Source organism: Flavobacterium daemonense, from assembly GCF_007341385.1.
Taxonomy (GTDB): domain Bacteria; phylum Bacteroidota; class Bacteroidia; order Flavobacteriales; family Flavobacteriaceae; genus Flavobacterium; species Flavobacterium daemonense.
In genome coordinates this window covers 1-95,997 of the sequence record NZ_VJYD01000017.1, presented here as the reverse complement: position 1 = coordinate 95,997, position 95,997 = coordinate 1, and the positions used below count along the sequence as shown (strand labels likewise).

Sequence of the window (95,997 nt, the reverse complement as noted above, 5' to 3'; positions counted from 1 at the left end):
TACTGCAGTTTTGTGGGAGAGTATGTCGTCGCCTTTCTTTTGAGAATCCTCATCATTCACTTGATGAGGATTTTTTTGTTTTTGGGAGGTTTTGCAAGGACTGTACTGGCTTATTTAAAGTTTTCTTTCTTTCTTTTTATGCACTAAAGTTGCAAGTAAATGAAATGATGTAGTGGCTAAACATGATCTGAGGAGCAAAACGTAAATATATTTAGGTGTTTATTTGTTTGTTTATCAATAAGTTGTATTTTATATTTTGTTATTGTCAACATCATTAATAAACTGTATTACTCCATTCATAAAGATTTTTTGATCATCCCACATAGCTAGATGACTTCCGTTTGGGCAATATAGATAACGTCCATTTTTTACTAATTTACTTTGTTCTTCCATGGCTTTTGGATCCATAGTGTCGTATTTTGCACCTATCATAAGCGTTGGAATTGTAATTTCGTGAAGTCTATTTTTAATATCCCATTTTGCTAATCTGCCACTAATTCCAAATTCGCTTGGACCTTGCATTAATGTGTAAATTTCTCCATTTACGTGTTTGCTGGCTCGATTTAACCCGTCTGGCCATTCTTTTAACCTGCATAAATGTTTTTTGTAGAAATTGGGTATTAATAATTCCATATATCTCGGATTATTGAAATCTTTTTTGGCTTCTAAAGCTCTTATTTCTGCCAGAATTTTGGGTTCCATTTGCTTTGCTAAAACTTGGTCCGCATATCTTCCATATTCTGGTGCACTCGCCATCATATTTGAAATTAATAGGCCTTTTATATTTTGTTGGTATTTTAACGCATATTCCATTGCGAGAATACCTCCCCAGGAATTTCCCAAAACGTAAAAATTATTTTTATCAGCGTTAATGGCTTTTCGCACTTGTTCAACTTCATCTACAAATCGTTCTGTTGTCCATAAGCTGCTGTCTTTTGGTTGATCGCTATAATATGAGCCTAATTGATCATATTCGTAAAATTCGAAACCTTCTCGTTGAAAAAATGTTTCAAAGCATTCCATATATTCGTGTGTCATTGCTGGGCCGCCGTGTAATAAAAGTATTTTTATTTTAGGATTGTTTCCAAAACGTTTAGTCCAAACTTTAAATTCACCAATAGGTGTTTTTATGGGAATCAATTTAACTCCAGCGGATTCAATATTATTTGCTTCGTGATAAGTAAAATAGTTGGTTAATGTTGATGATTGATTTTCATTTTTGCATGAAAATGTTGCTATAGCGATAAGAATTAGTAGTATGTGACGCATGTTTAAATGTTTTAAAAATTTATAGGTTGAATTTCTTTCATACTAAAGTACAAATTAAAAAGGTAGTTTTAAATAGTTGGTAATTATTGACTTATGGATTTATGGTTTTAAATGGCATAGGCGAATGAGTTTTATCTTGTATTTTTTGTTGATAATTATTTTGAATTTTTGAGATGAAATTGTTTTCGATTTGTAATAACTATTTTTGAAAAAAATGATTAAATTCGATCAATGTCGGATGATATAATTAGTTAAATATAAAATGAATAATAAGTTTACTGTTGGTAGTCTGTATGCTGGTATTGGTGGAATTTGTTTGGGATTTAAAAGATCCGGTTTTGATTTGCTTTGGGCGAATGAATTCGACAAAAAAGCCTGCATAACATATAAAGAAAACTTTAAACATAATTTGATCGAAGGGGATGTCTTACAGATAGATTTGGATGGAATTGCCAAAGTTGATGTATTGACAGCAGGTTTTCCTTGTCAACCATTTTCCATTGCTGGTCATAGAAAAGGCTTCGACGACAATAGAGGAAACCATTTTTTTAGAATACTTGAATTTGTTGATAAAATGAGACCAAAAGTGGTTTTTTGGGAAAATGTTAAAAATCTTGTTACACACGATCATGGCAATACTATAAAAGTAATTGAAGGAGCTTTAAGGGACAGAAAGTATTCTTTTCAATATAAGGTACTAAACACTAAAGATTATGGGAATGTTCCACATAATAGAGAGCGCATTTTTATTGTTGCATTTGATACACTGACTATTAAAGATCCTGAAGCTGTTTTTGAATTTCCTAAGGCCGATAAATTGACTAAAACAATTAAGGATATAGTTATAAGTGAAAAAGTTGAAGAAAATTTTTATTATAAAGAAGACCGTTCTATGTTTAAAATGCTTCAGCAAGAAATGAAATCTGATAAAACCGTTTATCAGTTTAGAAGACGATATGTTAGGGAAAATAAATCGAATGTTTGTCCTACATTAACTGCAAATATGGGGACGGGCGGACATAATGTGCCTTTAATAAAAACTGATTTCGGACTTCGTAAATTAGCACCTCGGGAATGTTTAAGATTTCAAGGCTTTCCAGACGATTACAAAATTCCGAGAATAGCCAAATCGCATTTGTATAAGCAAGCTGGGAATTCAGTTAGTGTGCCGGTGATTGAAGCAGTTTCAAAAAATATCATGAAGGTTTTGAAATCCATTAAATAATTTGAAGTTGTTTTTAATGCTGAAAATTAGACTTACGCTTGTAATATTTTCCAAAAAGGACATCGCTTAAAAATCTCGAAAGAAATTCAGAGACTACATCGAATTTTTTGAAATTCGGTACTATTTCTGATTTTAATGCTATATCATATTTCCACTTTTCTTTTAATATTATAAATCAGACATAAGAGAATCAATTATTTTTTAAACTAATCATTTCTCATAAGTGATTAATTTGAACATTAATTTATTCAATTTGAGTTCTTCAAATCGTATTTTCTTTGTCTTTTATTTTAATTAACGACATCTCTTCATTATAAAAATCAATTGTAAACGAGATCTGATTTTTAAATTATCAGAGTTTTTTGATTTTTTTTAACCTAAGCTTATGGAGTTTATCCAAAATGAAGAGGAAAAGAAAAACCTTTATTAATTGGTTAATTTCTAAAAAATGATTTTATTTTATAATTAAAGTTTAAAAAATCAATTTTATTTTTAGTTTAATTGATTAATTGATAATTCTTTCCTAGCCTATAAAATGAGATAGAAAAAATACTAATTTTAATACAAATATTTTTCTTGTCTAATGTATCTTGTTGTTTATGAGTGAACTAGGACTGATTATTAGTATTTTGTTTATAGCTGTTACAGCATATCTGCTTGTGAAAAAATTTAATCCGCAAGCGGTTCTTCTTTTCGTTGGAATATTGATGATGATCTTCGCTTCTTTATTAAACTACCGGGTTACTCCGGTAGCACAGCCAACCGGAATATTTGTATTTGATTTATTTAAACGTTTGCAAGAATCATTATCTGATAAAACGGCTAATGTCGGGCTTATGATCATGACAATTGGTGGGTTCGTTGCTTATATGAAGTCAATTGGCGCAAGTGATGCCTTAGTTCATGTTGCTGTTAAACCGCTGGCAATTTTCAAAAAATATCCATATCTCGCAGCTTCAATAGTAATACCTATAGGGCAAGTTTTATTTATCTGTACACCATCAGCAACAGGACTTGGTTTGTTGTTGGTTGCATCTTTTTTTCCAATACTTGTTTCATTAGGAGTAAGCAGGGTTTCAGCTGTGGCTGTTATTTCTGCATGTACAGTATTTGATATGGGACCAGCTTCAGCAAATACAGCTCGCGCATCGCAGTTGCTGGAAATGCATAATGTAGAATATTTTATTCAACATCAGTTGCCACTAGTAATTCCAATGACCACACTTCTTATGGTGGTTTATTTTTTTGTTAACAAATATTATGACAAAAAGCTTCCAAGCGAGAAGCATGCAGATTTTAATCCAGATGAAATTGTTTTGAAAACTCCCTTGACTTATGCCGTATTGCCTGTTTTGCCATTAATGCTCTTAATTGTATTTTCTCCGATTTTTAATATTTTCAATAAGCCTGTTCATCTTGATACTACTACTGCAATGTTGATATCTATGGTTATTTCTATGGTTTTGGAAATAATTAGACTTCGAAATGTCGAAGAAGTTTTTGCATCACTAAAAATATTTTGGGAAGGAATGGGAAAGGTATTCGCATCTGTGGTTACATTAATTGTTTGTGCTGAAATATTTGCTAACGGATTAATATCTCTAGGATTTATTGATAGTCTAACTTATGTTTCTATGAGTTTGGGATTAGGTATAGTAGGTATTGGAATATTAATGACTGTCATAATTTTCTTGGCTTCTGTGCTTATGGGCAGTGGTAATGCTTCTTTCTTTTCTTTTTCACCGCTCGTTCCTGGAATCGCGGCAAAATTTAATACATCAGCAGCAGAAATTATTTTGCCAATGCAGCTTTCGTCAAGTATGGGAAGAGCAGTATCACCAATTGCCGGCGTGATAGTAGGTATTGCAAAAATAGCAGAAGTCCAGCCAATGGATCTTGCAAAGCGGAATTTAATTCCCATGTCAGTAGGATTATTGTTTATGCTTGTATTTCATTATTTTATTTAAAAATTAAGTAAAGATGTTCAAACTAATAAAAAATTCAATCTTGTATGCTCCAGAATCTTTAGGTAGGAAGGATATCTTGATCTGCGGTGAGAAAATTGCAATGATCAGTAATACTATAAACCTAAATCTGCCGGATATTGAGATTATTGATGCAAATGGAAAAACAGTAACCCCAGGATTTATAGATCAACATGTACATATTACGGGTGCTGGAGGCAAACATGGTTTTCATTCGCTCACACCGGAAATTGCTTTGAGTGAGTTTATTAGCTGTGGAACGACAACCGTAGTGGGGCTATTAGGGACTGATGGAGCTACAAAAAGTTTGAAAGCACTCTACGCTAAAACCAAAGCATTAGACAATGAAGGGATTACGGCTTATATGCTTACAAGTTATTTTGGTTTGCCGCCAATCACAATGATGGGCTCAGTATTAGAAGATATGCTGTTTATAGATAAAGTATTAGGATGTAAAGTGGCTTTAAGTGATGAACGTTCCTCTTTTCCAACTGCGAAGGAATTACTGTCAATTTTGAAAGATGTGCATGTTGGGGGATTGACTTCGGGCAAAAAAGGTATTATGCACGTCCATCTTGGGGCGCTAAAAACAAACATGCAATTATTGCTTGATTTAGTTGAACAATATGATTTTCCTATCAAAAACATATCTCCTACTCATGTCGGCAGAACGGCTCCTTTATTTGAGCAGGCTATTCGTTTTGCAAAGCTTGGTGGCATGATTGATATTACGACAGGCGGAACTAAATTTGATGAGCCTTATAAGCAGGTGCTTTATGCTTTGAAAAAAGGTGTTTCAATAGAGAATATGACATTCAGTAGTGATGGTAATGCTGGTATAGGGGTAAATGACAAAGACGGTAATTTGATCGGTTTCAAAAAAGCACCAATTGATCTGAATTTAATACAAGTACAGAAACTGGTAAAAGAAGCAAATATACCGATAGGGGAAGCTATTCAGTTGGTGACATCAGGTCCTGCGCGTAATTTATCACTTACGCAAAAAGGACGAGTCTTTGCAGGAGGAGACGCTGATTTATGTCTGTTTGATTCTAATTTCAATTTGACCGATGTGATAGCTCGTGGCAAAGTGATGATGAAAGATAAAGAAATTCTAGTACGCGGAAGTTTTGAAGAGAAAGCCTAGTAAAATATGAAACTAAAACTATTCTTATTGTTGTTGTTCTTCTCAAACTGCTACTTTGCGATAGCACAGGAAGATGACGAACTGGAGGTAAAAAATGACATAGACTCTGAACAGACATCCCAAAATCAAGATGCGTCTGAAGCTATGCGCTTGAAAAAAGGCTATGAATTGGGAGACGGGTTAACGCTCGAATCTGCCAGTACTTGGCTTAATTTTACCCAAAGTTTGCAGTTGTTAGGCGGTGTAAGTTCCACTGATGGTTTTGATACATACAGTACGGAGTTTAATATTCGCAGAGCGAGATTTAATTTCAGAGGTACTTTATTTAATGAAAAAGTTTATGTAAGGCTTCGTGTAAATTTAGTTGGAAGCTATCAAAGTACAACTACGGGAGCACGCTCCTATAATGGCGCGCTGCAAGATGCATTGATAGAATACAGACCGACTCCCAATCACCGTATCAATTTTGGAGTACGTGCCAATTATGATGATTCGCGTGAAGCTAGGATAGAAGGTGAATCACTTGGCTTTATTGAAAGAAGTGCTATATCGACGGCCTTTGATCCAATATTTGATTACGGAATTCGCTATTATGGTGTATACCGTTTCGGAGGAAATGTCTTAAAACCTTACGTTTCCATAACCACGGGAGACGGAACTTCTGCTTTACAGAAAAATTATGGAGGATTTCGATATGGTATTCGTTTAGATTATCTGCCTTTCGGGACTTTCAGCAAAGGTGGAGAATACTTTATGGATGATTTAGTACACGAACGTGTTCCTAAATTAATAATCGGGCCAACCGTTAGTTATAACGACGGTATTAGTTCGGCAAAGGGAACCAATGGAGGTAGATATATTTATGGTGATGCCAACCAAAAGGAGCTGTTGCCTGATTTATTTAAAGCTGGAATCGATTATATGTTCAAATATCGTGGATGGTATTCTTTGGGCGAATATATATATACGCACGTTAAAGTGCCATCAGGTATTGCCGGAGAATTTAGTACAAGCGGAAAATTTACACCTTACACAGGACAGACTCCAGAACAAATTGAAAATACGGTTCTTAGCCGATTAAATGTAGGAAGTGGCTTTAATGTACAAGTGGGTTATTGTTTTAACACTTTTGCGCTGTCAGGCCGTTATTCTTATCTGGAGAATGATCCTAATGCGGCCAATTTTGCTGACATGAACCGCTATTATACTTGCGTTGGGACTTTTTATTTCAGCGGACATGACTTAAAACTCCAGACGGAAGTTGGCTATCAGGAATATAAAAACATATTAAAAACGCCTGATGTAAAGGGAAATATATACGGTCAAATAATGTTTACTATTCAATTATAGGAAAATGAAAAAAGCACTATTAATTATCATGTTTATTATCTGCTTTGTTCCGGCAATGCAGTGTCAAACAGTGGATATTTATCAAAAATATTTTCCAGATCCAACAAATGATATGCCATTGCCAATCATCAAAGGTGATCCGGTATTTAATTATTTTACTAAATACAAGGATGTGATTTTGTTTATTCAAGAATTAGCAAATAAACATTCAGATATAATATCGGTTAGCTCGATTGGAACGACTCAAAAAGGCAAAAATCAACCTATGATTTTATTGACCCGAAAAAGCAATATTGCAGATCAAGACAAACTGAGGGTCACTTTTATTGGAGGAATTCATGGCAATGAGCCTTTATCAACAGAAGGTATGCTTTATTTGATGTACCTGATGACAAATGATGCTTCAAATACAGCTATGCTCGACAACATGATTTTGCAAGTTATTCCGATGGTAAATGCTGACGGAAGAACGGCTGAAACAAGGCCAAGTAACAACAGCACCGATTTAAATCGAGATCTTACGATTTTGAATGCGAAAGAAAGTATTAATCTGAAAACAGCAATCAACAAATTTGATCCTCAGGTTGTGGTCGATTTTCATGAATTTTCACCAGCTAGATTGGATTTTAAAGAATTAAACGACTGTTATACTTCTGCATATGATATTTTGTTTCTTTATACAGGAAATCTAAATGTAGATCCGGCGATTCGCGATGTAATCAAAACGGTATTTGTAGCACCTACAAAAACTTTTTTAACAGATCGAGGCAGAAGAGTAGCTGATTACTGCACAACATTTATGAAAGACAATGAAGTCTGGCTAAATATAGGTGGTATTGCTTCACGTTCAAGTGCAACAAATTATGCGCTTCAAAATAGGATTTCGATGTTGATGGAAATTCGAGGATTATCAGAAAAAGAAAAATCGGCTAAAAGAAGAATCGAAACGGCGGCTCTGACGGGATTATCGTATCTAAAAATAGCACATGATCACGTAGCTGAAATAAAAGACGCTATTAAAACTGCAAATAAGAATGCTCTGGAAGCAACAAATGTTTCCGTGGTCACTTCAAAACCTGAAATAATTCAAAGAGAGTATCATTTCGTCGATAAGTGTAAAGTTTCTGATACAACCATTGTTTTTAACGCTAATTATAATGTAAACCAATCGCCTGTTATAGCTCGATCAAAACCAGGTGCATTTGTAATTTTTCCTGTATCCGAAAAAACAAAAAAAGTGCTAGAAGTTTCTGGTGTTTCAGTTAAAATAACTACACAGCCATTTCAACTGAACAACGTTGAGCAATATGCTGTCAATGAAAAACAACAGATAAATCTTGTACAAACGGCTATTTCTATACCAGAAGGCGCTCTTGTTATTGATTCTCAACAGCCAATGAGCAACGTAATAGCTGATCTTATAGAACCTGAGGGCTCAAATTCTCTATATGCAAATAATATCATCAGAAAAAAAAGCAAAGAAAATCTGATTCCAATTTATCGTATTTCTCGTGAACAATTATCTCAATTATCCACTAAATAATAACAGTATGAAATTTAAATACTCCCTGTTTATATTTTGCACATTGACAATTACATCGTTACGTGCACAAGTGTCTGAGGTAGGAAAATCTGACTCAAATGTGCGTTATGTTACTGGAGATGGTACATACATTACGCTTAGTAAGAAAGACAAATTTGTTTTTAATATTAATGCCACGCTGCAACCCGGCGTGCAAATAAAGAGTGAAGATGCTGAAGATGTAACAACAAATTCTGAACAATTATCTTTAAACCTTGTTCGTCTCGGATTTAATTTTTCTGCTTATGATGATCAGCTTACACTGGGTATTGTGTCTGATTTTACTGGTACAACCGGTATATTGGAAGGATGGGTCGGAATAGCAAGTAAAAATAAAAAATACAAGCTTGTTTTTGGTGAAAGGCAAACCAATACTAATAACCGACTTGCAATGGCCGATGAGAGATATGCTTCGGTTATGGGGCCAACGATATCTGGAAAATCTAATGATGGCAGTATCTATGGTGGTTTAATGCAAAATTTTGTAAGCACGACAAGAGAGGGCGGTTTGTATTTTGAAACCAATTTCAATATTAACAATATGAGGCTTTATCCGTCAGTTTCTGTTACGACAGGAGAGGGGCAGGGATTTTTTGATCCCGTGGCAAATTCTGGTTTAAAATACGGAGGAAGACTTGATTTTATGCCTTTGGGAGATTTTATTAAAAATAATGCTTTTATTTCTCAAGACATTTATCACGAACCAAAGCCAAAATTGGGAATTGGCGTTGCAGATAGCTATAACGTGAAGACAAGTAATTCTATTGGTGCCGGAAACGGAACAGTTTCAGGTATTTATGACGAAAATGGTGAAGTTGCCTTTGCAAATTATAATAAATTTGTATGTGATCTTATATTCAAATACAATGGTTTTGCTTTTGTCGGAGAATATATTGACGGATCTATTCATGGAAAAGATTTATTTACAGATGCTGCGGCGTCGGTTAGGCTTACTCCAGAAAATGCTTCTGCTAAATATAGTCTGGGAAGTGCAATCAATCTTCAATCGTCATATGTAACACATGATGGTTGGGCAGTTGAAGGTCGTTATTCATATGTAAAACCTGAGTTTGATGTCGCGACATCGATAATTCAGACACAACATTGGTATACTGCAGGATTTAATAAATATATGATGAAAAATGCCTTGAAGTTTGGAATCAATGCGACCTATATCGACCAGAAAGGAGCTGGCGCTAACAAAACAACTTGGATCAATAACCTTGCGGTACAAATTTCATTTTAAATTGACAGTTATGAAAGCACTAAAAATATTTGCAATTGCCTTAATAATGGCGGGATGTGATTCCAATATTGATTTTTCGGGTCCGGCACCAGAGCCACCATCGCCTGATCAAGGAAAAGATCTTCTTATAACTGAAATAGCAACATTCATAAATACAGATGCTGCTGCAGGAGGAGTAAGAAATCACTATGTTGAATTGTATAATGGCACTGGAGGCGCGGCCGATTTATCAAAATATGCCATTGGTTATCAAGCCACTTCAGATGAAAATACTTTAACGGATTGGAGTTTTTCTAGCAGTTCAAATTATTTGCTGTTGACAGGATCATTAGAAAAAGGAAAATGTTATGTTATTGCTTCGCCTCAAGCAAATGCAACTGCCGTAAAACGTGATATTGATTGGGGAACTACAAGCAGTGCCAATGCCGATGCTAGTAAACCATTACAGTTGAGTGGTAATAGCGGTATTGCTTTATTAAAAAAAGATTCAAAAGGAACATATACATTAAACGGAGAGACCTATAGCATTATCGATGCTTTTGGAAGCCCAAACGTAGCACGCGTTACTTCGGGAGGAAGCAGCAGCAGCCGTAATAATTTTATGTGGACGATTGCCGGAGAAACTAAAGATACTCGAAACAGGACAATTTGGAGAAAAGCAACTGTTAAAGATCCTAACCCAGACTGGGCTACTGGTAAAGGAACCTCTGCTAGCAATTCTGAATGGATGATTTCAGGCGATAGGACTTGGGATTACACAAACTTGGGTCTTCGTTAGAATAAAATCGTGAGAGATACAATTTAAGTACGAAAACAAAAAACAATCCCGTAGAATAAAAATAAAAAAAGCACCTCATTGAGGTGCTTTTTTGCGGAGAAAGAGGGATTCGAACCCCCGGACCTGTTACAGTCAACAGTTTTCAAGACTGCCGCATTCGACCGCTCTGCCATTTCTCCAGTATGTTGCTATCATTGTCTGATTGCGAGTGCAAATATAAGGGGTTTTTTCGATTGTGAAAATTTTTCTGGAACTATTTACAAAGAAAATAAGATAAAAAAGAAAAACCCTTAACTACAAGTTAAGGGTTTCAAATTTCAGCGGAGAAAGAGGGATTCGAACCCCCGGACCTGTTACAGTCAACAGTTTTCAAGACTGCCGCATTCGACCGCTCTGCCATTTCTCCAGTATGTCGCTATCATTGTCTGATTGCGGGTGCAAATATAAGACGGTTTTTCGATTATTAAAACTTTTTTCAGACTTTTTTTGAAACTTTTTTAAAATAATTTTCAAGTGTCTAATTATCAGTATTACTTAAAATGCGTTTTTTAAATAATTTATTCTACAGTATCTAAAATTGGCACCGGTTTTTTGTTTTCGTCGACTGCAACAAACGAAAAAGTTCCTGAAACTACAGTTTCACGAAGCTCAGAATACATTTGTTCCATAAAAATATCGACATGAATTTTACAGCTTGTTCTTCCAACGCTGATTACTTTTGCGACTAATTCAATTAAAGTTCCAGCCGGAATTGCTTTTTTGAAATCAATTTGCCCTGTTGAAATCGTAACCACTTTTTTTCGGCTGAATCGCGTAGCGCAAATAAAAGCAACTTCGTCCATTAAATGAAGCGCAGTTCCTCCAAATAAAGTGTCATAATGATTTGTTGTACTCGGAAAAACAGCTTTAAAAATATGAGTTTCAGATTTTATAATTCTTTCTTCTAATGTTCCCATATTAATAACTTACGTATTCCGTAATTTCAAGTCCATATCCAATCATACCCACACGTTTTGTCTGCTGTGTATTCGAAACCAGTCTAATCTTAGAAATATCGATATCATGAAGAATTTGAGCTCCAATTCCGTAATCTTTACTGTCAATAACTACTTTTGGCGCTTTTAATGTTCCTTGAGATTGTAATGATTTAAGTTCAGAAATTCTATTTAAGAGATTAACCGCCGTCATATCCTGATTAATGAAGATAATTGCGCCTTTGCCATTCTCATTAATGACTTTAAACATATCATCCAATTGCTGTTCTGCGTTATTGGTCAAAGTACCTAATAAATCATTATTTACTTGCGAAGAGTGGATTCGGGTTAAAATTGGTTCACCTAAATTCCAAGTTCCTTTTGTTAATGCGATATGAATTTGTTTGTTCGTAGTCTGTTCGTAAGCTCTTAATCTAAATGTCCCAAAACGAGTTTCTATGTCAAAATCCTCTTTCTTGACAATCAAACTGTCGTGTTGCATTCTGTAAGCAACTAAATCCTCGATTGAAACTAATTTTAAATCGAATTTTTTTGCCACTTCAATCAGTTGCGGAAGACGTGACATTGTTCCGTCTTCATTTAAAATTTCACAGATAACACCTGCAGGTTTGAATCCAGCCAATCTTGCAAAATCAATTGCAGCTTCTGTATGACCTGTTCTTCTTAAAACACCTCCTTGTTTAGCGATCAACGGAAAAATATGCCCAGGACGTGCTAAATCGTGTGGTTTTGTACTTGGGTCAACTAAAGATTGAACCGTTTTTGATCTGTCAGCGGCAGAAATACCAGTTGTTACTCCATGACCTTTTAAATCAACAGAAACTGTAAAGGCAGTTTCCATATGATCTGTATTGTTTGTAACCATTGCACGTAAATCAAGTTCTTTACAACGGCTTTCTGTAAGTGGTGTACAGATTAATCCGCGTCCGTGCGTCGCCATAAAGTTGATCATTTCTGGAGTTACTTTTTCGGCTGCTGCCAAAAAATCACCCTCATTCTCACGATCTTCATCATCGACTACAATGATTACTTTACCTTGACGAATATCTTCTATAGCTTCTTCAATGGTATTTAGTTGTATTTTTGTTGACATAATTTTATTTGTTTTGAGCAGGAAAAAATCGCTCAGAAATTTTCTGAAATAATTGTGATATCGGAGTTGTTATCGCATCAAAATTTATTAATCCGTTATCGTTAGTAGCACGGTAAGTTAATAAAATGGCCAATGGCGATAATATGAAAGAGGACATCCATGATCCCAAAAATGGAGTCATACCGCCTTCTTGTGAAAGTCTTTTTCCAAAAGTATTTATAAAATGAAAAGTGATGAAAATCAATACAGCAAAAACAATTGGGAGTCCAAGTCCACCTTTTCGAATAATTGCACCTAGTGGAGCGCCAATAAAAAACATTAAAAAGCAAGCAAAAGCAATTACAAACTTTTCGTATAATGCGTTGAGATGTTTGTTGATTTCGCGCTGTTTGTCTTTTAAATCTTTTTGGGTTGCTTCTACAGAATAGATATTACTGGTCACATTACTGCTGGCCATTTTAAGAATCTCCTGTTTTTGCTTATTGGTATATAAAGACAAAAGATCATTTGGCATTTGCTTTTTCTTTATGTCTTTTTTAATTGGCATTGGAATTCTTTTAATTCCGACGCGCTGATTAATATTCTCAGAAAAAGAAATAATTTCATTATCCAAATTTTTGTTCAAGGAATCAAGAGTATATCGTAATTCGCTAACATTCAGCATTCCATTTGTACTGCCCACATCTTCTTTACTATCATCAACTTTGTTTAGTTCAGACAAATCAATGTTGATTATTTGTTTTTTGAAGGCTGCTTTTACAAAAGGTAATTTGGCTCGATCTTCATATTTTTTTGGTGTAACGTCTTGATAGTAATAGCCGTCATTTAAAACCAGCTTCAAAATGCTTGATTTTTCATTACTGATTAACTTGCCGTTTTTTGCTTTAATTACGGTTTTGTTTTCGCCAACGGTATTATTTTTTTCATGAATAGTCACGCCTGTCAAGATGTTTCCGTTTTCACCGGATTTTTTATTTACTTTAATATTATAAAATCCAACATCGTTAAATTGACCTTCTGCAATTGCCATTGCTGGTTTGGCCTGCGCAATATTTTTTCTGAAGTTGACGAATTTGTATTCTGCGTACGGAATGACATTATTGGCAAACCAAAAAGCAACAATACTTAACACAAAAATAAATGCAATCAAGACGCGCATTGCTCGCTGAAGTGAAATTCCGGATGATTTCATGGCTGCAAATTCATAGTTTTCGGCTAAATTTCCGAAACTCATAATCGAAGCTAATAAAACAGATAAAGGTAAAACCAACGGGATAATTCGCGGCATTGAGAAAAGCAAGAATTTGACAACAAGTATTAAGTCAAGATCCTTGCCCGCTAGTTCTGCGATAAAAAGCCATACTGTTTGAAGTATGAATATAAAAAAAAGGATTACGAATACCGTAGTAAACGTAATCAGAAATGTTTTAAGTAAGTATTTGTCTAAAATTTTCAACCCGTAATTATTAATCTAATTTATTGATGTAGTATTTTGGATATTTGCTCACTACAAAGGTAAATTGATTTTTTGATAAAGGTTGATTGGTTTTAAAAGAATTAACGGTTAAAGTTGTTTTTGTTCCGTTTTTTCCTGTTTCGATCAAATTGTAAATGTGTTTTGTTTGAACATCAATACCTAGCAAAATTTCTTTTCTTTGATCTTTGCCGCTTGTAGGTACTAATTTTATATACTGAATTTTTCTTCCTTTTACGTTTTGAACAATATCCATATTGTATTTGTAGCCAGAATTAAAGAAAGTCAGCATTTTTGAAGGTGTTATTGCGTTGTCATCTTTTTCATTTACTTTAGAAACAGTAACTTCTTCATCTTCTGGGTTGATGGTGTATGTTTTTTGCCCGTCAAATATTTTAGTAACGCCCATAAAGTTTAATACGTATTGATTTCCCTTCATTGTTACGTTTCCTTTACTGTCTTGATTAATGTTTTCTTTAGCATTATTCAAAGAGTATTTAAAGTCAATAACAATGTTATCGTAACTTTTTATTTTAGTCGTTACTTCGTTCAATAAATCTTTGGCTTTTTTATCCTGAGCCTGAGTCGAAGTGAAGCTCAAAAGCAATAGTACTGCTAATTGAAAACACTTTTTAGTCATGTTAGTGATAGAATTGTTTCTGATTTCCTGAATTTTCGTTTTCATGATGGGGTTAATTTTGTTCATTATTAAAAAATTGATCAAGAGCACTTAAGTCTAAAATGTTCACACTTCGAGCTTTACTGCCTTCAAAAGGCCCTACAATTCCGGCTGCTTCCAATTGATCAATCAATCGTCCGGCTCTGTTGTAGCCTAATTTTAATTTTCTTTGCAGTAATGAAGCGGAACCTTGCTGTGCATTGACAATAATCTCAGCAGCTTCTCTAAACAGGGTATCTCTTTCGGAAATATCTATATCAAGATTAATGCCACTTTCCTCTCCAATGAACTCCGGAAGCAAATATGCTGTGGCATACGCTTTTTGTCCGCCAATAAAATCTGTAATTTTTTCAACTTCGGGAGTATCAATAAAGGCGCATTGAACACGCACAACATCATTTCCGTTTGTATATAATAAATCTCCTCGTCCAATCAATTGATCGGCGCCTTGAGTATCCAGAATCGTTCTCGAGTCAATTTTTGAAGTTACTCTAAAGGCAATTCTGGCAGGGAAATTAGCTTTAATTAAACCTGTAATTACGTTTACAGAAGGTCTTTGAGTAGCAATAATCAAGTGAATACCAATCGCACGCGCCAACTGAGCCAAACGCGCAATCGGAATCTCGACTTCTTTTCCAGCCGTCATAATCAAATCGGCAAACTCATCGACAACCAAAACGATGTAAGGCAGAAATCGATGACCAGCTTCTGGATTTAGCTTTCTAGCTTTGAATTTGTCGTTGTATTCTTTGATGTTACGAACCATCGCATCTTTTAATAAAGAGTAACGATTGTCCATTTCAGTACAAAGCGAATTTAAGGTATTGACAACTTTTGCGTTATCAGTAATAATAGCGTCTTCTGTGTCAGGTAGTTTTGCTAAATAATGTCTTTCAATTTTGTTAAACAGCGTAAGCTCTACTTTTTTCGGGTCAACCAAAACAAATTTTACTTCTGCTGGATGTTTTTTGTATAAAAGCGAAGTCAAAACAGCATTTAATCCAACCGATTTTCCTTGTCCTGTAGCACCTGCCATCAATAAGTGAGGCATTTTAGCCAAATCGACAACAAAAGTTTCGTTTGAAATAGTTTTTCCTAAAGCAATTGGCAATTCCATTTCAGCTTCTTGGAACTTTGCCGCTCCAATAACGCTTTTCATAGAAACCATCGTAGGATTTTTATTTGGAACCTCAATACCAATTGTTCCTTTTCCTGGAATTGGCGCAATAATACGAATTCCTAAAGCGGATAAAGACAATGCAATATCATCTTCTAAACTTTTAATTTTAGAAATTCTGATTCCGGCTTCCGGCACAATTTCATATAAAGTTACAGATGGTCCTACAGTTGCTTTAATCTGCGCAATTTCAATTTTGTAGTTGCGAAGTGTATCAACGATTTTGTTTTTATTCTCTTCTAATTCTTCTTGGTTGATTGTAATTCCGCCAGTTGAATATTCTTTTAATAAATCAATTGTAGGGAATTTGTAATTTGAAAGATCCAAAGTTGGGTCAAACAATCCAAAATCGGCAACTAAACGCGAAGCCAGATTTTCTTCAATAATGTCTTCTTCTTCAGCTTTTTCGATCACAAACGCTTCGTCATGCGTAGGAATAATTTGTGGAGCAGGAGGAGTGATTGGTTTTAAAACCGGATTTAAATCAATTTCTGACGAATTAGAAATCGTTGGTTTTAAAGCTTCTTTATTGATTTCGAATTGAGAATCTACTGTTTTTAGATGAATATTGTCCAATTCAGGATCTTCTTCCTCAATGGCAAATTCTTCTAAATTGTATGCGCTTTCAGGCTGAATTGGCTGCTGGACAGCAGGTTTTATAGACTCTAATTCTGAATTAAATTCTTTTTTTGTAGAATCAAAATAAGACTGTATTTTTTCAGGAGATACTTTTATTTTGAAAATCAAATAAACGATCAAACCGAAAAGCAAGGTCAATAAAGTTCCTGTTTTCCCGATGTAATCCTGAAGAAAAAAATTTAATTCATAACCAATTGTTCCGCCTAATTCTGGTGCTGAAGTAGCGAAAAAACCAAACAGAACAGAAACCACAATCATGGCAAATAAATCCCAAAACCAAGTATTTTTTAATTTTTTGGTCGAAAGTTCCAATGAAAGGAACAATCCAGTCAAGAAAAATAGACGTACAAAAATAAAAGAAGCGATTCCGAAGCCTCTGTAAACAATCAAATCGGCAAGATATGCTCCAAATTTTCCGAGCCAGTTTTCTACTACTTCGCTTCGGTCTCCAAGACTGTTGACAGCGCTTTGATCTGCTTGCCATTGTCCGTTAACGTAAAACGAGATAAATGCAACCAATAATGCGATTGAAAAGAGTATCAAAAGGCATCCTAAAACAAACTTTTGCTGTTTGTTTAGTTTCCAAGACCTAATACTCTCTACTTTTGATTCAGTTTTTTTGTCTGCAGGTTCTTTTTTTGTTTTTGCCATTCTTGGTTTTCTTGCCTATATAAATTTTGGGATATAAATAATTAAGCCAATTGCGATTGCAGTCAATGCAGCAAAAAATACCGCTCCGGCAGCAATATCTTTAATAAATCCGATTCGCCTGCTGTAATCAGGATGAATAAAATCAGCAATTTTTTCAACTGCTGTATTCAATCCTTCAACACTTAAAACTAAACCAATAGCAAAAGTCTGGCAAAGCCATTCGGTTTGTGAAATATGAAAATAGAACCCAGCAATGGTCATGATGATTCCCAATGAGAATTGAACCATAACGCTGTGTTCAGTTTTAATTAATTTTACAGCTCCTTTAAAAGCATAGGTTACACTTTTTAACCGACCTGTAACAAAGGTATTATCTTTTTGAAACTCCATTTATTGGAAAATATTATAGTGCTGCTAAAGCCGCTTCGTAATTTGGTTCGTTTGCAATTTCTGCAACTTGTTCTGTGTGAGTGATTGTTCCGTCAGCATCAACAACAATGATTGCTCTAGAGTGTAAACCTGCTAAAGGTCCGTCAACAATTTCTAATCCGTTTGCTTTACCAAAACTTCCTTCTTGAAAATCTGATAAGTTTACTACATTTTCTAAACCTTCAGCACCACAAAAACGTTTTTGAGCAAAAGGTAAATCTCTAGAAATACATAAAACAGTTGTGTTTTCTAATCCGCTTGCACTTGCATTGAATTTTCTAACAGATGTTGCGCAAGTTCCTGTATCTACACTTGGAAAAATATTTAAAACTAATTTTTTACCCGCGAAAGTGCTCAAAGAAGCAACAGATAAATCATTTTGTACTAATTTGAAATCAGCTAATTTTGAACCAACTGCTGGCAATTCGCCTGATGTATGAACTGGATTTCCTCCTAATGTTATTAAAGCCATGATTTTTGTTTAAATTAATGAGGTTCAAAAGTAAGGATTAATATTTGAATCTAAAAGTATTTGTTAAGGGTTTAAGTAGAGATTAAGGTTGGTTTCGATGATTATTGGTTTGTGAATAATGGCACACAGATGACGCAGATTTAGCGGATTTTTACTATGTCTTTGCGAGGAACGAAGCAATCTCATTCAGATTAGAGGTTTTTATGTTTGTCCAATTTGCTTTTGATAGTGTGGTTGCTTCGTTCCTCGCAATGACTTTGCATGTGTTTAAACTGTAAACTAAAAAAAACGTCCCTAAAATTAGAAACGCTTTCTGAGTCATGTTTTTTTGTTTTTTATTTGAAAAAGAGGCCGATATTATTTATCGATTGAACCTAAAACACGTTTCATGAACGTATTTAAAGCTTCTTTTTTATCTGTTCCTTGGGCTACAAGTTTCTGTACTTCAAGTGCGCCATACATGTTGGAAATCAATTCACCAATTACGTCTAATTCTTCATCTTTAAGAGAAGGAATTTCGGTCATAGCTTCAAGAACTTCGATCGTTTCAATGATATAATCCTGATCGTTTTCTTCGATGAATTGCGTTAAATGCTTTATTACAGGTAATTTCATAATTTTTGTTTAAGCGTTAAATCGTTTTTTTGTTTAATCGATTAAACGAATAAACAAATAACCAATTAAACAATAGCGTTTACAAGATCGATTAAAACTTCTTGTTTATTAGTTTGCGTTTCGCCAACTAATTGTCCGTTAACGAAAGTAGCGAAAGTAGGCAAGTTGCTCACATTAGCTAATTTTCTTGATTCAGGCGAATTTTCTGCATCAACCAAAACAAAAGTGATAGCTTCATTTTCTGTTGCTAATTTTTTGAATTTTGGTTTCATAATACGGCAATTTCCACACCATGAAGCTGAATATTGTACTACTACTTTTTCGTTTTTAGCAACTAAATCTGCTAACGTATCTTCGTTTAGGTCGATTAACATAGTTTTTATTTTTAAGACACTAAGTTGCTAAGGTTCTAAGATGCTAAGTTTGCTCTCGAACCGAATAACTTTGTGTGGATTTATTTGATAGATTTTTTAAGTCTTTGAGATTCTAAGATCTAAGTTTGATATTAGAATCTCTCGACTTTTATTGTAGAATAATATCTACGATTCAAAAGTTAAGTTAAAAACTTAGCATCTTAGTCCCGAAGCCTCGGGATAGTATCTCAGCAGCTTAGTTTGCGCTTAAGTATTCAGCAGTACTGATTCTGTCTGCAGACATAGCTTCTTTACCAGCTTCCCAGTTTGCAGGACAAACTTCACCTTTAGTTTGGATGTGCGTGTAAGCGTCAACCATTCTTAGGTATTCGTTTACGTTACGTCCTAATGGCATATCGTTTACACTTTCGTGGAAGATTTTTCCAGTTTCGTCAATAAGGTAAGTAGCTCTGAAAGTTACGTTTGAACCTTCGATGATAACTGAATCAGTTTCTTCGCTGTATTCTGTAGAATCAATATCTAAAATTCCTAAAATGTTAGATAAGTTACGGTTTGTATCCGCTAAGATTGGGTAAGTAACACCTTCGATTCCACCATTGTTTTTTGGAGTATTTAACCAAGCAAAGTGAACCTCGTTAGTATCGCAAGAAGCACCAATTACGATAGTATTTCTTTTTTCAAATTCTGGTAATGCAGCTTGAAAGGCGTGTAATTCAGTTGGGCAAACAAAAGTGAAATCTTTTGGGTACCAAAACAATAATACTTTTTTGTTGTTGTTTACTGCTTCTTCAAAAATGTTGATTTTCAAATTATCACCCATTTCTGAGATAGCATCTACTGCAATACTTGGGAATTTTTTTCCTACTAAAGACATATTTTTCGTTTTACGTTAAAAATTTATTTCTGGTGCAAAAGTAGGGCATAAGTACAGCTTCTTACAATAAGATGTGATTATAAAAATTTATAAGTTGATAAATTTTGACTATTTGTAATTGTATCTTATTGGATATCAATATTTACTGGTAAAACGCCGTTAAAACTATTTTTTTCTAAAAATTGAATTCCTGCAGTTTTTTGAAATTCTTCAAAATCTTGATATGCTTGAACCAGTCCTAAAGCTTTTTTAAGATTCGGAATAATTGGCAAAACATATGGATTTCCGAAAACATAAACAATACATTTTTTGGTTTGAAGTAAATCAGAAAGCAATTCTAAAACTTCATTATCAATTTCAAAATTATTCATTGGTTTTGCCTTTGGAACAAATAATGAAATTAAAATCGTGTCGAAATTTTCTAATTCTTTTTTGATGGATGAAATATCCGAAACTTCTAAATTTTCAAAAGCTAATTCCGGAGAATTCAGTTTTGAATTTAAAGTTTTAAAGAAAGTGTTTTCGGTATTTTTATATAAACTCAGTTTAGCAAGTTTGTTGTTTTTTTGCGCTTCAAAAGCCAACTTTGAATTTGAATTATCAATAATAGTTGTAATTGCATTTTGAGCAATTTCTAAATTTAATTCAGATGCTTTTTCAAAGTTTAATTCGCCAAAAGTAGCAATATTTCCAGAAAGAATTCCGGCTTTTTCTTTGGCTTTCATGATTCGGTTAAAGCTTTCTTCGATACGTTCTGGCGAAGCATTTTTCAGAATCGCTTCAATTCCTTCGGGAACATTTTCGGCGAAGCATAAAACGTCATTTCCAGCGTTGAAAGCTTCCCATTCTAGTTGACCTTTGGTTTCATATAATTTAGAAACGCTATGCATATTCAAAGCATCAGAAATCACCAAACCATCATAACCTAATTTATTACGCAAAAGATCTTGAATAACTGCTTTTGATAAAGTTGCCGATGTATCTTTTCCATCATTTAAACTTGGAACTGCCAAATGCCCAATCATAATTGAATCGACATTGTTTTCAATACCTTTTATAAACGGATATAATTCGTTTTCCATTAATTCTTCTAAAGTTTCCTTTAGAACAGGTAATCCTAAATGCGAATCGACATTGGTATTTCCGTGTCCAGGAAAGTGTTTCAAACAGCCTAAAACACCAACTTCCGACATTCCGTTTAAATATTCCACAGCAAAATCGGCTACTTTTTCTTTGTTTTCACCAAAAGAACGATACCCAATAACCGGATTATTTGGATTATTATTGATGTCAGCCAAAGGCGATAAATTATATTGAATTCCGGCTACTTTTAAATCTAAACCAATTTGTTTTCCAACTTCATAAATCAAATCAGCTTTGTTTTCTGGCAAAGCACCAAGCGTAATCGCATACGGATATTGTGGTGTTTTTTCGATACGCATTGCTAATCCCCATTCCGCATCAATACTGATTAAAAGTGGAGTAGAAGCTGCTTTTTGATAACGAGCAATTAAGGCTCTAATTTTTTCGTAGCTGTCGTCATTAAAAACTACTTTTTTCTTGCTTTCGTAATTCGTTGCAGCGCTCGCACGACTATGGAAAAAGGTCAATCCGCCAATATTATGTTCTTTTATAAGGCGTTCGGTTTCTTGAATATTTTCCTCGGTGTCGTTTATAAAAACGGCAGGAAAAAAGAATTGTCCTATTCTTTGTCGTAATGCTTCGGCAGTAATTTTCATTATTATAAAGTCTTTTTCATGCAGACACTATTATCCATTTTTCGTAAGGAGGATAATTTGGAATGATGGTATAATTTAATTTTTGATATAAGTTGATGGCTTCCGGTTGATTTTTTCCGGTTTCCAAAATGGTATACGTGTAACCCACTTCTTTGGCCCAGATTTCTAATTCGGCTAAAACTTTTGAAGCAATTCCTTTTTTTCTGTAATCAGGATGAACGTACATTCGTTTGATTTCGGTTTTGTCGCTTTCTTTTTCGCGAAAAGCGCCACAACCAACAGGAATTTCGTTTTCGTAATACACAATCACATGTTTTATTTTATCGGTTTTATTAAACTGATTGTAAAATGCATGATCGTCTCCATCTCTAATTGCTAAATCTTTATCTAACAAAGCAACGAGATTTATAAAATCGATATCGTCTGAATTGGTGCGTTTTATACTCATGATTTAGAATACTTAGATTTGTATCGTTTAATTTTCTAACACATAGAAACATAGTATTTAGTTGTTGATAAAGGCGTTTCACTTTATTTAAATACACATAGCTATGTGTTGAGAAACGAGTTTCTCTTTTTTATTCTTTTTACACAAAAAAATCTATGTTCCTATGTGTTTTAAAAAAAATGTTTTATTTCAGTTTAGCCTTTTTCTGCTTAGCCAATTGTTTTTTTGTTTCAATAGCTTTTTCTAATCGGTTTTTAAAACGGAAGAGTTTTGGCAAACCTTCCAATCTATCCACGAGTGTAATTTCCTCATAAACGATAATTGCTTTTTCTAAAATCCTGATTTCATTTTCAAGATCAAGCTGATTTTTGTAGATCGTAGCTAATCGATCGTAAGGATGATTTCCTTTAAAGCTTTCCGCGACATTTTCCTCATACAATTCAATTGCTTTTTCAAGATTTCCATTTTTTTCGAACTCAGCTCCTTTCAAGTTGCGTTCGGCCTGCAAATTTTCATTGATTTCCATAGGTAAAAGTTTGATTTGGGGTTTAAACTTCTTCTGATTTTTTCCCAAAATCTTTTGGGAAAATTAAAAAACGTGATAAAATAAGACCTGGAATTGTAGCAATCAAAACCCAAACAAAGAAGTTTTGATAACCTAAATATTGTTGTATAAAACCGCTCAGCATTCCCGGCAACATCATTCCTAATGCCATAAATCCGGTTGCAAGTGCATAATGTGCTGTTTTTGATTCTCCTTCGGCAACATGAATCAAATACATCATAAAACCTGTAAATCCAAAACCATAACCAAATTGTTCCAAAACAACGGTAATGCAAGTATAAAGATTTAATGGAGAATTTATCTCAAAAAAATATAAATTTAAATGAAGATGAAAAAGTTCTTGAGGCTGAAAATGAGCCAATCCAATAAAACCAAGTATTGGAAGGTGCATAGCTAAAAACATTGGCAACATCCATTTTGTAAGACCATGTTTTGAAATGGCAATTCCTCCTAAAATTCCTCCTATTGTAAGCGCAAAAATTCCTAATGTACCATAAATAATTCCGACAGCTTCTGTATCCAATCCCATGCCGCCTAATTCTCTTTTATCAAGTAAAAATGGCGTCAGCATTTTAAGTAATTGTGATTCTCCTAATCTGAAAACCAGAATAAAAGCCAGAATTACTCCGATTTGTTTTTTCTTAAAGAAGCTGATAAAAACAGTTGCAAAGTTTTGATTATGATGTGCTTCTTTAGTATTAGCAACAGCATTTATTTCATTTTTTGGAGTAAAAATAAAATTGTAAGCCGTGATGAAAGTCATTAATAAACCAACACAAATCATGGTGTATGACCATGCTTTTGTATTATCACCGTATTTATGTTCTAAATAACCTGCAAAAAGCACCACCAATCCGTTTCCGGCAAGCATGGAAAGCCTGTAAAAAGTGCTCCTAATTCCGATAAAAAAAGATTGTTTGTCTTCTGGTAATACCAATAAATAGAAACCGTCGGTCGCAATATCATTGGAAGCAGAAGCAAAAGCGGCAACCCAGAATATCGCTAATGAAAGTATAAAAAAGCCATTAAACGGAATCGTAAATCCGACCAGCAAAAAGGCGATTGAAATCAATAATTGCATCAATAAAAACCATTTTCTTTTGGTTCCTACCAATTCTACAAGCGGACTCCAAAGTGGTTTGATTACCCAAGGAAGATATAATAAACTGGTATAAACGCCAATGTCTTCATTTGAAATTCCCAGATTTTTGTACATAATTACCGAAACCGAAATAATTATGGCGTAAGGCAATCCAGATGCAAAGTTCAGAAACGGAATCCAGAACCAAGGTTTATTATCTATTTTCATTAGGTTGATTTGGTGTATAGTTTTTAAAAGGTTTTTTTAGGTCAATAGTTGTTGGCGTGCTTTCATTGGCGTAATAATCAATAAAAGTTACGGCGCAGGCTTTGTAAAGATTCAGTTTTCCGCCAGCAATTGAAAAAGTGATATTTCCGTCAACTTCTTTAACGGTAACTTTTTCAACAATTTTTGTCGCATCATTAATATCGATTTTAGAAGTTTGGTCGCCACCATAAACAACCATGTAACGAACTTTTGTATTCAGCGGACTTTTTATTGTAAAAGTATATTTGATGCTGTCTTTCGCATATTCAGTTACTTGTGGCGTGTCGATAATAACGTGTCTCAAATTCGGAACCGGAGCAGGAAGTGCTGGATATTTATATTGATTTTCTTCAAGATGACGAACCACATCAAAGTTTTTGTTCATGAACCATTTAGAACTAAAATAGGCGCTTCCCGAAACATTTTTGAATGTTCTCAAAAAGTCAATTTGGGTTGGGATTTCCTGCATGAAATTCCAGTTTTTATCGCCATCAGCTCTAATTTTGTATGTTGCGTGCCCGATGTAAATTGCAGTATTGCTGCTAGCGTTTTCAGACCACCATTTTACTAATTTTGAATAAGAAGCTCTAGTATTATTCATGCTCCAATACAATTGTGGCAGAATATAATCGATCCATTTTTGATCCATCCATAACATTGGATCTGCGTATAAATCGTCGTAATTTGATGTAGATGCAGTTTCAGAGCCTCGTGGATCTTGTGTTTTATTTCGCCAAACTCCAAACGGACTAATTCCGAATTGAACCCAAGGTTTGCTTGCTTTAATAGTCGTAGAAATCGTGTGTACAAAGTTGCTCACATTCGCACGACGCCAATCGGCAAGACTTAAGCCGGCTCCGTATTTTTTGTACGAAGCGCTGTCATTAAACACTTTTCCGGGAACGGCATACGGATAAAAATAATCATCAAAATGAATCGCGTCGATATCATATTTGTCAACGACTTCTTTTACCACTTTAGTCAAATGCGCTTGAACTTCCGGCAAAGCAGGATCATAATAATATTTTCCGCCGTATTCGATCATCCATTCCGGATGTTTGAAAAGATCGTGTCCTGGACTTAAAAGGTTTTTATTTAAATCGAAAGTCGCACGATATGGATTCAGCCAAGCGTGAAATTCAAATCCGCGATTGTGCGCTTGCTCGATCATCCAAGCCAAAGCATCATAATACGGATTTGGAGCCAAACCTTCTTTCCCTGTCAAAAATCGTGACCAAGGCGCAAATTCAGAAGGATAAATGGCATCGCCAACGCTTCGAACCTGAACAATTACAGCGTTATAATTTAATTTTTTGTAGGTTTCTAGAATTTCAAGATAATCAGCTTTTTCTTTTTCAACATTGTCAGTAGCCGTTTTTGGCCAGTCAATATTCACAACCGTCGCAATCCACACACCTCTGAATTCGTTTTTAGGATGCTGTACATTTTCCTGTGAAGAGGATTTCCATCCAAAGAAAAACAAAAATATAATAGAGTATAGTAAGTGCTGATTTTTATGCATTTCAATCTTTTATTAACAAAAACCAAAAATAGTTTCTTTTGCCACGAATTACACGAATTTTCACGAATTATTTTTTAAAGGAATAATTAAAAACAAAAAATAGTGCAATTTGTGCAAGTAATGGTATTTTTTTAGCCACGAATTACACAAATTTCCACTAATTTTTTCTGACTGTATAAAAAGCAATTCGTGAAAATTCGTGTAATTTGTGGCAACTTTTTTATAGCCACAGATTAAAGGATTTTATGGATTAATCTTTTTAATCCTTTTAATCTGTGGCAAAAAATATTTAGCTTGGAAAAGAAATTTTCCCCATTGTTACCGATGGAATTCCTTTTTTTGAACCAAAATTATAATTTCCTCCCGCAACCGTTTCATTTGCCAAAACAGCAAACAAAACCGCTTCTTTCGCATCGCCTGAAATTCCGAGAACGTCGCTTTTTTCAAATTTACAAGACAATAATTTCTGTAACCAACTCACCAATAACGGATTCCTAGCGCCACCGCCCGACATATAAACTGTAAACTCTTCGATTGGTGTTTTAGTATTTTCTACCACAAACAAAACCGCTTCGGCAATCGTCTCAGCACTTAGGCGCGTTAAAGTGGCCAGCAAATCTGGTGCCGAAATGTTCTCTAAACCTAATTTTACCAAAGCCGAGTTCACAAAATCCTGATTGAATAATTCCTGACCAATTGTTTTTGGAAAACTTTTTTGGAAGAATGCGTCGCTTTTTAATTCGCTTAAAAGGGCTTGATTTACAGTTCCGCTTTTCGCAATTTCAGCATCTTTATCGAAGCTTTTGTCAGGGAAAAACTGTTTGGTGAAAATATCTATTAAAGTATTTGCCGTTCCGGTATCGGTTACAAAAACTTCCTCGGCGTTTTGTGAGGCTGGTAAATAGGTGAAATTTGCAATGCCGCCCATGTTGAGCATAATTCTATTTTCGCCTTTTTTGCTGAATAACAAATAATCGCCATAAACGGCCAAAGGCGCACCTTCGCCACCGCCTGCAACGTGTTTTTGTCTAAAATCGGATAACGTGATAATTCCGGTTTTTACGGCAATATGATCGCCATCGCCAATTTGCAAAGTAGCATTTGGAAATTTTTCGTGCTGATGCAAAAACTTTGGCGCATGCAAAACCGTTTGTCCGTGCGATGCGATCAAATCAACTTCGCTTGCGGGAATATTCCATTTTGAAAGACAATCCTTGATCATTCCCGAGTGCAAATCGGCAATCCATGCGTTGAGCAAAACCAAATGCTGAAAATCGATTGTTTTTTTAGCAAATACTTTTCTGATTTCGGTTTTAATGTCTTCGCTGTAATCGATGGTTTCAAACTGCTTGATTTTTACGATTGTACTTTCGCCTTCGCCCGAAACTTCACAAAGCGCCAAGTCAAGTCCGTCAAGCGAAGTTCCTGACATTAAACCTATTATTTTTCGGGTTTCTTTTTGAGCTATATTATAGAGTTTGGTTATGTTTTTATTCATTTTGATGGAATGCTTTTTTGATAATGCTAAAATGGGATTTATTTGGGGATAAATTTAGGGAAAGTTGGGGATTTTTTTGGTTTGCAAAAATGGGTATTTGTACTTGCTGTTTTTCTTTTATTTATTGTTACACTTGCTTGTAATGAATTTTAGTAGAATATGGTTTTCCGTAAAAATGCTATAAATCAGGTAATTAAATTTGGGTGATAATTTAATCTTAAATAAAAAAATAACCAATCAGATAATTAACATAATGAAAATAATATTACCGGAATTAAGAGAAAAAATTAAAATCTTTAATAACTCCATTATTAATTTAAAGGATATTGAAAGAGAAATTGAAGTTGTTCTAACAAAAGAAAATAGAAGTTATGTTACATTCAATCACGATAATAATAAATATTGCATTACTGGAAATAAGGATATTTATTCTGATAATACTGATTTTGTTTTGTTATCGGATGGTGCTCCAACAAATGAAAAAATTGTTATTAAAAAATGGCTGAAACATCCAAGCAAGATAGAGATCAATCCAAAGATAGTACTTGATTCTTGGAAAGATAGTTTTGTTTATAAGAGTGATGATGACTCTAAAATTAAAAAAAATAATGAGGGAGGATTACGAAAACCACAATTAGGAGCCATACATAATATTCTAGGGCATTTGACAAATTCCACGGAAGCAGGAATTGTTGTATTGCCGACCGGAACCGGAAAGACAGAAACTATGCTTTCTGTACTAATAGCTAATAGATGTGAAAAGCTTTTGGTTATTGTACCTTCCGATTCTTTGCGTAGTCAGCTGTCGGAAAAGTTTATTTCACTAGGTATTTTAAAACAATTTGGTATTGTTTCTGAATCGGCATTATATCCCAAAGTTGGAATATTAGATAAGGGAATAAAAAAAATAGAAGATTTAAAGGATTTTTTTGAAAGATCTAATGTTATAGTATCGACAATGAATTTGATTTCAAATATACCTAATGACTACATGGAAGTCATAACTGGTTTATGTTCACATCTATTTGTTGACGAAGCGCATCATGCAAAAGCAAAGCAATGGGATAGAGTGATTGGATATTTTGATAAAGGAAAAGTAATACAATTTACAGCGACACCTTTTAGATACGATGGAGAACGTCTTTCAGGAAAATTTATTTATAATTTTTCTATGAAAGACGCACAAGAGCAAGGTTATTTCCAAAAAATTGATTTCATACCAGTTAAAGAATATGATAGAGAAATCGCAGATAAAGAAATTGCATTAAAAGCAATTGAAAAATTAAAAGAAGATAGAGATGTCAATAAATTAGATCATTTTCTTATGGCAAGATGTAGAACTAATTTAAGAGCTGATGAAGTATTTAAATTGTATGAAAATTATACTGAATTTAATCCTGTTGTTATTCATTCAAATGTTTTAAACAGAAAATTTATTTTAGAAAATATAAAAAAAAGAAAACATAAAATAATCGTTTGTGTTGATATGCTTGGAGAAGGTTTTGATTTACCTGAATTAAAAATTGCGGCGTTACATGATATTAGAAAAAGTTTACCCATTACACTTCAGTTTATAGGAAGATTTACAAGAGTTAGTAACTCTATTAAATTAGGTAATGCTTCATTTATAGCGAATTTGCGACAAGAAGGAATAGAGGAGGGAATAGATTTACTTTATAATAAGGAATCTAATTGGAATACTATTTTGCCAGATTTAAGCCAAATTGCAACTCAAGATCAGATTGATTTTAGCGAGTTTTTAGCGGGATTCAATAATATAGAAGAATCAGATATTCCTTTTCAAAATATAAATCCTGCATTTAGTACATTAGTTTATAAAAACTCAACAAATGTTCTTCAAAAATTAAATGTAATTACTAAGGAAGATTTTCCTGAATACAAGCATCGATTCATTTCATATAATGAACATGAAAGGACTTTGGTAATTTTATTGGGTAAAGAATTTAATGTTGAATGGGGAAGCTTTAGTGAATTTCAAAATTTTGATTGGCATTTAATGGTAATACATTATGAAGTAAAAAATAATTTACTTTTTATTCACTCTTCGGTTAAAAAAGAAAGTTTTAATTTTTTAGTTGATAAAGTTTTTGTTGATGGATATGCAAAAATTTCAGAAATTGATGTATTTAAGGTATTTTATAACGTAAAAAGATTATTGTTATTTAACGTTGGTATGAGGATGACTCCAGGAAAAGATAAGAGTTTTCAATCTTTTTTTGGTAGTAATTTACAATCAGCAATAACAAAAGCAGAATTAAATGCAGGATTTAAGAATAATATTTTTGGAGTTGGTTTTGAAGACGGAGATAAAGTTTCCTTCGGAGCTTCAACTAAAGGTAAAATTTGGTCCTATTTAAGAGGGAATTTAAAAGAGCTTACAAATTGGTGTACAAATGTTGGAGATAAGTTAATTAATCCAGATATCGATCCAAATGAAGTATTGGATACTCTAGAACCTAAGGTCATAGAAAGAAGACCAGCTTCAATACCGTATTTTATTGATTGGAATCCACTATTTTACAAAGAAGTGGACAGGAAATATGAATTAAAGATTTCCAGTGTGTTATATAATTTATGGGATTGTGAATTACAAATTAAAAACCCAAGTGAAACGGGAGATATATTATTTGATTTATTAACGGTAAAAGATGTCATTAGTTTTAAATTAATAATAAATGAAAATGGATTTAAAATAGAAAAAATTTCAACATTAGATGTTCTTATAATAAAAGGATCGCAAGAGCCAAAAGCCCTACTTGGATATTTTAATGGAGATTATCCTCCTCAAATAGGTTTTATAGAAAATTCGATACTTTATGGAAATCGTTACATAAAATATAATGAAGAAGTTTTAGATTTTCCAAAGAATGAAATTATACCATTTGATTGGCAAGGGGTTGATTTAACAAAAGAGTCAATGGGATTTGACGAAAATAATTTTGTGAAAAATTCCATACAATACAAATTATGGGAATCATTAAAAAAGGAAAATTGGGATGTAATTTTTAATGATGATGATAGAAATGAGATGGCAGATTTAGTTTTGCTTAGAGATGAAGCGGATAAAGTTTATTTGAATTTATATCATATTAAATTTGTAACTAAAGGAAAAGACCAATCCATAGCAGTTCCTACTAACAATTTAGAGAATTTAAATTTGTATCAGATATGCGGACAAGTTCAAAAATCTATTAATTGGAAGTATAAAGATTATAAGTTTTTTAAAGAACATTTCAATAGAAGAGAGAATTTGAAAAGGAGAATAAATAAAACAAGAATTTTGAAAGGAGATATAGATATAATTGATGAAGTATGTAACAGTATGAGAAAAAAACCTTTAGAAATTCAAATTTTTTTAGTGCAACCAGGAATAAATAAAAATAATGTTTCTAAAAGTGTTCTAAAGCTTTTGTATGTGACTGCAAATCATTTAGATATTACAGCTGGGCTTAAATTAAAAGTAATAGGGTCTGAAATTTAAAATTTTGCCAATTCATTGACCGAGTTTAATTTGGTAATTTTTATTTTCGTTAAAAATGTCTTATGAACCCAATACCCGTTAGCGGGGATTTGCAATCCGTGCTAACGTTATGTTATTATGGTTGTAAATCTGTACGAGAAGCTCAGGACATTTCAAAATCTTGTTATCCTCGCTAATTTTTCTTAAATTTGAGTAAATGAAGTATTCAAAATAAAAAGTCATACACTCATGTTGTCCGTTAGACTTATTCTGGAAATTATCCATGCGGGATTTTCAAACAGATGGCAAAATAGTATCGTACATAAATCATCAAGACATGAGTTACGAAAAAATCAAAGAAGAATTTATTAAAAGCGCGGAAGCGTATATAAACGCAAAGCGCCAACCTTTTGAAAAATTATCAGGTATGGAACTAGTAGATGCAAAATCTCATTATCTGGATGATTTTCAAGGTTACATTATGCACTTAAACTTTACATTAAATGCATTAATTGAAGAGCATTCGGTATCTTTTCAAACCCCTGAAGAGGCAACTGCTTTTCAAGATTTCATGAAACCGACTTTTGGTAGTGTTGCTTTAAAGTTTACTGAAGGACTTGTTGAGTAAATTTCTTCAAAGTCATCATAAGTTACTACCCTGATAGATTTTGCTAGCGCGAGCGTCTCGCTCGTGCCCTCAAACTTATTCACGAGCAAGATGCTCGCGCTAGCATGGATTTCGTTGCGAAGTTACTTGCGAGGATTTGCTTCGCCTATTCGCTATCGCTCGGGTCTCCTTCGTCGAAATGACATAAAATGAGTCTAAACTCTGTCCCGAAGCTTCGGGATTGACCTTTGCATCTCTGAACCTATTAAAAGAACCTAAAAAATCCCTATTTTTGTAATTCATTTTCAGGTCATAAATAATGTTACTACTTAAGGATTTAGAACAATTATCAGCATCGTTGGAAGGCACACTTTTATACGATGATCTTCATAAAACACTTTATTCGACAGATGCATCGGTGTACCGGATTCGGCCAAATGCGGTGGCTTTGCCTAAATCTACGGCAGATATCAGCAAGTTAATTCGCTTTGCGGGAGAACATCATATTTCGGTTACGCCAAGAACGGCCGGAACTTCACTTGCGGGACAAGCCGTTGGTGACGGACTTGTGGTTGATGTTTCGAAACATTTTACTAAAATAGTAGGTTATGATGCCGAGAAAAAAACGGTTACCGTTCAGCCCGGCGTGATTCGTGATGAACTGAATTTATTTTTAAAACCTCACGGCGTTTTCTTTGCTCCAATTACTTCTACTTCAAATCGCGCGATGATTGGCGGAATGGTTGGAAATAATTCCTCTGGAACCACTTCGATTCGTTATGGCGTTACGCGTGATAAAATTGCTGAGGTAAAAGCGATTTTGAGCGATGGAACAGAAGTGGCTTTTGGCGAATTGACTTCGGCGGAATTTATCGAGAAAACCAAAGGCGATTCTTTAGAAAATAAAATCTACAAAAGCGTTTACGACGAACTTTCGATAAAAGAAAATCAGGAAGAAATTATAAAAGAGTTTCCGAAACCGGAAATTCACAGACGAAATACAGGTTACGCTGTTGATATTTTACTAAGATCAGAATTATTTGGAGGAACAGAACCAACTATAAATCTTGGAAAACTGCTTTGCGGAAGCGAAGGAACTTTGGCCTTTACAACCGAAATCACTTTAAAAGTCGACGATTTGCCACCACCTCATAGTATTATGGTCGTGGCGCATTATCATACGATCCAAGAATCTTTGGAATCTGTTGTCGTAGCGATGAAACATCATTTGTACACTTGCGAAATGATCGACGACACGATTTTGGATTGTACCAAAACGAATCGCGAACACATTAAAAACCGTTTCTTTTTAGTTGGAGAACCAAAAGCGATTATGCTTTTTGAAGTCGCTTCACACACTTTAGAAGATGCCGAAAATCAAGCCAATGCTTTAATTGCAGATTTAGAAAAACACAATTTTGGATATGCCAGCGTTAAATTATTTGGAGCTGATATTGACAAAGCCAACGAACTTAGAAAAGCCGGACTCGGACTTTTAGGAAGTATTGTAGGCGATGACAAAGCAGCCGATTCAATTGAAGATACAGCGGTAGAATTGAGTGATTTACCAGCATATATTGCAGAGTTTTCGGCGATGATGTTGCGTCACGGACAGGAAGCGATTTATTATGCGCACGCTGGTGCAGGAGAATTGCACTTGCGTCCGGTTTTGAATTTGAAGAAAACATCGGATTTAAAATTATTTAGAACCATTGCGACGGAAGTGGCGCATTTGGTTAAAAAATACAGAGGTTCGTTAAGTGGTGAACATGGCGATGGAATCGTGCGTGGTGAATTTATTCCGTTTATGATTGGCGAGAAGAATTACGAATTGTTGAAAAGAATCAAACTAGCGTTTGACCCGAATTCGGTTTTGAATATTGGCAAGATTGTCAATGCTTTGAAAATGGATGAAAACCATCGTGTGATTTCAGGAAGAGTAGAACCAGATATTAAAACATTTCAGGATTTCTCAGATAGTTTAGGAATTTTGCGCGCAGCTGAAAAATGCAACGGTTCTGGCGATTGCCGAAAAATGCCATCGGCGGGCGGAGCTATGTGTCCTAGTTATCGTGCGACGCGAAATGAGAAAGAAACGACTCGTGCAAGAGCAAACGCTTTACGCGAATATTTGACGTATTCTGAAAAAGAAAACAAATTTAACCAGAAAGAATTATACGAAGTTTTTGAGTTGTGTGTAAGCTGTAAAGCCTGCGCAAGCGAATGTCCGAGTAATGTTGACGTTGCAACTTTAAAAGCGGAATTTTTATACCAATACCAAAAAGCAAACGGATTTTCGACCCGAAACAAGATTTTTGCCAACAACGCCAAATTGAACAAAATGGGGAGCAAATTTCCGTCGATCACGAATTTTATTTCGAATCAGTCATTGGTTAAAAAAACAATGGGAATTGCGCCAGAAAGACAAGTGCCGCTTTTGGCGAAAAAGACGTTTAGAAAATGGTATGAAAACAATAAACCTAAAAACGCCGATTTTCCAAACGGACAATTGTATTTGTTTGTTGATGAATTTACCAATTATTACGACGTAAATATCGGGATTGATGCTTTTGAATTATTGACGAAATTAGGTTACGAAGTTTTAATCGTCAATCACGAAGAAAGCGGCAGAACTTACTTATCGAAAGGATTTCTGGAAGAAGCCAAAAAGATAACCGATATTAATGTAAATATTTTTAAAGATTTGATTTCGAGCAATACGCCTTTAATCGGAATTGAACCTTCGGCTATTTTGACTTTTAGAGATGAATATTTACGATTAGCATCGGATAAAGAAAGTGCGGAACGTATTTCGCAAAATGCTTTCACCATCGAAGAATTCTTCAAAAAAGAAATCATCGACGGAAAAATAACGCCAGATTCTTTTTCTGAAGAAACAAAAGAAATCAAAATTCACGGACATTGTCATCAAAAGTCTTTGAGTTCTGTTGAAGCAACTTTTGCCATGCTGAATCTTCCTAAAAATAATACGGTTACGATTTACAATTCGGGTTGTTGTGGAATGGCGGGTTCATTTGGCTATGAAAAAGAGCATTATCAAGTGAGCATGCAAATGGGGGAGGACACGCTTTTTCCAAAAGTACGCAACACTGCTGAGAACGTAAAAATTGCTGCCGCCGGAACAAGTTGCCGTCATCAGATTTACGACGGGACCAAACGTGAAGCACAGCATCCTGTTAGTATTTTGAGGAATTGTTTGAAGTAAAGTTTAACCGCAAAGAGCGCTAAGGATTACGCAAAGAGCGCAAAGATTTAAAATATTTTAGCCACAGATTAAAGGGGGGGGTAAAATAATTAAAATGTTTTTTTCCATTTTATAAACACACAGTTTGTCATTTCGACGGAGGAGAAATCACACTAGAAACTCCGTACAGAGAGTCGCTAATCTTTGTCGAATTTCGTGTGCGATTTCTCCTCCGTCGAAATGACATAAAATGAGAAAAAAACTTTTAACTCAATATAACTTTTTTCCCGGTTTCTGCAGCTTTATAAATAGCGTTGATGACTTTAATATCTTTAAGTCCTTCTTCGCCAGTAATATGATTAGGAAGTTTTTTGTTCTCTAATAATAGTTTTGCAATTTCATCCATTTGTGTTTGTTGCTGGTTTATCACCGGAAATTTTAATGGACCGTTTGATGTTTTTCCTTCAAAAGGTCCGTAGCTTAGAGCCGGACTTAATTCGAAAGAACCTTCATCTGCGGAAGCGAAAAATCGATCAATATCATAAGAAACAGTCGTGTTGCAATTTGCAGTCGCACCGCTTGGGAACTCCATTTGCCAAGAAATACTTTCTTCCGTTTCAGAGAAAATTTGTTTGTTGTACACTTTCCCAAATTGTGCTGTAACCGCAATTGGTTCTTCGCCTAAAACATATCGGCTTGTCTGAATGCAATAAACGCCTAAATCCATTAATGGCCCACCACCAGATAATTTTTTGTTAAGTCGCCATTCGTTTCGATCGCTAAAATTGACAGTATTTTTAGTGTCAAGCGGATCGTGAATTTTGTATCCAAGAGAAGCTTCAATATAACGCACTTGTCCAAAAACTTTCTCTTGTCCTAATCTTTTAATTTCGAGATGTGTAGGTTCGTAATGCAAGCGATAACCTATTGCCAATTGTACTTTATTGTCTTCACAAACTTTGATCATTTCTTCGCAATCTTTAACCGTAATTGCCATTGGTTTTTCTGTAATTACATGTTTTCCGGCTTTTGCAGCGCGAATAACAAATTCTTTGTGAAGTCCGTTTGGTGTTACAACATACACCAAATCTATGTCTTTGTTTTTTATAATCTCATCGAAGTTTTGATAATTGTAAATATTCTTTTCTGGAATATTGAATTTGGTTTTCCATTCAATAGCTTTTTCTGGCGTGCCCGTAACAATTCCTGCCAGATTGCAATATTGCGAAGCTTGAATTCCGTCCGCAAGTCTTGAAGCATAATTTCCTAAACCGCATAAAGCAACATTTAATTTTTTTCCCGTGTAAGGTTTTTGATTTTCTTCTGGTATTGTCAGAAACGAAGGAAGTGAAGTCATAATAACTGATGCGCCAACGCCAACGCCAAATTTATTTACAAAAGAGCGTCTTGAGATTTTTTCCATAAGGTGGTTTTTTAGTTATGTTGTTAATTTGTTAGTACACTGTTGATTAAAAAAGTTACATGCGGTGAGAACTTTGTCAAAGTTTTGAACTTTGACAAAGTTGGCATTGAGATTATCCCCAATCTTGTCATTCCGAGGAACGAGGAATCTCCACGAGTAACTCCGCAACGAAAGTCCGATCTTTGTCGAGCTTCTTGCGGAGATTCCTCGTTCCTCGGAATGACAAACTTTCTGTATAATCTATGGTAGAAAAAGTTCAAAAAAAAGCCTCATTATTCCGAAAAACAACAAGGCTTTGAAAGTTTAAAAACTACTATTTTACTTCGCTCCAGGAGGCGATTTTTCTTTAATATAATTTATAAAAGTGTCAAAAAGATGCTTTCTGGTTCCTTCTCCTTCAGAAATACTATGCGTTCGATTAGGATAAATCATTAAATCAAACATTCGGTCATATTTAACCAATTCATTAATTAGAACTTCTGCATTTTTATAATGCACGTTGTCATCGCCAGTTCCGTGAATGTACAGTAAATTTCCTTTTAGGTTTTTCGCATAAGTTACCGGCGAAGCTTTAGTATAATTAGCTTCATTTTCACTCGGAATTCCCATATATCTTTCGGTATAAATATTGTCATAAAAATGCTGATCAGTTACGGCAGCAACAGCAATTCCGGTTTTATAAATTTCAGGAAACTGAAACATTAAGTTCAAGGTAAGTGCGCCACCGCCGCTCCATCCGTGAATCGCTACTCTTTCAGGATCAATAAAATTCCATTTCAAGACTTCTTTGGCCGCCATTGCTTGATCATGCGTATTGATGATTCCGATGTTTTTGTAAATTGACTTTCTCCATTTTGTTCCTTTCAAGACCGGAGATCCACGATTATCCATCGCAATTCCAATATATCCTTGCGGAACTAAAGGCGTAATCAAAGGGTAAAAATAAGCTTCGTCATTTGCGACAGAAGCCACTGGTTCGCCGTAAACATAAAAGAATACGGGATATTTTTTTGACGGATCAAAGTTTAACGGTTTAGCCATAATTCCGTCTATTTCTACACCATCAACGGTTGTAACTTTAAATTTTTCAAGTGAAAAATTACGTTTTGGAACTGAAAAAGCGTCTGGAGTTTCTGGCAAGATTTTTTTGTGGCCAGACAATGCAATCAAGCGTTTGTTGTAGTCTCGATTGATATTTGAATTTGTATGTGTTGCAAATTCGCCATTTGTAGAAAAATGATATTCATTTGTTCCCTCAAATTCCTTAGGCGTAACGCGACTTGTTTTCTTCGAATCCAAATTGGTCTGGTATAAATAACGCTGTGTAGCATCTGTAGGACTCGCAATAAAATAAATCGATTTTGTTTTTTCGTTAAAAGCTTTAAAATACGCATCAAAATTTTCAGTCGTTATCAGTTCTTTCTTTTTGCCGTCCATGCTGATTTTGTAAATATGCATCCAACCATCAGCATCTGAACTCCATAGAAAAGCTTTTCCGTTATCGACAAACTGACACGGAAAAACATCATATTCTCCAGTTGAAATATCAAATACATCTATCCAAGTCTCTGATTTTTCCTGATAAATCAAGTTGGCTTCTCCCGATTTGGCATTGCACTTGTATATCGATGCTGTATTTTGTGGTCTGTTTAATTGCACAACCATTACATTTTGGCTGTCGATCCATTCCATTCTAACCAAATAATTATTGTCTGGCGCACCCGGAATATTTAACCAATTAGTTTTTAAAGAAGCAATATCGACAACGCCAATTTTTACAGATGAGGGTTTTTCTCCCGCTTTCGGATATTCAACCGGAATGGTAAATGGATAAAGCGCATCAGTATTATTGATCATTAAATGAAATTTTGTTTCAGATGCATCAACGCGCCAAAACGAAATACTTTTTCCATCAGGATTCCATCTAAAACCATCGCGAGCTGCAAGTTCTTCCTCATAAACCCAGTCAAAAGTTCCATTGATGATTTTGTCAGTTCCGTCAGTGGTTAGCGGTGTTATTTTTGCTGAGTTTAAATTTTCAACATAAATATTATGTTTCGAGACATAGGCTACGTTTTCATTATCGCTCGAAAATTTGGCAAACATCAAAGATGATTTTTCCAAGCTTGTTCCTAATTGTCTGCCTTTGCCGGTTTTTAAATCAAAAAACCAATAATCGCCTTTGGTATTAGCTCTCCAAACTTTTTTAGAATTAGTGTAAAGCAACACTTTTGTCTTGTCGTTATTCCAGACTATTTGTTCGATTTCGGTGCTGAACCCCGAGTTTTTTAATTGCGTAGTAGTCAGAATCGTGGTTCCTTGTTTAAATTTATTAACATCATAAACCACAATATTATCTTGTTGATTTACCCAAAGTGAATTTGAGTTTGGCAGCCAATTGAGCTGATCAATGTCAATGTCTTGTGCAAAAACATTGGAGCAGATTAGAAATAATAGAAAAAAGAACTTTTTCATCGACCGATATTTGTATTTAGATTAATAGTGTATTTTTCGAGTTTCAATCGTTTTTAAAATTAATGATTTTTTAAATGTAATATAAATTTTGTACTAAAAGTTTTAATAAAAATTTAAAAACAAATAAAAATTGTTTTTTTTTCTTTTTATTTTGAGACAGAAAAAAAAGAGAAACAACAGAAATTTGCAACAAAAAAAAGAACTTTGCGACTTAGTGCCTTCGTGGCAAAAAAACAACGAAAAAACAAAATCGTTTTATATATTTGAAATAAGGATAATTTTTGCATTATTTGCAAAATAAAACAAAAAGGACTGAATTAAATTAATTTTATAACAGCAAAACATATATGGCATTTTCAAGTTTATTCCGAAAGAAAACAGTACAGGATATTCTGAAGCAGGTTGCTCAGAACGAATCAGATGGTCATAATGCGTTAGGAAAACATTTGACTACCAAAGATTTAACTGCATTCGGGATAGCGGCGATTGTTGGAGCAGGAATTTTCAGCACCATCGGAAAAGCTAGTGCAGATGGAGGCCCGGCAGTTATTTTTCTATTCTTATTTACCGCTTTGGCTTGTAGTTTTGCCGCTTTTGCTTACGCCGAATTTGCTTCAATGGTTCCAGTTTCAGGAAGTGCTTATACGTATTCATATGTTGCTTTTGGAGAAATTATCGCTTGGATAATTGGTTGGGCCTTGATCATGGAATATGCCGTTGGAAATATAACGGTTGCCATATCGTGGAGTGATTATTTTACCGGACTGCTCCAGAGTGGCGGAATTCATCTCCCGCAATGGATTCAGATGGATTATTTAACCGCTTCAAACGGTTTTCATGATGCCGAGGCTTTAATGCGAGGCGGAAAATCATTCGAAAATTTAAGTGTTGCTTTACAGCAAGCACATACAGCTTGGACAACAGCGCCTACAATAGGTTCTTTTCATTTTGTAACTGATTTACCAGCTTTATTTATTATTATTTTGATTACGGCCTTGGTTTACAGAGGAATGAAAGAATCTCGTAATGCAAGTAATTTAATGGTTGTGGTAAAACTTTGCGTGGTTCTTTTGGTAATTGCTGTTGGAGTATTTTATGTAGATACTGCAAATTGGGATCCGTTTGCTCCAAATGGAGTTGGTGGCGTTTTGAAAGGCGTTTCTGCAGTTTTCTTCGCTTATATTGGTTTCGATGCGATTTCAACAACTGCGGAAGAATGTAAAAATCCACAGCGTGATTTACCACGAGGAATGATGTGGGCCATTATCATTTGTACCATCTTATATATTGCTATTGCTTTGGTTTTAACCGGAATGGTAAAATACAACGAATTAAATGTTGGAGATCCTTTGGCGTTTGTTTTCGACAAATTAGATTTAAAATGGATGTCGGGAATTATTGCTGTAAGTGCAGTAGTGGCGATGGCGAGTGTTTTATTGGTTTTCCAAATGGGACAACCTCGTATTTGGATGAGTATGAGCCGTGATGGTTTATTGCCAAAGAAATTTTCTACGGTTCACCCAAAATTTAAAACACCATCTTTTGCTACAATTGTAACTGGTTTTGTGGTTGCGGTTCCAGCTTTGTTTTTGAATTTGACAATGGTGACTGATTTATGCAGTATCGGAACTTTATTTGCTTTCGTACTAGTTTGTGCAGGAGTTTTGGTGTTGCAAAACAAACCTGAAATTCCGAGAGGAAAATTCAAAACGCCTTATATCAATGCAAAGTTTATTATGCCAGTTTTAATGATTGCAGGATTGTATTATGCATTTGCATTCAATAATAAAGCTACAATGGCTTTTATTAACAATGAAGCGCAAACAAACGATGCAACAACAATTATTACTTCATTAGATAAAGAAGAATCTGCAAAAGTTTTTAATTATTTAGAAAGTATCGACGTTCACAATAAAACTGCCGAAACATCAGATTTAGAGCATTTATTAAGTCAATATCAAGATGATGACGCAAAATATGTTGAAGTTGTAAAAGGACTTCCAATCAATGATTCATTGAAATACGAATCAGGTTTCAGTTTATTCAAACACAAAATTCCAATGTGGATTTTCTTATTCGTTTTAGTTGGATTAGCAGTTTGGGCTTTCAGAAAAAACCTTTCTTTAATTCCGCTTTTAGGATTAATCTGTTGCCTTTATATGATGGCCGAATTAAGCGTTTGGAATTGGATTTATTTTACTGTTTGGTTGATAATCGGATTACTGATTTATTTTGGCTACAGCCGAAAAAATAGTAAATTGAACTTGAGTAATTCTTAATTGTTAATTATAAATTATAAATGGAAAAGCCGTTTTGAAAACTATTTCAAAACGGCTTTTTTGTTTTTATAAAATATTCTCATTTTTTAAAAGCTTTTTCTTAGGTTTGTTTCAAGCAAGTTTAAATTTAATTTTTTTGATACATGAGTTTTCTTAGTAAAATATTGGGTAAAAAAGAATCTCCTATAATTTCATACAGTGATTTCTGGGATTGGTTTTTAAAACATGAAAAAGAGTTTTTCAAAGTTGTCAAAAAAGGTGATAATATAGAACAGGATTTTTTTAAAAAATTAAATCCAAAATTGGATGAAATTCATAAAGAAATTTATTTTTTAACAGGAATGTTTGATGAAGATACCGCAGAATTGATTTTAACGCCTGACGGTGCAATTAGAAATATTTTTTTAGTAGAAGAACTCGTAAAAGCAGCTCCTAAAATTAACGGTTGGAAATTTACCGCCCTTAAACCCTCATCTAATATTAAGGATGTTAGTATCACTATGGGTGGATTCAAGTTTAATAGTGAAAATTTAAGGTTTTATCCTAATTTGCATAAAGATTATCCAGATGAAATTGATTTAACGATTGTCTATGACAATTTTGTTGAAGATAAAAAAAGAGTGCAAACTAATGGGGTTTATATTTTTCTAGATAACTTCTTAGGAGAATTGCATTCAATTACTTTAATAGATAGTTTAAAGATCGTCGGTAAAAATGATATTTCTGAAGAATTAATTCCGATTGAAAAATTAAAAAATTATTTAATTTGGAGAGAGAAAGAATTCATTGAAAAATATGAAGGTGTAAGACATGATACGGAAAATGATAACTATTCAAGTCTGGAAGCAAAAACAAAAGAGGGAGAAATTGTTTTAGCGATAGTTAATAGTGATATTTTAGAATGGGATAAAAAAGCTTCTCATCCATGGGTTTTAAGTATTGAGATTCTATTTGATGGAAGCAATAATAATGGAATGCCAGATGATGAAACTTATCAATTATTGAACAAGATTGAGGATGACATAACGCTTGATCTTAAAGATTTAGATGGTTATTTAAATGTAGGAAGAGTAACAAGTGCAGGTCAAAGAGAAATCTTTTTTGCTTGTAAAGAATTTAGAAAACCACCTAAAGTTTTAAATGCTATTATTAAGAAGTTTAATCAATTTGAGATTAGTTACGAAATATATAAAGACAAATATTGGCAATCTTTCAAACATCTTGAACATTAATAAAAAAAGCCGTTTTGAAAATTGTTTCAAAACGGCTTTTTTGTGTTTTGTCATTTCGACCGGAGGGAGAAATCACACTAGAAACTCTACAAAGATTGGTGTCGGTAGGAAAGGAGTTCCTTGTGTGATTTCTCCCTCCGGTCGAAATGACAAACTGAAAAAATAACCTGCGTAAACCTGTTTAAACCTGTAAAACCCGTGGGCTAGAAACTTCCAAAATCCCAAGTTCCACCATACAAGCTTTCATCATTTTATAAGTACGATCAATGTCGTTATCCAAACCAATAGAAAAACGAATCAGACCATCAGTCAATCCCATTTCTTTTTGTTCATCTAACGGAATCTCACTTGAAGTTGAGGTTCCTGGCGCGCTGAAAAGCGTTTTGTAAAAACCTAAACTCACTGCTAGATAACCTAGATTTCTTTCCTGCATCAATTCCATTAATTCATTGGCTTTTTCCAAAGTTCCAACATCAATTGTAAGCATTCCACCAAAACCATATTCTGGATTAATCATCGTTTTGTACAATTCATGACTTGGGTGGCTTTTCAAACCTGGATAAACCGTTTTTAAACCATCTTTTTCAAATTGATCTGCAAGGAAATGCGCATTGTGACTGTGTTGTTTAATTCGGATATGAAGTGTGCGCAAATTTTTCATTACAGAAGCAGAACGCAAACTATCCATTGTTGGTCCTAAAAGCATGCTCGCGCCAGAATTTACATTTTTCAGCGAATTAATAAATTCTTTCGAAGCACAAGTTACACCGCCAACAGTGTCACTGCTTCCATTAATGTATTTTGTCAAACTGTGAATCACAATATCAGCGCCTAATTTTGCAGGAGAAACCGATAATGGTGAAAACGTATTATCGACAACTAATTTTAAATTATGCTTTTTTGCAATTTGCGCCAAACCAGCAATATTCGCAACTTCAAGCAACGGATTACTAACGGTTTCACAATACAAAACTTTCGTTTTTGGCGTAATTGCAGCTTCCACAGCTTTTAGTTTTGTAATGTCAACAAAGCTCGTTTCAATGCCAAATCTTGGCGTAAAGTTTTTCAAGAAAGCATAAGTACCTCCATAAATAGTTCGGCTTGAAACAATGTGATCGCCAGCACCGCAAAGCTGTAATAGAGTAGGCGTAATTGCTCCCATTCCAGAAGCCGAAACATTTGCCGTTTCCGTTCCTTCCATCGCTGCCAAAGCCTGATCCAAATATAAATTACTTGGCGATGAATGGCGCGAGTACAAATAACAGCCTTCCATATTTCCCTCAAAAGTATCGAACATGGTTTTAGCCGAAAGAAAAGTATAAGTCGAAGAATCAGAAATCGACGGATTCACACCGCCAAATTCACCAAAGTATTGCAAATCCTGAATTTTATCTGCTGGGTTGAAGTTTTTCATTTATTGATTGTTTATTGTTTTTTGTTTATTGTTTGTTGTTGAAATTGAAATTGAAATTGTCTTCCTGAGCGAAGTCGAAGGATTAGGAGCTATTTCCTGCTATCCGTTTCAATCTTTTGTGTCTCGTTAAAGAAACGAGACACAAAAGGATTTCCACTTCTATCAGGGCTAGGGCACTCATTTTCAAAAGAAATTCTATTCAAAATAAGGTCTAATTAGAAAATTAATCAATCATAAAATGAATAATTAGATTTTAAAACTACATATGTGTATTTATAATGATTTTTATTCTAAATTTGATTCAGGAATTGCAATTCAGTAGATTTTCTTTCTTTTCAATAACTATCAACAATCAACCAAAAACAATCAACCAAAATGACTTTAGACGCTACAGATAAAAAACTCCTCGTTTTACTACAAACCGATAGTAAAAAAACAACCAAAGAATTGTCCTTAAAATTGGATCTTTCGGTTACAGCGGTATACGAACGAATTAAAAAATTAGAAAGAGAAGGCATAATAAAAAACTACGTAGTCTTAGTCGATAAATCTAAAATCGAAAAGGGATTTGTGGTTTTCTGTCATTTAAAACTCATTCAGCATACAAAAGAATTCTTGACCAAATTCGAAAGCGAAGTCATCAAACTAAATGAAGTTTTAGAATGCCATCACGTAAGTGGTGATTATGATTACATTCTGAAAGTTTTAGTAAAAGACATGGAAGCTTACAGGGAATTTTTAGTCACAAAACTAACTTCATTACAACACATTGGAAGTACCCAAAGTATGTTTATGATTAGTGAAGTGAAGAATTCAACGGTGATTTCTTTTTAGGAAGGTTCAAAGGTTCAAAGTGACAAAGGAGCAAAGGTTTTTCTGTAGAGACGCACAGCAGTGCGTCTAACGCTCAGTTTGTCATTTCGACGGAGGAGAAATCTCCACAAGCAACTCCGTTCCTAAAATCCAATCTTTGTAGAGCTTCTCGTGGAGATTTCTCCTTCGTCGAAATGACAAATAGTACGATACAATCATTACTTAAAAACAAAAAGCTTTGCGACTTTGCGTCTTTGCAAGCCTAAAAAAGCAAAAAACTTTGCGAACCTTTGCGTAATTCTTAGCGTTCTTTGCGGTAAAAATCTGCGCCGTTTACGGTAAAACCCAAACCCAAAATTTCACACAAAAAACATTGAAAATTAAACTTCAAACAAAACTTTATTCCTTAATTTTGTAACCGCTAAAATAAAAACAAATTACTATGAGTTCATTTGACGTAGTCATTATAGGTTCAGGTCCTGGAGGATATGTATCAGCAATTCGTTGCGCACAATTAGGTTTCAAAACTGCAATTGTAGAAAAATATAATTCATTAGGCGGAACTTGCCTTAACGTAGGTTGTATTCCTTCAAAAGCATTACTTTCTTCTTCTCATCATTATGCTGAAATTGCTCATTTCGCAGATCACGGAATCGAAGTTTCTGGAGATGTAAAAATCAATTTAGAGAAAATGATCGCGCGCAAACAAGCCGTTGTAGATCAAACCGTAGGTGGAATCAACTACTTAATGGATAAAAATAAAATTACTGTTTTCAATGGTTTAGGTTCTTTTGTAGATGCAACACATATTGCAGTTGCAAAAGCTGACGGAACATCTGAAACTATCGAAGCAAAATATACTGTAATCGCTACAGGATCAAAACCATCTTCTTTGCCATTCATCAAAATTGATAAAGAAAGAATCATCACTTCTACTGAAGCTTTGGCTTTAAAAGAAGTTCCAAAACACTTAGTAATTATTGGTGGTGGAGTTATCGGAATCGAGCTTGGACAAGTTTACTTGCGTTTAGGAGCTCAGGTTTCTGTAGTAGAATTCATGGACAGAATCATTCCAGGAATGGACGGTTCTCTTTCTAAAGAATTAACTAAAGTATTGAAAAAACAAGGAATGAAATTCTACGTTTCTCATAAAGTAAAATCAGTTGAAAGAAACGGCGATGCTGTTACGGTTCAAGCTGAAAATGCAAAAGGAGAAACAATCACTCTTGAAGGAGATTATTCATTAGTTTCTGTTGGTCGTCGTCCTTACACAGACGGATTAAATGCTGACAAAGCTGGAGTTAAAATTTCAGACAGAGGACAAGTTGAAGTAAACGATCATTTACAAACTAGCACTCCAAATATCTATGCAATTGGTGACGTTGTTCGTGGAGCAATGTTGGCGCACAAAGCTGAAGAAGAAGGAACTATGGTTGCTGAAATCTTAGCAGGTCAAAAACCACATATCGATTACAACTTAATTCCGGGTGTAGTTTACACTTGGCCAGAGGTTGCTGCAGTTGGACAAACGGAAGAGCAATTGAAAGCTGCTGGAGTAGCTTACAAATCTGGAAGTTTCCCTTTCAAAGCGTTAGGACGTGCAAGAGCAAGTGCAGACTTAGACGGATTTGTAAAGATCTTAGCTGATGAGAAAACAGATGAGGTTTTAGGAGTTCACATGATCGGTGCTCGTACAGCAGATTTAATTGCTGAAGCAGTTACTGCAATGGAATTCAAAGCGTCTGCTGAAGATATTTCTAGAATGAGCCACGCGCACCCAACTTTCGCGGAAGCGGTAAAAGAAGCAGCATTAGCAGCTACTGAAAACAGAGCAATACACGTATAATTTTTTACGTTGATCATATTCTAAAAAACCGTCTCGTTAAAAAACGAGACGGTTTTTTTATTGGTTTGTGTATTAAATAATTATGTTCGGTTGTATTATCAAGTCCCTACGGGACATCTTTGTGGTCGCATATTTTTTTCTACCAATATTTAACTCCTAACGGAGTTGAATTGCTTCGAAATGTTTTGTTTTCCAAATAAATATGATTCGTTTTCTTTTTTTTTAAAGAATGAAATCTCGTAGAGATTAAATATCGGTAGAAAAAACGAATATTTCCGTTTTCAGTCTGTCCCGTAGGGGCTATATACTTTGTTTTTCTAAAAATACAATTCCGTTTTTTCCTACCAATACCTATTCTCTAAGAGATTTAAAAACACTTTCAAAAATTGAATTGCATTCGCTCATATAAATATTTATTCCAATTCAACTCCGTTAGGAGTTAAATATTGGTAGAAAAACGAATATTCCCATTTTGAATTTGTCCCGTAGGGACTACATATTTTTACAAAATATTTTGAGCTTAAAAATATAAAGTTTCGTGAAAATTTTGTAAATTAGATGTGTACTTCAGATGCTATCTTTACGATTAGTTAAAAGATAACATTATGAAAAATAGATATATAGCTCCAATTCTTCTTGGGGCGGGAATTGCAGCAGTACTGTATTCCTGCGGAACAACAATTCCTAAAAAAGCAGTTGCCGTTACTAACTTTGACAAGGCAAAATATTTAGGAAAATGGTACGAAATTGCAAGACTAGATTATAAATGGGAAAAAGATTTAATAAATGTAACCGCTAATTATTCTTTGAATGACAACGGTACAATAAAAGTCGATAATAAGGGCTATGACGTCAAAAAAGACAAGTGGGAGGAAAGTATCGGGAAAGCCAAGTTTGTCAAAAAGGATAATATTGGTATGCTTAAGGTCTCATTTTTTGGTCCTTTTTATGCTGGATATAATATCATCGCGGTAGACAAGGATTATAAATATGCTCTTGTTGCCGGCGAAAGCTTAAAATACATGTGGATTCTTTCTAGAGAAACTACAATTCCAGAAAGCATAAAAGCCGATTTTTTAATTCAAGCACAAGAAATTGGCTATAAAATTTCAGATCTTATCTGGGTAAAACACGACAAAACAAATTAAAAATAAACCTGGCACCTTGAAGGTGCCGGGTTTTTATTTTATACTGAAAATGATTTATGCTGTAAAAACGCTTTTGTAATTACCCCAATATCTGTAAATCAAAAATAAGTTTCCTAAAAATAATAGGCCGGCGATTGGTAGGCCTTCTGGTGCTAAAAAGTAATTGATAAACAAGATGTTAACCGTAATTGGCAAGATCAAAATATTAGCTAATGTTACATAACGTCCTGCTACAAATGCAATTCCGCAAAGCAATTCAATTGATTTAGCCAAAGGCATTAAATACGTAGAAGCCATTAAACCAACATTAAAGGCTTTAAAATTTCCAGTAGTTTCTGGTTCTGGCATCAGATGGAAAAAATAACTGATAGATGCAAAAAGCAACAGAAGACCAATTAAAATACGGACAATAATAGTAGCAATTTTCATAATACTTAGGATTTTTATAGAAAGTTAAAAAATATAAATAAGCTGCTGAAATCGTTTATTCCAAAACTCTCCAACGAAATGAAATTCAGTTTTTAAAGCCATTTTATTGAGAATTGCACAATCAATCTTGGTTAATTTTGGTATTTATTGAATGGTATATCAAATATAACGATTTTTTCGTTAGAAAATTGCTATTTTATTAACACTTTTCTTATTTCTTAATGTATTTTTTGTAAAGAATAAAACCTCCAATTCCCAATAGTATAATTGGCCATAGGTTGATAAAGAAAACTAAAATTCCTTGCAAAATATACCAACCGCTTTTCAAAGCATCAATAATTTGAATTCCTAAATTTGGTTTGTAATACTCGCTGTCTTTTTCGCTTGCCGTAATTTCTTGTTTTGTGGTTTCGTTTTGATAAAGCTGTAAAGTTATGGTGCTGAAATTGACTTGATCTTGAATGGATAAATTGTCAATAATACGATTGTCATTAGCTTCTTTTTGATTGGCCAAAGCATTTTCGGCTTCCATAATATCATTTATTTTTTGCCTTTGGAATCAATTGCTTTTTCGACTCTTTTTTCAGAAACTGAACTTCTTTTTTGCGAAAGCTGATTCGCTAATATTTTCAACGAAACATCATCGGCTTTAATGACTCTGAAATCCAAAAAGTCAATTTGTTTGGCAATTGATTTTATTACGGTATCAAGTTGCGTTTTGGGAACTCGAATCGTAATATTGTTTTCGACCGAATATTTTGTGGTTTCTAAAGTGCTGTCCTGACTGATTTTAGTTTTAATTTGATCATGAACCGTACTTTGAAGATTTGTATACGTTACAAAACCTCCAAATTTTGTCACAGCGTTTTCAATTGCATAAGTAGATTTGACGACATTTTTGACCTTGAATTTGATATCAGCAGTTCGAATAAATTTCTGTTTGCTGTCTTTTTTTTCGACTGCAGCCGACGAAGAAATGGCTGTACTGTCTGTTGAAACTGTGATATCTGCAGTCGATTCGGCAGAAGAATAATCTGCTTTTTTGCAGGAAAAAAATAATGCGGTAATCATCAAGGAAGTCAATCCTAATTTTGCAATTGTTTTCATAAAGGTTTAAAAATTTGATTAATAAATTATATTGAATCTGTGTTTCAGACTATATTTTTTCAGCCACAGATTGCGCAGATTCGAACAGATTAATTTTTTAAAGCTTCCGATAAAATCTGTGAAATCTTTTAATCTGTGGCTTGTTTTTTTTTTGAGTAATTTTTTAATCAAATGGCAAGAAAAGTTTTAATAATTAGCTTTAATTCGAAGTACTAAAAAGTGTGCCAATATTTTTTCGCGGTTTACTTTATCGAAGGTTTTTTTTTGTCGTAATTTTGTCGTCTAAAATTTATACTTCTTTGAGAGTTTCTATTCATAAACATATTTCTGATCCGGAACAATTTAAACAACAGCTTTTGAGTTGGTCACAGCAATTCCGCGAGGTTGTTTTTCTGGACAGTAATTCGTATCCACAAGCCTATTCCAGTTTTGATTTTTTATTGGCAGTGGATGCTTTTACATCTTTAAAAACCGATTTTCAAAATGCTTTTGAGGATTTGAAACAATATCAGCAAACGACAAAAGATTGGCTTTTTGGCTATCTTTCCTATGATTTAAAAAATGATGTTGAAGATCTAAAATCAGATAATTTTGACGGATTGGATTTTCCAGATTTATTCTTTTTTCAGCCAAAAAAAATATTCATACTGAAGGACAATCAACTTGAAATTCAATATTTATTTTTGTGTGATGATGAACTTGAAGATGATTTTGATGAAATCATGCAAACTCAGAATTATTCGTTTGTCACACTGAGCAGAGTCGAAGTGCAACAGCGAATCTCTAAAGATTCATATATCGAAAAAGTAAATAAAATGCTTCATCATATTCACGTTGGTGACATGTATGAAGCAAATTTCTGCATGGAATTTTTTGCTGAAAATGCAGAAATAAATCCGTTGGAAAAATTTCAAAAATTAAATGAAATTTCGCAGGCACCATTTTCGGTTTTCTTTAAAAACAATAAACAATATTTGCTTTCTGCATCTCCGGAAAGGTATTTGAAAAAAGTTGGCGAAAAAATAATTTCACAGCCTATAAAAGGAACTTCAAAACGATCTTCGGATCCTGTTGAAGATGAAAAATCGAGACAATTTCTGGAATCAGATGCAAAAGAACGCGCTGAGAATATTATGATAACCGATTTGGTTCGAAATGATCTTTCGCATACCGCACAAAAAGGTTCTGTTGAGGTTGCAGAACTTTGTAAAATTTATTCGTTTTTACAGGTTCACCAAATGATTTCGACGGTCACATCAAAATTAGATGTGCAATATTCTGCAGTCGATGTTTTGAAAACAACTTTTCCAATGGGAAGCATGACCGGAGCGCCAAAAATTTCGGTAATGAAAATCATTGAAAATTTAGAAGAAACCAAACGTGGTTTATATAGTGGAGCCGTAGGGTATTTTACTCCCGAAGGAGATTTTGATTTTAATGTTGTGATTAGAAGTATTTTGTATAATCAAGAGAGTAAATACGTTTCGTTTTCGGTAGGAAGCGCCATAACATCACTTTCAGATCCAGAAAAAGAATACGAAGAATGTTTGCTTAAGGCCAAGGCAATGCATGAGGTTTTGCAGTAAATTTTTTTCGCCACGAATTGCACGAATTGGCACGAATTATTTTTTTTTCTTCAATTTGAAAAAAAAGCCACAGATTAAAGGATTAAAATGATTAAAAAAAATCTGTATAAATCTTTTTATCCCGATAGCTATCGGGAGTGGCAAAAAAAAAAAATAATTCGTGCTAATTCGCACAATTCGTGGCAAAGAACCAACGCTTAACATTTCATTTAAAAATAGATAAAATTTAATTTTTTACATTTATCAAATGTTTTCAAAATTTCAAGATCATATCGTTTCCAGATTTCCATTTTTGGAAGATAAAAAACTGTTTCTAGCGGTTAGCGGCGGATTGGATAGCATGGTTTTATTGCATTTATTTCAGCAATTGCCTTATGAAATTGCGGTTTTACATTGTAATTTTCAGCTTCGCGGATTAGAAAGTTTTGGAGATCAAGAATTTGTTCAGGATTATTGTAATCAAAACAATATTCCGTTTTTTACCACTCAGTTTGATACTAAGGCTTTCGCCGAAGATTATAAATTATCTACGCAAGTTGCTGCGAGAGAACTTCGTTACAGTTGGTTCTATGAGCTTTTGGAAGAAAAAAATTTCGATTTTATTCTGACAGCGCATCATGCAGACGATAATCTAGAAACCTTTATAATCAATTTGACACGCGGAACAGGTTTAGATGGATTAACAGGAATTCCCGAGGAAAATGATCGAATTATTCGTCCGCTCTTGCCTTTTTCAAGAGAAGAAATTCTGAAATATGCTGAAGAAAATACTATTGAATGGCGAGAAGACAGTAGTAATGCATCCAATAAATATCTTCGAAATAAAATTCGTCATGATTTAATTCCGATTTTAAAAGAAATAAATTCGAACTTTTTGGATGCTTTCGGAAAAACACAATTTTATTTGCAGGAATCAAAGGAAATGGTCGAAGATGCCTCGATTATGGTGTATCAGCAAGTGGCAAAAGAGGAAGGTGAGGATATTCATTTTGATTTAAATCAGCTTAAAAAATTACCCAATTATAAATCGTATTTGTATCAATGGCTGAATGAATTCGGGTTTTCAGCATGGAATGACATTTATGATTTAGTTGAAGGACAATCGGGAAAACAAGTCTTTTCAGAAGAATTTAGGTTGTTGAAGAATCGCGAAACTTTGATTTTGAGCCCAATTTCAGAAACTTTAGAAAAAGAAGAATTTGAGATTGCTGAAAATAATACAGACGTTAATTTTCCCTTAAAATTGAGACTTTGTAACGCAGATCACATAACAATAGATTCAAAAGAAGTTATATTTGTTGACGCCGAAAAAATCCGATTTCCGTTGATTTTACGTAAATGGAAAGAGGGTGATGTTTTTCATCCGTTTGGGATGCAGGGAAAATCTAAAAAAGTGAGCAAGCTTTTTAAAGATGAAAAATTATCGCTGATCGAAAAGGAAAAAACATGGATTTTATGCTCAGAAAATCAAATTGTCTGGGTTGTTGGCATTAGGCAAGATGAACGATTTAAAATAGAAAACACCACAAATAAAATACTAAAAATAGAACTGCAATAATGAACTTTAATCAATACCGTCAAGCGATTACGCTACAAAATGTCTGGAGTAAATCTCTGTTATTTTTACTGTTTTTTCTTTTTTCTTTTGCAAAAAGCAACGCTCAAATTTTAGAGCCGGTAAAATGGACTTCAAAAATTGAAAAGAAAGCTGGAAACAATGCCGTATTAATTTTTGATGGAACAATTGAAAAAGACTGGCATATGTATTCGCAATTTACGCCAGAAGGTGGTCCGCTTGCGTTGGAAATTGCATTTAAAAATCAAAAAGGGAATTACGAGTTAGTTGGAAAAGCCAAAGAAGGAAAAACCAGAACCGCTTTTAATGACGTTTTTGGCGTAAATGAAACTTTCTTTGAAGGAAAAGCGCATATTGAACAGGAAATAAAAATCATAAATCCGAATTTAAAAACGGTTGATGTTGATTTTGATTTTCAGGTTTGTAAAGAAGTATGCATCAATTCGAATAAAAAATTCTCAATAGCTATTCCGTCGAATTTCAACGCGGAAGTTATTCCGGCAATAGTAGAGGCTAAAAAAGATGAGACGAAAGTTGCTGGAATTGCTGTAGATACAATTGCAAAGGCAACAAATACTACCAAAGTTCAAGTGGCAACGTCAAATATCGAGGAGCCAGTTTCTAAAAAAGACATGCCAGCGCCTGCATCTAGAAGTTTATGGTCTATCTTTTTCCTTGCTTTTTTAGGTGGTTTTGCCGCTTTATTTACGCCTTGTGTTTTCCCAATGATTCCTATGACTGTGAGTTTCTTTACGAAGCAAAGCAAAAGCAGAGCAAAAGGAATCAGAAATGCGATAATTTATGGATTATCAATCATTGCTATTTATGTGATTTTAGGATTGATTGTTACTAAAATATTTGGAGCCGATGCTTTAAATGCGTTGTCAACAGATGTTTGGTTCAATCTTATTTTCTTTGTGATTTTGGTTGTTTTTGCTGTTTCTTTCTTAGGTGCATTCGAAATTATGCTTCCAAATTCATGGGCAAATAAAGCAGATCAGCAGGCAGATAAAGGCGGTTTGGTCGGAATATTATTCATGGCTTTAGCTTTGGCAATTGTATCATTTTCGTGCACAGGACCAATTGTAGGAACGTTATTAGTTGAAGCAGCTTCAAATGGAGGAATCGCGCCTATTATTGGAATGTTAGGTTTCTCTTCTGCATTGGCACTTCCATTTATGTTGTTTGCCATGTTCCCTGGATGGCTTAATTCATTGCCAAAATCTGGCGGATGGCTAAATACTGTAAAAGTTGTTTTAGGATTTTTAGAATTGGCTTTGGCTTTCAAATTTTTATCAAATGCCGATTTAGTATTGCAATTGCATTTCTTAGAAAGAGAAGTTTTCTTAGCGATTTGGATTGCTATTTTTGGAACTCTTGCATTGTATTTATTCGGAAAAATTACATTGCCACATGATAGTCCAACGCACCATATTTCGGTAGGAAGATTGTCGTTGGGATTACTTGTCTTAAGTTTTACAATTTATATGATTCCGGGATTATGGGGAGCGCCTTTAAAATTAATCAGTGCTTTTCCACCGCCTCAAACGTATAGCGAAAGTCCATTTGGAGTTGGAGGATCAGGAAATTCCAATGAAAATACAGGTGAAATAAAAGGTTTGCCAGAGGGAGCAGAATTAGGTCCGCATGGTATCATGGTTTTCCACGATTACGAAGATGGTCTGGCTTATGCAAAAGAAATAAAAAAGCCAATTATGCTTGATTTTACAGGTTATGCATGTGTAAACTGCAGAAAAATGGAAAATAATGTTTGGTCAGATCCGACTGTTTTACCAATTCTAAAAAATGATGTAGTTTTAATTTCTCTTTATGTTGATGATAAGAGACCATTGCCAGAAAACGAACAATTTACGACCAAAGCAGGAGATAAAATAGAAACAATTGGCGATAAGTGGACAGATTTTATGATTTCAAAATATAAAACAAATACACAGCCTTTGTATGTTATCACAGATTTAGAAGGCAATAATTTGAACAGTTCAAAACCAACGATAAGTTATGTTCCTACTGAAGAATATTTGCAATGGTTGAAAGAAGGAATTTCTAATTTTAAATAATTTCTTTTGTGAAAAGTGAAAAGTGAAAAGTGAATAGTGAAAAATGAAAAGTGAAAAGTGAAAAATGAAATGTGAAAAATGAAAAGTGAAAAGTGATTTGGATATGATTTTATCTGATGTCAATATCATTTATAGTAAGTGTTTTATAATGGACAATTAGCATCTCATATCTTACAACTAACATTTCACATCCAACATTTCACATCCAACATCTAACATTTCACAAAATCAAAATAAACAAAAATCCCTCTAAGCAAAACTTAGAGGGATTTTTTATGAAGGCAAAAAGAGGAAATCCTTTTATAAGTATTCTCCGTGTTGAGAAATATCTAATCCTAATTCTTCTTTTTCTTCAGTAACTCTTAGAGGAGTAATTTTATTTACAATGAAGAATAAAATATAAGATCCTACAAAAGCAAAGATAGAAACAAGAACTAAAGCTTTTAATTGCGTTAAGAATAAAGTAGCATCACCAAAAATTAATCCTTCGTGATCACCAACAATTGAGTTAACGCTTTTTGAAGCAAAAACACCAGTCAATAACATCCCTACCATTCCACCAACACCGTGGCAAGCGAAAACGTCAAGAGCATCGTCGATTTTTCCTTTAGGGAATTTGCTTACTACAAGGTTACTGATTACAGCAGCGATAATACCAATCGCTAAAGCGTGAGGAATGCTTACAAAACCTGCAGCAGGAGTAATGGCTACCAATCCTACAACAGCTCCAATACAAGCTCCCATTGCAGATAATTTGTGTCCTAATATTTTGTCAAGGAAAACCCAAGCCATAGCAGCAGAAGCAGCTGCAATTGTAGTTGTTCCTAAAGCTTGAGCTGCAAGGCTGCTTGCGCCAACCGCAGAACCGGCGTTGAAACCAAACCATCCGAACCATAATAAACCTGTACCTAATAATACATAAGTAATTCTAGCAGGATTTACTTTTTGAACTTTACGTTTTCCTAAGAAGATTGCTCCAGCCAAAGCAGCCCATCCAGCACTCATGTGTACTACAGTACCACCAGCGAAGTCAAGAACTCCCCATCCGAAGAATAATCCATCAGGATGCCAAGTCATATGGCATAATGGAGCGTATATGAATAAGATAAATAAAACCATGAACAGCAAGTAAGCCCAGAAACGTACACGCTCAGCAAAAGCTCCTGTAATTAACGCTGGCGTAATGATTGCGAATTTTGCTTGGAATAAAGCAAAAAGAATCATTGGGATTGTTGGGGCTAATTCCCAAGCAGTGTTTGCGCTTACTCCCTGGAAAAATATATTTGCAGAAGGATCTCCGATGAAACCGCCTATAGTTGGTCCAAAACATAATCCGAATCCAATTACTACCCATAGCACTGTAACAATTACCATTGCCATGAAACTTTGAAGCATCGTACTGATTACGTTTTTCTTGCCTACCATACCTCCGTAGAAAAATCCTAATCCTGGAGTCATTAATAATACAAAAGCTGTAGCAACAACCATCCATGCTGTATCACCCGTGTCTAATTTTAATTCAACAACATGAGCGCCTAATGTTTTTGATTCAGTAACAAATGAGATAGAAAAAATAGATAGTAACAAAATCGTGATGAGGATCACACTTAAAATAATTTTTCGCATAGTTATTTAGTTTTAAATTTTTTATAAAAGTATAAAATCAATTAATACCCCTATAAAAAATAGAGTCTAATGTTTAATTTTTGTTAATTTTTAAATTTGACCCCCTAAATTTTACGTGTATATCTTAAAAAAGACTTAAATTTTACAATTTATTAAAGTTCAAATGAGCAAATCGCGCAATTTTTGCAAAATAGGATGAAAAAAAGATACTATTATTCTTAAAATTATAATTTTTTCTCTTCAAATATTCAATACAACGTTAAAATTGTTTGCATTAAATAAAAAACGGCATCAATTGAATATTTCAAAAGATGCCGTTTTTTACAAAAAGAAAGCTGCCTATTTCTGACCGTACTTTTCTTTGAATTTTCTATTCAGTTTATTTTGGAAAGTATCTAAATTGATTAATCTTCCTTGAATAAAAGCAGTTGTCAATTTGTTTGTTCTCATGTCTAGAGCATCTCCTTCAGAAATAAACAAAGTAGCATCTTTGCCAGTTTCTAATGAACCGCAAGTAGTGTCAACATTCAATAATTTTGCAGTATTTAATGTGATCAACTGTACAGCAATTTCTTTATCTAAACCAAAAGCAGCACAAGTTCCAGCCAAGAAAGGCAAGTTTCGCACGCTCATACGCTCGTGATCACCGCTGTTTTCCAAACCTACAACAATACCTTTATCAGTCAATATTTTTGCCATTTTATAAGGCAAGTTCACATCTTGATCAGCACTTGTTGGCATATCGTGTACACGTCTTAAAAGAACTCCAACATTATATTTTAATAATTGAGCAGTTGCTTTGTACGCTTCAAATCCGCCAACGATAACAATTTTTTTGATTTGATTGTCTGCCGCTAATTGAATGGCATCTACAATTTGTTTTTCTTCATCAGCATGAATGTAAAGTGTCTGAGTTCCGTCAAATAATCCTTTTGTAGCTTCTAGAACAATGTTTCTTTCTTTTGGCGTTGTTTGATTATATGCTTTTGCGTTGATTAAAAATGCATTTATTTCTTCAGATTGTTTTGCATAATCTTTGTTTGGCTCAATAACTCCAGGTTCAAACCAAGATCCAGATCTTTTGAAACTAGAAGGGAAATTCAAATGAATTCCGTCATTTTCTTTCAAAATCGCATCTTTCCAGCTCCAAGCGTCTAATTGTACGATTGATGAAGTTCCAGAAATCGTTCCGCCTCGTGGTGTTACCTGAGCGACCAAAACGCCATTTGGACGAACGGTTTCTACTACTTTTGACTCCGAATTATAAGCGACAATACTTCTAACATTTGGGTTAAAAGTTCCAATTTCTTCCTCATCATCAGATGACTTTACGGCGTCAATTTCAACTAATCCTAAAGTTGTATTAGCAGCGATAAATCCAGGATACACATGTTTTCCAGATGCATCAATTGTAGTGTCATAAGCATCAGCAGCAAGTCTGATAGTTGTTGCGTCGGCTACTAAAGTAATTTTTCCGTCTTTAAAACCAATTGCACTGTTTTGAATCACTTTTCCGTTGCCCAAGTGCGCAGTCGCATTTAAAATCAAAACCGATTTTGATTGCTTTGGCGCCGGAATTTGCTGTGCATTTATTTGTACAGAAGCACAAAATAACAACAGCAGTTTATATATATTTTTATGTATCATGTTGTCTCTTTTTATCATTATGAATTTTCTAAAGCTCTTATAACTGTTCTAAAGTATCACAGTGATATTCTTTTTTCTCTTTTCTTGTTGGTGCTTGAGTGCTGTTTCCTTTATTTTTTTCCTGCAGCATTTGTCCAATCAATTGACTTCTTTCTTTAGTGATGTCCAATTGTTTCTGAGCATCTTTTTCGATATCAAAATAAACTACACCATCAATAATTGTTTTTTCAGCTTTAGCATAAATAGACAATGGATTTTCGCTCCATAAAACAACATCGGCATCTTTACCTACTTTTAAGCTTCCTACTTTATCGTCGATATGTAATAATTTTGCAGGATTTAAAGTGACAAATTTCCAAGCATCTTCTTCAGAAACGTTTCCGTATTTTACTGCTTTTGCAGCTTCTTGGTTTAATCTTCGAGACATTTCAGCATCATCAGAGTTGTAAGCAACTACTAAACCTGCGTTGTGCATAATTGGTCCGTTGTACGGAATGGCATCATTAACCTCAAATTTATACGCCCACCAATCAGAAAATGTTGAAGCTCCAACACCGTGTTCTTTCATTTTGTCAGCCACTTTGTAACCTTCTAAAATGTGTGTGAAAGTATTCACTCTAAAGTTGAATTTCTCAGCAACATTCATCAGCATCAAAATTTCTGATTCTACATAAGAGTGACACGTAATAAAACGTTCTTTGTTTAAAATTTCAGCAAGCGTTTGTAATTCTAAATCCACTCTTGGCGCTTTTCCTTTTTTATTTCCGGCATTGAATTTTTTCCAGTTTTCGTCATATTCTTTAGCAAGTTGGAAATAATCTGTAAAAACCTGTTCAACTCCCATTCTGGTTTGTGGGAAACGAGTTGGATTATCAATTCCCCAGTTTGCTTGTTTTACGTTTTCACCCAAAGCAAATTTGATGAACTTAGGTTGATTTTTGTATAACATTTCATCTGCAGAAGATCCCCATTTCCATTTTACGATTGCAGAACGACCACCTATTGGGTTTGCAGAACCGTGCAGTAATTGTGAAATCGTCACACCTCCAGCTAAATCTCTGTAAATATTAATGTCTTCTGAGTTTACAACATCCTGAATTGTAACTTCGGCAGTTGAGTTGTGTCCGCTTTCGTTTACACCTCTAGAAATTGCAATATGCGAATGCTCGTCAATGATACCGCTTGTGATGTGTTTTCCTTTTGCATCAATTACAGTTGCACCTGCATCAGAAAGATTTTTGCCGACAGCAGCGATTTTTCCGTTTTTGATTAAAACATCCGTTTCAGTCAGAATTCCTTCTTTTTCATTTGTCCAAACAGTAGCATTTTTGAATAATAAATTCTGCGCTGTTTGTTTTTTAGTATCACCAAAAGCAACGTTTGGATACGTTACAGGCATAACCGGATTTGGTTTTTCTGGTTTTAAAGTATCTTTTACAGCAACAAACGGACTCGTTTTTACAGCGTTCCAAACTAATTCATCTCCGTTTGATAAAACGGCTTTTCCAGAAAGAGCATCTGTTTTTTCAACAAATCCTGTTAAACGCACAAAGTTAGATTTAATAGTATCAGCAGGTTTGATTACTAAAGAAACCCAGTTTTTAGCAATAGAAAAAGTGCTTTTTACTTTTTTTGCATCAACTGTTGTAACTTCAGATTTTTGAGCTTCAGCTGTTCCGTCAATTTTCCATTTGTAAGTATCTTTTCCAACTGTCAAGTCATAATTACCGCGAATATCTTTTGCATTGATATCATTCACGATAAATTTGCTTCCTTGAACCCAGTTTTCAAATAAAACCGTTTTTTCGTCAAAAATTTCTCCTGAAGTTACAATGAAATTGGCATAACTTCCTGTTTTTAAACTTCCTATTTCGTCACTTTTTCCTAAAATAGCCGCCGGAATTGTAGTCAAAGCTTCTAAAGCTTTTGTTTTATCAAAACCGTATTTAATAGCTTTTAATAAATTAGGTTTAAAGTCTTCAATTTTCTTTAATTTATCAGTCGTCAAAGCAAAAACAACTCCGTTTTCTGAAAGCACTTTTAAGTTTGTAGGCGCCTGATTCCAGAAACGCATATCAGCCAATTCAATTTGGTTTGATAAATACGGATTTGAAACATCATAAGCGTCTGGGAAACTTATCGGAATGATAAATTTTGCATTCGTACCTTTGATTTCTTCAATTCTTTCGAATTCGTTTCCGCTTCCTTTTAGAACATAGTTTAAACCAAATTCTTTTGCAATTTTCGAAGCTCTCAAACTGTTTAATTTGTCTTCTGTTGCAAAAATCTGAACCAGTTTTTCATTGCTTGCCAAAGCTTCTAATGACAAATCTTTAGTTTCAGAATTGCCTTTTTTGTACCAATCTAAATCCAAATACATTTGACGAAGCAAAGCCATCATACCCATTAAAGAACTTGGATATTGCTGATTTGTCAAGGCGCTTTTTGTAAAAGCAAAGTGATTTGTTAATTTGTTTGCAAGGATTTGTTTTGAGTTGTTTTCGTTGTTTAACGCAACCAAAGCTCCAGTTCCTTGAGCGACTCCGTCAATTACGTGAGTTCCAACAACACCAAAACCAGCTTTCAAAAATTCATCGGCCTTAGGCTGATCGTATTTAAAAGTTTCGTAACCGTTTACTTCAGGACGAATACTTTCGTTCCAGTAATAACCCGTTCTTTTTGTGTCATAAAGCGGGTTGCGGCTACGTCCTGGAGTCATGTTTCCTTTTGGTTTTTCGATTCCAAAATTGGTATAAATATCAATAAATGATGGGTAAATTGTTTTTCCTGTCAGATCAATTGTGATGCTGTTTTTTGGAATTGCGATGTTAGTTCCAACAGAAACTACTTTTCCGTCTTGGATAAGCAAAGTTCCTTTCTCGATTTTTTGAGTTGGAGTAACATAAATGGTGGCATTCGTAAAAACGGTGTAATTTTTACTTTTGTTGTGCACACTTTCATTAACAGGGAAATAGTCTTGAGCATATGTTTTTGTTAAAAAAACGCTCAAAAAGAGTAGTAGTAGGGCTTTTTTCATATGGTATTTGCTAATTTGTTGCTAAAAATATGAAAATATGTTAGATAAGTTTTAATTTTCTAAAATGTTTTTTCTCTATTTTAGATGAAGATTTAGTTAAACCGCTGACGTATAGTGTATATAAGACATTTATGAAAAATTTACAAAAAATAAAATGGGGAATTGTTGGTTTAGGAAATATTGCACATCAATTTGCATCTGATTTATCATTGCTAGAAGATGCTGAATTAGTTGCAGTTGCTTCCAGAGATGATTCGAAAGCAAATGATTTCGCCCAAAAATACAATTGCTCAAAAGCATACGATTCTTATGAAGCGCTTTTTGCTGATGAAGAAGTAGAAATTATTTACATTGCCACACCGCACGATTCGCATGCTGCATTGTCTATAAAAGCATTAGAATCTGGAAAACATGTTTTATGCGAAAAACCTATTGCGCTTTCGTATTCTGATGCTGTTCGAATGATTGAAGCTTCAAAAAAGAACAAAAAGTTTTTCATGGAAGCATTTTGGACCAGATTTATTCCGACAACAAAAGAAGTTCTGAAAAAAATAGAAAAGGGAGAAATCGGAGAAATAAAATACATCAATGCTGATTTTGCTTTCCGCGGAAGCGAAACTGAAAATCTTAGACTTTTTGATGAAAAATTGGGCGGAGGCGCGTTGTTTGATATTGGCGTTTATCCCTTATTTCTCTCTTATATACTAATAGGTAAACCAAAGGAAATTATCGCCAGAGCAATTATGCATAAAAACAATATTGATTTACAGACTTCAATGATTTTGCAATATGAATCGGCACAATCGATTTTGCATGCTTCTATAGTTTCTGATTCGGATATGAAAGCAACTATTGCGGGAAGTAAAGGAAGGATCGAACTTAATTCGCCTTGGTTTGTTGCCGATGGATATTCTTTATTTATAAACGACGAAAAAGAAGCCGTTATCAGTTTGCCGGTTTTGGGAAAAGGATATTCGCATGAAATTATCGAGTGTCATAATTGTATTCGAAATAGTCAGATTGAAAGTGAGTTTTGGTCGCATCAGAATAGTTTAGATTTGAGTGGGATTGTGGAGGAGATTAAAAAGCAGATTGGATTATCGTTTTAATTTAAATTTATTTGTAATAAAATATTTACAATAATTATTTTTTTTCATTAGTTTTAAAAACAATTAATGAAAGAAGAATTATGTTAGTAAAAGTTTACGGAAGTGCCGTTTTTGGAGTAGAAGCAACCACAATTACGATTGAGGTTCATATGGATAAAGGAATTGGTTATCATTTAGTTGGACTTCCTGATAGCGCAATAAAAGAAAGCAGTTTTAGAATTGCGGCCGCTTTAAAAAATAATGGATTAACTCTTCCCGGAAAAAAAATAACCATCAACATGGCGCCTGCCGACCTCAGAAAAGAAGGTTCTGCATACGATTTGCCACTCGCAATGGGAATATTAATTGGCTCTGATCAAATAAAAGCACCCGAAATTGAACAATATATTATTATGGGCGAACTTTCGTTAGATGGAAGTCTGCAACCTATCCGTGGTGCGCTACCCATTGCAATAAAAGCAAAAGAAGAGGGCTATAAAGGATTTTTTCTCCCAATTCAAAACGTAAAAGAAGCGGCGATTGTGGCCGGACTCGATGTTTATGGCGTTTCAAATCTTCAGGAAATAATAGATTTCTTTAAAGGAAAAGGAACGCTCCAACCCACTGTAATTGATACTCGAACCGAATTTTATAAAACTCTCGATTTCCCTGAGCACGATTTTTCAGATGTTCGAGGTCAAGAAAGCATTAAACGTTGTATGGAAATCGCCGCCGCTGGAGGTCATAATATCATTTTAATTGGTCCGCCAGGAGCAGGAAAAACCATGTTGGCAAAACGTGTCCCAAGTATTTTGCCTCCAATGACGTTGCGAGAAGCACTCGAAACCACCAAAATTCACAGCGTTGCCGGAAAACTGAAAGAAGTCGGTTTAATGAATCAGCGACCGTTTCGTAGCCCGCACCACACTATTTCGAACGTCGCATTAGTCGGGGGCGGAAGTTACCCACAGCCGGGAGAAATTTCGATGGCGCACAATGGTGTTTTATTTCTGGATGAATTGCCAGAATTTAAACGCGATGTTTTAGAAGTTATGCGTCAACCATTGGAAGATCGTGAAGTAACCATTTCAAGAGCTAAATTTACCGTTACATATCCGTCATCATTTATGCTTGTGGCGAGTATGAATCCGAGTCCTAGTGGTTTTTTCAACGATCCAAGTATGCCAAATACGTCTTCTCCACACGAAATGCAACGCTATATGAGTAAAATTTCGGGTCCGCTTTTGGACCGAATTGACATTCATATTGAAGTAACGCCCGTTCCTTTCGAAAAACTGGCAGATGACCGAAAAGCCGAAAGCAGTGTCGAAATCAGAAAACGTGTTACAGCAGCCAGAGAAATTCAAACGAAACGCTTCCAAGAAATTGAAAACATACATTACAATGCGCAAATGAGCAGCAAACTCATTAGGGAATTTTGTGCATTAGATGAACAGTCAAAAGAGCTTTTGAAAACTGCAATGGAACGACTCAATCTTTCTGCACGAGCTTATGATCGAATTTTAAAAGTATCTAGAACAATTGCCGATCTAGATAATGCACCAACAGTAATCTCCCAACACATCGCCGAAGCAATTCAATACAGAAGCTTGGATAGGGAAGGATGGCTGGGTTAAATTATTAATTGTTAATTGTAAATTGTGAAGTGTGAATTGTGAATTGTGAATTGTAAAAATGATTGTCACCCTGAGCGATCCCGAAGCCTCGGGATCGCTCAGCCTGACAATTGTTAAAAAGAATCCTGCTTTTGGCAAAGCAGGATTTCATGTAAAATATAATGAAAAATTATTTTTGTTTCTCTGCAAAAATCGCATCCAGACCTTCCATCGCAATTGTAAAACCTTCCTTAAAGCCCATTGCAATAATCTGCTCAAGATCTTCTAAAGTTTTGTGTTTGATAGCGATGTCAACAAAAGTTGAATCACCCTTTCCAGAAAAACTCACATTCCAGTCAGAACGTGGAAAATCGACATTTAAATTTCCTTCAGCATCGCTGAAAGCATCGGAATATTTAAAATTTGTTTTCGGCGTTATTGAAGTAAAATCGGCAATTGCCCAATGCTCTTCGCCTTCTGGACCAACCATCGCATAAAGTCGACGTCCGCCTTCTTTAAAATCCATACTTTTCGTTCGGGCTTTCCACGGTGCCGGTGCCCACCATTGATCCAAGATTTCAGGCTCCGTCCAAGCCGACCAAACATTTGATAACGAAGCACCAAATTCACGTTTTACATTTACAGTATTAGTTTCTTTATCTACAGTAAAATTCATTAAAAGATTTGATTTCATTTTCTTCAGATTTTAAATTCGTTATTTGATTTTAAAAGGCATTTATTTTCCAGCTTCCAAAATTTTATCCAAGCTGTCCATTGCTGATGTAAATCCTTCTTTGAAGCCAGTTTCGATTAATTTTTCTATTTCGTCTAAATTGTCTCTGTGAATGGCAATGTCGACAATTGTTGAATTCCCTTCTTCAGAAAATGTAACGCTCCAGTTCGAACTTCCAAAATTCGGAATCGGGTTTTCATCAGCATCACAAAAAGTAGAGGTATGTTTGAAATTCGTTTTTGGCGAAATAGATGTATAATCAAAAAAGCTCCAACGTTCATCGCCTTCAGGGCTCACCATTGCATACAATCTTCGCCCGCCTTCCTTAAATTCCATGCTTTTTGTTTTTGATTTAAAAGGAGCTGGCGCCCACCATTGGTCTAATATTTCTGCTTCTGTCCAAGCAGACCAAACGTTTGATAATGGCGCATTGAATTTACGTTTTACATTTACCGTTTTATTTTCCTTGTCTAAGGAAAAATTCATTAATAAATCAGATTTCATTTTCTTTAGATTTTAAATTAAGTAATACTTGATCCAATTGACTGAAACGGCTTTCCCAAATTTTCTTGAATTGTTCCATCCATTGATCAACTTCTTTCATCTTGTCAATTTTGAGCTGATAATAAATTTCTCTGCCCATTTTTTTTTCTTCCAATAAATCACATTCGTTTAAAACTTTAATGTGTTTAGAAACAGCTTGCCTTGTAGTTTTAAATTGTTCTGCAATTGCATTTGGAGTTAATGCCGTTGAAGAAATTAAAACTAAAATGGCTCTTCGAGTTGGATCGGCAATTGCCTGAAAAATATCTCGTTTCATCTTTAAAATAAAATTACGCAACTAATTAGTTGCAAATATACGCAACTTTTTGGTTGCGCAATTAAAAAAGATTATTTTTTTTATTCAAAAAGATTATAAACAAAAAAAGACGCATCAAAAATGCGCCTTTTTATTTGTTTTCGTGTTACATAATTATCGTCGAAATTTATTCTTGACAATAATATCTTTCAGCTTCGCCTTCAAATCTTCACCCGTATCAAAAACCATTTGTTCGTTATTCGGAAACGGAATCGCGCGCTTATTAAAGTTGCCAAGATAATTGTCATCGCACGCATTTTTGTCGCCTTTGTAAGTCGAGTAAATATTTTCAAACACAAATTCGCTGGCAACAGGAAATGTCTGAACCAGCTGATTCGTTTTCAAATCAACATAATCAACTTGAGCAGTAACCTGGCACGATTTAAATTGTCTGAATTCATAAACCGAAGCGCGCAGCACTTTAAAATTATCCACTTTAATTTCTTTCCCAAGACTATCTTTTACAGGTTTTCCACGGCTGTCTAGAAGCGTTTTTACGCCATCTTTCACCTGTTTTTCTTTAGTGAATTCCTTCTCTTTAATCTGCTCTGGCGAAATGTAAATGTCTCTAAAATTAATAATCAGACTGTAATCGTAGTTCACATTTTTTTGTCTAGCGCTATGATAAACCGTCCATTTGTCGTTTAATCCATAAGTTTTAAAATCCAATAAATCGTCTTGAAGCATTTTCGGAATCACCATATTGGTTTCGTTTTTCGCATAAACATCCACAAAATCGGTTCCTTTAAAAAGTGCGTCATCCATCAATTTTTTGGTGTTTTTATAACCAGGATTAATGCTTTCCAAATAAGCAAAATCATCATATGCTTTTCTAAAATCCATTTTATTGTTGGATTTTAAAAGAGCCGAAGCATTTTCATATAAATATTTTGAAAGCGCATTTTTGCTGTTTACAAGTTCATTCGAATAATTATCAAACGGAAAAATGGCATCTCTTCCTTGCTTTATCAACTTCAAAGGCAAAATCGGCCTGATTTTTTCCTGACGGTTATTCAGTTGTAAATAAGTATTATAGATGCGCTCAGCATTCGCAGGATTATTTTCTTTATTCAGCATTTCAAGATTGCGCAAGTCACGATCTTTCGCCTTTGCAAAAGCCTCTTCAAGCAAATAAACATAATCTTGTTTGCCTTTAGAATCCTTATTCGTTCGTAAAGCTTCGATTGCGCGATCAATAGCGCCGTCATAATTTCCGTCGCTTATTAACGCCTGAGTAGTTTTTACCCCACAAGACGAAAAGGCTAAAAATAATATAGAAAATAGAAAAGTAATTTTTTGCATGTTGTATTTTTTGAAAGTGTAAATATATCTTTTTTAACTTTCAACAACTATGCCTTTTTTTGATTTATTTTAGAAGCAGAAACTCCTGTTTTCATAAGAACTTCCAGTCCCGCTTTCGTCTTTATCTCTTCTCCCGATAGCCATCGGGATGCGAGGATATCGGCTTTATCGGGGCTAGATCAGACCTTTTGTTTTTATAAGAAATTCAGAAAAAATTCTCATTAGTCCGCTACTTTTTTATATTCAAAAGTTCCTACTTGCGATGAAGTGATAACGCGTTTTTGGCTGTCAAAATAATCTATTGTAAATTTAATTGGCAGTAAAACAGAGATAATAGTAAGTTCAGAATTGTCTTTAGATAATTTCCATTTTGCTTTATGCGATTCATCGCCCACAAGACTGTCAAAATCACCATTTTCTTTAAAAACCTGAAAAACCTGATCTGTTTTAAAATAATCTTGAATGCTTTTTTCTTTTCCCTTTTTCGTCCATTTTACCAATTGCCATTTTCCAATAAGTTCCTTAGAAGTTTGTGCAGTTGCCGATAAGCCAATTAAAAATACAAATGCTAAAAATAGTTTTTTCATGTTTTTAAATTTTTAAAAAGTTAATTCTATTTAAATGATTTATAGTGAATTGAAATGAAATTTTAGGCTAAGTCTTTTAAATTGTTAAGCTGTTTTTTAATCAATACAATTTGGCCTAAATGATAATAACTATGTTCAATCATAGCTTCAATATTTCTTTTGTAGGTTCCGTATTTAACATCTACAAAACCTTCGTCGAGTTTTTCGTCTGGCATTTGTTCAATTAGAAAAGCAAATTCTTCAGCGTCATTCCAGAATTTAGTTAGAAAAGCATCCCATTCTTGTTGCGATTGAATAGGAGGAAAATCAAAACTGAATTTATCTTTTATGTCCAATGTCCCGCCTTTAAAAACCTGATTGATGCCTTTGATGTAATAATGAATATGCTGCGCCAGAACTGCAATTGTATTTAAATTTTGAATTGGACTTACTGCAATTTTCCAATCCAGATTTTCGAGCTGATCTTTAAAATTAGTGTTTGCAATCCAAGTTCCGTTTAAGATAACTTCTCTAAACCGATTAGCAATTTCGACTGTATTTTTCATTGTTTAATAAATTTAGATGGAAAATTTAAAATACTAATATAAAAAATTACCTGCGGAAATTTGAAATTTTAGTGTTATTGAATAAAGTATTTATTCTCAATATCATTGCCTTTATGCTCAATTTTGAGAATCCAAAAAGCAAATTTTGAATATTCGATCTCAATAGAGTCGGTAATATTTATAAGGTCATAATTACTTTTTGTAACCTCATATTTGGGGATATCTTTAGAGTCAAATACAATGATATAATTGTAAGAGTTTCGACTTGACTCTCGATACTTGTCAATCACCTTAAAAGTGCTAACAATCTTGATTTTAGATTCGACATCTTTTCTTGTTGTTTGGAGTCTTTTTAAGAAAAGTATTAAGACAATAAGGGTTATGATTACGAAAACAAAAACTATAATGTTGAATAACGAAAACAAAGAATCGGTATTGCTCATTCCCCAAGACCAAAGTGCAATAAAGGAAACAAATACAAATAAGAAAATTTTTGTTTTCTCTACTTTTCTTTTTATGATTTTGATTTCTTGATTGTTTATTGGGGCTTCAGTTTGATTCATTTTTCAGGAATTTTTTTGGCTAAAGCCTCTTCGGAATTTATTTTATTAATCTCCAGCTAAAGCTAGAGCCAATTGAAATTATTTTTAAATGAAACAAATTTCTCAGATCAAAGCTATTTAAATAAAACGCCTGCAAAATTGTTCTTCATCTTTTGCGTCAATAACAATTGTTTCTGCCCAAAGATCACCAAGTCTTTGATTGTATTTTGTGTTTTTAATTAAGAGAATTCCAAAAAGACCGAAAAACCAAATATCGAAAATATCCAGCAAATGTCTCTTTAGCGATTGACCAAAAGTTACACTTGTATTATCAGTATCTCGAATCGAAACCACTTTTAAATCAAACATCTGATTTCCGAGAGTTCCGCCGAAATTAAATTCAAATCCAATCATATAGACTCCCCAAATAATTGTTGTTAGTAATGCTGGAAATCCGTGCAATGAGTATCCGTTTGAGGTTTTTACTCCAAAATAAATAAACATTACATAGAGCATTCCAAACATTAAAGTATAATCAATTAATCCGGCAAGTATTCTTTTTTTAAGATTTGGTTTAGTTGCTATTTTTTCTTGATTCATTGGTTATTTTGGTATGTCTTAATCGTGTTTTAACTTTTCAATTTGCCTTTTATGACGCAAAACATGTACAATTGCGTGTTCCATTAATTGTTCAATATCATAAAGTTGTCCCCAAGAAGTCATCATTTTTAATGAATTGTCGTATTCCTCTAATTCATGGTCTTTTATTTCTTTAAAAACATTTTCAGTATAGTCAAAAACTTCAGTTAAATCATTTAAATATTCGGCAACAGTTAAATGAAAAACCTTTTCTGGTCGTGGGAAATTATGTCCTTTCAGGTTCTGAATATTTATTGCATAGATATAGCCAGATCTTACAACATGTGATAAAATAGTTTGTAGTGATTTACAATCTTCATTTGTTGTTTTTTGATCTATAATCTTTGTTAAAGCCTGATCAGGAATGTTTTTAATGACATTTTTAAGATCTAAAATTGCCTGCTCATAAATGTCGAGCAATGCTCCAACCGCGCCTTGTCTATTCATTTTTATAGCTGCTTTTTACGGCAAAAGTGCCTCAATTTTAGCTTCTGATTTTTCTCGTAAAGGACTATCAGCACGGAAGCTCCAAATAATCAAAAATTTTCCTTTTACCTCGTATTCTTCAGGATGTTCATCGGTTGGCTGGCCGTCTTTTCCCCACAATAATCCTTGCAGAAAACGATCGCCTTTAAAAACGTGCTCAAATTCAAAATACATGATAGAACCGCGGTCGCCTTTGCTTCTGAAATTCTGAATTGCTTTGCTTTTTACAGTTCCAACAATATTGCTATAGGTTTCAATATCATTATAAAAAGTACAAGCTTGTGGCGAAATGCAAATATTGCCGTCGTTAAATGTATAAGCTTTCGGAATTTCTTTAGGTTTTAATTTTAGATCAGCGATGGTTTGGCTGAATAAATTTGTGGCAAATAGTAGGAATAATGCCGACAGGGAAATCGTAATTTTCATGGTTTTTTGGGTTTGGATTTGGAAGTTATGCTATTTAGATTTATGATTTTCTAATCTTCACCTGATAAACAATTTCCCAAAAGATAATAGAAAAAACAGCATTGGTAAAAATCGCTGTTTTAACTAAATACGGATCATAATTGTCAAGCAAGCGTAAATTAGTAAACTTTAAAGCCAAAAACAGCGATAAAGCTGCGATGGAAATCGAGCAAATTATATTAAGTAATGTGTTCCATTTCAAGGCCAAAAAAGCATAGAGTAAATTGAGAACGGCAAAACCACATCCTAAAGTTACATAAGGATCGGTTTTTAATTTTTCTCCAATTTCGAGTAAAGCTGTAGTTGTTGTAAGGTATAAAAAGAAAAGAATTGAATAAAGAAGGATGCGTATTTGCGGTTTCATTTTGTTTGTTTTTTATAATGAAGTTTTTTCTACACGAATATAATATTAAATGCTATATAAAATAGGAAAGACCTTAAGCAGAATTCAACAATTTTTGACTCAAGTTTTTTTATCCGAAAAATTTATGCGGATATTTTATCTGTATCATTTTCATCTTCTAAAATATAATTTGAAGGTGTTTTTCCTAAATGCTTTTTGAACATAAAAATAAAAGCACTGGCGGTTTCGTAGCCTAAATCTAGTGCGATTTCTTTAATGGATTGTTTTTCGCCCAATCGTTTAATAGCTTCGATCAGCTTTAAACGAGCGCGCCAATCGCTAAAATTCATTCCTAATTCTTTGATGAATAAACGCGATAAAGTGCGGCTGCTCATAAACGAAAGTTCGGCATAATAATCAATGTTGTGTTTACTAGCAACATCATTCAATAAAAGATCAACAACTTTTTGGAGTCTTTCATTATTTGTTGTTGGCAAAAAAGTGGCACTTGGTACAATCTGCGATAATTCATCTAGAAAAACGGCAATAATTCTAAGTTGTGAATCGGTTAAATTTCCTTCTGTCCCGAATGTAATAATTTTGAAGACCAACTGTTTCAAGAACATCGGAATATCAAAAGAAAAACTGTCCGTTGGCAATCCTTCAGTCGCAGACGGATCAATAAAAACGCTGTAATAATTAACGTCTTTCTGAAAAGTGACCTGATGTTCGACACCGCTCGGGAGCCATAATCCCTGCAAAGGATTTACAACCCAAATGTTATTCCCGACCACAACATGCATCACACCACGCGTTGCATAAATAAGCTGCGCTCTCGGATGCGAGTGCGAAATGCACATTTCGTTATTTACCGTTTCGGTATAACCAATAACAGGAATTGATGGATCAACTTGATATCCATAATCCTGTGCCATTCGATATGTCCGAATCTGATTATTCATTGTCCAAATATAGCAATTTTGACAAAGTTATTTATTTCAATTTTGTAAATAAATAATACAGCTGTTATTTTTAAAATGAAGATTAACCTAAAAACAATTCATGGAAACCGTTAAAGTACAACCAGAAGTAATTAAAAAAACAACGTATTCAATACTTTTTATAATCAGTTTTTCGCATCTAATTAATGATCTTTTGCAAGCTGTTGTTCCGTCAATTTACCCACTTATTAAAGAAAATTTCGGACTGAGTTTTACTCAAATCGGAATTATCACTTTTACCTATCAAATCGTGGCTTCTATTTTACAGCCGTTTGTGGGAATGTATACCGATAAAAATTCAAAACCATATTCGCTAATTATTGGAATGTGTTTTACTATGACTGGATTATTTCTGGTTTCAATTGCTTCCAGTTTTACTTTTCTATTGTTATCAGTAAGTTTAATCGGAATTGGATCTTCGATTTTTCATCCAGAATCTTCGCGTGTTGCGCATTTGGCTTCGGGCGGTAAAAAAGGTTTGGCGCAATCCATTTTTCAATTAGGAGGAAATGCCGGAAGCGCTATCGGACCTTTATTAGCGGCTTTTATTATCATTCCGCACGGACAAAGTTATGTGGCGTGGTTTTGTATTATTGCCTTAGTTGGAATTTTTGCTTTGTATAAAATTGCGCTTTGGTACACGGAACATTTGTCTGAAAGAAATGCCAATAAAGCCGTGCTTAAAATTGAAACACATCATTTATCAAAAAACAGAGTTATTGGTTCGTTGATTATTTTGTTGGTTTTGATTTTCTCTAAATACTTTTACATGAGTAGTATTACGAGTTATTATACCTTCTTTTTGATTGATAAATTTCATATTTCGATTCAGCAGTCACAAGTTTATTTATTCTTATTTTCTGGGGCTGTTGCGGCGGGAACATTAATTGGAGGCCCAATTGGAGACCGAATTGGAAGAAAATATGTAATCTGGGTTTCAATTCTTGGAGTTGCGCCATTTACTTTGATGCTGCCTTATGTAGGTTTATTTTGGGTCGGAACTTTATCTGTAATTATCGGATTGATTCTTTCTTCGGCTTTCTCTGCAATTCTAGTTTACGCAACCGAATTATTGCCAGGAAAAGTGGGTTTAGTAGCCGGTCTTTTCTTCGGATTTGCTTTTGGAATGGGAGGTTTAGGCTCAGCAGTTCTAGGAAAAATCGCCGATGCAACAAGTATAGAATATGTTTTCAAAATTTGTGCGTTTCTGCCTTTGATTGGGATTATTACGGGTTTCTTACCGAATATTGAGGGGAGGAAGAAAGTTTAATTGCGTCCAGCTTTAGCTGGATGAGAAAAAGATAAAAGTGTTTAAGGCTTTAGCCAAATTATTTACAATTTGGCTAAAGCCTTTTCTAATTTTGACATATTCCTCCAGTTAAAACTGGAGGCAAATTTAAAATATCTTGTGTTCTTTTTTGCTTGCTAGCGCGAGCGTCTCGCTCGTGCATTTGAAGTTTTATATTATTGATTTATACGACTTGTGTTCACGAGCGAGACGCTCGCGCTAGCAGGGGAGTTACTTAACTTAGTCAGACAATTATAGGCAATAGAAAAAATCTGCTCAAATCTGCAAAATCTGCGTGAAACAAAAACAAAAAAATCCCATTCACCTTTCGGGAACGGGATTTCAACAATTGATATTCTCTTTTTTTTTATTTTAAACTGTTGCAGCAATTTCTTGTGGCAACGGAATTTGATTTTTAAGTAAATCTTCGAATGTTTCGGCTTGACGAATTAAGATTCCTTGACCGTTCATCCATAAAACTTCGGCTGGTTTGTATCTTGAGTTGTAGTTCGAAGACATTGAGAAACAGTATGCTCCGGCATTTCTGAATTCTAAAATGTCACCTTCAGTGATTTCTGCGATTCTGCGGTTATTAGCGAAAGTATCCGTTTCGCAAATGTATCCTACAACAGAGTAAAAACGCTCTTTTCCTTTTGGATTCGAGATGTTTTCGATATGGTGCGAAGATCCGTAAAACATTGGACGAATTAAATGGTTGAAACCACTATCGATTCCAGCGAAAACTGTTGAAGTCGTTTGTTTTACTACGTTTACTTTTACTAAGAAATGACCTGCTTCGCTCACCAAGAATTTTCCTGGTTCGAAAATAAGAGTCAAGTCTCTTCCATATTCAGCGCAGAAAGCGTTGAATCTTTTTGATAATTTTTTACCTAATTCTTCGATGTCTGTTTCGATATCGTCTTTTTTGTAAGGAACTTTGAATCCGCTTCCGAAATCTAAGAATTGTAAATCTTTGAAATGTTTAGCAGTATCGAACAAGATTTCAGCAGCATACAAGAATACTTCGATATCTAAAATATCAGATCCTGTGTGCATGTGAATTCCAACAATGCTCATTTTTGTATTTTCAACAATTCGCAAGATATGCGGAATCTGGTGAACAGAAATTCCGAATTTACTATCGATATGTCCAACAGAAATATTTGCATTTCCGCCCGCCATTACGTGTGGATTGATACGAATACATACTGGAATATGTGGATGTTTTGTTCCGAATTGCTCTAAAATAGATAAATTGTCGATATTGATTTGTACACCCATTGCGGCAACTTCTTCGATTTCTTCAAGAGAAACGCCGTTTGGTGTAAAGAAAATTCTTTCGGGTTCATAGCCAGCATGAAGTCCTAATAAAACTTCCTGAATTGATACAGTGTCTAAGCCAGACCCCATGTTCTTTAATAACTGAAGAATCGCAACGTTAGACAATGCCTTCATGGCGTAATTAACTCTTAAGTTTTCTACCTTAGAGAAAGCTTTAGTTAATCTGTTGTACTGAGATTGGATTTTTTCGGCATCGTAAACATACAATGGACTTCCAAATTGGTCTGCTAACTGCAGTAAATCTTTTGCTTGCATTTTTAAATCATTTTGGGCAAAGTTATTACACTTTTGAGTAACTGCAAATTAATTGTAGAAAAATAACAAAATATAACAAATTGTTTTATTTTGAACAAAAACTTGCTTGTTTTGGATTTTTATAACCTTTTTAAAGATGCTAAGGTTCTAAGATGCTAAGGTACTAAGTTTTTTTGCCATGAATTTATGAATTAACTTATTCTTAAATGCTGTTGAAGTTGTTTTTTGCCACAGATTATATAGATTAAATGGATTTTTTTTGGCCACGAATTATACGAATTTCCACAAATTTTTAATCGTAGATTTTTCGCAAAAAATGCTCAAAATATAGCCCGTGGTTTCAACCACGGGGACGCAATATATGATTACGCTCAATCTATAACATTTCCCGTGGTTGAAACCACGGGCTATATTTGAATATTTAAGCCAAAGAGAAAAGAAAGATTAGTGAAAATTCGTGTAATTTGTGGCTAAAAAAAAAATCCATTTAATCTGTGTAATCTGTGGCAAACAAAAAAACAAAACCCCTGAATATCAATTCAAGGGTTTGTTAGTAGTTATGTTGTTTATCGGAAAAGATTAATAAAATGCAAGGAAAAAACTTAGAACCTTAGCATCTTAGTATCTCAGAATCTTTAAAAAATTATAGACTCGGTAAATCTCCTTTTCCTTTAGTAGGCAAGTTTGTAGATCCCATAAGGAATAAATCTACCTCTCTTGCTGCTTCGCGACCTTCTGAAATAGCCCATACGATTAATGATTGTCCTCTTCTCATATCACCAGCAGTGAAAATGTGAGGAACGTTTGTCTGATAGTTATGAGCTTTATAGTTGCTTCTCATATCAGTTTCGATGCCTAATTGCTCGCTTAACGTTTTCTCAGGACCTGTAAATCCAAGAGCTAATAAAGCTAAATCGCAAGGCCAGATTTTCTCAGAACCTTCTTTTTCGATTAATTCAGGACGTTGACCTGGAGTCATTTTCCATTGCACTTCAACCGTTTTTAATCCAGTTAATTCACCTTTATCATTAGAAATGAATTCTTTTGTATTGATCAGCCAGTTTCTGTCGCAACCTTCTTCGTGAGAAGAAGATGTTTTTAACTGCAACGGCCAGAAAGGCCAAGGAGTTGACTCACTTCTTCCAACTGGAGGTTTTGGTAAAATCTCAAAGTTAGTTACCGATTTAGCTCCGTGTCTGTTAGAAGTTCCAATACAGTCAGAACCCGTATCTCCACCACCAATAACGATTACATCTTTACCAGTTGCTTTAACTTGATCCGGAATTGATTCTCCGTATAAAACTTTAGTTTGCTGCGTTAAGAAATCCATTGCCTGAACAACACCTTTGCTTTCGATTCCTTTAGTTGGCAGGCTTCTTCTTTCAGTTGCTCCTCCGCATAAAACGATAGAATCGAATGCGTTTAATTCTTCAACACTAAAGTTTACACCAACATTTACATCAGTTTTGAAAGTGATTCCTTCAGCTTCAAGGATAGCTACACGACGGTCGATAATTCCTTTTTCTAATTTGAAATTCGGAATTCCGTAACGTAATAAACCTCCAATTGCGTTGTCTCTTTCAAAAACAGTAACCGTGTGACCCGCTCTGTTTAATTGCTGAGCAGCTGCAAGACCAGCAGGCCCTGAACCAATAACGGCAACGGTTTTTCCAGTTCTCTTTTTTGGAGGCTGTGGTTTAATCCATCCCTCAGCAAAACCTCTTTCTACGATGCTTTTTTCGATGTTTTCGATAGAAACCGGATCTTTGATGATTCCTAATACACATGATTTCTCACATGGAGCAGGGCATAAGCGTCCTGTAAATTCAGGGAAGTTATTAGTAGATTGTAAAATCTCTAATGCGCTTTGCCATTCTTCCTGATGCACCATGTCGTTGAAGTCAGGAATTAAATTTCCTAACGGACAACCACTGTGGCAAAAAGGAATTCCACAGTCCATACATCTTGATCCTTGTTCTTTTAATTTATCTTTTGGTACCGGAATAGTAAATTCGTTGTAGTTCGAAACACGTTCTGCTACTGCTAAATTACTTTCGTCGGCTCTGTTATATTCTTTAAATCCGCCTATTTTACCCATGACATTTTTAATAAATTTAGTTGTGAGTTGTAAAATGTGAGAGGTGAGTTAAAAAAAACTTAGCACCTCTGCACCTTTGTATCTCAGAACCTCTTAATTAGCTATTAATTCTTCTATTTGTTTTTCTTCTGCAATTCGTTTTAATGCTTTTTTGTAATCAGTTGGCATTACTTTTACGAAGTGCTGTTGTTGGTTTTCCCAGTCTGCTAAAATTCTTTTTGCTAATGGACTGCTTGTGTACAACGAGTGATTTTTGATCAGTTTTCTTAGTTTCGTAAGATCTTCTTCTTCCATTGGGTCGAATGCAACCATTTCCATGTTGCAAACTGTTGCGTCGAATTTCTTATTTGGATCGTAAACATAAGCTACACCACCGCTCATACCAGCTGCGAAGTTTCTTCCTGTTTTTCCTAAAACTACTACTGTACCACCGGTCATGTACTCGCAACCGTGATCTCCAATTCCTTCAACAACAGCTGTTGCCCCAGAATTTCTCACACAGAAACGCTCTCCGGCCATTCCATTAATATAAGCCTCTCCGGTAATAGCTCCGTAAAGGGCAACGTTTCCAATAATGATATTGTCTTCAGGGTTGAAAGTTGCAGTAGGAGGTACTTTTACAATTAATTTTCCTCCAGAAAGACCTTTTCCTAAATAATCATTACAGTTTCCGTGAATTTTAAATGACAATCCATTTGTTGCAAAAGCACCAAAACTTTGTCCAGCAGAACCTTCAAAATCAACTAAAATAGTGTCATCAGGTAATCCTTGTGCGCCGTAGATTTTTGAGATTTCGTTACTCAAAATAGCACCTACAGAACGGTCTGTATTTTTAATTTTAAAGGTTACTCTTGTTTTCTCTTTTCTATAGATAGACGGAATAGCTTCTTTGATGATGTCAAAATCCAATACGTTTTCAAGTTGGTGATCTTGAGTAGTTGTATTATGATTTGGCTCTGTTTTCGCTTTTTCCGGTTTATATAGAATTGTTGACAAGTCTAAACCATTTGCCTTATAATGTTTGATAGCTTTGTTCACATTTAATTTTTGTGACTGACCTACCATTTCTTTTAAAGTTCTGAAACCTAATTGCGCCATGATTTCTCTTAACTCTTCAGCAATGAAATACATGAAGTTGATTACGTGCTCTGGAGTTCCTTTGAAATTTTTTCTCAATTCAGGATCCTGAGTTGCAATACCAACTGGGCAAGTATTTAAGTGACAAGCTCTCATCATGATACATCCAGAAGCTACAAGTGGTGCAGTTGCAAAACCGAATTCCTCAGCTCCTAATAAAGCTGCTATCGCCACGTCACGACCTGTTTTCAACTGTCCGTCACATTCTAAAACTACACGACTTCTTAAATCGTTCAAGATCAAAGTTTGCTGAGCTTCTGCTAAACCAAGTTCCCACGGAATACCTGTGTGCTGTAAAGATGTTAATGGTGCAGCTCCCGTTCCTCCGTCATAACCAGAAATTAAGATTACGTCAGCTTTTGCTTTGGCAACACCGGCAGCGATGGTTCCAACTCCAACTTCAGAAACTAATTTTACGTTGATGCGAGCTTCACGGTTTGCATTTTTCAAATCGTAAATCAACTGAGATAAATCCTCAATTGAGTAAATATCGTGGTGAGGAGGAGGTGAAATCAAACCTACATAAGGTGTAGAGTTTCTAGTTTCAGCAATCCAAGGCACAACTTTTTCTCCAGGTAACTGTCCACCTTCACCAGGTTTTGCTCCCTGAGCCATTTTGATTTGGATTTCTTTCGCATTTGTCAAATAGTTGATTGAAACACCAAAACGTCCTGAAGCAACTTGTTTGATAGCGGAATTTCTAGAATCTCCGTTAATTTCTTTCTGGAAACGTCTTGGATCTTCTCCACCTTCTCCAGAGTTACTTTTTCCTCCAATTCTGTTCATTGCAATTGCTAAGTTCTCATGCGCTTCTTGGCTGATGGAACCGTAAGACATTGCTCCAGTTTTGAATTTCTTTACAATTTCTGTCCAAGGTTCTACTTCGTCAATAGAAATTGGATCTAAGTTGTTGAATTCAAATAAACCTCTAATGGTCATTAAGTTTGAGCTTTGCTCGTTAACGGCATTTGAGTATTCTTTATAACTTTCTGGGCTGTTTAAACGAACCGCCTGTTGTAATTTAGAAATAGTGGTTGGGTTGAACATGTGTTTTTCACCACCACGTCTCCATCTGTAAATACCTCCAATTTCAAGAGAAAGCAAGTTTGCAATTTTTGAATTTGGGAAAGCTTTTTGGAAACGTTTTTTCACTTCTTTTTCAACTTCCATTAAACCAATACCTTCAATTCTTGATGGAGTGTATGGGAAATATTTAGATGTAAATGTTTTGTTTAATCCTAAAATCTCGAAAATCTGAGCGGCTCTGTACGAATGTAAAGTAGAGATACCAATTTTGTTCATGATTTTTACGATTCCTTTTGCAATCGCTTTGTTGTAATTTACAACAGCATAATCCGCTTTTACTTTTGTAATGAAACCTTTTTCAACTTGATCGTGAATGATTTCATTAACCATGTAAGGATTGATTGCACTTGCACCGTATCCGAACAATAAAGCAAAATGATGAGGTTCTCTCGGTTCAGCAGATTCGATGATGATTCCGAATTTAGAACGAACTTGTAAAATGTTTAATGAGTGGTGAATGTAAGAACAAGCCAATAACATTGGGATTGGAGCTAATTCTTCGCTTACACCTCTATCTGATAAGATAATGATGTTGCATCCTTCATTAACCGCTTTAAAAGTTGCCTGAACACATTTCTCAAGCGCTCTTTCTAAACCGTTAACTCCTTTTTCTATTTTGTATAAAGTAGAAATAGTAGCCGATTTGAAATCTGCGTGATCGATATTTCTGATTTTATCCAAATCCTCATTAGAAATAACTGGATTTTGGATTTTTAATTTTTTGCATTGTTTTGATTCGATTTCGAAAATGTTGAAATCGCCACCAATCGCTAAACTGATATCAGTAATGATTTCTTCACGAATACCGTCCAACGGCGGGTTAGTAACCTGAGCGAATAATTGTTTGAAGTAATTGTACAATAACTGAGGCTGATCTGAAAGAACTGCCAAAGGAGTATCGTTACCCATGGAACTGATTGCTTCAGCTCCGTCGCTACCCATTGGGTTGATGATCGTTTTTAAATCTTCAATTGTATAACCAAACAAACGTTGTCTTGTCAAGAAATCTAATTTTTCAACAGGAGTAGGGTTGTTTGTGTAAGGGATTTTAGCTAAAGGCAATAAGTTGGCATCTACCCATTCTTTATAAGGACGTTTCGTTACAATTGCTTTTTTAACTTCTTCGTCTTCGATGATACGTCCAGCGTTCATATCAACCAAGAACATTTTTCCTGGCTCTAAACGACCGTGCTGAATTACATCTTCTGGATCGATGTCTAATACGCCAATTTCAGACGACATAATTACGAATCCGCTATGCGTTAAAGTATAACGAGAAGGACGCAATCCGTTTCTGTCAAGCAAAGCTCCAATAACGTTACCATCTGTAAATGGAATAGAAGCAGGACCATCCCAAGGCTCCATGATACAAGCGTTGTACTCATAGAAAGCTCTTTTTTCGTCAGACATTGTCTGGTGTTTTTCCCAAGCTTCAGGAACCACCATCATCATTGCCTCTGGAAGAGAACGGCCAGTCATTAATAAAAGTTCAATAACCATATCCATAGAAGCAGAATCTGATTTTCCTTCTAAGATAATTGGAAATAATTTTTTAATGTCTTCGCCAAAAACTTTGCTTTGCATAAGCTCTTCACGAGCACGCATACGGCTTACGTTTCCACGAAGTGTGTTGATCTCACCATTGTGACACATGTATCTAAACGGCTGCGCTAAGTCCCAAGATGGGAATGTATTTGTAGAGAAACGTTGGTGTACAAGCGCTAAACGAGTCACCAAGTCCGGATCTTTCAAATCTATATAATAACGGCTGATGTCTTCTGGCATCAATAGACCTTTATATATTATAGTAGTTGTCGATAGGCTAGTAAAATAAAACATGTGGCTTTCTGAGGTTTTAGATCCTCTCACTGCATGTTCAGCAATTTTTCTAGCTGCAAAAAGTTTTGCATTAAATTCTTGTTCAGTTAAATCTTGTCCGTTTTTAGAAACGAAAACTTGTTTAATTGTTGGTTCTTTTTCTGCGGCGATTTCACCTAGATTTTCAACGTCAACAGGTACATCTCTCCAACCTAAAACTTTTAAGTTTTGATCTTTGATTGTAGCTTCAAATGCATTAATACAAAAAGAAACCTGGTTTTTGCTTTTTGGTAAAAAAACCATTCCTACTGCATACTCACGCGCTTCTGGGATTTCAAAGTCACATACTTTCTTAAAAAAATCATGAGGAATGTCGAATAAAATTCCAGCTCCGTCTCCAGTTCTTCCATCAGAACTAACGGCACCACGATGTTCCAATTTAATTAAGATGTCTAATGCTTTGTGAATAATATCATTTGACTTAATACCATTCAAATTACAAATAAATCCTGCACCACAATTGTCGTGTTCAAATTCAGGCAGATAAAGCCCTTGTTCTTTAACTTTCATTCTTGATATTTTTTCTACAAAAATAGAGATTTCGTTAAACATAATGTAGTAGAATTATCATTTGGCTTACATTTTTGTTGTAATATTAGAAAAAGGCTTCTTAAATGATAATAATATTATTTAAAGCATTGCGAAATGATAAAATCATAATAACATTTAAATAATATTAGGAAAAATCGCCGTCAACCCCATAATTCAATAGGTTTTTTTGTTAAATCTCAAACGATATAGTGATTTTCTGTTAACTTTTTCAATGCAATTCGTTAACGATTAGTTTGCTTTGAAAATGATTAACCAAATAATAACAAAACGACTCATTTTTTAATTAGAAAAAGATTTTACTATTAAGTTGAATTTTGCTACTTTTGTCGCACTTTTATTCTGAAATAAATTCAGAACCAGACAAATTCTATATTATGAACATACACGAATATCAAGGAAAAGAAATTTTAGCAAGTTACGGAGTACGCGTTCAACGCGGAATTGTGGCTAATAATGCGGTTGAAGCTGTAGCTGCTGCAAAACAATTAACTGCCGAAACTGGTACAGGATGGCACGTAATAAAAGCACAAATTCACGCAGGTGGTCGTGGAAAAGGTGGTGGAGTTAAGTTAGCAAAAAACTTACAGCAAGTTGAAGAGTTGGCTGAACAAATCATCGGAATGCAGTTGATCACACCTCAGACTCCGCCTGAAGGTAAAAAAGTAAATAAAGTATTAGTTGCAGAAGATGTTTACTATCCTGGTGAAAGCGAAACTTCTGAATTTTATGTTTCTGTTTTATTGAATAGAGGTACAGGACGCAACATGATTATGTATTCTACAGAAGGTGGAATGGATATCGAAGAAGTTGCTGAGCACACTCCACACTTAATCTTTACTGAAGAAGTTGATCCAACTGTAGGATTACAAGGTTTCCAAGCTAGAAGAATTGCTTTTAACTTAGGACTTTCTGGAAATGCTTTTAAAGAAATGGTGAAATTCATCGACGCACTTTACAATGCTTACATTGGTTCTGATGCTTCTATGTTTGAAATCAACCCAGTTTTAAAAACTTCTGATAACAAAATCTTAGCTGTTGACGCTAAAGTTAACATCGACGATAACGCTTTATACAGACAACCAAAATATGCTGAAATGAGAGATATCCGTGAGGAGAATCCAATCGAAGTTGAAGCTAAAGAAGTTGGTCTTAACTATGTTGACCTTGACGGTACTGTAGGATGTATGGTAAACGGAGCTGGTCTTGCAATGGCAACTATGGATTTAATTAAATACGCTGGTTTTGAGCCTGCTAACTTCCTTGACGTAGGAGGAACTGCTGACGCAAAACGTGTTGAGACAGCTTTCAGAATTATCTTGAAAGATCCAAACGTAAAAGCAATTTTGATCAATATTTTTGGTGGAATCGTTCGTTGTGACCGTGTTGCTCAAGGTGTTGTTGATGCATACAAAAACATGGGTGACGCTATTAAGGTGCCAATTATCGTTCGTTTGCAAGGAACAAATGCTGAAATTGCAAAAGAATTAATTGATAACTCTGGTATGCCAATCTTATCTGCAGTTCAATTCCAAGAAGCTGCTGACCAAGTTAAAGCTGCTCTTTCTTAATTAAATAAGAAATCAATTTATAAAGAAAGTCCCTCCGAATCGGAGGGTTTTTTTTTGGGTTTAATATGTCAAAATATTCCTTTTTGAGAATGTTTTTTAAGACAAAGTATATCGTAGAGGCGCACAGCAGTGCGTCTACGTCTCGTGAATACATAATGGAAATACGTTGCGTAGACGCACTGCTGTGCGCCTCTACAATAAACTATGAGAAAAAACTACATAATTGCTCTCGCAGATTGGGCAGATTTTTAAAGATAAAGCAAAAGAAAAAGCTGCAGAATCTGCGAGAAACAAGAATGTTAGCATAAAAAAATAGCCACAGATTACACGAATTATACAGATTTTTAAATCCGTTTAATCAGTGTAATCTGTGGCTAAATATCTTTACGTAATTCTTAGCGTTCTTTTGCTGTTAGATTACTTTTTATTCTTCCCGTTTTTGAAAACCACTTTTTCTACAACAACTGGTTTTCCATTTCCTTTTGGAAATGCTTTCTTTTTAGGTTTTCCCGCAGCTGAACCTGACTTGCTTTGATCACCTCTATATTTTTCAGAATCTTTTGGAGCAGCTTTAAATTCAGGTCTTTCTTTAGAAGTTTCTTTCTTTGGAATTTCTGCTTTGTGTTTTGCTAAAACGTCAGTTGGATTTTTAGGATTTTCTTTTGTTCCTCTTAAATGAATAACCAATCCATTTAGGAAGTTGCGTAAAACCTGATCACCACATTCCATGTAATTTGGATGGTCTTCAGCTCTAAAAAAAGCACCTAATTCTGATTTTGAAATTCTGAAATCTACCAATTCTAAAATTTCAACTATTTGGTCATCACGAAGCATTAATGCCACGCGAAGTTTTTTAAGTATATCGTTATTTGTCATCGTTTATTTTTTACAAAGGTACGGTTTATTTTTTTGCCACGAATTGCACGAATTTCCACTAATTAATTTTAAAATTTTAATTCGTGGAAATTCGTGCAATTCGTGGCTAATTTTTATTTAAAACGTCAATTAATTTATCCAAATCTTCTTTTAGGTGATTCGCTGTGACTACAATTCGATTTAAGGGTTCAGCGTCTTTTGTGTATTTAAAACTCGCGATGATGATTTTTTCCTGTTTTAATTTTTCTACCAATTTATTTGATAAAACATAAATAAGTGGATAGTTTTTATCAAATTTAATATGCTTGCTTTTGATTAAAACCGAATCAATATAACTCAAATTGTCTTTCAGTTTTTGATGCTGTATTTTATAGATTTCTGCAGCATCAGAAAGTGTTTGCACAAAAGCGGGATTCATTCCGGCAGCACTTGTAAAAGTTTCCAATTCTTTTATTTCGTTTATAAAATCGGAATCACCGGCAATTACACCACCAGTTAATCCAAAAGCTTTTCCGAGAGACGAAACCATTATTTTTCTTTTAACAGGAAATGAAACAGAAGAATAAATTCCAGAACCATTTTCGCCTACAATTCCTAATGAATGCGATTCATCAATAACTAATGTAATTTCCTTTTCCTTTGAAATTTCTTTTATAAAACTTAGATCGACAGGTTTTGTTTCAAAAGAAGGAACTCCATCGGTCAAAATCGTTATTTTTTCAGGTTCTGAATCTAATAAACGATCATTCAATTTTTCATTTATAAAAACAGGAAGACTATTTTCTGTTTTAATTGCCGAATGCGTTTCATTCAAATGATAAGAAACAGCTTTTTCCTTTTTTAGTTTTTCTAAAACCAATTTTCCCGCCAGCATTCCAGAAGAAACAGTAGCAGTACTTTCTGATCCAATATGACTGGCTAAAAACTTTTCGCCTGCATCATATGCTGTTAATTGAATATTAGCTGTTCTCGAACTTCCATAAGTGGTTCCCCATTTTAGAATATTTTTTATGACAAGATCTTGAAATGCTGCGTTTGTTGGAAGCCCTAAATAGGCAGTTCCGCCAAAATACAAATACTGTTCATGGTCAATTTCAATAATTCGATCAGGAAATTTTTCGACTTTCATTTTATAGAAGTGTAACTCCGGTTCCGTTAAGATCAGAATAATTTACAACACCATCTTTTATCGTTACTCCTGTTGCAATATCTTCAGACAGCAAAAGTGCGCCATCCATATCAACATAATCAAGCTGTGGAAGCAAATGTGCAATAGCAGAGATTCCGACTGTTGATTCAGTCATACAGCCAACCATAGTTTTTAAACCTAATTTTTTCGCTTCTTCGATCATGCGTTTTCCTGGAGTTAAGCCACCGCATTTTACCAGTTTTACATTTACACCATGAAAATGATTGAAACATTTTGCAACATCTTCCTCAATAATACAGCTTTCGTCAGCAATTACAGGAAGAACAGAATGTTTAAAAACTTCTTTATGACCTTCCCAATTGTCAGCTTTCATTGGTTGTTCCAAGAATTCTACGCCAAGTTTTTTAAGTTCAACGGCATTATTGATCGTTTCTTCAACGCCCCAGCCACAATTTGCATCAATTCTAAAAACAGCATCGGTATGTTTACGAAGTTCTTTTACAATGGCAATATCTTCTTTGGTTCCTAATTTGATTTTATAGATTGGCCAAGGAAGTTCTTGCATTTTAGAAACCATTTTTTCAATAGAAGCGATTCCGATTGTATAATCTGTCAACGGATTTTTTTCAGTGGTATAATTCCAAAGATCATATAATTTTTTGCCTTTAATTCGGGCATATAAATCATTATAAGCCAAATCCAGTGCGCACAAAGCAAACATATCGTGCTTTAAATACGGATGAATTTTCGACCAAAAAACCTCAGGAGTTTCAATTTCAGAATTCTCAATAACAGCTCTTATTTTTTCCAAATCTGCCATCATCATCGAAACTGTTGTTTTGTAATATGGATTTGAAGTCGCTTCTCCAAAACCAGAAAAACCATTGCTTTGTAATTCGACAATTAAAGAAGGTTGAAAATCAATAGATTCTCTTGAAATCGTGAAAGTATGTTTTAGTTTTAAGTTATACTCTCTTAAAATTAGTTTCATAATTTATGCTGTTTTTTTATTTTTTTTCGATCAATAACCAAGCCACAGAACCGCTTTTACAAATCCATCTCGCCATAATTTTTCATTGTGTTCACCCCCAGGCACTATTTTGGTTTTTGTAAGATGAAGGCAATAGCATCGGTTTTTATCTAGTAGCTTTTCCATTTTATGTAAATCACTTACCATGTTTTCATCTTCTTTGTCTCCGCATAAAAAATAAATTCGTGTTTTATTTTTTGGTGCTTGTTCCGTCAAAGTATAAATGTCATTCGAGAACCAAAATGATGGAGAAAAAACGCCAGCATTGCCAAAAACTTCCGGATATTTTAGAATCGCATAATACGAAACTAAACCGCCAAGAGAACTTCCCATTATTGTTGTGTTTTTGGCTTTTGTTTTGGTTCTATAGTTCTTGTCAATATATGGTTTTAAGGTTTTAACAATAAAATCAAGATAATCATCAGCTTTTCCGCCACCATATTTTTCATTTTTATAAGGCGTCAGTTCATCGATTCTTTTTTCATTTCCATGCTCAATTCCCACAACAATAACAGGCGCTTTTAAGCTGTCTAATTTTTCATCCACATTCCATTCGCCTACAAAAGAAGTTTTAGCATCAAATAAATTTTGAGCATCGTGCATATAAATTACACTGTACCTTTTTTTCGGAGAAGCCGAATAACCTTCAGGCAGATAAAGCCAGATTTTTTTAGTGGTTTTAAGCTGTGGTGATTCGATGGTAAAAGTAGATACATTTTTGGATGCTGTGCTTTCCTGTGCATTTCCAATATTGGCAAGCGACAAAAGAATAAATAAAAAGAATCCTCGAATCATTAGATATTGTGTTTTAGATTTTAAAGTAATATTTTAGCTAAAAATAACAAATTTGATGAACACCGAAGAAGAAAAAAGAAGTTTACTTTTAGAAATGATTGCTTTCTCAACAGTTGATGGGCAATTGCATAAACGCGAACTGGAATTTTTGTGGAAAGTTGCTCAGGAACTGAACATAAAAAAAGATCTTTTTCAGGATTTATTTCATCAGGAACAAACGACTAAAGTCAGAAAATCGGAATTTCAGCGTATTCAGCAATTCTACAGATTGGCTTTGATTATGTATTGCGATGGTATTTTGCACGAAAAAGAATCGATCGCCATTCATCAAATTGCACTTGAAATGGGCTTAAATCCAGGTGCCGTAAAAAGAGTTTTGGACTTGATGAAAAAAGCGCCCAATGCTATGATTGATCCCAAAATATTATTGAAAGTTTTTCAGGAACAGCACAATTAAGGCAATTGTTCCTGAAGTTTTTTAATATCGTCACGAAGTTTAGCAGCTTGCAAAAAATCTAATTCTTTTGCGGCTTTTTCCATTGATTTTCTTTTTTCGCGAATCATTTTCTCCAATTCTGCTTTCGATAAATAAGCAGTTTCTGGTTCGGCAGCAACAGCCAACGTATGACCGAGTTCATATTCGACCAAAGGATTTTTGGTAAACGCGCTGTCGATTTTTTTATTTAATGCGTGAGGCGTAATATTATTTTCAGTATTGAAGTTGATCTGTTTGGTTCTTCTGTAATTTGTTTCGTCAATTGTTCTTTGCATGCTGGCAGTTATTTTATCAGCATACATAATTGCTTTTCCGTTTAAGTTTCTTGCCGCACGTCCAATAGTTTGGGTTAAAGATCTATGGTTTCTTAAAAAACCTTCTTTATCGGCATCAAGAATGGCAACTAATGAAACTTCCGGTAAATCAAGACCTTCACGAAGCAAATTTACCCCAATTAGAACATCAAAAATACCTTTTCTCAAATCCTGCATAATTTCAATACGCTCTAAAGTATCCACTTCAGAATGGATATAACGGCATCGAATATTTACTTTTGTCAAATATTTGGCTAATTCTTCAGCCATTCTTTTGGTCAAAGTGGTTACTAGAACTCTTTCGTCTAATTCGCATCGAACCTGAATTTCTTCGATCAAATCATCAATTTGATTCAAACTTGGGCGAACTTCAATAATTGGATCCAATAATCCAGTTGGACGGATAATCTGTTCCACATAAATACCATCCGATTTTTGAAGTTCATAATCGGCAGGAGTTGCTGAAACGTAAATTACTTGATTCTGCATGGCCTCAAATTCCTCAAATTTCAGCGGTCTGTTATCCATTGCTGCAGGTAATCTAAAACCGTATTCAACCAAGTTTTCTTTACGGCTTCGGTCGCCTCCGTACATGGCGTGAACCTGCGAAACCGTTACGTGGCTTTCGTCAACAACCATCAAATAATCGCTAGGAAAATAATCTAATAAACAGAAAGGTCTTGTTCCGGCTTCTCTTCCGTCAAGATATCGGGAATAATTTTCAATTCCGGAGCAATAGCCTAATTCCCGAATCATTTCTAAATCGAAATTGGTTCTTTCTTCCAGGCGTTTGGCTTCTAAATGTTTACCGATTTCTTTAAAATAATCCACTTGTTTGACTAAATCTTGCTGAATTTCCCAGATGGCACCTTGCAAAACTTCGGGCGAAGTCACAAACATATTGGCTGGATAAATGGTCAGCCTTTTGAATTTTTCAATAACCTGAGAAGTTTTAGCATCAAAAGCTTCAATTTCTTCAATTTCATCACCAAAGAAATGAATTCGATAAGCATCGTCAGCATAACTTGGATATACTTCAACAGTGTCGCCTTTGATTCTGAAAGTCCCCGGATTAAAATCGGCTTCAGTTCTGGCGTATAAACTTTGTACTAAACTGTGCAATAATTTGGTTCGTGAAATAACTTGATCTCTAGTGATTTCAATTACATTTTTCTGAAATTCAACTGGATTTCCGATACCATAAAGACAAGAAACAGAAGCAACAACCAAAACATCACGACGTCCCGACAGCAGGGAAGACGTTGTGCTCAAACGCATTTTTTCAAGCTCTTCATTGATAGATAAATCTTTCTCAATAAAAACGCCGGTTACAGGCATGAAAGCTTCTGGCTGATAATAGTCGTAGTAAGAAACGAAATATTCAACTGCATTGTTTGGGAAAAACTGCTTGAACTCTGAGTACAATTGTGCAGCCAAAGTTTTGTTGTGTGCCAAAACTAAGGTAGGGCGCTGTACTTCCTGAATAACATTTGCAACGGTAAAAGTTTTACCAGATCCCGTAACTCCTAATAAAGTTTGATATTTTTCGCCATCAATAACACCTTGCGCTAATTTTTGTATGGCTTGTGGTTGATCTCCTTTTGGACTATAATCTGAAGCTACTTGAAAATTCATTTTTTATTGATGAAAAATTAGTTTTGTAAAGATACGAAGTTTGGATTCTATAAAAAACATAAATAAGGTTGCCCAGAATTATGCAGATTTTGTGAATTGTTTTTGTAGGTATAGTCCCTACGGGACAATCATGTTCATCGATGTTTTTTCTCTACCAATATTAAACTCCTAACGGAGTAATTTGTATTGATCTATTAGAAACCAATTGAAATATCTCGTAGAGATTAAATATTGGTAGTTAAAACAATGGTTAATGAGAAAATTGTTATGCAGTGGTATAGTCCCTACGGGACAATCATGTTCATCGATATTTTTTCTCTACCAATATTAAACTCCTAACGGAGTAATTTGTATTGATCTATTAGAAACCCATTGAAATATCTCGTAGAGATTATATATTGGTAGCTAAAACAATGGTTAACGGAAAAATTGTCCCGTTGGGACTTCATATTACACGCTATTCTAAAAAATTAATAACCGCATCATTCACAATTTTCGATTGATCGATGGATAAAAAATGTCCCGCGTCTTTGATTATTTCTGTTTTGCTGTTTTTTAAATATTTTTTTGCGCGTTCTAAACTTTCTTCAGAATTAATAACATCGTTATCACCAATTAAAATTAGAACAGGGTTTTGAATTGACTCTAATTCTTTATCTGAAAAAGGCGTCATTTTGAGCATGCTTGAGTTTGATTTTGCATATTTATTGGCCAAATAAAATTGTCGGTTGTAAATCGGACTTATTTTTTCTGGATGCGTAGAAAATGTTTTTAATGTTTTGCTGAATTTCTTTTCACTCGGAAAAAGTTTTAAAAGCAAAGCAGATGATGTTTTTCTGGGTTTATCAATAAATTTAAAAGTCTGTGCTGGACTCAGCAATACTATTTTATCAATAGAATTGGTTTTTTGAATGGCTAATAATGTCGCAATCCAGCCTCCGCGCGAAGCGCCGACAATATCAAATTTCTTTAATTTGTAATGATCAAAAACTTCATTGTAGCAAGTGACGATTTCCTCTGATGAAAGCGGCTTTGCAGTTAAAGTAGATTTATTCGGTTCCATTAAAAAATCGATGGCATAAACACGATGGTTTTTGGCAAGAACCTTGATATTTGGATACCACATGGTAGAACTGGCGTCCATTCCGTGAAGTAATACTAGGCTTTTTCCGTTTTGCGGTCCTGCGATAATAACATGTGCAGTTCCGAAACTGGTTTTTACATTTTCTTCCGTGTAGGAAATATCCCAAAGTTTTAGGGCTTTATCGTATGCAGCGATGTAATTTTGTTTGTCGCTTTTGGTTTTGAAAACGTAGTCATCAAATTTGGCTTCTTTTGAAGAAGAACAACCAGCAAGTATTAAAATAATTAAGAAAAATGTAGCGAACGTTTTTGAAGTACTCATAAAATTGAATTTACTTTAAAGGTACAACAATATAATTTCGAAGAAGTTTCAGGATTTTCTCTGAAAATAATATAATTTTAAGATTTATCGTTTTTCTTAGTCAAATAATAAATTTGTACAAAAGCTAAAATAGCATTTGGAATAATTACAGGCCAAAGCCATTGATTAAAATCTTTGTAATCGTTTAAGAAAATACCATAAATAACAAAACAGATACAGCCAAACATATTAATAAATCGGATTGTTTTAAGGTTTTTCAATAAAAAACCTCCAACAATAAAAACGGATGCTAGATAACCAATATACTCTGCCATAGTCTTGATATTAAATAGTGTACAATAAATGTAGCAAAACCTACTTATATAATCAAGAGTTAGTGTTGAAAATCAGTATTTTAAATTTTAAAGTTTTTCTTTTCCGCTTCACTTAAAAAAGACCAAGCAACAATACGGCTGTTTTTTTGCCCTTGCGACATTTCAATTGTTTTAACTGAAACAGCATTTACCTTTTTTAATGTTTTGTAAATTGAAGAAAGATTTTCTTGTTTTGAAACCAGCGTTGTAAACCACAAACATTGTGAACCATATTTCACGCTTTCATAAATCATTTGTGTAATAAAACCAATTTCGCCGCCGTTGCACCATAATTCGGCATTATGACCTCCAAAATTCAGAATAGGATTCGTGCTTCTTTTTTCTTTTAAATTCGAGACTTTTCGCGAGGCACTTTTATTTGCTTCCTCTGCAGAGGCATGAAAAGGTGGATTGCACATTGTGAACGTGAATCTGTCCTCGGGAATAATGATGTTTTTGAAAATAAATCGGGATTCAGTTTGTTGCTGTAAACTGATTGCGTCAATTAATCTCGGATTTGCTTCAATAATTTTACTGCAGTTTTCAATTGCTTTTTTGTCGATATCGGTGCCAACAAAAGACCAATTATAAATCGCATTCCCTAATATCGGATAGATTAAATTTACGCCTGTTCCGATATCTAATCCTAAAACCGAATTTCCTTCTGGAATTTGATTATTATTGCTTTCAGCCAATAAATCAGCGATGTAATGAATATAATCTGCTCGTCCTGGAATTGGCGGACAAAGATAATTTTTTGGAATATCCCAGTTTTGAATATCATAATAGGTTTGCAATAATGCTTTGTTTAAAGCTTTAACGGCAAGCGGATCGCTGAATTCAATAGTTTCGATTCCGTATTTATTTATGGAAACAAAAGCTTTTAATTCGGGACAATTTTTAATAAGAAGTTCGAAATCATATCGTGAACGATGCAGATTTCTTGGATGTAAATTGTCTTTTTGAGAATTGTCGTTTGCTTTCATTTCTGTAGATTTCGGTGCAAAGATAGGTATTCCTTTTTTAGAAATGATTTTCGGAAATTTTCTATTAAGCCTAATGCGCAAATCCGTTGTAGAAGCTGTTATGGGCTGGTATTTTTGAGTTCAATTGAGTTTAAAGTTTCCGCCACTTTTTCCAACTCTTTTAGGTTTTTTGGTGTGTCTTTTTTGTCTAAATCTATGGTGAATGAGCAAATAAACATTTTATTTTTAGCAATTATGTACCAATAATACATAAAATCTTGCCCATTTTTTTCAGAGTATTTTAAGCCTTTGAATCCTTCTTTAGTTTTAAACGGTTCTGCTTTTCCATTAAAACTTTCCATTTCGCTTTTTAATAATTCAGAATTCTTATTCGGGTCAATTTTGACGGGTGTAATTCTGAGATTTCCTGTCCATTCTTTAGTGTCGAAAAATGCGTTTGTATTGTCTTCATCTTCATATTCAGGCCAATTTTCAGGTAACAGAATTGAATATCCAAAATTTGATACGAAAGCGTCAGTTTCAGGTTTGCTATTGCAATTCATAAAAAGAAGAAAGATTAAAAAATACGTTTGCTTCATTGTTGCACATTTTTGGTACTAGCCCATAACGTCCCGCTACTACAGGGGTTTGGGACTAAATTAATCCCATTCTGCGGATTTGGCAAATCATTCCAAATGCAAAAGCATCTTTTCATTATGCCAATTGCCCAAATCCGTTGTATCATTATTTGTCTACTGTGTAATTCAATTCAGTTACTCCAGAAGAGAATTGTCGAGTAGTTAACAAGTTTAGTTTTATTTTGTCTTTGATGTCTACAAATAAGGGGATACCTTGTCCCAGAACGACAGGGTTGACAAATAGCCAGTAACCGTCAATTAAATTTTGCTGGATAAGTGAATGTGTTGTTGTTGGACTTCCAAAAAGTAAAATCTCTGTACCATCCATCTGTTTTATTTCATTTATTCTGTCAGCAATATTGTCACTAATAATAGTAGTTTTAGCCAAATTTGCATCTTTCAGCATTTTTGATAGAACAATTTTGTGAGCACCGTTATACCATTTTGAATGTTCAATGTCGTGATTGCTCGCATCTGGCTTGTTTCCGGCGTTAGGCCAGTAATTCTCCATCATTTGATAAGTTTTCCGCCCATATAATGCGGTGTCAGTTTGGCTTATGCGCTTTCCAACGAAATCAAAAATTTCTTCGTCAACATTAATCCAGTTCATTTCTCCGTTAGGTCCTGCGACAAAACCGTCAAGCGATATATGCATAAACGAAATTATTTTTCTCATTAGTTCTTTTTTTTTCTGTTATTTATCTCGATCACTTTGTAATTACCTATAACGCTTTGGTAGTCAATTGGTTTTAGTGCTAAATTAAGTCCATTCCTCGGATTTGCCAAATTATTCAAATACAAAACCATCTTTCTATCAAGTCAATTACCAAATTGCTTGTAGCGTGTGTTGGCATTAGGCGTGTTATTTAGTTTTTTTTCTTAATTCGGATATTTCATTTTCTAAATCAGATTTTGCTCTTAATTTCCAGTTAGATTGAACTTTCATACTCTGAGATTTCGTTTGATTTAAAGGTGGTGGATTTGGTATTCTTGTTGCCAAAATATTACTTTCAGGATTTTTAAAACTTCGAGTTATTCCGCAAGCTCTTATTTGAATTAGATTGCCTGATTTACGATTTGCATAAATCAGCCACTTTCCACTTTGATCAATTATGGGTCCGCACCATTGATTATAAATTCCTCTATAAACTTTTCCGTTTAAAACGCCTTTAAAGGGTTCAATAACTTTAATTTCAAACGTGTGTTTTTTAGAATCAATTTTCAAAATTTCTCCAATAAAAATATATTTTGATTCCGTAAATTCTCTGTTTTGAATTTCTTTTAGATTTTTAGGAATTTTACAATCACAAGCTAATGATTTACTCGAAATCAAGAAAGTCCAAAATAATATTGTTAAAATTTTCATTCTCATTTTTTCTTAAGCTTATCGTTAACGTTCTAACAATACAGTTGGTTTGGGACTAAATTAAGTCCATTCCTCGGATTTGCCACCCGAGCGATAGCGAACAGGCGAAGCAAATCATTCCAAATACAAAACCATTTTACCTCCCGATACTTCGGGAAAGCCAATTGTCCAAATCCGTTGTAGTAGTTGTTAGTAGTGGTATTTTACGAAATCCAAGTTTCTTCCATTTTAATTATTTTCCACTTGTTCTTTACTTTTTTGATTACAATTATATTTCCATAACCACATAATCCTCCACAAGTATACCCAACGTTAAGACTTCCATTTTCTCGTTTTTTGTCAAATTTTATTCCTGAAATTTTTAATATTCCTGAAAAGTTAAAATTGTATTTTCTTTCAAAAATATTTTCTTTAGGAAATTCATTTATGTTTTTTAGTTTGAATTTACCATTCAATTTAATACTCTTGAAATTAAGAATATATTCTATTGCGTTGTCTGTTTTAATTTTGGGATCAAAAGCAATAATAACTTTAGAAGTGTCTTTTTTTATTTCTGCCACCTCTTTTTTCCATTTTTTTAATCTTTGAATTTCTTCTGAAGTTGCCTTCGTTGAATCAGTTTTAACATAATGACCTTCTTTGTTAAATATTAGTTTTCCATAACGAGGTGGGGGATTTGAATATATTCTTACATCTCTACAAACTGAGTCAACTATGCTTGGCAAAATTTCAGCCAATACATTTCTGTTGAATTCAACATCTTTGTTAAATTCAATATCATTCTCATTCTTTTTACAACTCGCAAAAAGAAGAATAATTAAGATAAATATTATTTTCTGAAGTCTTATCATAATATGTCTGCGTCCTGACTTACACGCACTTTGGGATTAAACACTGCTTTATTTTCGGTTTTACCACCCGAGCGATAACAAACGGACGGAGTAAATCTTCTAAATACAAAACTAATTTTGCTTTATGCCTATTGCTCAAATCCGTTGTGGTTGCTGTTGGCAGTAGTTGTTTTTTCATTACTTCTTTCACGCAACTTTAAAAACTCACTTTGTAGTTTCTTAAAATCATCATTTATTGGTAAAATATTAAGCTTTTCTATTTTATATTTAGTTTTATTTTTCAAATTGACGATTATACTATCACACGTTCTATCACTTTCAAAGCTATAATTGTCGACATTATTCCAAGGAATTTTTATATCTTTTTCCCAACTTAAGAAAAATCTACGTTTCCATATGTGAAGAATTCCATCATTTGTTAGAATCACTGTTGCTTTTGCTGTCGCAACAAGGTTTGCTATATAAAATGATGTGGCATAAATTAAAGTAAATTGTAAGATTGCAAGGATTTTGTTTTCTATTTTCGGAGTATAGTTTTTGAGGAATATTGTGCTAGAACATAATATCAAAACCATAATACATATTAATCTATTTCTTGAGAGAATCTTAATGTTATATTCATTTTGCTTCATTAGTTCTTTTGGTTTTACGGATTTTCTCAACAATTACTGCCTAACGTCCCGGTACAACAGCGGGTTGGGTACTAAATTAAGCCCATTCCTCGGATTTGCCACCCGACCGAAAGCAAACAAGCGATGCAAATCATTCAAATACAAAACCAACTTTTTATTAAGCTATTGTCCAAATCTGTTGTAGTGGCTGTTAACGGTTGTGTTTTTTAGTCAATAGTTAATTTGTCTAATTGAAAATTATATAAATTTCCGATTTTCATCTCTTGCATTAAAACTTTAATATTCTCTTTACTTTTTTCCGTTATTTCTATCTTAAAGAAAACATTTGTTTCACTATTTATGAAATATTTCGCTTTAATTATCCCAGTTACTTTTAAGTCAGTTTTAGCATTGTAAATCCAGTTTTTATTGTTTTCATATATTACTGCATTACTTTTACCGTCATGCGTCAAAACAGGATAATAAATGTTTATTTTGTCTCCAACTTTATATTTATTGTAGTTATCAAAAGCTATCTTTTTTGACTTTTCATCATTTTCTAATATTGGTTTCCAATAATCAATATAATGTTGAGCTTGTTCTTCAACCTTTAAATCTTGGTGATTTAATTTTCGGTGTAGAGATGTTAAAATTATTGAAGAAATGTCATCTGGATGATAGATACCAATTTTATTAAATTGCTTTACGAGTTTACCGTTTCCGTGCCTAATCCAATTATTTCTTATCCACATTCCCACTGTTGTATGCAATTCTGTTACGGCATCATTTTCAGGTTTGTTTTTGAAAGAGTTTTTAGAATTTTCAGTCCAGTTTTTTTCAAAATAATTTAATGACTCGTCAAGATTCGAAGGCAGATTTTGACTACAAGAAGTCAAATAAATCAGAAATGTAAATAATAAATAAATTTGTTTTTTCATTGTCATTTCCTTTAACATAACCGCTAACGTTTTGGCCCTACAGCGGGTTTGGGACTAAATTAAGCCCATTCTTCGGATTTGCCAAATCATTCAAACACAAAACCATCTTTCCATTAAGCCAATTGCCCAAATCCGTTTTAGTAGCTGTTGGCGGTTGTAATTTTGTTAGTAATCATATCTATATGTTGAATATTGTCCCTTTTGAATGACTGTTTTATATTCTTTGTCGAACTTGTTTTCAAGCTTTTGTTTAATTTCTTCCGACTTGTAGTTATAATGTTTCTTGTTTAAAAAGCCAACATTTCGTATCGTAGGATGTTCAAGGATTGGCTTCAGATTTCCATCTAAAATGTTCGTGTCTACAAAACGAAAGTCTATGAGATTTGGAAAATAACTTAAAAAATTAAGGTTTTCAATAGGAGCACAGACATTTAAACATAAGACTTTAAGCTTTTTTAGCTTCAAAAGTTCGTCCGTAAACTTGAATTTTTTAGATTGGTTAATATGCAAAAATTCTAAATTGTCACTAATTTGATTCAGCCCTTTGTCATCTTCAAGCTTTGTACAGTAATGAAGTTCAAGTCTTTTTAGATTATTAAATTTTTCTACTCCCGTAAAATTTTTGATGTTTGCAGAATTTAGTTCAAGATATAAAAGTTTGTCGTTTTCGGATAGATTGTCAAATGAGTATAGCTTTTCTTTTAAATGCCATATGATTGCATATTCAGAGTCACCAAAATTCTTATTTTCTGTTTGAATAGAATTTTCTTTAAAGTTCTTACTAAAGATTTTGTTTTGCTCTAATTGTTCAAACCATATAGTGTTAAATCTCCAATCCATTTTTTGTCTTATGTTGTTATGTTTTGGTATTATAACCGCCAACGTCACGCTACTACAGCGGGTTTGTGCAAATTCCAGTGATATTGACCACCCAATTCCAATTTAAAGTGACCACCTGATTCCAATTCAAAATGACCACCTA

The 95,997-nt window shown here is 34.2% G+C and carries 77 protein-coding genes, 2 tRNA genes and 2 pseudogenes; 23 read left to right on the top strand and 58 right to left on the bottom strand.

Going from position 1 to position 95,997, the window contains the following annotated elements:
- Positions 1-249 precede the first annotated feature (249 nt).
- Positions 250-1,269: a proline-specific peptidase family protein gene (locus tag FND99_RS18085; RefSeq protein ID WP_144339339.1), complete on the bottom strand. Its 1,020-nt coding sequence runs from the start codon at positions 1,267-1,269 to the stop codon at positions 250-252.
- Positions 1,270-1,531: 262 nt separating this feature from the next.
- Here FND99_RS18085 and dcm point away from each other — a divergent pair, with 262 nt between their 5' ends.
- From dcm to FND99_RS18050, 7 genes are all read left to right on the top strand, one after another.
- The gene (gene dcm, locus FND99_RS18080; RefSeq protein WP_144339338.1) at positions 1,532-2,494 is read left to right on the top strand and encodes a DNA (cytosine-5-)-methyltransferase; all 963 of its coding nucleotides are present in this window, start codon (positions 1,532-1,534) and stop codon (positions 2,492-2,494) included.
- Positions 2,495-3,093: 599 nt separating this feature from the next.
- Positions 3,094-4,461 (top strand): C4-dicarboxylate transporter DcuC, encoded by a 1,368-nt coding sequence (gene dcuC, locus FND99_RS18075; RefSeq protein ID WP_144339337.1) that lies wholly within the window; start codon positions 3,094-3,096, stop codon positions 4,459-4,461.
- A gap of 13 nt (positions 4,462-4,474) precedes the next feature.
- Positions 4,475-5,626, top strand: a complete 1,152-nt coding sequence (iadA, locus tag FND99_RS18070; RefSeq protein ID WP_144339336.1) for a beta-aspartyl-peptidase — start codon at positions 4,475-4,477, stop codon at positions 5,624-5,626.
- A gap of 6 nt (positions 5,627-5,632) precedes the next feature.
- A complete protein-coding gene (locus FND99_RS18065; protein WP_144339335.1) occupies positions 5,633-6,976 on the top strand; it encodes a hypothetical protein in 1,344 nt (447 codons plus the stop codon).
- 4 nt (positions 6,977-6,980) lie between these two features.
- Entirely contained in the window at positions 6,981-8,519 is a 1,539-nt protein-coding gene (locus tag FND99_RS18060; protein ID WP_144339334.1) for a M14 family zinc carboxypeptidase, read from the top strand.
- A 7-nt stretch (positions 8,520-8,526) separates the two neighbouring features.
- A complete protein-coding gene (locus tag FND99_RS18055) occupies positions 8,527-9,804 on the top strand; it encodes a hypothetical protein (protein WP_144339333.1) in 1,278 nt (425 codons plus the stop codon).
- Positions 9,805-9,814: 10 nt separating this feature from the next.
- On the top strand, positions 9,815-10,582 hold the full coding sequence (locus FND99_RS18050) for a lamin tail domain-containing protein (RefSeq protein ID WP_162615575.1): 768 nt from the start codon (positions 9,815-9,817) through the stop codon (positions 10,580-10,582).
- A gap of 94 nt (positions 10,583-10,676) precedes the next feature.
- Here the strand turns inward: FND99_RS18050 and FND99_RS18045 are convergent.
- The 18 genes and pseudogenes from FND99_RS18045 to FND99_RS17960 form a co-directional block, all read right to left on the bottom strand.
- Positions 10,677-10,761, bottom strand: a tRNA-Ser gene (locus FND99_RS18045).
- Between the two features lie 142 nt (positions 10,762-10,903).
- Positions 10,904-10,988 (bottom strand) — tRNA-Ser (locus FND99_RS18040).
- 151 nt (positions 10,989-11,139) lie between these two features.
- On the bottom strand, positions 11,140-11,538 hold the full coding sequence (locus FND99_RS18035; protein ID WP_144339331.1) for an acyl-CoA thioesterase: 399 nt from the start codon (positions 11,536-11,538) through the stop codon (positions 11,140-11,142).
- 1 nt (position 11,539) lies between these two features.
- Positions 11,540-12,670: a 3,4-dihydroxy-2-butanone-4-phosphate synthase gene (ribB, locus tag FND99_RS18030; RefSeq protein WP_144339330.1), complete on the bottom strand. Its 1,131-nt coding sequence runs from the start codon at positions 12,668-12,670 to the stop codon at positions 11,540-11,542.
- Between the two features lie 4 nt (positions 12,671-12,674).
- Positions 12,675-14,126: an LptF/LptG family permease gene (locus FND99_RS18025; RefSeq protein WP_144339329.1), complete on the bottom strand. Its 1,452-nt coding sequence runs from the start codon at positions 14,124-14,126 to the stop codon at positions 12,675-12,677.
- Positions 14,127-14,136: 10 nt separating this feature from the next.
- Complete coding sequence (locus FND99_RS18020) at positions 14,137-14,829, bottom strand: LolA family protein (RefSeq protein ID WP_144339328.1); 693 nt, start codon at positions 14,827-14,829, stop codon at positions 14,137-14,139.
- Between the two features lie 7 nt (positions 14,830-14,836).
- The gene (locus FND99_RS18015; protein WP_144339327.1) at positions 14,837-17,290 is read right to left on the bottom strand and encodes an FtsK/SpoIIIE family DNA translocase; all 2,454 of its coding nucleotides are present in this window, start codon (positions 17,288-17,290) and stop codon (positions 14,837-14,839) included.
- A 15-nt stretch (positions 17,291-17,305) separates the two neighbouring features.
- Complete coding sequence (locus tag FND99_RS18010; protein ID WP_144339326.1) at positions 17,306-17,680, bottom strand: diacylglycerol kinase; 375 nt, start codon at positions 17,678-17,680, stop codon at positions 17,306-17,308.
- Between the two features lie 13 nt (positions 17,681-17,693).
- Entirely contained in the window at positions 17,694-18,191 is a 498-nt protein-coding gene (gene tpx, locus FND99_RS18005) for a thiol peroxidase (RefSeq protein WP_144339325.1), read from the bottom strand.
- A gap of 357 nt (positions 18,192-18,548) precedes the next feature.
- A complete protein-coding gene (locus FND99_RS18000; RefSeq protein ID WP_008462029.1) occupies positions 18,549-18,806 on the bottom strand; it encodes a DUF6952 family protein in 258 nt (85 codons plus the stop codon).
- Between the two features lie 65 nt (positions 18,807-18,871).
- Complete coding sequence (locus tag FND99_RS17995; RefSeq protein WP_008462030.1) at positions 18,872-19,180, bottom strand: thioredoxin family protein; 309 nt, start codon at positions 19,178-19,180, stop codon at positions 18,872-18,874.
- Positions 19,181-19,415: 235 nt separating this feature from the next.
- Positions 19,416-20,054: a peroxiredoxin gene (locus FND99_RS17990; protein ID WP_144339324.1), complete on the bottom strand. Its 639-nt coding sequence runs from the start codon at positions 20,052-20,054 to the stop codon at positions 19,416-19,418.
- Positions 20,055-20,179: 125 nt separating this feature from the next.
- A complete protein-coding gene (locus tag FND99_RS17985) occupies positions 20,180-21,793 on the bottom strand; it encodes a glycoside hydrolase family 3 protein (RefSeq protein WP_144339323.1) in 1,614 nt (537 codons plus the stop codon).
- A 2-nt stretch (positions 21,794-21,795) separates the two neighbouring features.
- Positions 21,796-22,241: pseudogene (locus FND99_RS17980) on the bottom strand (GNAT family N-acetyltransferase).
- A gap of 184 nt (positions 22,242-22,425) precedes the next feature.
- Positions 22,426-22,767, bottom strand: coding sequence for a hypothetical protein (locus tag FND99_RS17975; protein ID WP_035649259.1), 342 nt, complete (start codon positions 22,765-22,767; stop codon positions 22,426-22,428).
- 22 nt (positions 22,768-22,789) lie between these two features.
- Positions 22,790-24,115, bottom strand: coding sequence for an MFS transporter (locus FND99_RS17970; RefSeq protein ID WP_144339322.1), 1,326 nt, complete (start codon positions 24,113-24,115; stop codon positions 22,790-22,792).
- The gene (locus FND99_RS17965) at positions 24,102-25,676 is read right to left on the bottom strand and encodes a glycoside hydrolase family 10 protein (RefSeq protein WP_144339321.1); all 1,575 of its coding nucleotides are present in this window, start codon (positions 25,674-25,676) and stop codon (positions 24,102-24,104) included. Before FND99_RS17965 ends, FND99_RS17970 begins: the two co-directional genes overlap by 14 nt.
- 289 nt (positions 25,677-25,965) lie before the next feature.
- Positions 25,966-27,174, bottom strand: a complete 1,209-nt coding sequence (locus FND99_RS17960; protein ID WP_144339320.1) for an anhydro-N-acetylmuramic acid kinase — start codon at positions 27,172-27,174, stop codon at positions 25,966-25,968.
- A 253-nt stretch (positions 27,175-27,427) separates the two neighbouring features.
- On the opposite strand from FND99_RS17960, the gene FND99_RS17955 reads away from it, so the two are divergent.
- The 3 genes from FND99_RS17955 (at position 27,428) to FND99_RS17945 (ending at position 34,488) form a co-directional block, all read left to right on the top strand.
- Positions 27,428-30,676 carry a DEAD/DEAH box helicase gene (locus tag FND99_RS17955; protein ID WP_144339319.1) on the top strand — a complete coding sequence of 1,083 codons (3,249 nt, stop codon included), beginning with the start codon at positions 27,428-27,430 and terminating at the stop codon, positions 30,674-30,676.
- A gap of 316 nt (positions 30,677-30,992) precedes the next feature.
- The gene (locus FND99_RS17950; RefSeq protein ID WP_144339318.1) at positions 30,993-31,283 is read left to right on the top strand and encodes a hypothetical protein; all 291 of its coding nucleotides are present in this window, start codon (positions 30,993-30,995) and stop codon (positions 31,281-31,283) included.
- 298 nt (positions 31,284-31,581) lie between these two features.
- Positions 31,582-34,488: an FAD-binding and (Fe-S)-binding domain-containing protein gene (locus FND99_RS17945; protein ID WP_144339317.1), complete on the top strand. Its 2,907-nt coding sequence runs from the start codon at positions 31,582-31,584 to the stop codon at positions 34,486-34,488.
- Between the two features lie 244 nt (positions 34,489-34,732).
- Here the strand turns inward: FND99_RS17945 and FND99_RS17940 are convergent, their stop codons facing one another.
- Together FND99_RS17940 and FND99_RS17935 are read right to left on the bottom strand one after the other, a co-directional pair.
- Positions 34,733-35,890, bottom strand: a complete 1,158-nt coding sequence (locus tag FND99_RS17940) for a Gfo/Idh/MocA family protein (protein WP_144339316.1) — start codon at positions 35,888-35,890, stop codon at positions 34,733-34,735.
- A 318-nt stretch (positions 35,891-36,208) separates the two neighbouring features.
- Positions 36,209-38,365 (bottom strand): S9 family peptidase, encoded by a 2,157-nt coding sequence (locus FND99_RS17935; RefSeq protein WP_144339315.1) that lies wholly within the window; start codon positions 38,363-38,365, stop codon positions 36,209-36,211.
- Between the two features lie 347 nt (positions 38,366-38,712).
- Here FND99_RS17935 and FND99_RS17930 point away from each other — a divergent pair, with 347 nt between their 5' ends.
- Positions 38,713-40,644, top strand: a complete 1,932-nt coding sequence (locus FND99_RS17930) for an amino acid permease (protein ID WP_144339314.1) — start codon at positions 38,713-38,715, stop codon at positions 40,642-40,644.
- Positions 40,645-40,787: 143 nt separating this feature from the next.
- Positions 40,788-41,876 (top strand): DUF695 domain-containing protein, encoded by a 1,089-nt coding sequence (locus FND99_RS17925; protein ID WP_144339313.1) that lies wholly within the window; start codon positions 40,788-40,790, stop codon positions 41,874-41,876.
- A 181-nt stretch (positions 41,877-42,057) separates the two neighbouring features.
- Here FND99_RS17925 and FND99_RS17920 read toward each other — a convergent pair whose 3' ends face one another.
- Positions 42,058-43,290 (bottom strand): aminotransferase class I/II-fold pyridoxal phosphate-dependent enzyme, encoded by a 1,233-nt coding sequence (locus FND99_RS17920; RefSeq protein WP_144339312.1) that lies wholly within the window; start codon positions 43,288-43,290, stop codon positions 42,058-42,060.
- 375 nt (positions 43,291-43,665) lie between these two features.
- Between FND99_RS17920 and FND99_RS17915 the strand changes: the two genes are divergently transcribed.
- The 3 genes from FND99_RS17915 (at position 43,666) to FND99_RS17905 (ending at position 47,097) form a co-directional block, all read left to right on the top strand.
- Positions 43,666-44,124, top strand: a complete 459-nt coding sequence (locus FND99_RS17915; protein WP_144339311.1) for an Lrp/AsnC family transcriptional regulator — start codon at positions 43,666-43,668, stop codon at positions 44,122-44,124.
- Between the two features lie 421 nt (positions 44,125-44,545).
- Positions 44,546-45,949, top strand: coding sequence for a dihydrolipoyl dehydrogenase (gene lpdA / locus FND99_RS17910; RefSeq protein WP_144339310.1), 1,404 nt, complete (start codon positions 44,546-44,548; stop codon positions 45,947-45,949).
- A 605-nt stretch (positions 45,950-46,554) separates the two neighbouring features.
- Positions 46,555-47,097 carry a lipocalin family protein gene (locus tag FND99_RS17905; protein WP_144339309.1) on the top strand — a complete coding sequence of 181 codons (543 nt, stop codon included), beginning with the start codon at positions 46,555-46,557 and terminating at the stop codon, positions 47,095-47,097.
- Positions 47,098-47,151: 54 nt separating this feature from the next.
- Here the strand turns inward: FND99_RS17905 and FND99_RS17900 are convergent, their stop codons facing one another.
- From FND99_RS17900 to FND99_RS20330, 3 genes are all read right to left on the bottom strand, one after another.
- Complete coding sequence (locus FND99_RS17900; protein ID WP_144339308.1) at positions 47,152-47,526, bottom strand: DoxX family membrane protein; 375 nt, start codon at positions 47,524-47,526, stop codon at positions 47,152-47,154.
- Positions 47,527-47,737: 211 nt separating this feature from the next.
- Complete coding sequence (locus FND99_RS20335) at positions 47,738-48,058, bottom strand: DUF4349 domain-containing protein (RefSeq protein WP_281282471.1); 321 nt, start codon at positions 48,056-48,058, stop codon at positions 47,738-47,740.
- A gap of 8 nt (positions 48,059-48,066) precedes the next feature.
- Positions 48,067-48,633, bottom strand: a complete 567-nt coding sequence (locus FND99_RS20330) for a DUF4349 domain-containing protein (protein ID WP_281282470.1) — start codon at positions 48,631-48,633, stop codon at positions 48,067-48,069.
- A gap of 299 nt (positions 48,634-48,932) precedes the next feature.
- Between FND99_RS20330 and FND99_RS17890 the strand changes: the two genes are divergently transcribed.
- From FND99_RS17890 to FND99_RS17880, 3 genes are all read left to right on the top strand, one after another.
- Positions 48,933-50,219 carry an anthranilate synthase component I family protein gene (locus tag FND99_RS17890; RefSeq protein ID WP_144339307.1) on the top strand — a complete coding sequence of 429 codons (1,287 nt, stop codon included), beginning with the start codon at positions 48,933-48,935 and terminating at the stop codon, positions 50,217-50,219.
- Between the two features lie 247 nt (positions 50,220-50,466).
- Positions 50,467-51,777: a tRNA lysidine(34) synthetase TilS gene (gene tilS / locus FND99_RS17885; protein WP_144339306.1), complete on the top strand. Its 1,311-nt coding sequence runs from the start codon at positions 50,467-50,469 to the stop codon at positions 51,775-51,777.
- Positions 51,777-53,873, top strand: a complete 2,097-nt coding sequence (locus FND99_RS17880; protein ID WP_144339305.1) for a protein-disulfide reductase DsbD family protein — start codon at positions 51,777-51,779, stop codon at positions 53,871-53,873. Before tilS ends, FND99_RS17880 begins: the two co-directional genes overlap by 1 nt.
- Before the next feature lie 300 nt (positions 53,874-54,173).
- Here FND99_RS17880 and FND99_RS17875 read toward each other — a convergent pair whose 3' ends face one another.
- The 3 genes from FND99_RS17875 to FND99_RS17865 form a co-directional block, all read right to left on the bottom strand.
- Positions 54,174-55,499 (bottom strand): ammonium transporter, encoded by a 1,326-nt coding sequence (locus FND99_RS17875; RefSeq protein ID WP_144339304.1) that lies wholly within the window; start codon positions 55,497-55,499, stop codon positions 54,174-54,176.
- Positions 55,500-55,838: 339 nt separating this feature from the next.
- Entirely contained in the window at positions 55,839-57,146 is a 1,308-nt protein-coding gene (locus FND99_RS17870) for an amidohydrolase family protein (RefSeq protein WP_144339303.1), read from the bottom strand.
- A 37-nt stretch (positions 57,147-57,183) separates the two neighbouring features.
- A complete protein-coding gene (locus FND99_RS17865; RefSeq protein ID WP_144339302.1) occupies positions 57,184-60,183 on the bottom strand; it encodes an amidohydrolase family protein in 3,000 nt (999 codons plus the stop codon).
- 131 nt (positions 60,184-60,314) lie between these two features.
- Here FND99_RS17865 and FND99_RS17860 point away from each other — a divergent pair, with 131 nt between their 5' ends.
- On the top strand, positions 60,315-61,292 hold the full coding sequence (locus tag FND99_RS17860) for a Gfo/Idh/MocA family protein (protein ID WP_144339301.1): 978 nt from the start codon (positions 60,315-60,317) through the stop codon (positions 61,290-61,292).
- Positions 61,293-61,372: 80 nt separating this feature from the next.
- The gene (locus tag FND99_RS17855) at positions 61,373-62,908 is read left to right on the top strand and encodes a YifB family Mg chelatase-like AAA ATPase (RefSeq protein WP_144339300.1); all 1,536 of its coding nucleotides are present in this window, start codon (positions 61,373-61,375) and stop codon (positions 62,906-62,908) included.
- 169 nt (positions 62,909-63,077) lie between these two features.
- Here FND99_RS17855 and FND99_RS17850 read toward each other — a convergent pair whose 3' ends face one another.
- The 12 genes from FND99_RS17850 to FND99_RS17795 all read right to left on the bottom strand — a co-directional run bounded on the left by FND99_RS17850 (position 63,078) and on the right by FND99_RS17795 (position 70,350).
- Positions 63,078-63,581 carry an SRPBCC family protein gene (locus FND99_RS17850; RefSeq protein ID WP_144339299.1) on the bottom strand — a complete coding sequence of 168 codons (504 nt, stop codon included), beginning with the start codon at positions 63,579-63,581 and terminating at the stop codon, positions 63,078-63,080.
- 42 nt (positions 63,582-63,623) lie between these two features.
- Positions 63,624-64,124 (bottom strand): SRPBCC family protein, encoded by a 501-nt coding sequence (locus FND99_RS17845; RefSeq protein WP_144339298.1) that lies wholly within the window; start codon positions 64,122-64,124, stop codon positions 63,624-63,626.
- A complete protein-coding gene (locus tag FND99_RS17840; RefSeq protein WP_144339297.1) occupies positions 64,114-64,440 on the bottom strand; it encodes an ArsR/SmtB family transcription factor in 327 nt (108 codons plus the stop codon). The genes FND99_RS17845 and FND99_RS17840 overlap by 11 nt, the downstream gene beginning before the upstream one ends.
- Positions 64,441-64,593: 153 nt before the next feature.
- The gene (locus tag FND99_RS17835; RefSeq protein WP_144339296.1) at positions 64,594-65,781 is read right to left on the bottom strand and encodes a hypothetical protein; all 1,188 of its coding nucleotides are present in this window, start codon (positions 65,779-65,781) and stop codon (positions 64,594-64,596) included.
- 221 nt (positions 65,782-66,002) lie between these two features.
- Positions 66,003-66,368 carry a hypothetical protein gene (locus FND99_RS17830; protein ID WP_144339295.1) on the bottom strand — a complete coding sequence of 122 codons (366 nt, stop codon included), beginning with the start codon at positions 66,366-66,368 and terminating at the stop codon, positions 66,003-66,005.
- A gap of 62 nt (positions 66,369-66,430) precedes the next feature.
- Positions 66,431-66,913 (bottom strand): DUF1572 domain-containing protein, encoded by a 483-nt coding sequence (locus FND99_RS17825; RefSeq protein WP_144339294.1) that lies wholly within the window; start codon positions 66,911-66,913, stop codon positions 66,431-66,433.
- 74 nt (positions 66,914-66,987) lie between these two features.
- Positions 66,988-67,476, bottom strand: coding sequence for a hypothetical protein (locus tag FND99_RS17820; RefSeq protein ID WP_144339293.1), 489 nt, complete (start codon positions 67,474-67,476; stop codon positions 66,988-66,990).
- Positions 67,477-67,593: 117 nt separating this feature from the next.
- Positions 67,594-68,055, bottom strand: a complete 462-nt coding sequence (locus tag FND99_RS17815; RefSeq protein WP_144339292.1) for an RDD family protein — start codon at positions 68,053-68,055, stop codon at positions 67,594-67,596.
- Between the two features lie 18 nt (positions 68,056-68,073).
- Positions 68,074-68,541, bottom strand: coding sequence for a DinB family protein (locus tag FND99_RS17810; protein ID WP_144339291.1), 468 nt, complete (start codon positions 68,539-68,541; stop codon positions 68,074-68,076).
- 15 nt (positions 68,542-68,556) lie between these two features.
- Complete coding sequence (locus FND99_RS17805) at positions 68,557-69,006, bottom strand: hypothetical protein (RefSeq protein ID WP_144339290.1); 450 nt, start codon at positions 69,004-69,006, stop codon at positions 68,557-68,559.
- 40 nt (positions 69,007-69,046) lie between these two features.
- A complete protein-coding gene (locus tag FND99_RS17800; protein WP_144339289.1) occupies positions 69,047-69,409 on the bottom strand; it encodes a hypothetical protein in 363 nt (120 codons plus the stop codon).
- Between the two features lie 122 nt (positions 69,410-69,531).
- Positions 69,532-70,350 carry an AraC family transcriptional regulator gene (locus tag FND99_RS17795; protein WP_144339288.1) on the bottom strand — a complete coding sequence of 273 codons (819 nt, stop codon included), beginning with the start codon at positions 70,348-70,350 and terminating at the stop codon, positions 69,532-69,534.
- A gap of 100 nt (positions 70,351-70,450) precedes the next feature.
- On the opposite strand from FND99_RS17795, the gene FND99_RS17790 reads away from it, so the two are divergent.
- Positions 70,451-71,659: an MFS transporter gene (locus tag FND99_RS17790; RefSeq protein WP_144339287.1), complete on the top strand. Its 1,209-nt coding sequence runs from the start codon at positions 70,451-70,453 to the stop codon at positions 71,657-71,659.
- A gap of 390 nt (positions 71,660-72,049) precedes the next feature.
- Here the strand turns inward: FND99_RS17790 and lysA are convergent.
- The 3 genes and pseudogenes from lysA to gltB form a co-directional block, all read right to left on the bottom strand.
- Positions 72,050-73,276: pseudogene (gene lysA / locus FND99_RS17785) on the bottom strand (diaminopimelate decarboxylase); the annotation flags it as partial.
- A 640-nt stretch (positions 73,277-73,916) separates the two neighbouring features.
- Complete coding sequence (locus FND99_RS17780; protein WP_144339285.1) at positions 73,917-75,371, bottom strand: glutamate synthase subunit beta; 1,455 nt, start codon at positions 75,369-75,371, stop codon at positions 73,917-73,919.
- Positions 75,372-75,464: 93 nt separating this feature from the next.
- The gene (gltB, locus tag FND99_RS17775) at positions 75,465-79,982 is read right to left on the bottom strand and encodes a glutamate synthase large subunit (protein WP_144339284.1); all 4,518 of its coding nucleotides are present in this window, start codon (positions 79,980-79,982) and stop codon (positions 75,465-75,467) included.
- Between the two features lie 416 nt (positions 79,983-80,398).
- On the opposite strand from gltB, the gene sucC reads away from it, so the two are divergent.
- Positions 80,399-81,592, top strand: a complete 1,194-nt coding sequence (sucC, locus tag FND99_RS17770; protein ID WP_144339283.1) for an ADP-forming succinate--CoA ligase subunit beta — start codon at positions 80,399-80,401, stop codon at positions 81,590-81,592.
- 417 nt (positions 81,593-82,009) lie between these two features.
- Here the strand turns inward: sucC and FND99_RS17765 are convergent, their stop codons facing one another.
- From FND99_RS17765 to FND99_RS17750, 4 genes are all read right to left on the bottom strand, one after another.
- Entirely contained in the window at positions 82,010-82,468 is a 459-nt protein-coding gene (locus tag FND99_RS17765; protein WP_144339282.1) for a DUF1456 family protein, read from the bottom strand.
- Positions 82,469-82,574: 106 nt separating this feature from the next.
- Positions 82,575-83,597, bottom strand: coding sequence for an aminotransferase class I/II-fold pyridoxal phosphate-dependent enzyme (locus tag FND99_RS17760; RefSeq protein WP_144339281.1), 1,023 nt, complete (start codon positions 83,595-83,597; stop codon positions 82,575-82,577).
- A 1-nt stretch (position 83,598) separates the two neighbouring features.
- A complete protein-coding gene (locus tag FND99_RS17755) occupies positions 83,599-84,609 on the bottom strand; it encodes a dipeptide epimerase (RefSeq protein ID WP_144339280.1) in 1,011 nt (336 codons plus the stop codon).
- 30 nt (positions 84,610-84,639) lie between these two features.
- On the bottom strand, positions 84,640-85,443 hold the full coding sequence (locus FND99_RS17750; RefSeq protein ID WP_144339279.1) for an alpha/beta hydrolase: 804 nt from the start codon (positions 85,441-85,443) through the stop codon (positions 84,640-84,642).
- Positions 85,444-85,498: 55 nt separating this feature from the next.
- On the opposite strand from FND99_RS17750, the gene FND99_RS17745 reads away from it, so the two are divergent.
- The gene (locus tag FND99_RS17745) at positions 85,499-85,900 is read left to right on the top strand and encodes a tellurite resistance TerB family protein (RefSeq protein WP_144339278.1); all 402 of its coding nucleotides are present in this window, start codon (positions 85,499-85,501) and stop codon (positions 85,898-85,900) included.
- Here FND99_RS17745 and uvrB read toward each other — a convergent pair.
- The 11 genes from uvrB to FND99_RS17690 all read right to left on the bottom strand — a co-directional run bounded on the left by uvrB (position 85,897) and on the right by FND99_RS17690 (position 95,855).
- Positions 85,897-87,888, bottom strand: coding sequence for an excinuclease ABC subunit UvrB (gene uvrB, locus FND99_RS17740; RefSeq protein WP_144339277.1), 1,992 nt, complete (start codon positions 87,886-87,888; stop codon positions 85,897-85,899). The genes FND99_RS17745 and uvrB overlap by 4 nt on opposite strands.
- 457 nt (positions 87,889-88,345) lie before the next feature.
- Positions 88,346-89,293, bottom strand: coding sequence for an alpha/beta fold hydrolase (locus FND99_RS17735; protein ID WP_144339276.1), 948 nt, complete (start codon positions 89,291-89,293; stop codon positions 88,346-88,348).
- Between the two features lie 77 nt (positions 89,294-89,370).
- Positions 89,371-89,607 (bottom strand): uroporphyrinogen decarboxylase, encoded by a 237-nt coding sequence (locus FND99_RS17730; protein ID WP_144339275.1) that lies wholly within the window; start codon positions 89,605-89,607, stop codon positions 89,371-89,373.
- A gap of 80 nt (positions 89,608-89,687) precedes the next feature.
- Positions 89,688-90,632, bottom strand: coding sequence for a 23S rRNA (adenine(1618)-N(6))-methyltransferase RlmF (gene rlmF / locus FND99_RS17725; RefSeq protein WP_144339274.1), 945 nt, complete (start codon positions 90,630-90,632; stop codon positions 89,688-89,690).
- Between the two features lie 98 nt (positions 90,633-90,730).
- Positions 90,731-91,210, bottom strand: a complete 480-nt coding sequence (locus tag FND99_RS17720; RefSeq protein WP_144339273.1) for a DUF3805 domain-containing protein — start codon at positions 91,208-91,210, stop codon at positions 90,731-90,733.
- A gap of 145 nt (positions 91,211-91,355) precedes the next feature.
- Positions 91,356-91,925 carry a dihydrofolate reductase family protein gene (locus FND99_RS17715; protein ID WP_144339272.1) on the bottom strand — a complete coding sequence of 190 codons (570 nt, stop codon included), beginning with the start codon at positions 91,923-91,925 and terminating at the stop codon, positions 91,356-91,358.
- Between the two features lie 186 nt (positions 91,926-92,111).
- Positions 92,112-92,615 carry a hypothetical protein gene (locus FND99_RS17710; protein WP_144339271.1) on the bottom strand — a complete coding sequence of 168 codons (504 nt, stop codon included), beginning with the start codon at positions 92,613-92,615 and terminating at the stop codon, positions 92,112-92,114.
- 203 nt (positions 92,616-92,818) lie between these two features.
- The gene (locus tag FND99_RS17705) at positions 92,819-93,466 is read right to left on the bottom strand and encodes a hypothetical protein (protein WP_144339270.1); all 648 of its coding nucleotides are present in this window, start codon (positions 93,464-93,466) and stop codon (positions 92,819-92,821) included.
- 128 nt (positions 93,467-93,594) lie between these two features.
- Positions 93,595-94,098: a hypothetical protein gene (locus FND99_RS17700; protein ID WP_144339269.1), complete on the bottom strand. Its 504-nt coding sequence runs from the start codon at positions 94,096-94,098 to the stop codon at positions 93,595-93,597.
- Between the two features lie 206 nt (positions 94,099-94,304).
- Positions 94,305-95,015, bottom strand: coding sequence for a DUF6794 domain-containing protein (locus FND99_RS17695; protein ID WP_144339268.1), 711 nt, complete (start codon positions 95,013-95,015; stop codon positions 94,305-94,307).
- A gap of 165 nt (positions 95,016-95,180) precedes the next feature.
- On the bottom strand, positions 95,181-95,855 hold the full coding sequence (locus FND99_RS17690; protein WP_144339267.1) for a hypothetical protein: 675 nt from the start codon (positions 95,853-95,855) through the stop codon (positions 95,181-95,183).
- Positions 95,856-95,997: the final 142 nt, after the last annotated feature.

Coding starts and splice junctions, on each gene's coding strand:
- FND99_RS17905 (WP_144339309.1), top strand. CDS start 46,555: ATGAAAAATAGATATATAGCTCCAATTCTTCTTGGGGCGGGAATTGCA.
- FND99_RS18085 (WP_144339339.1), bottom strand. CDS start 1,269: ATGCGTCACATACTACTAATTCTTATCGCTATAGCAACATTTTCATGC.
- FND99_RS17710 (WP_144339271.1), bottom strand. CDS start 92,615: ATGAAAATTTTAACAATATTATTTTGGACTTTCTTGATTTCGAGTAAA.
- FND99_RS18050 (WP_162615575.1), top strand. CDS start 9,815: ATGAAAGCACTAAAAATATTTGCAATTGCCTTAATAATGGCGGGATGT.
- FND99_RS17940 (WP_144339316.1), bottom strand. CDS start 35,890: ATGGAAAAAATCTCAAGACGCTCTTTTGTAAATAAATTTGGCGTTGGC.
- FND99_RS17765 (WP_144339282.1), bottom strand. CDS start 82,468: ATGACAAATAACGATATACTTAAAAAACTTCGCGTGGCATTAATGCTT.
- FND99_RS17750 (WP_144339279.1), bottom strand. CDS start 85,443: ATGATTCGAGGATTCTTTTTATTTATTCTTTTGTCGCTTGCCAATATT.
- FND99_RS17720 (WP_144339273.1), bottom strand. CDS start 91,210: ATGAAGCAAACGTATTTTTTAATCTTTCTTCTTTTTATGAATTGCAAT.
- FND99_RS17820 (WP_144339293.1), bottom strand. CDS start 67,476: ATGAATCAAACTGAAGCCCCAATAAACAATCAAGAAATCAAAATCATA.
- FND99_RS17850 (WP_144339299.1), bottom strand. CDS start 63,581: ATGAAATCAAATCTTTTAATGAATTTTACTGTAGATAAAGAAACTAAT.
- FND99_RS17945 (WP_144339317.1), top strand. CDS start 31,582: ATGTTACTACTTAAGGATTTAGAACAATTATCAGCATCGTTGGAAGGC.
- FND99_RS17805 (WP_144339290.1), bottom strand. CDS start 69,006: ATGAAAATTACGATTTCCCTGTCGGCATTATTCCTACTATTTGCCACA.
- FND99_RS17845 (WP_144339298.1), bottom strand. CDS start 64,124: ATGAAATCTGATTTATTAATGAATTTTTCCTTAGACAAGGAAAATAAA.
- FND99_RS18020 (WP_144339328.1), bottom strand. CDS start 14,829: ATGAAAACGAAAATTCAGGAAATCAGAAACAATTCTATCACTAACATG.
- FND99_RS18010 (WP_144339326.1), bottom strand. CDS start 17,680: ATGGAGTTTCAAAAAGATAATACCTTTGTTACAGGTCGGTTAAAAAGT.
- FND99_RS17920 (WP_144339312.1), bottom strand. CDS start 43,290: ATGAAAAACTTCAACCCAGCAGATAAAATTCAGGATTTGCAATACTTT.
- FND99_RS17855 (WP_144339300.1), top strand. CDS start 61,373: ATGTTAGTAAAAGTTTACGGAAGTGCCGTTTTTGGAGTAGAAGCAACC.
- FND99_RS18000 (WP_008462029.1), bottom strand. CDS start 18,806: ATGAAATTACCTGTAATAAAGCATTTAACGCAATTCATCGAAGAAAAC.
- sucC (WP_144339283.1), top strand. CDS start 80,399: ATGAACATACACGAATATCAAGGAAAAGAAATTTTAGCAAGTTACGGA.
- FND99_RS17730 (WP_144339275.1), bottom strand. CDS start 89,607: ATGGCAGAGTATATTGGTTATCTAGCATCCGTTTTTATTGTTGGAGGT.
- FND99_RS17995 (WP_008462030.1), bottom strand. CDS start 19,180: ATGTTAATCGACCTAAACGAAGATACGTTAGCAGATTTAGTTGCTAAA.
- gltB (WP_144339284.1), bottom strand. CDS start 79,982: ATGAAAGTTAAAGAACAAGGGCTTTATCTGCCTGAATTTGAACACGAC.
- FND99_RS17870 (WP_144339303.1), bottom strand. CDS start 57,146: ATGATACATAAAAATATATATAAACTGCTGTTGTTATTTTGTGCTTCT.
- FND99_RS17900 (WP_144339308.1), bottom strand. CDS start 47,526: ATGAAAATTGCTACTATTATTGTCCGTATTTTAATTGGTCTTCTGTTG.
- iadA (WP_144339336.1), top strand. CDS start 4,475: ATGTTCAAACTAATAAAAAATTCAATCTTGTATGCTCCAGAATCTTTA.
- FND99_RS17915 (WP_144339311.1), top strand. CDS start 43,666: ATGACTTTAGACGCTACAGATAAAAAACTCCTCGTTTTACTACAAACC.
- FND99_RS18055 (WP_144339333.1), top strand. CDS start 8,527: ATGAAATTTAAATACTCCCTGTTTATATTTTGCACATTGACAATTACA.
- FND99_RS17825 (WP_144339294.1), bottom strand. CDS start 66,913: ATGAAAAATACAGTCGAAATTGCTAATCGGTTTAGAGAAGTTATCTTA.
- FND99_RS17695 (WP_144339268.1), bottom strand. CDS start 95,015: ATGAAAAAACAAATTTATTTATTATTTACATTTCTGATTTATTTGACT.
- tpx (WP_144339325.1), bottom strand. CDS start 18,191: ATGGCTTTAATAACATTAGGAGGAAATCCAGTTCATACATCAGGCGAA.
- FND99_RS18035 (WP_144339331.1), bottom strand. CDS start 11,538: ATGGGAACATTAGAAGAAAGAATTATAAAATCTGAAACTCATATTTTT.
- FND99_RS17800 (WP_144339289.1), bottom strand. CDS start 69,409: ATGAAACCGCAAATACGCATCCTTCTTTATTCAATTCTTTTCTTTTTA.
- FND99_RS17755 (WP_144339280.1), bottom strand. CDS start 84,609: ATGAAACTAATTTTAAGAGAGTATAACTTAAAACTAAAACATACTTTC.
- FND99_RS17860 (WP_144339301.1), top strand. CDS start 60,315: ATGAAAAATTTACAAAAAATAAAATGGGGAATTGTTGGTTTAGGAAAT.
- FND99_RS17950 (WP_144339318.1), top strand. CDS start 30,993: ATGAGTTACGAAAAAATCAAAGAAGAATTTATTAAAAGCGCGGAAGCG.
- FND99_RS17880 (WP_144339305.1), top strand. CDS start 51,777: ATGAACTTTAATCAATACCGTCAAGCGATTACGCTACAAAATGTCTGG.
- FND99_RS17835 (WP_144339296.1), bottom strand. CDS start 65,781: ATGCAAAAAATTACTTTTCTATTTTCTATATTATTTTTAGCCTTTTCG.
- FND99_RS17935 (WP_144339315.1), bottom strand. CDS start 38,365: ATGAAAAAGTTCTTTTTTCTATTATTTCTAATCTGCTCCAATGTTTTT.
- FND99_RS18060 (WP_144339334.1), top strand. CDS start 6,981: ATGAAAAAAGCACTATTAATTATCATGTTTATTATCTGCTTTGTTCCG.
- FND99_RS17960 (WP_144339320.1), bottom strand. CDS start 27,174: ATGAATAAAAACATAACCAAACTCTATAATATAGCTCAAAAAGAAACC.
- FND99_RS17875 (WP_144339304.1), bottom strand. CDS start 55,499: ATGCGAAAAATTATTTTAAGTGTGATCCTCATCACGATTTTGTTACTA.
- FND99_RS17985 (WP_144339323.1), bottom strand. CDS start 21,793: ATGAAAATTACTGCCGAAGCATTACGACAAAGAATAGGACAATTCTTT.
- FND99_RS17970 (WP_144339322.1), bottom strand. CDS start 24,115: ATGAAAATAGATAATAAACCTTGGTTCTGGATTCCGTTTCTGAACTTT.
- FND99_RS17815 (WP_144339292.1), bottom strand. CDS start 68,055: ATGAATCAAGAAAAAATAGCAACTAAACCAAATCTTAAAAAAAGAATA.
- FND99_RS17705 (WP_144339270.1), bottom strand. CDS start 93,466: ATGATAAGACTTCAGAAAATAATATTTATCTTAATTATTCTTCTTTTT.
- FND99_RS17745 (WP_144339278.1), top strand. CDS start 85,499: ATGAACACCGAAGAAGAAAAAAGAAGTTTACTTTTAGAAATGATTGCT.
- ribB (WP_144339330.1), bottom strand. CDS start 12,670: ATGTCAACAAAAATACAACTAAATACCATTGAAGAAGCTATAGAAGAT.
- FND99_RS17965 (WP_144339321.1), bottom strand. CDS start 25,676: ATGCATAAAAATCAGCACTTACTATACTCTATTATATTTTTGTTTTTC.
- FND99_RS17810 (WP_144339291.1), bottom strand. CDS start 68,541: ATGAATAGACAAGGCGCGGTTGGAGCATTGCTCGACATTTATGAGCAG.
- FND99_RS17760 (WP_144339281.1), bottom strand. CDS start 83,597: ATGAAAGTCGAAAAATTTCCTGATCGAATTATTGAAATTGACCATGAA.
- lpdA (WP_144339310.1), top strand. CDS start 44,546: ATGAGTTCATTTGACGTAGTCATTATAGGTTCAGGTCCTGGAGGATAT.
- FND99_RS17735 (WP_144339276.1), bottom strand. CDS start 89,293: ATGAGTACTTCAAAAACGTTCGCTACATTTTTCTTAATTATTTTAATA.
- FND99_RS17795 (WP_144339288.1), bottom strand. CDS start 70,350: ATGAATAATCAGATTCGGACATATCGAATGGCACAGGATTATGGATAT.
- FND99_RS18015 (WP_144339327.1), bottom strand. CDS start 17,290: ATGGCAAAAACAAAAAAAGAACCTGCAGACAAAAAAACTGAATCAAAA.
- FND99_RS17700 (WP_144339269.1), bottom strand. CDS start 94,098: ATGAAGCAAAATGAATATAACATTAAGATTCTCTCAAGAAATAGATTA.
- dcuC (WP_144339337.1), top strand. CDS start 3,094: ATGAGTGAACTAGGACTGATTATTAGTATTTTGTTTATAGCTGTTACA.
- FND99_RS17830 (WP_144339295.1), bottom strand. CDS start 66,368: ATGAAAAAACTATTTTTAGCATTTGTATTTTTAATTGGCTTATCGGCA.
- FND99_RS17840 (WP_144339297.1), bottom strand. CDS start 64,440: ATGAAACGAGATATTTTTCAGGCAATTGCCGATCCAACTCGAAGAGCC.
- FND99_RS17990 (WP_144339324.1), bottom strand. CDS start 20,054: ATGTCTTTAGTAGGAAAAAAATTCCCAAGTATTGCAGTAGATGCTATC.
- FND99_RS17715 (WP_144339272.1), bottom strand. CDS start 91,925: ATGAGAAAAATAATTTCGTTTATGCATATATCGCTTGACGGTTTTGTC.
- uvrB (WP_144339277.1), bottom strand. CDS start 87,888: ATGAATTTTCAAGTAGCTTCAGATTATAGTCCAAAAGGAGATCAACCA.
- FND99_RS17975 (WP_035649259.1), bottom strand. CDS start 22,767: ATGGAAATCAATGAAAATTTGCAGGCCGAACGCAACTTGAAAGGAGCT.
- FND99_RS17780 (WP_144339285.1), bottom strand. CDS start 75,371: ATGGGTAAAATAGGCGGATTTAAAGAATATAACAGAGCCGACGAAAGT.
- FND99_RS17955 (WP_144339319.1), top strand. CDS start 27,428: ATGAAAATAATATTACCGGAATTAAGAGAAAAAATTAAAATCTTTAAT.
- FND99_RS17865 (WP_144339302.1), bottom strand. CDS start 60,183: ATGAAAAAAGCCCTACTACTACTCTTTTTGAGCGTTTTTTTAACAAAA.
- FND99_RS18065 (WP_144339335.1), top strand. CDS start 5,633: ATGAAACTAAAACTATTCTTATTGTTGTTGTTCTTCTCAAACTGCTAC.
- dcm (WP_144339338.1), top strand. CDS start 1,532: ATGAATAATAAGTTTACTGTTGGTAGTCTGTATGCTGGTATTGGTGGA.
- FND99_RS20335 (WP_281282471.1), bottom strand. CDS start 48,058: ATGGAAGCCGAAAATGCTTTGGCCAATCAAAAAGAAGCTAATGACAAT.
- FND99_RS20330 (WP_281282470.1), bottom strand. CDS start 48,633: ATGAAAACAATTGCAAAATTAGGATTGACTTCCTTGATGATTACCGCA.
- FND99_RS17690 (WP_144339267.1), bottom strand. CDS start 95,855: ATGGATTGGAGATTTAACACTATATGGTTTGAACAATTAGAGCAAAAC.
- tilS (WP_144339306.1), top strand. CDS start 50,467: ATGTTTTCAAAATTTCAAGATCATATCGTTTCCAGATTTCCATTTTTG.
- FND99_RS17930 (WP_144339314.1), top strand. CDS start 38,713: ATGGCATTTTCAAGTTTATTCCGAAAGAAAACAGTACAGGATATTCTG.
- FND99_RS17925 (WP_144339313.1), top strand. CDS start 40,788: ATGAGTTTTCTTAGTAAAATATTGGGTAAAAAAGAATCTCCTATAATT.
- rlmF (WP_144339274.1), bottom strand. CDS start 90,632: ATGAAAGCAAACGACAATTCTCAAAAAGACAATTTACATCCAAGAAAT.
- FND99_RS17790 (WP_144339287.1), top strand. CDS start 70,451: ATGGAAACCGTTAAAGTACAACCAGAAGTAATTAAAAAAACAACGTAT.